The organism is Actinosynnema sp. NPDC049800 (genome assembly GCF_040656635.1).
Lineage (GTDB): Bacteria > Actinomycetota > Actinomycetes > Mycobacteriales > Pseudonocardiaceae > Actinosynnema.
In genome coordinates this window covers 1-115,343 of record NZ_JBFAMT010000023.1, presented here as the reverse complement: position 1 = coordinate 115,343, position 115,343 = coordinate 1, and the positions used below count along the sequence as shown (strand labels likewise).

General features: G+C 73.5%; 91 protein-coding genes and 2 tRNA genes (1 of these 93 running past the window's edge). 50 read left to right on the top strand and 43 right to left on the bottom strand.

Annotation, left to right across the window (positions count from 1 at the left end; all coding sequences use genetic code 11):
• From AB0I91_RS24980 to AB0I91_RS24970, 3 genes are all read left to right on the top strand, one after another.
• Positions 1–738: the 3' portion of an AAA family ATPase gene (locus AB0I91_RS24980; protein WP_499639092.1), read on the top strand. 249 nt of this gene lie to the left of the window's left edge; 738 of the gene's 987 nt are visible here — the last part of the coding sequence; the start codon falls outside the window, past its left edge; the stop codon is at positions 736–738.
• A complete protein-coding gene (locus tag AB0I91_RS24975; RefSeq protein ID WP_499616374.1) occupies positions 735–1,883 on the top strand; it encodes a DUF58 domain-containing protein in 1,149 nt (382 codons plus the stop codon). Before AB0I91_RS24980 ends, AB0I91_RS24975 begins: the two co-directional genes overlap by 4 nt.
• Positions 1,884–2,469: 586 nt before the next feature.
• Positions 2,470–4,650, top strand: coding sequence for a transglutaminaseTgpA domain-containing protein (locus tag AB0I91_RS24970; protein ID WP_499639090.1), 2,181 nt, complete (start codon positions 2,470–2,472; stop codon positions 4,648–4,650).
• Positions 4,651–4,739: 89 nt separating this feature from the next.
• Here AB0I91_RS24970 and AB0I91_RS24965 read toward each other — a convergent pair whose 3' ends face one another.
• Positions 4,740–6,344, bottom strand: a complete 1,605-nt coding sequence (locus tag AB0I91_RS24965) for a protein kinase domain-containing protein (protein WP_498778570.1) — start codon at positions 6,342–6,344, stop codon at positions 4,740–4,742.
• Between the two features lie 138 nt (positions 6,345–6,482).
• Between AB0I91_RS24965 and AB0I91_RS24960 the strand changes: the two genes are divergently transcribed.
• Positions 6,483–7,340 carry a universal stress protein gene (locus tag AB0I91_RS24960; protein WP_499639088.1) on the top strand — a complete coding sequence of 286 codons (858 nt, stop codon included), beginning with the start codon at positions 6,483–6,485 and terminating at the stop codon, positions 7,338–7,340.
• Positions 7,341–7,434: 94 nt separating this feature from the next.
• Positions 7,435–8,676 carry an MFS transporter gene (locus tag AB0I91_RS24955; protein WP_499639086.1) on the top strand — a complete coding sequence of 414 codons (1,242 nt, stop codon included), beginning with the start codon at positions 7,435–7,437 and terminating at the stop codon, positions 8,674–8,676.
• Here the strand turns inward: AB0I91_RS24955 and AB0I91_RS24950 are convergent.
• Together AB0I91_RS24950 and AB0I91_RS24945 are read right to left on the bottom strand one after the other, a co-directional pair.
• On the bottom strand, positions 8,663–10,333 hold the full coding sequence (locus tag AB0I91_RS24950) for an acyltransferase (protein ID WP_499639084.1): 1,671 nt from the start codon (positions 10,331–10,333) through the stop codon (positions 8,663–8,665). The two genes, AB0I91_RS24955 and AB0I91_RS24950, sit on opposite strands and share 14 nt — an antisense overlap.
• Complete coding sequence (locus tag AB0I91_RS24945) at positions 10,330–11,415, bottom strand: LacI family DNA-binding transcriptional regulator (protein WP_498778566.1); 1,086 nt, start codon at positions 11,413–11,415, stop codon at positions 10,330–10,332. The genes AB0I91_RS24950 and AB0I91_RS24945 overlap by 4 nt, the downstream gene beginning before the upstream one ends.
• Before the next feature lie 254 nt (positions 11,416–11,669).
• On the opposite strand from AB0I91_RS24945, the gene AB0I91_RS24940 reads away from it, so the two are divergent.
• On the top strand, positions 11,670–14,405 hold the full coding sequence (locus AB0I91_RS24940) for an exo-rhamnogalacturonan lyase family protein (protein WP_499639082.1): 2,736 nt from the start codon (positions 11,670–11,672) through the stop codon (positions 14,403–14,405).
• Positions 14,406–14,469: 64 nt separating this feature from the next.
• Here AB0I91_RS24940 and AB0I91_RS24935 read toward each other — a convergent pair whose 3' ends face one another.
• From AB0I91_RS24935 to AB0I91_RS24925, 3 genes are read right to left on the bottom strand one after another with little or no spacing between them, the layout of a single operon-like run.
• Entirely contained in the window at positions 14,470–16,113 is a 1,644-nt protein-coding gene (locus AB0I91_RS24935) for an extracellular solute-binding protein (protein ID WP_498778564.1), read from the bottom strand.
• Between the two features lie 55 nt (positions 16,114–16,168).
• On the bottom strand, positions 16,169–17,056 hold the full coding sequence (locus AB0I91_RS24930; protein ID WP_499616357.1) for a carbohydrate ABC transporter permease: 888 nt from the start codon (positions 17,054–17,056) through the stop codon (positions 16,169–16,171).
• Positions 17,053–18,084, bottom strand: a complete 1,032-nt coding sequence (locus AB0I91_RS24925) for an ABC transporter permease (protein ID WP_498778562.1) — start codon at positions 18,082–18,084, stop codon at positions 17,053–17,055. Before AB0I91_RS24925 ends, AB0I91_RS24930 begins: the two co-directional genes overlap by 4 nt.
• 194 nt (positions 18,085–18,278) lie before the next feature.
• Here AB0I91_RS24925 and AB0I91_RS24920 point away from each other — a divergent pair, with 194 nt between their 5' ends.
• The 3 genes from AB0I91_RS24920 (at position 18,279) to AB0I91_RS24910 (ending at position 21,995) form a co-directional block, all read left to right on the top strand.
• Positions 18,279–19,292 carry a hydroxyacid dehydrogenase gene (locus AB0I91_RS24920; RefSeq protein WP_499639080.1) on the top strand — a complete coding sequence of 338 codons (1,014 nt, stop codon included), beginning with the start codon at positions 18,279–18,281 and terminating at the stop codon, positions 19,290–19,292.
• Positions 19,293–19,356: 64 nt separating this feature from the next.
• Positions 19,357–21,216: a DUF2264 domain-containing protein gene (locus tag AB0I91_RS24915; protein ID WP_499616351.1), complete on the top strand. Its 1,860-nt coding sequence runs from the start codon at positions 19,357–19,359 to the stop codon at positions 21,214–21,216.
• Positions 21,213–21,995 carry a sugar phosphate isomerase/epimerase family protein gene (locus tag AB0I91_RS24910; protein ID WP_499639078.1) on the top strand — a complete coding sequence of 261 codons (783 nt, stop codon included), beginning with the start codon at positions 21,213–21,215 and terminating at the stop codon, positions 21,993–21,995. The genes AB0I91_RS24915 and AB0I91_RS24910 overlap by 4 nt, the downstream gene beginning before the upstream one ends.
• A 106-nt stretch (positions 21,996–22,101) precedes the next feature.
• On the opposite strand, the gene AB0I91_RS24905 is transcribed toward AB0I91_RS24910, so the two are convergent.
• A complete protein-coding gene (locus tag AB0I91_RS24905; protein WP_499639076.1) occupies positions 22,102–23,256 on the bottom strand; it encodes a glycerate kinase in 1,155 nt (384 codons plus the stop codon).
• 114 nt (positions 23,257–23,370) lie between these two features.
• Here AB0I91_RS24905 and AB0I91_RS24900 point away from each other — a divergent pair, with 114 nt between their 5' ends.
• The 4 genes from AB0I91_RS24900 to AB0I91_RS24885 are packed head-to-tail and all read left to right on the top strand — an operon-like array spanning position 23,371 to position 26,289.
• Positions 23,371–23,532 carry a hypothetical protein gene (locus AB0I91_RS24900; protein ID WP_498778557.1) on the top strand — a complete coding sequence of 54 codons (162 nt, stop codon included), beginning with the start codon at positions 23,371–23,373 and terminating at the stop codon, positions 23,530–23,532.
• Positions 23,529–24,440, top strand: a complete 912-nt coding sequence (locus AB0I91_RS24895) for a DUF6807 domain-containing protein (protein ID WP_498778556.1) — start codon at positions 23,529–23,531, stop codon at positions 24,438–24,440. The genes AB0I91_RS24900 and AB0I91_RS24895 overlap by 4 nt, the downstream gene beginning before the upstream one ends.
• Positions 24,437–25,183: a cupin domain-containing protein gene (locus tag AB0I91_RS24890; protein ID WP_498778555.1), complete on the top strand. Its 747-nt coding sequence runs from the start codon at positions 24,437–24,439 to the stop codon at positions 25,181–25,183. Before AB0I91_RS24895 ends, AB0I91_RS24890 begins: the two co-directional genes overlap by 4 nt.
• Positions 25,180–26,289 (top strand): Gfo/Idh/MocA family protein, encoded by a 1,110-nt coding sequence (locus AB0I91_RS24885; protein ID WP_498778554.1) that lies wholly within the window; start codon positions 25,180–25,182, stop codon positions 26,287–26,289. Before AB0I91_RS24890 ends, AB0I91_RS24885 begins: the two co-directional genes overlap by 4 nt.
• Before the next feature lie 71 nt (positions 26,290–26,360).
• On the opposite strand, the gene AB0I91_RS24880 is transcribed toward AB0I91_RS24885, so the two are convergent.
• Positions 26,361–28,724 (bottom strand): hypothetical protein, encoded by a 2,364-nt coding sequence (locus AB0I91_RS24880; protein ID WP_499639074.1) that lies wholly within the window; start codon positions 28,722–28,724, stop codon positions 26,361–26,363.
• A gap of 77 nt (positions 28,725–28,801) precedes the next feature.
• On the bottom strand, positions 28,802–30,223 hold the full coding sequence (locus AB0I91_RS24875; RefSeq protein ID WP_499639072.1) for a hypothetical protein: 1,422 nt from the start codon (positions 30,221–30,223) through the stop codon (positions 28,802–28,804).
• A gap of 181 nt (positions 30,224–30,404) precedes the next feature.
• On the opposite strand from AB0I91_RS24875, the gene AB0I91_RS24870 reads away from it, so the two are divergent.
• Positions 30,405–30,758 (top strand): helix-turn-helix domain-containing protein, encoded by a 354-nt coding sequence (locus tag AB0I91_RS24870; protein ID WP_499639070.1) that lies wholly within the window; start codon positions 30,405–30,407, stop codon positions 30,756–30,758.
• Between the two features lie 10 nt (positions 30,759–30,768).
• On the opposite strand, the gene AB0I91_RS24865 is transcribed toward AB0I91_RS24870, so the two are convergent.
• Together AB0I91_RS24865 and AB0I91_RS24860 are read right to left on the bottom strand one after the other, a co-directional pair.
• Positions 30,769–31,359, bottom strand: coding sequence for a ClpP family protease (locus AB0I91_RS24865; protein WP_498778550.1), 591 nt, complete (start codon positions 31,357–31,359; stop codon positions 30,769–30,771).
• Positions 31,356–31,982, bottom strand: a complete 627-nt coding sequence (locus tag AB0I91_RS24860; RefSeq protein ID WP_498778549.1) for a ClpP family protease — start codon at positions 31,980–31,982, stop codon at positions 31,356–31,358. Before AB0I91_RS24860 ends, AB0I91_RS24865 begins: the two co-directional genes overlap by 4 nt.
• Positions 31,983–32,126: 144 nt before the next feature.
• On the opposite strand from AB0I91_RS24860, the gene AB0I91_RS24855 reads away from it, so the two are divergent.
• Positions 32,127–35,258: a TIR domain-containing protein gene (locus tag AB0I91_RS24855; protein WP_499639068.1), complete on the top strand. Its 3,132-nt coding sequence runs from the start codon at positions 32,127–32,129 to the stop codon at positions 35,256–35,258.
• Between the two features lie 24 nt (positions 35,259–35,282).
• On the opposite strand, the gene AB0I91_RS24850 is transcribed toward AB0I91_RS24855, so the two are convergent.
• Positions 35,283–35,807: an SUKH-4 family immunity protein gene (locus AB0I91_RS24850; protein WP_498778547.1), complete on the bottom strand. Its 525-nt coding sequence runs from the start codon at positions 35,805–35,807 to the stop codon at positions 35,283–35,285.
• 58 nt (positions 35,808–35,865) lie between these two features.
• Between AB0I91_RS24850 and AB0I91_RS24845 the strand changes: the two genes are divergently transcribed.
• Positions 35,866–36,822 (top strand): DUF1152 domain-containing protein, encoded by a 957-nt coding sequence (locus AB0I91_RS24845; protein WP_499639066.1) that lies wholly within the window; start codon positions 35,866–35,868, stop codon positions 36,820–36,822.
• Between the two features lie 127 nt (positions 36,823–36,949).
• Positions 36,950–37,555 (top strand): hypothetical protein, encoded by a 606-nt coding sequence (locus AB0I91_RS24840; RefSeq protein ID WP_498778545.1) that lies wholly within the window; start codon positions 36,950–36,952, stop codon positions 37,553–37,555.
• 56 nt (positions 37,556–37,611) lie between these two features.
• Here AB0I91_RS24840 and AB0I91_RS24835 read toward each other — a convergent pair whose 3' ends face one another.
• Both AB0I91_RS24835 and AB0I91_RS24830 read right to left on the bottom strand, forming a co-directional pair.
• On the bottom strand, positions 37,612–38,718 hold the full coding sequence (locus AB0I91_RS24835; protein ID WP_499639064.1) for a polysaccharide deacetylase family protein: 1,107 nt from the start codon (positions 38,716–38,718) through the stop codon (positions 37,612–37,614).
• 200 nt (positions 38,719–38,918) lie between these two features.
• A complete protein-coding gene (locus tag AB0I91_RS24830; RefSeq protein ID WP_499639062.1) occupies positions 38,919–43,010 on the bottom strand; it encodes a WD40 repeat domain-containing serine/threonine protein kinase in 4,092 nt (1,363 codons plus the stop codon).
• A gap of 364 nt (positions 43,011–43,374) precedes the next feature.
• Between AB0I91_RS24830 and AB0I91_RS24825 the strand changes: the two genes are divergently transcribed.
• A complete protein-coding gene (locus tag AB0I91_RS24825) occupies positions 43,375–44,118 on the top strand; it encodes a carbonic anhydrase family protein (protein WP_498778542.1) in 744 nt (247 codons plus the stop codon).
• Between the two features lie 40 nt (positions 44,119–44,158).
• On the opposite strand, the gene AB0I91_RS24820 is transcribed toward AB0I91_RS24825, so the two are convergent.
• On the bottom strand, positions 44,159–45,667 hold the full coding sequence (locus AB0I91_RS24820) for an IMP dehydrogenase (RefSeq protein WP_498778541.1): 1,509 nt from the start codon (positions 45,665–45,667) through the stop codon (positions 44,159–44,161).
• Positions 45,668–45,924: 257 nt separating this feature from the next.
• Here AB0I91_RS24820 and AB0I91_RS24815 point away from each other — a divergent pair, with 257 nt between their 5' ends.
• On the top strand, positions 45,925–46,800 hold the full coding sequence (locus AB0I91_RS24815) for a hypothetical protein (protein ID WP_498778540.1): 876 nt from the start codon (positions 45,925–45,927) through the stop codon (positions 46,798–46,800).
• A 21-nt stretch (positions 46,801–46,821) separates the two neighbouring features.
• On the opposite strand, the gene AB0I91_RS24810 is transcribed toward AB0I91_RS24815, so the two are convergent.
• Positions 46,822–47,931: a glycoside hydrolase family 53 protein gene (locus AB0I91_RS24810; protein WP_498778539.1), complete on the bottom strand. Its 1,110-nt coding sequence runs from the start codon at positions 47,929–47,931 to the stop codon at positions 46,822–46,824.
• A gap of 177 nt (positions 47,932–48,108) precedes the next feature.
• On the opposite strand from AB0I91_RS24810, the gene AB0I91_RS24805 reads away from it, so the two are divergent.
• Positions 48,109–48,507, top strand: coding sequence for a hypothetical protein (locus AB0I91_RS24805; RefSeq protein WP_498778538.1), 399 nt, complete (start codon positions 48,109–48,111; stop codon positions 48,505–48,507).
• A gap of 143 nt (positions 48,508–48,650) precedes the next feature.
• Here AB0I91_RS24805 and AB0I91_RS24800 read toward each other — a convergent pair whose 3' ends face one another.
• Both AB0I91_RS24800 and AB0I91_RS24795 read right to left on the bottom strand, forming a co-directional pair.
• Entirely contained in the window at positions 48,651–49,322 is a 672-nt protein-coding gene (locus tag AB0I91_RS24800; RefSeq protein WP_498778537.1) for a potassium channel family protein, read from the bottom strand.
• The gene (locus tag AB0I91_RS24795; protein WP_499639059.1) at positions 49,315–50,682 is read right to left on the bottom strand and encodes a TrkH family potassium uptake protein; all 1,368 of its coding nucleotides are present in this window, start codon (positions 50,680–50,682) and stop codon (positions 49,315–49,317) included. Before AB0I91_RS24795 ends, AB0I91_RS24800 begins: the two co-directional genes overlap by 8 nt.
• A gap of 379 nt (positions 50,683–51,061) precedes the next feature.
• On the opposite strand from AB0I91_RS24795, the gene AB0I91_RS24790 reads away from it, so the two are divergent.
• Positions 51,062–53,071, top strand: coding sequence for an APC family permease (locus tag AB0I91_RS24790; protein ID WP_499639057.1), 2,010 nt, complete (start codon positions 51,062–51,064; stop codon positions 53,069–53,071).
• 128 nt (positions 53,072–53,199) lie between these two features.
• Here AB0I91_RS24790 and AB0I91_RS24785 read toward each other — a convergent pair whose 3' ends face one another.
• A complete protein-coding gene (locus AB0I91_RS24785; RefSeq protein WP_498778534.1) occupies positions 53,200–53,832 on the bottom strand; it encodes a choice-of-anchor M domain-containing protein in 633 nt (210 codons plus the stop codon).
• Positions 53,829–54,479, bottom strand: a complete 651-nt coding sequence (locus AB0I91_RS24780) for a choice-of-anchor M domain-containing protein (RefSeq protein ID WP_498778533.1) — start codon at positions 54,477–54,479, stop codon at positions 53,829–53,831. Before AB0I91_RS24780 ends, AB0I91_RS24785 begins: the two co-directional genes overlap by 4 nt.
• Positions 54,480–54,673: 194 nt before the next feature.
• Here AB0I91_RS24780 and AB0I91_RS24775 point away from each other — a divergent pair, with 194 nt between their 5' ends.
• Genes AB0I91_RS24775 through AB0I91_RS24745 form a run of 7 tightly spaced genes read left to right on the top strand, consistent with a single transcriptional unit; the run spans position 54,674 to position 62,364 of the window.
• Positions 54,674–56,200 carry an anchored repeat ABC transporter, substrate-binding protein gene (locus AB0I91_RS24775; RefSeq protein ID WP_499639055.1) on the top strand — a complete coding sequence of 509 codons (1,527 nt, stop codon included), beginning with the start codon at positions 54,674–54,676 and terminating at the stop codon, positions 56,198–56,200.
• Positions 56,188–57,009 (top strand): TIGR03773 family transporter-associated surface protein, encoded by an 822-nt coding sequence (locus AB0I91_RS24770; protein ID WP_499639053.1) that lies wholly within the window; start codon positions 56,188–56,190, stop codon positions 57,007–57,009. The genes AB0I91_RS24775 and AB0I91_RS24770 overlap by 13 nt, the downstream gene beginning before the upstream one ends.
• On the top strand, positions 57,006–57,758 hold the full coding sequence (locus AB0I91_RS24765; RefSeq protein ID WP_499639051.1) for an anchored repeat-type ABC transporter ATP-binding subunit: 753 nt from the start codon (positions 57,006–57,008) through the stop codon (positions 57,756–57,758). Before AB0I91_RS24770 ends, AB0I91_RS24765 begins: the two co-directional genes overlap by 4 nt.
• A complete protein-coding gene (locus AB0I91_RS24760) occupies positions 57,755–58,645 on the top strand; it encodes an anchored repeat-type ABC transporter permease subunit (RefSeq protein WP_498778529.1) in 891 nt (296 codons plus the stop codon). The genes AB0I91_RS24765 and AB0I91_RS24760 overlap by 4 nt, the downstream gene beginning before the upstream one ends.
• The gene (locus tag AB0I91_RS24755) at positions 58,642–59,955 is read left to right on the top strand and encodes a choice-of-anchor M domain-containing protein (RefSeq protein ID WP_499639049.1); all 1,314 of its coding nucleotides are present in this window, start codon (positions 58,642–58,644) and stop codon (positions 59,953–59,955) included. The genes AB0I91_RS24760 and AB0I91_RS24755 overlap by 4 nt, the downstream gene beginning before the upstream one ends.
• Positions 59,952–61,562 (top strand): choice-of-anchor M domain-containing protein, encoded by a 1,611-nt coding sequence (locus AB0I91_RS24750; protein ID WP_499617771.1) that lies wholly within the window; start codon positions 59,952–59,954, stop codon positions 61,560–61,562. The genes AB0I91_RS24755 and AB0I91_RS24750 overlap by 4 nt, the downstream gene beginning before the upstream one ends.
• Entirely contained in the window at positions 61,555–62,364 is an 810-nt protein-coding gene (locus tag AB0I91_RS24745) for a class I SAM-dependent methyltransferase (protein ID WP_499639047.1), read from the top strand. Before AB0I91_RS24750 ends, AB0I91_RS24745 begins: the two co-directional genes overlap by 8 nt.
• A 315-nt stretch (positions 62,365–62,679) precedes the next feature.
• Here the strand turns inward: AB0I91_RS24745 and AB0I91_RS24740 are convergent, their stop codons facing one another.
• Genes AB0I91_RS24740 through AB0I91_RS24720 form a run of 5 tightly spaced genes read right to left on the bottom strand, consistent with a single transcriptional unit; the run spans position 62,680 to position 68,887 of the window.
• The gene (locus AB0I91_RS24740) at positions 62,680–64,329 is read right to left on the bottom strand and encodes an ABC transporter ATP-binding protein (protein ID WP_499639045.1); all 1,650 of its coding nucleotides are present in this window, start codon (positions 64,327–64,329) and stop codon (positions 62,680–62,682) included.
• Positions 64,326–65,990, bottom strand: coding sequence for an ABC transporter ATP-binding protein/permease (locus AB0I91_RS24735; protein WP_499639043.1), 1,665 nt, complete (start codon positions 65,988–65,990; stop codon positions 64,326–64,328). Before AB0I91_RS24735 ends, AB0I91_RS24740 begins: the two co-directional genes overlap by 4 nt.
• The gene (locus AB0I91_RS24730; protein WP_498778523.1) at positions 65,987–66,985 is read right to left on the bottom strand and encodes an ABC transporter substrate-binding protein; all 999 of its coding nucleotides are present in this window, start codon (positions 66,983–66,985) and stop codon (positions 65,987–65,989) included. Before AB0I91_RS24730 ends, AB0I91_RS24735 begins: the two co-directional genes overlap by 4 nt.
• The gene (locus AB0I91_RS24725) at positions 66,978–67,778 is read right to left on the bottom strand and encodes an ABC transporter ATP-binding protein (protein WP_498778522.1); all 801 of its coding nucleotides are present in this window, start codon (positions 67,776–67,778) and stop codon (positions 66,978–66,980) included. The genes AB0I91_RS24730 and AB0I91_RS24725 overlap by 8 nt, the downstream gene beginning before the upstream one ends.
• Positions 67,775–68,887, bottom strand: coding sequence for a FecCD family ABC transporter permease (locus tag AB0I91_RS24720; protein WP_499639041.1), 1,113 nt, complete (start codon positions 68,885–68,887; stop codon positions 67,775–67,777). The genes AB0I91_RS24725 and AB0I91_RS24720 overlap by 4 nt, the downstream gene beginning before the upstream one ends.
• A gap of 188 nt (positions 68,888–69,075) precedes the next feature.
• On the opposite strand from AB0I91_RS24720, the gene AB0I91_RS24715 reads away from it, so the two are divergent.
• The 7 genes from AB0I91_RS24715 (at position 69,076) to AB0I91_RS24685 (ending at position 76,272) form a co-directional block, all read left to right on the top strand.
• Positions 69,076–70,653, top strand: a complete 1,578-nt coding sequence (locus AB0I91_RS24715) for an ABC transporter substrate-binding protein (protein ID WP_499639039.1) — start codon at positions 69,076–69,078, stop codon at positions 70,651–70,653.
• Positions 70,620–71,663 carry an ABC transporter permease gene (locus tag AB0I91_RS24710; protein WP_499639037.1) on the top strand — a complete coding sequence of 348 codons (1,044 nt, stop codon included), beginning with the start codon at positions 70,620–70,622 and terminating at the stop codon, positions 71,661–71,663. Before AB0I91_RS24715 ends, AB0I91_RS24710 begins: the two co-directional genes overlap by 34 nt.
• Positions 71,656–72,543 carry an ABC transporter permease gene (locus AB0I91_RS24705; RefSeq protein ID WP_499639035.1) on the top strand — a complete coding sequence of 296 codons (888 nt, stop codon included), beginning with the start codon at positions 71,656–71,658 and terminating at the stop codon, positions 72,541–72,543. The genes AB0I91_RS24710 and AB0I91_RS24705 overlap by 8 nt, the downstream gene beginning before the upstream one ends.
• Entirely contained in the window at positions 72,540–73,475 is a 936-nt protein-coding gene (locus AB0I91_RS24700) for an ABC transporter ATP-binding protein (RefSeq protein ID WP_499639033.1), read from the top strand. The genes AB0I91_RS24705 and AB0I91_RS24700 overlap by 4 nt, the downstream gene beginning before the upstream one ends.
• Complete coding sequence (locus AB0I91_RS24695; protein WP_498778516.1) at positions 73,457–74,128, top strand: ABC transporter ATP-binding protein; 672 nt, start codon at positions 73,457–73,459, stop codon at positions 74,126–74,128. Before AB0I91_RS24700 ends, AB0I91_RS24695 begins: the two co-directional genes overlap by 19 nt.
• A 65-nt stretch (positions 74,129–74,193) precedes the next feature.
• Positions 74,194–75,522 carry an MFS transporter gene (locus AB0I91_RS24690; protein ID WP_499639031.1) on the top strand — a complete coding sequence of 443 codons (1,329 nt, stop codon included), beginning with the start codon at positions 74,194–74,196 and terminating at the stop codon, positions 75,520–75,522.
• A gap of 78 nt (positions 75,523–75,600) precedes the next feature.
• Complete coding sequence (locus tag AB0I91_RS24685) at positions 75,601–76,272, top strand: GntR family transcriptional regulator (protein ID WP_498778514.1); 672 nt, start codon at positions 75,601–75,603, stop codon at positions 76,270–76,272.
• 42 nt (positions 76,273–76,314) lie between these two features.
• On the opposite strand, the gene AB0I91_RS24680 is transcribed toward AB0I91_RS24685, so the two are convergent.
• Together AB0I91_RS24680 and AB0I91_RS24675 are read right to left on the bottom strand one after the other, a co-directional pair.
• The gene (locus tag AB0I91_RS24680; protein WP_499617762.1) at positions 76,315–76,695 is read right to left on the bottom strand and encodes an SCO4402 family protein; all 381 of its coding nucleotides are present in this window, start codon (positions 76,693–76,695) and stop codon (positions 76,315–76,317) included.
• A 129-nt stretch (positions 76,696–76,824) separates the two neighbouring features.
• Positions 76,825–77,448 carry a hypothetical protein gene (locus tag AB0I91_RS24675; RefSeq protein ID WP_499617761.1) on the bottom strand — a complete coding sequence of 208 codons (624 nt, stop codon included), beginning with the start codon at positions 77,446–77,448 and terminating at the stop codon, positions 76,825–76,827.
• Between the two features lie 120 nt (positions 77,449–77,568).
• Here AB0I91_RS24675 and AB0I91_RS24670 point away from each other — a divergent pair, with 120 nt between their 5' ends.
• Positions 77,569–78,768: a cytochrome P450 family protein gene (locus AB0I91_RS24670; RefSeq protein ID WP_499617760.1), complete on the top strand. Its 1,200-nt coding sequence runs from the start codon at positions 77,569–77,571 to the stop codon at positions 78,766–78,768.
• On the opposite strand, the gene AB0I91_RS24665 is transcribed toward AB0I91_RS24670, so the two are convergent.
• Entirely contained in the window at positions 78,755–79,858 is a 1,104-nt protein-coding gene (locus tag AB0I91_RS24665) for a serine hydrolase domain-containing protein (RefSeq protein WP_498778509.1), read from the bottom strand. The genes AB0I91_RS24670 and AB0I91_RS24665 overlap by 14 nt on opposite strands.
• Positions 79,859–80,013: 155 nt before the next feature.
• Here AB0I91_RS24665 and AB0I91_RS24660 point away from each other — a divergent pair, with 155 nt between their 5' ends.
• Positions 80,014–81,711 (top strand): cholesterol oxidase substrate-binding domain-containing protein, encoded by a 1,698-nt coding sequence (locus AB0I91_RS24660; RefSeq protein ID WP_499617759.1) that lies wholly within the window; start codon positions 80,014–80,016, stop codon positions 81,709–81,711.
• 4 nt (positions 81,712–81,715) lie between these two features.
• On the opposite strand, the gene AB0I91_RS24655 is transcribed toward AB0I91_RS24660, so the two are convergent.
• From AB0I91_RS24655 to AB0I91_RS24640, 4 genes are all read right to left on the bottom strand, one after another.
• Entirely contained in the window at positions 81,716–82,027 is a 312-nt protein-coding gene (locus AB0I91_RS24655; protein WP_499639029.1) for a hypothetical protein, read from the bottom strand.
• A gap of 96 nt (positions 82,028–82,123) precedes the next feature.
• The gene (locus AB0I91_RS24650) at positions 82,124–84,211 is read right to left on the bottom strand and encodes a xanthine dehydrogenase family protein molybdopterin-binding subunit (protein ID WP_499639027.1); all 2,088 of its coding nucleotides are present in this window, start codon (positions 84,209–84,211) and stop codon (positions 82,124–82,126) included.
• Entirely contained in the window at positions 84,208–85,197 is a 990-nt protein-coding gene (locus AB0I91_RS24645) for an FAD binding domain-containing protein (protein ID WP_499639026.1), read from the bottom strand. The genes AB0I91_RS24650 and AB0I91_RS24645 overlap by 4 nt, the downstream gene beginning before the upstream one ends.
• On the bottom strand, positions 85,194–85,697 hold the full coding sequence (locus tag AB0I91_RS24640; protein WP_498778504.1) for a 2Fe-2S iron-sulfur cluster-binding protein: 504 nt from the start codon (positions 85,695–85,697) through the stop codon (positions 85,194–85,196). Before AB0I91_RS24640 ends, AB0I91_RS24645 begins: the two co-directional genes overlap by 4 nt.
• Positions 85,698–86,024: 327 nt before the next feature.
• On the opposite strand from AB0I91_RS24640, the gene AB0I91_RS24635 reads away from it, so the two are divergent.
• On the top strand, positions 86,025–88,406 hold the full coding sequence (locus AB0I91_RS24635) for a glycoside hydrolase family 95 protein (RefSeq protein WP_499639024.1): 2,382 nt from the start codon (positions 86,025–86,027) through the stop codon (positions 88,404–88,406).
• A gap of 4 nt (positions 88,407–88,410) precedes the next feature.
• On the opposite strand, the gene AB0I91_RS24630 is transcribed toward AB0I91_RS24635, so the two are convergent.
• From AB0I91_RS24630 to AB0I91_RS24595, 8 genes are all read right to left on the bottom strand, one after another.
• The gene (locus tag AB0I91_RS24630; protein WP_498778502.1) at positions 88,411–88,977 is read right to left on the bottom strand and encodes a DinB family protein; all 567 of its coding nucleotides are present in this window, start codon (positions 88,975–88,977) and stop codon (positions 88,411–88,413) included.
• A gap of 98 nt (positions 88,978–89,075) precedes the next feature.
• Positions 89,076–89,486 carry an Imm10 family immunity protein gene (locus AB0I91_RS24625; protein ID WP_498778501.1) on the bottom strand — a complete coding sequence of 137 codons (411 nt, stop codon included), beginning with the start codon at positions 89,484–89,486 and terminating at the stop codon, positions 89,076–89,078.
• 94 nt (positions 89,487–89,580) lie between these two features.
• Entirely contained in the window at positions 89,581–91,452 is a 1,872-nt protein-coding gene (locus AB0I91_RS24620; RefSeq protein WP_498778500.1) for a rhamnogalacturonan lyase, read from the bottom strand.
• Between the two features lie 311 nt (positions 91,453–91,763).
• Positions 91,764–93,173: an MFS transporter gene (locus AB0I91_RS24615; protein WP_499639022.1), complete on the bottom strand. Its 1,410-nt coding sequence runs from the start codon at positions 93,171–93,173 to the stop codon at positions 91,764–91,766.
• 234 nt (positions 93,174–93,407) lie between these two features.
• Positions 93,408–94,634, bottom strand: coding sequence for a cytochrome P450 (locus tag AB0I91_RS24610; protein ID WP_498778497.1), 1,227 nt, complete (start codon positions 94,632–94,634; stop codon positions 93,408–93,410).
• A gap of 92 nt (positions 94,635–94,726) precedes the next feature.
• On the bottom strand, positions 94,727–95,041 hold the full coding sequence (locus tag AB0I91_RS24605; RefSeq protein WP_498778496.1) for a hypothetical protein: 315 nt from the start codon (positions 95,039–95,041) through the stop codon (positions 94,727–94,729).
• 110 nt (positions 95,042–95,151) lie between these two features.
• Positions 95,152–97,242: a cellulase family glycosylhydrolase gene (locus AB0I91_RS24600; protein WP_499639020.1), complete on the bottom strand. Its 2,091-nt coding sequence runs from the start codon at positions 97,240–97,242 to the stop codon at positions 95,152–95,154.
• A 345-nt stretch (positions 97,243–97,587) separates the two neighbouring features.
• On the bottom strand, positions 97,588–100,680 hold the full coding sequence (locus AB0I91_RS24595) for a glycoside hydrolase family 3 C-terminal domain-containing protein (protein ID WP_499639018.1): 3,093 nt from the start codon (positions 100,678–100,680) through the stop codon (positions 97,588–97,590).
• Between the two features lie 144 nt (positions 100,681–100,824).
• Between AB0I91_RS24595 and AB0I91_RS24590 the strand changes: the two genes are divergently transcribed.
• Positions 100,825–102,090, top strand: a complete 1,266-nt coding sequence (locus AB0I91_RS24590; RefSeq protein WP_499639016.1) for an RICIN domain-containing protein — start codon at positions 100,825–100,827, stop codon at positions 102,088–102,090.
• A gap of 52 nt (positions 102,091–102,142) precedes the next feature.
• Positions 102,143–103,189: an ABC transporter substrate-binding protein gene (locus tag AB0I91_RS24585; RefSeq protein ID WP_499639015.1), complete on the top strand. Its 1,047-nt coding sequence runs from the start codon at positions 102,143–102,145 to the stop codon at positions 103,187–103,189.
• Here the strand turns inward: AB0I91_RS24585 and AB0I91_RS24580 are convergent.
• On the bottom strand, positions 103,186–103,671 hold the full coding sequence (locus AB0I91_RS24580) for an allene oxide cyclase barrel-like domain-containing protein (protein ID WP_498778491.1): 486 nt from the start codon (positions 103,669–103,671) through the stop codon (positions 103,186–103,188). The two genes, AB0I91_RS24585 and AB0I91_RS24580, sit on opposite strands and share 4 nt — an antisense overlap.
• A 232-nt stretch (positions 103,672–103,903) precedes the next feature.
• On the opposite strand from AB0I91_RS24580, the gene AB0I91_RS24575 reads away from it, so the two are divergent.
• The 3 genes from AB0I91_RS24575 to AB0I91_RS24565 all read left to right on the top strand — a co-directional run bounded on the left by AB0I91_RS24575 (position 103,904) and on the right by AB0I91_RS24565 (position 107,086).
• Positions 103,904–104,623, top strand: a complete 720-nt coding sequence (locus AB0I91_RS24575) for an SDR family NAD(P)-dependent oxidoreductase (RefSeq protein ID WP_499639013.1) — start codon at positions 103,904–103,906, stop codon at positions 104,621–104,623.
• Positions 104,624–105,046: 423 nt separating this feature from the next.
• Complete coding sequence (locus AB0I91_RS24570; protein WP_499639011.1) at positions 105,047–105,622, top strand: LOG family protein; 576 nt, start codon at positions 105,047–105,049, stop codon at positions 105,620–105,622.
• 96 nt (positions 105,623–105,718) lie between these two features.
• Positions 105,719–107,086 (top strand): serine hydrolase domain-containing protein, encoded by a 1,368-nt coding sequence (locus AB0I91_RS24565; RefSeq protein WP_498778488.1) that lies wholly within the window; start codon positions 105,719–105,721, stop codon positions 107,084–107,086.
• 57 nt (positions 107,087–107,143) lie between these two features.
• On the opposite strand, the gene AB0I91_RS24560 is transcribed toward AB0I91_RS24565, so the two are convergent.
• Entirely contained in the window at positions 107,144–107,950 is an 807-nt protein-coding gene (locus AB0I91_RS24560; protein WP_499639009.1) for a DUF3152 domain-containing protein, read from the bottom strand.
• 79 nt (positions 107,951–108,029) lie between these two features.
• On the opposite strand from AB0I91_RS24560, the gene AB0I91_RS24555 reads away from it, so the two are divergent.
• Positions 108,030–108,695 (top strand): response regulator, encoded by a 666-nt coding sequence (locus AB0I91_RS24555; protein ID WP_498778486.1) that lies wholly within the window; start codon positions 108,030–108,032, stop codon positions 108,693–108,695.
• Positions 108,692–110,416, top strand: a complete 1,725-nt coding sequence (locus tag AB0I91_RS24550) for a sensor histidine kinase (protein WP_498778485.1) — start codon at positions 108,692–108,694, stop codon at positions 110,414–110,416. The genes AB0I91_RS24555 and AB0I91_RS24550 overlap by 4 nt, the downstream gene beginning before the upstream one ends.
• A 12-nt stretch (positions 110,417–110,428) precedes the next feature.
• On the opposite strand, the gene AB0I91_RS24545 is transcribed toward AB0I91_RS24550, so the two are convergent.
• On the bottom strand, positions 110,429–111,085 hold the full coding sequence (locus AB0I91_RS24545) for a pentapeptide repeat-containing protein (RefSeq protein WP_498778484.1): 657 nt from the start codon (positions 111,083–111,085) through the stop codon (positions 110,429–110,431).
• A 198-nt stretch (positions 111,086–111,283) separates the two neighbouring features.
• Between AB0I91_RS24545 and AB0I91_RS24540 the strand changes: the two genes are divergently transcribed.
• The 5 genes from AB0I91_RS24540 to AB0I91_RS24520 all read left to right on the top strand — a co-directional run.
• Positions 111,284–112,759 (top strand): ABC transporter substrate-binding protein, encoded by a 1,476-nt coding sequence (locus tag AB0I91_RS24540; RefSeq protein WP_499639007.1) that lies wholly within the window; start codon positions 111,284–111,286, stop codon positions 112,757–112,759.
• A complete protein-coding gene (locus tag AB0I91_RS24535) occupies positions 112,756–114,477 on the top strand; it encodes an ABC transporter permease subunit (protein ID WP_499639005.1) in 1,722 nt (573 codons plus the stop codon). The genes AB0I91_RS24540 and AB0I91_RS24535 overlap by 4 nt, the downstream gene beginning before the upstream one ends.
• Positions 114,478–114,712: 235 nt before the next feature.
• Positions 114,713–114,789 (top strand) — tRNA-Leu (locus tag AB0I91_RS24530).
• Position 114,790: 1 nt separating this feature from the next.
• Positions 114,791–114,863, top strand: a tRNA-Leu gene (locus AB0I91_RS24525).
• Between the two features lie 66 nt (positions 114,864–114,929).
• The coding region (locus AB0I91_RS24520) for a PPOX class F420-dependent oxidoreductase (RefSeq protein ID WP_499639003.1) at positions 114,930–115,343 on the top strand (414 nt) is incomplete at its 3' end.

The window sequence follows — 115,343 nt, the reverse complement described above, 5'->3', positions numbered from 1 at the left end:
CCCGACCTGCTGCCCTCGGACGTCACCGGCACGTCGGTGTACGACCCGCAGACCGGTGAGGTGCGGTTCCGGCCGGGGCCCGTGTTCGCGAACGTCGTGCTGGCGGACGAGATCAACCGCGCCGCCGCCAAGACGCAGTCGGCGCTGCTGGAGGTGATGGAGGAGCGGACGGTCACCGTGGACGGGGTGGCGCACGCTGTGCCGGCGCCGTTCCTGGTGGTGGCCACGCAGAACCCGATCGACCTGGACGGCACGTACCGGCTGCCCGAGGCGCAGTTGGACCGGTTCATGCTGCGCACGTCCATCGGCTACCCGTCGGCGGAGCACGAGATCGACGTGCTGCGGCCCGGGAGCGGCGCGGGGCAGGTGGGCGCGGTGCCGACGGTGACCAACCCGCACGTCGTCGCGGAGCAGGGGCGTCGGCTGGCGACGCTGCACGTGGCGGACCCGTTGTTGCGCTACATCAGCGACATCGGTGTCGCGTCGCGCGGGGACGGCCGGTTGCGGTTGGGTGCGAGCACGCGTGGTCTGCGTTCGCTGGTGCGGTGCGTGCAGGTGCACGCGGCGGCGCAGGGCAGGCACTTCGTGGTGCCGGGTGACGTGCAGGCGCTGGCCGTGCCCGTGTTGGCGCACCGGTTGGTGCTGACCCGCGAGGCGCAGTTGGCGGGCACGACGACCGAGGAGGTCCTGGCCGACGTCCTGGCGGGCGTGGCGGTGCCGAGACCGGCCGCGCGATGACCAGGGTGCGGCTGACCGCGCGGGGGCTGGGCGCGGTGCTGTCGGGCGTGCCGTTGGCGGGTTTGGGGTTGTGGTGGCGTTATCCGGGTGTGGCGGGGTTGGGCATCGCGTTGCTGGTGCTCGTGGCGGCGGGTGTGGTGTCGGTGTTGTCGCGGGCCCAGGTCGCGCCGAAGCGGGTCGTGCGGCCGAGGACCGTGCAGCGGTTGGGCGTGTGCACGGGTGTGGTGGAGCTGACGGGCACGAGCCGGCGTTTCCCGGTGGTGTTCGACGCGACCGACGAGGTGGCGGGCGAGGCGGTGGCGGTGGACCTGCCGCTGCTCGCGCCGGGGCAGAAGGTGAAGGTGGAGTACCCGATCCCGACGCACGCGCGGGGTTTGCTGAAGGTCGGGCCGTTGACGTTGAGCCGTCGGGGGTTGGCCGGGTTGGCGCACGCCCGGACGGTGGTGGGTGACGTGGTGGAGGTCCGCGTGGTGCCGCGCGTGCTGCCGGTGCGCGGTCTGCCCGGTGGGGTGCGGCGTGGGCACGTCGGCGCCGACGAGCGGGTGGAGCGCGGTGGGACGGACCTGGTGGGGTTGAGGGAGTACGTGCCGGGTGACGACTTGCGGCGGCTGCACTGGGCGACGTCCGCGCGGACCGGGACGCTGATGATCCGGGAGGACGCCGATCCGGCTCGTCCGCACCTGGCGGTGGTGCTCGACGATCACGCGGACGGGTATGCGGAGGCCAAGGACCTCGAGGACGCCGTGGAGGTGGCGGCGTCGCTGGTGGCGGTGGCGATCGCCGAGGGGCATCCCGTGCGGCTGGTGTCGTCGTCGGGTGCGGTGGACGTGGAGTTGCCGCCGGGTGCGGTGGACGCGGACGCGTCGGTGGTGCTGGCGGCGTTGGCGGATCTGAAGGCGGCTGATCGTGGCGCGGTGGTGCGTTCGTTGCCGATCCGGGACTTGGACGTGGTGGCGGTGGTGTGCGGGGCGAAGGCCGAGCTGTCGGCGTTGATGCTGGAGGCGGGGCGGGCGTCGGTGGGGGTGGTGCTGGTGGTCGATCCGGAGGTGGTGCGGCCGATCTCGGCGGTCGGGTCGGTGTTGTTGCTGCGTGACGCGAAGGCAGAAGGGCTGTTGGACGCCTGGAACACGGCGGTGTCGCGGTGAGCGTGCAGCTGTCGCAGGTACCCGATCACCTCCCCACCCCACCTGGCGCGCCTATCCGACCTGCCCTGCCCGGCCGACCCTTGCCCGGCCGACCCTTGGAAGATCACCCGATAGCGTCATGGGCTCCGGGGATGAATGGAATCGCCGATTTTGTTGCCGGAAGTATGGAGGCGCGGCGCCCCGGCCTCGGGTGTGTCGGGGCGGTGGGCGCGTGAACGCGCGCGGGCCTGCGGATGACGGAGTGAGCGCCCACGGTGGAGGTGCGGATGACGGTCTGAGCCCCCGAGGTGCCCCGGGTGTGAGCGCCCGAGGCGCGAGCGCCGTCGGTGGAGGTACGAGTGCCCCAGGTGCGAGTGCCGCCGGTGGAGGTGTGGGTGCCGCCGGTGGAGGTGCGGGTGCCGAGGGTGTGAGCGCCGACCGCGTGGGCAGCGCCGCTGGAGCAGGTGTGGGTGCCGCCGGAGTGGGCAGTGCCGCCCGAGGTGCGAGTGGCCGAGGCGTGAGCGCTGCCCGGGCGGGCAGTGCGGCGGCCGCGACCCGCGGTGTGGGCGGTGTCCCTGTGGGTGATGCCCGTGTGGGTGGTGCCCGGGTGGCTTGGGCGGCGCTGCTGGTCGTGGTGGCGGCGTTGCACCTCGGCTCGGGGTGGCAGGGGTTCACGGCTTCGCTGGTGTTCGCGGGCGCGGCCGTCGTGGCGTTCGCGTGCCTGCCCCTGTTGCGGTGGCGGCGGATGCCTTCGGGGTTGGTGGCGTTCTCGCTGGTCGTGTTGGCGTTGGTCGGCGGGTACTGGGTGGCGAAGGGCTCGGCGATCGACTCGACCGACCCGGTGCCCGTGCTGCTGGACCTGGTGCCGCGCCTGCTGACCGCCGCACGGCCCGCGCCCGCCACGCCCGAGCTGCTGGTGCCGGGCGCGTTGCTGGTGTTCGGGGTGTCGCTGGTCGTGGTGCTGGCGGTGGTGGGGCGGGGGCGGGCGTTGTTGGCGCCTGTGGTCGGCGCGGCGGTGCTCTACACGTGCGCGGCGCTGTTGACGGCCGGGCGGGCGGATCGGCACGGGGTGGTCGCGGTGGTGTTGATCGCGCTCGTGGCGGTCGGGTGGTTGGTGGTGGACCGGCTGGAGGCCGGTGGCCGGATGTTGCTCGGGTTGCCCGCCGTGCCGGTGGCGGTGGTCGCGGCGCTGGCGGTGTTCCTGCCGTCCGGTGAGGCGTTCGAGCCGCGTGAGCTGGTGGAGCCGCCGGTGGCCGATCTGGGGGTGGCGAGCCCGTTGCCGCAATTGGCGTCGTGGGCGAACCTGGGCGACACCGAGCTGTTCCGGGTGCGCGGTCCGGAACGGGCGGTGCGGTTGGTGGCGTTGTCGGACTACTCGGGCGCGGCGTGGCGGGCGGCGTCGTTGTACGGGCCGATCGGGGCCGTGGCGGAGCCGGACCTGCCGTCGGGCGCGCGGGTGGACGAGGCCGAGGTGGAGATCACCGTCGGCGAGCTGGGCGGTCGTTGGCTGCCGACGGTCGGTCGGCCGACGGCGGTGACGCTGGACGGCGCGATGGTCGACCCGGACTCGGGGTCCTTGGTGCTGCGCCACGAGTTGACGCCCGGTCTGTCGTACCGGGTGCGGGGCGTGGTGGACGTGCCCGACGACGCGGACCTGCTGGACGCCACCGTGCCGACGAACGCGGGCCGCTACCTGGAGCTGCCGGGGCTGCCGTACTCGTTGGCGGAGTACGCGCGGCAGATCGTGCAGAACGCCCGGTCGCCGTACGAGCGGGCGGTGGCCATCGAGCAGGTGGTGAAGCAGGGGCGGACGCCGGACGCGCAGGCGCCCGTCGGGTCGTCGTACGCGCGGCTGGAGCGGTTCCTGTTCGGCGGTCCCGGCGAGCCCGGCGCGAACGCGGGGACGGCCGAGCAGTTCGCGTCGGCGTTCGCGGTGCTGGCGCGGGCGGTGGGGCTGCCGACCCGGGTGGTCGTCGGCTTCCAGCCGGCGGACGGCGAGGAACGCGTGGTGCGCGGCAGCGACGCGACGGCGTGGCCCGAGGTGTACTTCGCCGGGTGGGGCTGGGTGCCGTTCGACCCGGTGTCGGGCGTGTCGTCGGGTGGGTCGAGCGCCGCGCAGAAGCGCGAGGTGCTCGACCGGTTGGCGTCCGTCACGGCCACGCCGACCAGCACGCCGCTGTCCGCGCCGCCGCCGTTGGTGACGCCGTCGAGCCCCGTCGCCGCGCAGGCGACGTCGGCCGGTTCGCAGCGGTGGATCGGGTACGCGGTGCTCGGCGGGGTGCCGGTGCTGATCCTGCTGGTGCTCGGGTTGGCACGGCTGGTGCGGCGCAACCGGCTGCGGGCCGAAGGCGCGACCGGCGCCTGGGCCTACGTGCTGGACGGGTTGTTGCTGGCCGGCCGGACACCGCCCCCGGATCGGACCGCGCCGGACATCGCGGCGGGTCTGGGGTCGGCGCCGGCGCTGGAGTTGGCCCGGTTGGCGGATTACGCGGCCTTCGCCCCGGACCCCGGTCGGCCCCGGGTCGGATACCCGGTGGCGGCGGGAGCGACGGCCGGTCAGCCCTTGGCGATGGGACCGACGGCCGGTCAGCCGGTGGCCACGGGAGCGGCGGCCGGTCACTCCGGGGAGATGGGACGCGGGGCGATGACGACGGGAGCCGCGGGGCGCGCGGGCGGGACGTCGGCGTGGTCGTTGGCGCGGCAGGTGCGCGGTGGGCTGCGGCGTGGGGTGCCTTGGTACCGCAGAATGTTCTGGGCGGTCGACCCGCGGCCCCTGCGGCGGCGTTAGCGGGCAGGCGTGGGCAGGGCGACTGCGGCGTTAGCGTGCGGCGTTAACGGTTGGGGCTGAGGTCTCAGCCGTTGGGCGGGTGCGGGGCGTCAGCCGTTGCGCACGGCGCACGTGCGGGCTGACGCGCCGCGTTGCGTGGCCGGGTCGTCGAGACCGATGGCGAGCACCTGGAAGCAGTACTGCGGCGCCTTCGGCTCCAAGCCCTCCAGCACGTGCGACGTCGCACCGGCCGCCACGGTCACCAGCGGCCGCGCCGCGGAGCCCGTCACGTCGACCACGACGAACTGCGCGTTGCCCTCGCTCGGATCCGTCCAGAACAGCTCGATCCGGTCACCGCCGTCCTCCAGCCGCTTGAGCACCGGCGTGAACCGCGGATCGCCGCCCTCGGGCAGGCTGGCGGTCGTGGTGGTCACCGCCGTCGTGGTGGTGGTCGTGGCCACCGTGGACGGCGGCGCGGCGGCCTGCTCCGACCGGCCGGGCAGGTTCAGCGCCACGCCGACCACCACTCCGGCGAACACCGCGCTCACCCCGGCCAGCTTCCACGACCGGCGCGGCCGGGACGGCGGCGGCTCCGGCAGTTCCACCAACGGCGGCGGTGGCGGCGGCACGGGTGGGCGGCGCTCGGCGTTGTGCCGGACGGTCAGGTCGGCCAGGTCCTCGGTCCACGTCCTCACCGGCTCGGGCGCGGCGACGACCGGTTCCGCCGCCGCCTCGACCACCGGCCTGGGACCGAAGTCCGGCAGCTCGGTCGGACCCTCCGGGTAGTGCTCCGGCACCTCCCGCCGCACCGCCGCCGTGTGCTCCGGGTCCACTGTGGACTGCGGCGTCCACGTCGGCACCGCCGCCAGCGCCGCGCGCACCGCCGCCGCGTCCGGGAACCGCTCCTCCCGCTCCTTGCGCAGGCACCGCAGGATGATCGCGACCAGCTCGGCGGGCACGTCCCGGCGCAGCAGCGACCTCGGCGGCGCCTCGCGCACCCGCCCCAGGTAGGCGAGCATGGTGTCCTCGCCGGGGTTGGCCGACGCGAACGGCGGCTCGCCGTCCAGCAGCGTGAACAGGGTCGAACCCAGCGACCACAGGTCGTCGGCCGCGGCGGGCGGTCGGCCGTCCACCATCTGCGGCGCCGCGTGCCGGTAGCTGACCAGCTGCAACGACGCCGTGTGCGCCGCGTCCGCGCCGCGCGCGATGCCGAAGTCGGCCAGCACGTAGGACGTCGGCAGGACCAGGATGTTCTGCGGCTTCACGTCCCGGTGCAGGATGCCCTGGCCGTGCGCGAACGACAGCGCGTCGGCCACCGCGATCCCGGCCGCGACCACCTCGTGCACGGGCAGCGGCCCGCGCTGCCGCAACCGGTCGTGCAGCGAACCGAGGTCGTGGTACTCCATCACGATGCACGGCCGCCCGCCGATCACCCCGGTGTCCAGCACGGTCACGATGTGCGGGTGCTGGCGGCCGAGCCGGACGGTGATCTCCAGCTCGCGGTGGAACCGGCTGACCGTGTCCGCGTCGGTCACGTCGAGCACCTTCACCGCGACGTCACGGCCGAGCCCGTCCTGCGTGGCCCGGTACACGGTGCCCTCGCCGCCGTGCGCGACGAGCCGGAAGTCGCTGTAGCCGGGCAGCGCGACGGCCGGCGCCGCACCGCTCGAGCCGGGCGGGGGCGCCCAGGCCAGCAGGTCGTCGGCGGGGTCCACGGCGCCGATCGTATCGGGCGGGCCCGACACCGGGAGGCGTTCGCCGAACGGGGGGTGCGGCCCCGGCGCCGAAGTGCGGCCGGCCGCCCGCCGTCGGATGGTGTGGGTGTCGCTGACGTCGGCTGGAGGGAACCTGTGATGAGTGGCCCGATCGTGGTCGGGGTGGACGGTTCGGAGTCGGCGCTGACGGCCGTGCGGTGGGCGGCCGGGGCCGCCGCACGGCACCGGGCGCCGCTCCAGCTCGTGCACGCCTACCTGCTGCCCAAGCGCGGCTACCCCGACATCGTGCTGAGCGGTCGCGACGTGCGGGAGGCGTTCGAGGAGCAGGGCAGGCAGTGGCTGGAGGCGGCGGCCGCGAGCGTGCGCGACCTCGTGCCGGAGGTGCGCACGTCCGTGGTGGCCGCCCAGCCCGCCGCCGCGGTGATCGCCGCGTCCCGCGACGCCCGGCTCGTCGTGCTCGGCTCCCAGGGGCTGGGCGGGTTCCTCGGGATGATCGTCGGGTCGGTGGCGGTGTCGGTCGCCACGCACGGCCACAGCCCCGTGGTCGTCGTCCGCGGCCCGTACCCGGAGACCGGCCCGGTCGTGCTCGGCGTGGACGGCTCCCCGGCGGGTGAGGCGGCGATCGGGTTCGCGTTCGAGGAGGCGTCGGCGCGGGACGCGACGCTCACCGCGCTGATCGCCTGGACGCCGCTGCTCGCCGGCACCCCCTACGCCGACAAGGTGCGCGTGCAGTGGGACGAGATGGAGGAGCAGCAGCGGCAGTTGCTGGCCCAACGGCTGGCCGGGTGGCAGGAGAAGTTCCCGGACGTGGTGGTCGAGCGGCGGGTGGTGCGCGAGCGCTCGACGAAAGCCCTGCTCGACGCGGGCCGGGACGCGCAGCTGCTGGTCGTCGGCAGCCGCGGCCGCGGTGGCTTCACGGGCATGCTCCTGGGCTCCACCAGCCAGGCGATGGTCTACCACGCGCCGTGCCCGCTGGCCGTCGTCCGGGCGGACTGACCCACCGCGCCGCCGGCCGAGGTGATCTTCGGGCATGATCGGCACCGCGAGGTGGACGCCTCGGTCCGTACCGGCGACGCGGCGGGGGAGCGGAATGGTCGCAGTGCTCGGCGATCTGCGGGACAACCGGGACCTGGCGGTGCTGGTGGGCGGGTCCGGGGTGGCCGCCCTCGGCGCGCAGCTCACGCTGGTCGGGTTCACCACCGAGCTGGCCCGGTCGGGCGCGTCCGCGGTGGCCGGGCTGTTCGTGGCCGTCGCGCTGGGCGTGGTGCTCGGCACACCGCTCGCCGGGTGGGCGGTCGACCGGTTCCCCCACCGGCTGCTGCTCGTCGTCGCGGTGTTCGCCCAGGTGCTGCTGCTGGTCGGGCTGCTGTTCGGGTACGTGCGGCTGCCCGTGCTGCACGGCCTGGTGGCGTTGCTCGGCGTGTGCGGCGTCGTCGTGCGGACGTGCGCGTCCGCGCTGATCCCGGTGGCCACCGGCGAGGACGGCGCGGCCCGCGGCCACGCGGCGTTGTCGTCGGCGCAGAACGCCGGGTCCGTGGCGGGCATCGTGCTCGGCGGCGTGATCGCGGTCGGGCCGGGCGTCGAGTGGGCCGTGATGCTCGACGCGGTGTCGGCGTTCACGCACCTCGCGCTGGTCGTGGTGTGGCTGCGGGCGGACCGCGATCCCCGGCGGGACGACGGCGCGGCCACGCCGGGCGGCCAGTGGAGCGGCTGGGTGCTGCTGCGCAGCGACCGGCTGCTGCTGGGGCGCGTCGTCGCGCAGGCCGTGGTCGGCGTGGCCGTGGCGATCGCGCTGGTCAACCAGGTGTTCCTGGTCTTCGGCCCGATCGGCGGCAACGAGTTCACCTACAGCGCCGTGCTCGCGTGCTGGACCGCGGGCCTGCTGCTCGGTGCGGACCTGACCCGCCGCGTCACCACTACGCGCGGGTTGGTCGCGGCCTTCGCCGCGGCGAACCTGGTGCTGGCGCTGGCGTTGGCCGCACCCGCGCAGCTGCCGCACCTCGTGGTGAACGCGGTGGCGTGGCTGGTGGCGGGCGCGTGCGGCTCGGTGCAGAACGTGACGTTGAACGGCCTGGTCGAGGCCAGGACCTCGGACGCGGTCCGGGGACGCGTGGTGGCCACCGTCGGCGCGGTCACCACCTGCTCGGGCGTGGTCGGCATCCTGGTGGCGGGCGTGGTCGTCGGCACGGCGGGCCCGTTGGCGGCGCTCACCGCGGCGTCGGGCTTCGCCCTGGTGGCGGCCCTGATGGCGGTGCTGTCGGTGCTGCGCCGCGACCACCTGCGCGCCTCCGTCGCCGCCGAGGTCGACCGCGCGTCGGTCAGGACGGGCTGACCGCGGGTTCGGGTCGGTGCACGCCGCGCGGCCGGTAGGGCAGGACGTCGGCCAGGCCGAGCAGGTCGGCGAGCAGCCATGCGATCGCCAGCCACATCTCGGTGCCCTGCAGGCCCGGCGCGGTGGCGGGGAGACCGGCGGTCGTGGGGTGCGGCGCCCGGAAGCCGAAGCCCGCGCCGCCGGTCCAGTGGCCCAGCGCGTCGCCGAGCAGCCGGCGCGCGACCTCCAGCACCTCGTCGGCGCGGTGCCCGGTGTGGCGGGTCAGCCAGAGCGGGTGGGCGACGTCGAGGACGTTGCACGCGTCCTGCCGGTCCGGGCGGAAGAAGCGGGGGTCGCGGACGTGCCGCAGGACGGTGTCGACGACGCGTCCCGGGTGGGGCACGGGCACGCCGAACTGGGCGAACGTGCCGCGTGAGGCCCGGTAGTAGCCGTTGACGAGTCGGCGCAGGCCGTCGTCGGGCGACGGCCTGCCCCACATGCCGGTGTCGGGGTCCGCGGTGGTGACCAGCCGGCCGAAGAGGGCTTCGGTCGTGCCCGGCGCGTTGGGGGTCCCCCGCCGCCGGTTCCAGTGCAGGGCGGTGCCCAGCGCGTCCACCCGGGCGCCCGCCGACCAGGCGTCGGTGGTCCACGGCTGCCGTTCCAGGTCGGTGACCAGCTCTTCGGCGGTCATCCGGGACACGGCGCGGATCGGCTCGGGGAAGCCGCTGCCCAGCAGGTCGAGCGCGTAGCCGACGGACAGGACGTGGTAGGCGGTGTCCGGGTCGGACAGGTCGGCCCCGGTCGGCCGCGTGCCGCCGTCCGGGAGCACGCCGACCAGGCCGGTCTCCGGGTCCTGCCAGCCGCGCAGCCGGTCGACCTGGGCTCGGGCGGGCAGTTGGTCGGGTGCGCGGCCGAGCAGCAGGTCGGCGACCTCGATCGCGTCGCACTGGGCGCGGACGGTCGGCGTCGACCCCGGTCGGTCGGCGAACAGCCCGAGGTCGGGGTTCCAGCAGCGCTCCAGCACCTGCTCGGCCTGGGCGCGGGCGGTCTCGGCGAACGCGGTGAGCCGGCCGACGAGGTCGTCGGGTCGTGGCGCGGGGGCGGGCACGCGCCGGCGGAGGACCTTGGCCGGGTTGCCGCCGACGACCGCGCCGGCCGGGACGTCCTTGGTGACCACGGCGCCGGCGGCGATCACCGACCGGTCGCCGACCGTCACCCCGTCGAGGACGACGACGTGCGAGCCGATCCAGACGTCGTCGCCGACGGTGATGCCGACCGAGCGCAGCGGCTGCCGGAACACCTCCGTGTCGGGGTCGTCGAAGGTGTGGTTGAACGCGAGGATCGAGGTGTGCGCGCCGATGCGCACGGCGTCGCCCAGGCGGATGTCGCCGCGCACCACCGCGTACGGGTTGATCGAGCAGTCACGGCCGGCGCGCAGCGACCCGCTCAGGTAGGCGCCCGCGGCGACGTAGCCGCCGTGGCCGAGGGTGAGCTCCTCGTTCTGCACGGAGGCGAGCTCGGAGAGGAAGCACCGCTCGCCGATCTCGTAGCCGCGCTGCTCGACGAGGCGCCGCCGGAGGTCCCGCTGGCGTTGCCGCGCCGGCTCGTCGGCCTCGTCCCAGAACGACCAGGGCGAGTAGTCGAAGCGCGTGCGGTCGAACGGCCCGACCCCGGTCACGGCCGGGAACCGGAACGCACGACGGGGCGCACCGAGTCGCGCACGACGATGTGGGTGCCGAGCATGACCCGCTCGGGCGTGCCCGACTTGTCCCGTCCGCGTTGCAGCGCCATGCGCACGGCGGTGCGGCCCAGCTCCTCGTGCGGCACGTGGACGGTGGTGAGGCCGATGTCGGCGGCCGGCGGCAGGTCGTCGAAGCCCACCATGGAGATGTCGTCGGGGATGCTCAGGCCGTGCTCGCGCAACGCCTGGCGGGCGCCCGCGGCGATGAGGTCGTTGCCGGCGAAGACGGCGGTGAAGTCGGGTGGTCCGGCGGCGAGCCGCTCGCTGATCATCCGGTAGCCCTCGTGCCGCTCCATGCTGCCCTCGACCTCCAACCCGGGGTCGTGCTCCACGTGGTGGTCGGCGAGGGCCTTGCGGTAGCCCGCGACGCGGCTCTCCGGAGTGGTGTAGTTGTCGCGCCTGCCCAGGAACAGGATGCGGTCGTGGCCCGCGGACAGCAGGTGGCTGGTGATGGCGTACGCGCCGCCGGTGTTGTCGTACTCCACGACGAGGGCGGGCACGTCGGGGCCGAGCGGCGGCCGTCCGCACAGGACCAGCTGGGAACCGGCGAGCGCCAGCGCGCGGGCGTACTCGGCCATGCGGTCGCGGTACGCCTGGTCCGCCACGACGTTGCCGACGAGGATCACGCACTCGGCGTGCTCCTCGCGCATCAGCTGGACCGTGGCGAGCTCCCGCTCGGGGTCGCTCCCGGTGGTGCCGACGATGCAGAGCTTGCCCTCGATCGCGGCCTGGGTCTGCACGCCCTGCGCGACGTGGGCGTAGTGCGGCGAGACGACCGAGTTGACGATGATGGCGACGCTGCGGCTGCTCGCGCCCGCCAGCCCGCGCGCGTTGGCGTTGGCCACGTAGTCCAGCTCGCGCACCGCCCGCAGGACCCTGGTGCGCGTCGCGGGCGCGCCGGGGTAGGTGCCCGACAGGATCCGGGAGACGGTCGCGACGGACACCCCGGCGTGCGCGGCCACGTCGCGGATCGTCGTCGGCCGCGGCCCTTCGTTCTCGGACGCCGCTCGCCGAACCATCCCGCCTCCGTCTGCCGTCGTGCGACTCGCTGGTAAAACGCTTGCACGCGATGTTTCCGGCGGACTGTCCCGGTGTCAAATCACCATTCCGGCGGATTCGCCCCGGTGTGGGCGCGTGCGGCGAGGCCTTCCTGTAACCGTATACCGCCGTTCGTGGACATCTTGACAGGGGTGATGGCCCATGCTGGCATTACGGTGCTGTAAACGTTTTCATCACCCTTGCCCGGAGTTCGACCCGCCGGAGTGGAGCACCCATGGCGATGATCTCCCGACGTGATCTCATCCTCGGCGCGGCGGCGGTCGGCGCCGTCGCGCAGGTCGGCCGCGGCGCCACGCCGGCGCACGCGGCGCCCGCCGTCGGCACGCGGCCCGCGACGGCGAGCGGCGCACCGGCCGACGGCGTCCCGCTCAGGTGGCTGGAGGGCGGCACGCCGAAGCAGCTCGCCGCCGGGTCCACCTGGGGCGTGCCGTGGCCGAGGGGCGCGGTGCCCAACGGGCAGGCGTTCGCGTTGCGCACCGGCGCCGGACAGCCGGTGCCCGTGCAGACGTGGGCCACCGCGTACTGGCCGGACGGTTCGCTGAAGTGGACCGCGCACGCCATCGGCGCGGAGGCGCCGCCCGCCGAGGCGTACGTGCTGACCGCCGGCACGCCCGCCGTGCCCGCGGCGGCGGTGAAGGTCGCGGACCGTCGCGACGAGGTCGAGGTGAGCACCGGCGTCCTCCGGTGCGTGATCCCCAAGAAGGGCGACCGGCTCGTGCGCGGCCTGTTCCGGGGCGACCGCGAGATCGCCCGCGACGGCCGCCTGGTGTGCCTGCGGCAGGACGGGCCGGTCGACGAGGAGGGCGGCGTGGCGAAGGCGGAGAAGTTCACCGGCCGCACGGAGAAGGTCACGGTCGAGCAGTCCGGCCCGGTCCGCGCCGTCGTCCGGATCGACGGCGGGCACCGGCACGGCAACCGGACGTGGCTGCCGTTCACCGTGCGCCTGTACTTCTACGCGGGCAGCGACGGCGTCCGCGCCGTGCACAGCTTCGCCTACGACGGCGACGAGAAGAAGGACTTCGTGCGCGGCCTGGGGATCCGGTTCGAGGTGCCGATGCGCGACGAGCCCCACAACCGGTACGTGCGCTTCGCCGGGCCCGGTGACGGCGTGCTGGCCGAGGCCGTGCGCGGCATCACCGGCCTGCGCCGCGACCCCGGCGCGGCGGTCCGCCGGGCACAGGTGGCAGGCCAGGCGACCCCTCCGGTGTCCACGTGGGACACCAGGGTCTCCTCCCGGCTGCACCTGATCCCCACCTTCGGCGACTACTCGCTGCGCCAGCTCTCCGCCGACGGGTTCCAGCTCCGCAAGCGCACCAGAGCGGGCCACGGCTGGATCCCCGTCGACGCCGGCGGCCGGGCGGGCGGGCTCGGGTACGTCGGCGGCCCCGGCGGCGGCTTCGCCTTCGGCATGCGCAACTTCTGGCAGCTGCACCCCACCCAGCTCGACGTCCGGGGCGCGGCCGGCGAGACGGCCGAGGTCACCCTGTGGCTGTGGTCGCCCGACGCCGAGCCGATGGACCTGCGCTTCTACCACGACGGCCTCGGCCAGGACACCTATCCGGAGCAGCTCGAAGGCCTGGAGATCACCTACGAGGACTACGAACCCGGTTTCGGCACCCCGTACGGGATCGCGCGCACGACGGAGCTGGTGTTCTGGGCGCTGGAGTCCACGCCGGCGGCGGAGCGGATCGCCGAGCTGGCCGACGCGGTGCGCACGCCGCCGCTGATCGTCGCGCCGCCCGCCCACCTGCACGCCGCCGGCGTGTTCGGCGACTGGTCGCCGGTCGACCGCTCGACCCCGGCGAAGGCCCGCATCGAAGACCGGCTGGACCTGCTGTTCGAGTACCACAGCGGGCAGGTCGAGCAGCGGTCCTGGTACGGCTTCTGGGACTACGGCGACACCATGCACAGCTACGACGGCGACCGGCACGTGTGGCGCTACGACGTCGGCGGCTACGCGTGGGACAACTCCGAGCTGTCCACCGACCTGTGGCTCTGGTACCACTACCTGCGCACCGGCAAGGCCGAGGCGTTCCGCTTCGCCGAGGCGATGACGCGGCACACCGGCGAGGTCGACGTCTACCACCTCGGCAAGTGGCGCGACCTCGGCACGCGGCACGGCGTGCAGCACTGGGCCGACAGCGCCAAGCAGGCGCGCATCAGCAACGCGGGCTACCGGCGCTTCCTCTACTTCCTCACCGCCGACGAGCGCGTCGGCGACCTGATGCGCGACCTCGTGGACGCCGACCGGACGTTCCTGGCCCTCGACCCCATCCGCAAGATCCGCACGGGGCCGTACGAGCCCGATCCGCACGCCCTCGGCGTCAGCACCGGCACCGACTGGAGCGGCCTCGCGCTCGCCTGGCTGACCGAGTGGGAGCGCGGCGGCGACCCGGTCGCCCGCGAGAAGCTGCTCAACGGCATGCGCACCATCGCCGCGATGCCCAACGGGTTCGCGCGCGGCAGCGGCCTGTACGACCTCGACGACGGCACGTTCGAGCCGACCGGGCCCGCCGTGAGCGTCGGTTCGCTGGGCGCGGTGTTCGGCCTGGTCGAGCTGTGCAGCGAGCTGATCTCCCTCACCGGCGACGAGGCGTTCACCCGGGCGTGGCTGCAGTACTGCCGCCTCTACAACGGCACCGCCGCCGAGCAGCAGGCGGAGACGGGCCAGTCGTGGGGCAGCCTGAACCTGCGCCAGGCCCACTCCCGGCTCACCGCCTACGCCGCCGCGAAGCTCGGCGACCCGAAGCTCGCCGACCGGGCGTGGGCGGAGTTCGCGAAGGGCCACGCGGGCTACCCGGAGGACCACGACTTCCGGTCGAGGCGGGTCGAGGGGCCGAACGTGCTCAAGCCGGTGGACGAGGCCGACCTGAGCACCAACGCCTCCGCCCAGTACGGCCTGGCCGCGATCCAGTGCCTCGCCCTGGTGGGCGACCGCCTGCCCGCGTGACCGGAGGACGTCGAAGCCCCAGCCCCGACCGGCGTTGTCGGTCGGGGCTGGAGCTCCAGGGGCGTCACTGGTTGGCCGCGTGCTCCTTCGCCAGTTCCTCGGCGACCTGGTCGCCGCCTGCCTGCCGCCACTGGGTGACGACGTCCGGCCAGGCCGACGGCGGCTTGCGGCCGAAGGCGATCGCGGCGATCCCGTCACCGAGGATCTGGCTGAGCTGGGCGCCCTTGCCCGCCTCGGTGGCCGAGCGGAGCCCGGTGGCGGGGTTGCGCACGCTGCGGGGCAGGGTGGCCTTCTGCCACTCGTGCACGGCCTTGGCCGCGTCCGGGAAGCCGGGCAGGTGCAGCACGGCCGGCGCGGCTCCGACGTACCTGGTCGGCAGCAGCGAGTTGTTCTCCTGGCTGTAGAGGTCGGTGGTCTTGATGCCGTCGGCGTCCTTGGTGAAGTGCTTGCCCTCCACGCCGTAGTTGGCGAGTTCGTACTCCGTCGTGCCGAACGGCGCGCTGAGGTAGTCGACGATGCGCAGCAGGAGCTTGATCCGGGCCGACTCGGCCTTCTTGAACGTGACGTAGCCGAACACGCCGGGACCCTGCCACGGCGTGGCCTGCGGCCCGTACGGGCGGCCGAGGTCGAGGGCGAACCGGCCGTTGATCTTCTTCAGGGTCGACAGGCTCACCGAGCCGAAGCCGTCGTTCATCGTGGCGACCGTGCCGTTGTGGTAGTGGCTCTGCATGTCGGTGGAGCTGACGGTGAGGCTGTCGGGGTAGTGCGTGCCCGCCTCGACCAGCTTGCGCATGACCTCCAAAGCCTGCTCGAACTGCGGTGTGGTGATGGTGTGCGTGAACGCGCCGCCGTTCGCCGACCACGTGTTGGGCGCGCCGAGCGAGCCGGCGTGGTAGGTGATGCCGCCGAGGCCGCCGAACAGCGTCTTGAACCAGCCGACGCCCCACTTGCGGTCGCCGGTGAGCTCCTTCATGGCGTCGAGGTACTGCTCGGTCGTCCAGTCCTTCGGGATGCCCGCCGCGTCCAGCGCCGACCGGTTGACGAACAGGCTGTTGGCCGGCATCGGGCGTTCCAGCGGGATGCCGTGGATCCGGCCGCCGATGCGGCCCATGCCCTGCCAGGCGTAGGTGGGCAGGTTGGCCAGGTTCGGGAACTCCTTGACCGCGTCGCCGCCGACGTACTCCGACAGGTCGGCGCACCGGGCCTGGACGAACTCGGCCGCGTGCGGCAGGGCCAGGTTCGAGAACATGATCAGGTCCGGCAGGTCGCCGCCCGACGCCATGAGCGTGGCCATCTTCTGCCCGTACTCGGGGTCGGGCACCACGATCACCTTCAGGTTGACGCCCAGCGCCTGGTTGATCGCCTGCCAGTACTGGTTCTCGCCGACCGGCTTGGGCGGCGCGCCGTAGGACAGCACCATCACCGTGACGTCGGACCCGTCGCCCACCGGGCCGTCCACCGACCGCACGAGCCGCTCGGGGTACTTGAGGTAGAGCGGCTGCACGCCGGAGTCGTCGCCGGGCGCGTCCGGGGCGGGACCGGCGAACGGCACGTACGTCGGCCACGGCGCCAGGTCCTTGCCCGCGTTGGAGACGCCGCCACCCGACGCGCCGCCGCCGCACGCCGTGAGGAAGGACGGGACGGCGAGGCCGAGCGCGCCGACGCCCGCCAGCCGGAGCAGGGAACGGCGGTCGATGCGGTGGTCCATGACGAGGTTCCTCTCCCGGCTGGAAGCCGAAAGGAGTGGTTGCGGTGGAGGGGGTTCAGGCCTTCAGCGCGCCGGTGACGACGCCCTTGACGAAGTAGCGCTGCAGGAACGGGTACACGCACACGATGGGCAGCGTCGCGAGCATCACGACGGCCATCTGCACCGATTGCGGCGACGTGACCGCCAGCTCGCCCGAGGTCTCGGCCAGCGACGCCCCGCCGGTGACGTACTGCCGCAGCACGGTGCCGATCGGCCACTTGGCCTGGTCGTTGAAGTAGATGATCGCCTCGAAGAAGCGGTTCCAGTACGCGACCGCGTAGAACAGGCCGACCACCGCGATGACCGCCTTGGACAGCGGCAGCACGACCTGGCGCAGGATGCCGAGCTCGCCCGCGCCGTCGATGCGCGCGGCGTCGATCAGCTCCGGCGGGATCGACTGGAAGAAGCCGCGCATCACGACCAGGTTGAACACGTTGACCAGGAACGGCAGGACCAGCGCGGCGTAGGAGTCGAACAGCCCGGCCCCCTGCACCACCAGGAACAGCGGCACCATGCCCGGCGGGAACAGGAACGTGAACAGCACGAGCAGCAGCAGCGGTTTGCCGCCGTACACCCGCGGCCGGCTCAACGTGTAGGCCAGGCCGATCGTGCAGACCAGGCTCAGCGCCGTGCCGACGATCGTGACGCCCGCGCTGACCAGCAGCGCGCGGCTGATGATCCCGCCCTGGAGGATCTCGGCGTAGGAGTCGAACGTGAACTCGTCCGGCCACACCACCCAGCCGCCGTGCGAGATCACGTCCTGCGGGCCGGCCAGGCTGGTCGCCAGCACCGTCCACAAGGGGAAGACCACCAGCGCGACCACCACGGTCAGCGCCACGGCCTTGGCGGCGCGCACCGCCGGGGTCGGCCGGCCCGTCCAGGCCGGGGCGCTCGTCCTGCTCATGACCGGTAGACCCCCTGTTCGCCCAGCCGGTGGGCCACCTTGTTCGCCGTGTAGATCAGGACCACGCCGATCACGCCCTTGAACAGCCCGACCGCGGCGGCGTAGCCGAAGTCGCCGTTCGCGAAGCCGGTGAAGTACACGAAGGTCTCCAGCACCTCGCCCGTCTCCGGGCCGACCGACTGGCGCTGCAGGAAGAACTGCTCGAACCCGATCGACAGGAACTCGCCCAGCCGCAGCACCAGCAGCAGCACGATCACCGGCCTGATCGCGGGCAGCGTCACGTGCCACAGCCGCCGCCACCAGCCCGCGCCGTCCAGCGCCGCCGCCTCGTACTGCTGCTCGTCCACTTGGGACAGTGCGGCCAGGAAGATGATCGTGGCCCAGCCGCACTCCTTCCACACCAGCTGCGCGATCACCAGCGGGCCGTAGGCGTCGGGGTTGCCGATGACCGAGATGCCGCCCAGGCCCAGGGTCGACAGCCAGCCGTTCACCACGCCCGCGCCGCCGAGCATCTGCTGGAACAGCGCGACCACGATGACCCACGACAGGAAGTGCGGCAGGTACACCACGCTCTGCACGAACCGCCGCAGCGTGTCGCCGACGACGCTGTTGAGCAGCAGCGCCAGCGCCAGCGGCGCGGGGAAGAAGAACACCAGCTGCAACGCGGCGATCAGCAGCGTGTTCTTCACCGCGTTCCAGAACAGCGGGTCGGTGACCATGCGCTCGAAGTGCGCCAGGCCGACCCACTCGCTGCCCGAGACGCCCAGGAACGGCACGTAGTCCTGGAACGCCAGCACGTTCCCGAACAGCGCGCCGTAGTGGAAGAACAGGAAGTACGCCAGACCCGGCGCCGCGACGAGCAGCAGCACCCGGTCGGCCCGGATGCGGCGCAGGTGGCCGAGGCGCGGACGACCCACCTCCGGTGGGGCGGGCGCCGTCCCGGTCGGGGGACTGGCGCCGCCGCGGACCCGCGTCATGCTCACGTCGAACGCCTCTCTCGCGGTGCCGAGCCGAAACAGAATGTTCACGAACATAAAACGGTTACACGTGTTCGTCAACGCCTTGCGTGCCCGGTGTTCCAGGGTGTATTCGCCTGTAGTGGCTCTGACTTGGACTGAGCTGCGGGCATTGTGGGCGGGACGGCTTGTGCGTAGAGTGACGTGTGGATGCAAACGTTTACATGGATCGGCCGCTGCCCGGCCCACTGATAGGAGCCCACTCCGTGTCACGGCGACCTGTCGCGGTCTTCGCCCTCGCCCCCTGGGCGCTCGCCGACGTCTTCCCGCCCGACCTCGTGACCCGGTTGCGGCACCTGGTCGACATCGACCCGGCGGCGACGTTCACCTCGTTCGACGGGCCGGCCGCCGCGGCGGCCCTGGCGGGAGCGGACGTCCTGGTCACGGGGTGGGGCAGCCCGCGCGTCGACGCCGTCGTGCTGGCCGCCGCGCCGGGGCTGCGCGCGATCGTGCACGCCGCCGGCACGGTGAAGTCGACCGTCGACCCCGTCGTGTTCGAACGCGGGGTGGTCGTCTCCTCCTCGGCCGACGTCAACGCCGTCCCGGTGGCCGACTACACGATGGCCATGCTGGTCCTGGGCGCCAAGCGGGCGTTCGGCCGCGCCCGGCGGTACGCGACCGCCGCCGAGGGCGCGCCGCGCGACTGGCTGCCCGGCGACGGCACCGGGCTGCACGACTGCACCGTCGGCGTCGTCGGCGCGTCCCGGATCGGCCGCCTGGTGCTGCGGCGGCTCCGGGCGTTCGACGTCGAGGTGCTGCTCCACGACCCGCACGTGTCCCGCGCGGAAGCCGCCCGCCTCGGCGCGGAGTCGGTGGGGGTGGACCAGCTCTGCCGCCGCAGCGACGTCGTCACGGTGCACGCGCCCGCCCTGCCCGAGACCCGTCACCTCCTCGACGGCCGCCGGCTGGCCCTCCTGCCCGAGGGCGCGCTCGTCATCAACACCGCCCGCGGCTCGCTGATCGACACCGAGGCGCTGACCGCGGCGTGCGCCACCGGCCGGATCTCGGCGATCCTGGACGTGACCGAGCCGGAGCCGCTGCCGGCCGGGCACCCGCTGTTCGCCCTGCCCAACGTGCTGATCACCCCGCACCTGGCCGGCGCCCAGGGCCGGGAGCTGCGGCGCATCGGCGAGTTCGCGGTCGCCGAGGTGGGCCGGTTCGTCCGGGGCGTGCCGCTGCTCGGGCGGGTGGAGCCCGAACGCCTCCCGTACAGCGCGTGACGAGCCTTGACCGAGGATGGACCCGAGCCCGCCGCCACACCGCGAGCGGAGAGGAACGGATCGCGTGAACCCCTTGGCCGACCTGGCGGAGGACCGGCGGCTCAGCCCGCGCACCGGGTACACCCGCGCGCACTGGGAGACCACCGCCGACGTGCTGCTGGACGCCGCGTGGCGGTGGGCGAGCCCCGGCGGCGCCCGGCTGGACCTGCCCGGCCCGGCGTCGGGCAGCGGCGTGCGCAGCGACGGCCTGGAGGGCTTCGCCCGGACGATGCTCGCCGCCGGCTACCGGGTCGCGGGCGCGGGCGGCGACGACCCGCACGGCTGGCTGGCCCGCTACGCCGACGGCCTCGACGCCGGCACCCGCACGCCCGGCGCCGACGACGCCGAGTCGTGGCCGGTGATCCGCGACCACCACGTGCAGGGCCAGCCGATGGTGGAGGCGGCGTCGGTCGCGCTCGCCCTGCGGGTGACCCGGCCCTGGCTGTGGGACCGGCTGGACGACGCCGTGCGCGACCGCGTCGAGGCCTGGCTGCGCGACGCCCTGCACGCCCTGCCCGCGCCGAACAACTGGTACCTGTTCCCGCACGCCGTGGCCGGGTTCCTGGAGTCGGTCGGCCGCGGCGACGCCGACACCGCCCGCGCCCGCGAGCGCGCCCTGGACCTGCTGGAGGCGTGGTACCGGGGTCAGGGCTGGTACTCCGACGGGGACGGGCGGGCCTTCGACCACTACAACGGCTGGGCGCTGCACCTCTACCCGGTGCTCGACGCGCACCTGGCCGGCACGGGCACCCCGCACGGCGAGCGGCTGCGCGCGCACCTCTCCGGGTTCTCGCTGCTCTTCGGCGGCGACGGCGCACCCGTCCACCACGGCCGGTCGCTGACCTACCGGTTCGCCGCCGGCGCGGCCGTGGCCCTCGGCGCGGTCACCGGCCACACGCCGCTCGCGCCGGGCGCGTCGCGCCGGCTGCTCAGCGGCTGCCTGCGCTACTTCCTCGACCGGGGCGCGGTGGACGACCGCGGCCTGCTCAGCCTCGGCTGGCACGGCCCGTACGCCCCGGTGGTCCAGCACTACTCCGGGCCGGCCTCGCCGTACTGGGCGTCGAAGGCGTTCGTGTGCCTGCTGGCCGGACCCGACGACCCGCTGTGGACCGAGGTCGAGCGGGACGCGCCGGTCGAGGAGCGCGACCACGTGCTCGGCCTGCCCGCGCCGGGCTTCCTCGTGCAGACCACGGCCGCCGACGGGATCGCCCGGCTGCACAACCACGGCAGCGACCACGTGCGGCCGACCCACGCGGAGACCGCCGAGGGCGACGACCCGCACTACAGCCGGTTCGCCTACTCCACCCGCACCGGTCCCACCCCAGCGCGCAACCCGGCTGACAACCACTTCACCGTGGTCTTCCGCGGCCTGCGCGCCGCCCGCCGCCGCATCCACCCGCTCGGCGCGGGCCACGGCGACGGCTGGGGCTGGGCCGCCTCGTGGCACCGGCCGGTGTTCCCCGGCGGCTCGCCGCTGCTGCCCGCGTTGCGGGTGGAGAGCGTGGTGGTCGCCCGAGGACCGCACGAGCTGCGGGTGCACCGCGTGGTCGGCGCGCCGCCGGGGGCCGGGGTGGAGCTGACCGGCTGGGCCGCCGGGCCGGACCTGTCCTCGGTGCTGCACCCGCTGCACGGCTGGGAGTCCGCCGACGAGGTCACCGCGCCGGGCGGCACCGCGTTCACGCCGTCGGCGCGCGTGCCGAGGCTGCGCGGGGTCGGTGGCGGCACGTCGGTCCACGTCGCGCTGGCCGTGCTCGCCGGCGGACCGGTGGACGTCCCGGAGGTGGTGTCGGTCGTGGCGGCCGGGCCGGAGGCCGTCGAGGTGCGCTGGTCGGACGGGCAGGTGACGAGGGTGTCGTTCGCGCCGCTGGAGGTGGTGCACGGGTGAGCGGGTGGCGGTTCGCGGTGAGCACGCTCGGCGCGCCCGGCGTGCCGGTGGCGCGGAGCGCGGCCGTGGCGGCCGAGCACGGCTGCCACGGCCTGGAGGTCCGCGCGCACCCCGACGAGGAGGTCCACCTCGGGATGTCGGCCACGCGGGCGGCGCGGGTGCGCGACCGGATCACCGACGCCGGCTTGGAGGTCGCCTGCCTCGCGGGTTACCCGAAGGTGTGCCGGCCCGGGCCGGACGGACCGGTGGTCGACGAGCTGCGCGCCCTGGTGGAGTTGGCGGCGCTGCTCGGTGCGCCTTCGGTGCGGGTGTTCCCCGGCGGCGGGAGCGCCGGTGAGGACGGGCGGGCGTCGGGGCGGATCGCCGCCGTGCTGCCCGACCTGCGCTCCGCCGGCGTCCGGCTGCTGGTCGAGACGCACGACTCCCACCCGACCGGTGAGGCGGCGCGGCGACTGGTCGCGCCGTTCGGCGACCCGGGGCGGGTGGCGGTGCTGTGGGACGCGGTGCACCCGTGGCGGGCGGGCGAGCCGCCGGAGCGCACCCGCGCGGTGCTGGGGGAGTACTTGGGGTACTTCCAGGTCAAGGACGTGGCCGCCGACGACCCGACCCCGGTCCCGCCGGGTGCCGGCGACGTGCCGCTGGCGGCGTGCGGCAGGCTGCTGGCGGACTGGTCGGGGTGGGTGTCGCTGGAGTGGGAACGCGCCTGGTACCCCGGCATCGCACCCCTGCCGGTGCCGCTGCGCGCGGCGGCCGAGTGGTACGCCCGGTGGCGGCCGTGACCCGTCGCCCGCGGTGCTCACGGTTGCTTGCGGGACGCGGCGATGACGTGCTGGGCGGTCGTGCGGGTCTCTTGGTCCGGGATGGGGCGCGTGCGGCGGGGTGGCTTCACCCGTGATGGTGCGGGGGCCGGTCGTCGGGGAACGCGGCGGCGATGCGCTCTCCCAGGCGTTCCAGCAGCGGCTCGGCGTGGGTCAGGCAGGTGGGCACGTCGGGCTCCAGGTCGGTGAGCGCGAACGCGGCGGCGAACCCGGCGGCGGCCAGCTCGGCGCGGTCGAGGTCGCAGGTCCCGGTGGCGGCGACCGCGGTCGCGCCCGCCCGCTTCGCCGCCGCGGCGACGCCGACCGGCGCCTTGCCGCGCAGCGTCTGGTGGTCGAGGCGGCCCTCACCGGCGATGACCAGCCGTGCGCCTTGCAGCCGGTCCGCCAGGCCGGTGAGCTCCAGCACCAGGTCGATGCCCGGTCGCACCCGGGCCCCGAGCGCCAGCAGGGCGAACCCCGTCCCGCCCGCGGCCCCCGCGCCGGGCACGGCGGCGGCATCGGCGTCCAGCAGGTCCGCCCAGCGGGCCAGGTCGGCGTCCAGGGACGCGACTAGCGCGGCGTCCGCGCCCTTCTGCGGCCCGTACACCGCCGCCGCGCCGTGCGGGCCGAGCAGCGGGTTGTCCACGTCGCTCGCCACGACCAGCCCCACCTCGCCCAGCCGGGGGTGCAGCCCGGCCCGGTCGACCGCGCGGACGGCGCGCAGCGGCGAGGTCGTCGCGTCGAGGGCCACCCCGTCCGCGTCGAGCAGCCGTGCGCCGAGACCGGCCAGCAGACCCGTGCCGCCGTCGGTGGTGGCGCTGCCGCCCAGGCCGACCACGACGGTGGCGCACCCCGCGTCCAACGCCGCGGCGATCACCAGCCCGACGCCGAACGTGGACGCCGCCGCCGCGCGCTCCGGGGTCGGCGGCACGTCCCCGACCAGGTCGAGACCGGACGTCTCGGCCAGTTCCACGACCGCGACCCCGTCACGGACCGCGTAGCGCGCCTCGACCGGACGGCCCAGGGGATCGGTCGAACCCACCGGCACCGCCGTGAAACCGGCCGCGAGCAGGGCGTCCAGCGTGCCCTCGCCGCCGTCGGCCACCGGGTGCTCGTGCACGTCCGCGCCGTGGCGGCGCAAGCCCCGGGCGACGGCGGCCGTGGCCCGGCGCGCGGACAGCGAGCCCTTGAACGAGTCCAGTGCCACGACGACGTGGCCCGCCTGCGGCGGAGGTGCGGTCACCCGGCAATGGAAAGCGCTTTCCAACGTGCTGTCAAGCGGTCCGCCGGGCCTTGACTGCGCGCGAGGCAACCCTGAATACTCGCTGGAAAGCGCTTTCCGAGCAAGGGGGTACGGGTGGACGAGGTCGTCATCGCGCTCGACGGCGTGACCGGCGGGGTGGAGCACCGCCGGCGCCCGGCCGGCTCCGCCCTCCCGGTCCGGAGCGCCTTCCGGCCGGTCGGCGGCGTGCCGGCGGGTGCGTGTGGGCGGGTCGACGTGCCGGAGCTGTCGCGGTGAGCGCCTTGGCCGTGCGGCACGACCTCGGGTCCGCGCTGACCGTTCGCGCCGGTGACGTCGACCTCGTCCGCTACACCTACGCGCCCGACACGCCGCGCCTGGAGTCGCCCAAGCCGTACCTGCACCCGGTCCGGACGCGGGCGGGGCGGGTGGTGAGCTTGTTCCGCCCGCACGACCACGTGTGGCACAAGGGGATCGCGTGGTCGTTGCCGAACGTCGGCGAGGAGAACTTCTGGGGCGGTCCGACGTACGTGCACGGGCGGTCCTACGTGCAGCTGGACAACAACGGCACCCAGGCGCACCGGCGGGTGGTCGACGTCGGCGTGGACGGGGAGCGGGCCTGGTTCACCCACGAGTTGGACTGGGTCACCCAGGCCGGCGACACGGTGATCACGGAGCGTCGGACGATCGGCGCGTCCCTGCTGTCGGCACAGGCGTGGGCGTTGACGTTCGACACGGCGATGACGAACACCTCGGGTGGCGGGATCGCGTTCGGCTCGCCGACCACGCGTGGCCGGGAGAACGCCGGGTACGGGGGCCTGTTCTGGCGCGGGCCGCGCTCGTTCACCGGCGGGACCGTCGTGACGCCCGACGGCCCCGGTGGTGACGAGGTGCGCGGCCGGCGTGCCGAGTGGATGGCCTTCGCGGGCCGGCACGACGGCGACGACGCGCGGTCCCTGGTGCTGATGGTCGACCACGGGGCCAACCCGCACCACCCGCCGCGGTGGTTCACCCGGTCCGAGGACTTCGCCTGCCTGAACCCGGCCCCGTTCTTCAGCGAGGAGCTCGTCGTCGCGGACGGGGAGACCGTGCGGTTCCGCTACGGCGCCGGGGTGGCCGACGGCGGCGAGGAGGACGCCGCGGCCCTGGCGGATTCGGTGCGCGGTGTGTTGGGTGAGTCGGTGTGAGCACGTTCCCCGGCGGGACGTCGTTGTCGTTCCTGGACGTCTACGACGACGCGGCGCCCGATGGCGTGGTGGGCGGGAGCCCGCACGTGCACCTGGCGTCGACCGAGTGCTACGTGGTCGTGGGCGGTGAGGGCGAGCTGCACGCGGTGACCCTCGACGGCTGCCGCGAGATCCCGCTCGTGGCCGGTTCGGTGGTGTGGTTCACCCCCGGCACGATCCACCGCGCGGTCAACCACGGCGGCCTGCGGGTGGTCGTGCTGATGGGCAACGCGGGGTTGCCGGAGGCGGGTGACGCGGTGATGACGTTCCCGCCCGAGGTCGTCGCCGACCGCTACCGCTACCGGGACGCGGCGACGTTGCCGGTCCGGGCGACGGAGGCCGAACGCGCCGCCGACGCGCGCCGACGCCGTGACCTGGCGGTGGAGGGCTTCGTCCGGATCCGGGACGCGGTCCGCGCCGGTGACCCGGGTCCGCTGCGGGAGTTCTACGCCTCGGCGGCGGCGCTGGTCCGGGGTCGGGCCGGCGCGTGGGCGGACATCGTGCGCGACGGGCCGCTCGGCCAGGCCGAGGCCACCCTCTCGATCACGCGGGACGTGGCGCGGGGCGTGACCGCGCACCTGGAGCGGGCGGCGGTGTTCCGGACGCCGGAACCGGAGCGGGTGTTCGGCATGTGCGGGCGGCTGAGCCCGGTCGACGTGGATCTCCACCTGGAAGTCGCAGCGGACGAGGAGCACTTGTCTTGACCAGTCGTAGCTACACCTGCGCGATCGTCGGCACGGGCGCGATCGCCGGCGCGCACGCCGAGGCGATGAGGAACCTGGCCGGGCGGGCGCGGCTCGTCGGCGCGGTCGACCTCGACCCCGACCGGGCCGCCGCGTTCGGCGCGACCTGGGACGTGCCCGCCTACCCGACCCTGACCGCGCTGATCGAGGCCCGACGACCCGATCTGGTGCACGTGTGCACGCCGCCGGGGACGCACCTGCCGCTCGCGTTGGAGTGCCTGGCGGCGGGCGCGGTGCCGGTGGTGGAGAAGCCGCCGGTGCTGTCGTTGGCCGGTCTCGACCGGTTGCGGGAGGCCGAGGAGGCGGCCGGGGTGCCGATGGCGACCGTGTTCCAGCACCGGTTCGGGTCCGGCGCGGTGCGGTTGCGGCGGCTGGTGGCCGAGGGCGCGCTGGGCCGGCCGCTGGTGGCGTCGGCGAGCACGTTGTGGTTCCGCGACGACGACTACTTCGCCGCGCCGTGGCGGGGGAAGTGGGAGTTGGAGGGCGGCGGGCCGACCATGGGGCACGGGATCCACCAGTTCGACCTGCTGCTGTCCATCCTGGGGCAGTGGCGCAGCGTCACCGCGATCGCCGCGCGCCAGGCCCGGCCGACCGACACCGAGGACGTGTCGGCGGCGCTCGTGCGGTTCGACTCCGGCGCGGTGGCGACCGTGGTCAACTCGGTGGTCTCGCCGCGCCAGACCAGCCAACTGCGCTTCGACTTCGAACGGGCGACCGTCGACCTGGAGCACCTCTACGGGTACGACGACTCGCACTGGACGTTCACCGCCGCTCCCACGTCGCCCGAGGTCGTGTCGGCGTGGGACGGCGGGCCGGCCGACACGCCCAGCGGCCACACCGCCCAGCTCGCGGCGGTGCTCGACGCCCTCGACACCGGCGGGACACCGCCGGTGTCCACTGCCGACACCAGGGTGACCATGGAGTTCGTCGCCGCCGTGTACGCCTCGGCGTTCACCGGCCGCACGGTCGACCAGGGCGAGATCACCGATGGCCACCCGTTCTACGAGAGCATGGCGGGCACCGGCGCGCCCTGGCTGACCGCGACGTCCGGTCTCCGGCGCTCGTGACAATTGCACCGTTGCGTTGAACGGCGCGGGTTTGCCGAAGCGGGCGCGGGATTGCTCCCGCGCCCGCAAGGTCACGAGACCTTCGGGTGGATCTGGGTCTCCCGGCCGGTGAGGGCGTCGATCGCGAAGACCCGTTCGATCCTCGGGTTGGCCTGGAGCGTCGGGAAGTCCGTCAGTTCGACCGGGTCGCCCTCGGCGCGGTTGGGGCCCACCAGGACGTAGACGTCGCCGTTGGCGCTGCGGGCCGGGCTGGCGGCGACGTCGTCCGACACCGCGCGTTCGGGCTGCTTGGACGCTTCGGGTTCGGCGCGGGCGTCGAGGTTGGTCATGAACTCGGCCAGGTCCATGAGGGAGTGCCGCCGGCCCTGGGCGTCGATGGTGTCGCCGGCCCAGAAGAAGGACCCCTCGCCCTTGGTGGCGAGGATGTCGCGGATGGTCTCCTGCCAGCGCTCGCCTTCCTGCGCCGGGAGGTCGCGCAGGTCGAGGCAGGGCTTGCCGTCCACCGAGGTGATCGGGAAGCCGTGCTGGTCGCGCTCGGACCGGCCGTCCTGCTCACCACCACCACCCGCCCCACCGCCGCCGTGCTCGCCGCTGTCGCGATCCCGGCCTTCACGGTCGCCCGCTTCACGATCGCCGCGGTCGCGGTCACCGGCCTCACGGTCCCGGTCATCGCGCTCGCCTGCTTCACGGTCCCGGCCTTCGCGGTCGCTGCCTTCGCGGTCGCTGCCGTGGCGGTCTCGGCCGTCGCGGTCACCGGCTTCGCGGTCGTTGCTGTGGCGGTCCCGGCCTTCGCCGTCCCGGTCATTGCGGTCGCCGGCGTCGTGGTCGCGTCCGCCGTGCTCGCTGCCGTCGCGGTCGCGTCCTTCGCGGTTGCCGGGCTCGCGGTCCTGGCCGGGGCGGTCGTGGTCGGAGGTGTCACGGCCGCCGCGACCGCCCTGATCCCCTGGCGACTGCTCACCGGGACGGGGATCGGCGAGGTCCGGGACGGGCGGGGTCGTGGGCAGCGTGCCACCCGGCAGGGACGAGCCCGGCGTTCCCGCGCCGGCGCCCGACGAGCCGCCGGAAGTGCCCGTGCCGCCGCCCGTGTCGAGGTCGGGGATCGTCGGCTGCTTGAAGAGGTCCTTGGGCACTTCCGGGATCGGCGGCATCGGCGGAGGGGTCATGCCGCCGGACGGCGTCGTCGCGCCGGGAGCGGTCGGCGACCCCGCACCGCTGCCGGTGGATCCCGAGCCACCTCCCGACGGCCCGCCGCTCGAACCACCGGGCAGACCGCCGGAACTGCCGGGGAGTCCGCCGGAGCTGCCCGGGAGACCGCCGGAGCCGCCGGCCGAACTGCCGGAACCGCCGGCTGAACTGCCGCCCGTGCCGAGGTCCGGGATGGTGGGCTGCTTGAACAGGTCCTTCGGCACCTCGGGGATGGGAGGCGTCGGCGGCGGTGTGGTGTTGGCCGAGGGGGCGGTGCTGCCGGCCGGGGTCTTGGTGCCCGAGGCCGACTCGCCGCCGGTCGTGGGCGTGGTCTTGAGGGCGTCGGCGAGGTTCGCGCCGACGCCGCCACCGGAACCGCTCGGGACGGGCGGCGGGTCCGGGATCTCGGGGAAGTCGGGCACCGGCGCGGGCTGGGGGGTGGTGGCCTGCGGGGGCGGGGTCGACGTCCGGGCGGCGGCGGTCTTGGTCTCGTCCGGGGAACCTGCGCCGTTGGCGGTGGGCATTGTGGCCGGGGTGGACGGCTTCGTCGCGGTGTCGGCGGTGGGCATTCCCGGAGTGCCCGGCATCGTGGGCGTCGGGGGCATCTGGCCGGTGGGGATCCCGGCGGACTGGCCGGCCGGTGCGCCGCCGCCTTGACCTCCTGGTGTGCCGCCCTGGGATTCCGGGTTGGTGTAGTTGGAGGCCTGCGTGGTGCCGTCGGCGCCCGGGATGTCGTTCGTCGGCGGCACCTGCGGCCCGCCGGGCTGGGAGGCGATTCCGGCGCCGCCGCTCCCGGCGCCGCCGGGAATCGTCTCAGTCGGGGTGACCGGCGGGCCCTGGGTGGTCGCGGTGCCGTTGGGGCCGCCGGTCGGTGCGCCTTGCGGGCCGTCGGCGATCGTGGCGGGTTCGACCGAGGCGAACTGCTCGCCGCTGGCGCGGTCGGCTTCCTGCTGCGTCTGCGCGGTGGCCTTCAGGCCGTCGCCGACGAGCCCCAAGGTCGAGGCGGCCTTGCCCGTCAGCTCGACCGACTTGGTGGTGGAGGCGTTGAACGCCTCGACGGCGAACGCGCCGGCGGTGCCGAAGGCGTTGCCCGCCAACGCTTGGCCGGACAGCTTCGAGGACACCTCCTCGTAGCCGGTGCGCAGGTTGTCGGCCTGCTGCTGGAGCGTGTCCATCGCGGACGCGTCCATCGTGAAGCCGGAGTCGCCGCCGGGAGGGGGCGGCGTGCTGATCGTGGTGGGGGTGACCATGGCGTTGCCTCCGCGGAACGCAGGGAAGTGGGAAGGACGGGGAGGTTCTCGGCCGGGCGGTCGGGGACCGCCCTGGCCTACTCGGTTTCCTCGACCCTGCGGACCGTCGCCTCGCGGGTGGCGTGCACCGCGCGCAGCTCCCCCTGCTCGGCGGCTCGGTAGTGGGTGACCGGCTCGGTGGCGTGGACGGCCCGCTCGTACTGCACGGGGGCGTCGGCGCGGGTTGCCTGCACCATCGGCTCGGCCTGCGCGTAGGTCGCCCGCATCATCGGTTCGGCTTGGACGGCGTGGCGGGCTTGCAGCGGCTCGGTCACGTGGGCTGCTTGCAGCGGCTCGGCGTGCACGGCGTGGCGGGCCTGGAGCGGTTCCTCCACGCGGGACGCCCGCATCATCGGTTCGGCCTGGAGCGCCTGCCGCGCCTGGACCGGTTCCTCAGCCACCCGCGCGGAGTAGGTGGGCTCGTCCACGAGCCGACCGACGAGCCGCTCGGCCGCCACGGCGTTCATGGGTCGCAGCACTTCCCTCTCTTCGGCGGCGACCATCCGCGTGGCTTCCATCGGTCGCAGCGCTTCGGTTTCCTCCACGGCGACCATTCGCCGAGCCTCCATGGGCCGCAGCGCTTCCGTTCCCTCCGTGGCCAACATCCGCTTGGCCGCCATGGGCCGGGAGGCCTCGGTGGTCTCGCCCTCGCGCAGCATGCGCCTGGACGCGTTGTGGGCCGGTTTCGCCGCCGAAACACCGCTCGTGGCGGCCTCGAAGCGCTCCCAGCCGCGGCCGACCTCGTCCGAGATCTCGTCGAGCTGCTTGACCCGGTCGACCTGGCGGGTCAGCGCCGCGTTCAGGTCGTCCATCTTGGCCGAGATGCTCGTCCCGAGCTGCGACGCGCTGTCCACCACTGAGGCCAGGAACATCGCGATGGACGCGCCGAACGTGATCGGCGCGAAGACGTAGGCGGTGATCGCGCCCGGCACCAGCGAGTTCGAGTACTGGCCGACGGTGTGCAGCAACGCCTCGCGCAGCGCCTGCACCATCGCGCCGCTGTTCTCGACGACCACGCCCTTCACCGCCACCGCGCCGGCCACCGAGTCCAGCTCCTCGCCGAGGGTGTCCATGCTGGTCTGGTAGGCCTCCTGGGCCTTGCCGGTCCACCCCTGCGGCTTGGCCAGCGTGTCGCGCTGCGTCGAGGCCAGCTCGCGCATCCGCTCCGCCGCGGAGCGGATCGCGTCCGCGGTGGCCTGCACGCTCTGCGGGTCGCCCTGCAACTGGTCGATCGGCTCGCGCAGGAAGGTCACGTAGTCGACCGCCCACCCCGCGACGCCCCGCAGGCTCGCGAACGGGTCGTCGGGGAACCGACCGCCGGTCGGCCTGCCGACCACGGAGTCCGGCTCGGCCTCCGCCTCCTTGCCGATCGCCTCGATCCGCTGCTGGACGTCGGCCCTGGCCGCGGTCTTCCTGAGCACGGTTCGCGCGGGGACCACCTCGGCGGTGCCTGTTGCCATGAGCCGGACCTTCCTCACAAGCGCTGGGTTCGAGCCGGGACGGGGACGCCTGACCCTGGCAGTCAAGTGATCGCCGCCAACGCCGCGCCAACGTTGTGCTAACGATCAACGCCCCACCCGCCGTGTCCGCCGGGAGCGGAACCGCTGCCCTTGTGCGCCCGGCCTGCGTCACGATGGCGGCATGGCGGACATCCTCCCTTTCCACCAGAAGCGCACACCGGATCGCACGCCGGATCGCGAGCCGGACCCGCTGTGGCGGGACGTGCTCGGCCGGTCCCTGCGCGCGGCGCGGGAGGAACGGGGCAGCCGCCTCGTCGACGTCGCGGAACGGGCCGGCATCTCACCGCAGTACCTCTCCGAGATCGAACGCGGCCGCAAGGAACCGTCCAGCGAGATGATCGCCGCCGTCACCGGCGCGCTCGGCGTCGACCTGTTCGACCTGCTCGCCGACATCGCGAGCGACGTCCGCCGGCACCGCCGCACGGGCCCCGCGGCCGGACGTCGCCCGGCGGGACCCGTGCTCCTGGCCGCGTGAGGCCCCGGCCTCAGTCCCGGTGTTCGAGGACGCGGTCGGCGAGCCCGTAGCGGACCGCGTCCGCCGCGGAGAACACCCGGTCGCGGTCGGTGTCGTGCCGCAGTTCCGCGACGTCGCGACCGGTGTGCAGCGACAGGATCGCCTCCAGCTGAGCACGCACGCGCACCACCTCGTCGGCCTGCAGGATGAGGTCCGGGATGGTGCCGCGCCCCTGCGCCGCGGGCTGGTGCAGCACCACCCTGGTGTGCGGCAGCACGAACCGGTGCCCGGCCGCGCCCGCCGCCAGCAGCACGGCGCCGGTCGCCACCGCCTGGCCGACGCACGTCGTCGACACCGGCGCCTTGATGTAGCGGATGGTGTCGTAGAGCGCGAGCATCGCGGACGGGTCGCCGCCCTCGTTGTTGATGTAGAGGTTGATCTCGCGGTCCGGGTTGTCCGCCTCCAGGTACAGCAGCTGCGCGATCAGGGCGTTGGCCACCCCGGAGTCGATCGCGGTGCCGAGGTAGACGATCCGCTCGGACAGCAGGTGCGAGTAGACGTCCATGATCCGCTCGCCGCCCGGGGCGCGGGTGATGACGTTGGGGATGGTGTACGTGCTCATGCGCGCGCCCCCGTCCGCGGGCCGAGCCCCAGCTCGTGCGTGCGCACGGGCACGACCTGGTCCAGGCGTTCGACGACCTGGTCGATGAAGCCGTAGTCGAGCGCCTCACCGGTGGTGAACCAGCGGTCGTGCAGGGAGTCGGTGAAGATCCGGTCGATCGGCTGGCCCGTGTCCTCCGCGATGAGCCCGAGCACGGTGTCGCGGGTGTGCCGCAGGTCGTCCGCCTGCACCTGCACCTCGACGGCCGACCCGCCGATCCCGGCCGAGCCCTGGTGCATCAGGATGCGGGCGTGGGGCAGGGCGAAGCGCTTGCCCGGCGTGCCCGCGGACAGCAGGAACTGCCCGGCGCTGCACGCCAGTCCCAACGCGAGGGTGGCCACGTCGCACGGCACGAGCCGCATCACGTCGCGGATCGCGAGCATCGCCGGCACCGAGCCGCCCGGCGAGTGGATCCACAGCGCGACGTCCTTGTCGGGGTCCTCGGCGGCCAGGGACAGCAGCTGGGTGGCGAGCACGGTGCCGTTGTCGTCGTCGAGCGGGCCGTCGAGGACGAGCACCCGCTGGCTGAAGAACCGGTCTCGCAGTCGGTGGTCGAACAAGGGCTGCTTGGCGTTGTCGGTCATGCCCCGACCATGCCCGGGCACGGGCGCGTCTCGCGGCACGTGCTGCTGTGGGCAGATCAGCCCTCGGCAGTGGGCGAGGTAGCGCTGGGGCGGGTTCGGCCGACACAGTGGCAGTGGGGATCGCCGCGCGGTGGGGAGGAACGGGTGGAGTGGGACTTCTTCCTGGCGCACGCCGGCGCGGACAGCCCCACCGCCGAACGGCTGCGGTCCCTGCTGGAACCGCACGCGACGGTCTACGAGGACTCGATGCTGCGCGCGGGCGACGAGTGGGACCTCGTCCTCGACCGGCACCTGCGGGCGTCGCGGATCACCGTGGTGCTGGTGTCCCGACGCACGGAGAACGCCGTCTACCTGCGTGAGGAGATCGTCCGCGCGATCACGCTGGCCCGCGCGGACGGTCGGCGGCGCGTCGTGCCGCTGGTGCTGGAGCAGGTGGACGCCCTGCCGTACGGGCTGGAGCTGCGGACGCCCCTGCGGCTGGGTGACGGCCTGGACCTGGCGGGTGCGGCGGCGAAGCTGCTGGAGTCGTTGCGCGACTCGCGCCTGCCGCGCGGCGAGGGACCGCACGAGGTCGCGGCGCAGCTCGGGCCCCTGCTGCGCCGGCTCGACCTGGACGCGCTGGGCGGCGTCGCCTCCGAGCTGCTGGCCGCGGCCGTGACCGAGGTCGGCGGTTCCGACGCGCTGTGGCCGCACCTGGCCCGGCGCGGCCTGGACCCGCGGGTGCTGCTGCCGTCGCTGCCCGGTCACGACGAGGCGCTGGCCCGCTGGGTGCTCGGCGCCGAGGCCGTGCCGGGCGCGCGCGACCTGCCGGCGGCGGTGCGGCGGCAGCTGGTGCGCCGGCTCGCCGACGAGCGCACCGACCTCGATGCGGCCTCGGTCGAGCTGCGGCGCGAGGTGTTGTCCGGCCGGGCCGCCACCCCGGACGCGCGACGACTCGCCAACGCCCTGGCCGCCGCCCTGCCGCCGGTCCGGTCGGCCTCGACCCAGGCGGTGCTGGTGCGGCCGGGTGAGGCCGCCGGCCTGCCCGTCGCGCCCACGCCGTTGCACCGCACGGCGTTGGGCATGACGGCGCTGCCGCCGCGCGAGCCCGCGTTGGCCGGTCGGGGCGCGCTGGTGGCCGACCTGGTCGCGCGGGTCACCGCCCGGCTCGCCGAACGGGGCCGGGCCACGGCGTTCCTCACCGGTCAGCTCGGGGCGGGCGTCTCGGCCGTGGCGGTCGAGGCGGCCCACGTGCTGGCCGACCGGTTCCCCGGCGGCGTCCGGTACGTGGACCTGCTCGGCCTCGACGCGCGGCGGACGGCGTCGGACGTGGCGAGGCTGGTGTGCCACAGCGTCGGCGTGACGCCCGAGCCCGGCGCGGAGGCGGCGCACCTGCGTGCCGCCTTGGACGGGCGCGGGGTGCTCCTGGTGCTGGACAACGCGTTGGACGCCAAGCACGTCGCGCCCCTGGTGCCCGCGCCGCCGACGTGCGCGGTCGTCGTCACCTCCCGCAACCGCACGCAGGGCTACGCCGACGTGGTGCTGCGCGTGCCGCCGCTGGACCGCGCGGCGTCGGTCGAGCTGCTGGCCGGGGTGCGCGCCGGCGCGCCGGCCGGGGCGTTGGACCGGATCGCGGCTGCGTGCGCCGACCTGCCGATGGCGCTGCGGCTGATCGCGTCGTGGATGACCAACCACCCGGAGACCGGCGCCGAGGGCGTGGCCAGGCTGGTGGCCCGCGAGCGGACCAGGCTCGCGTTCCTCGACGACGACGTGCTGCCGATGCGGCTGGCCATCGAGCTGAGCTACCGGCACCTGGACGACGACGCGCGCACGGCGTTCCGGTACCTGCCCGCCGCGCCGGGCTCGGCCGCGACCGCCGAGGACCTCGGCCGGGGGCTGGGCCGCGACCCGGACGCCACCCGGCTCACCCTCTACCGCCTGGCCGACCGCAGCGTGGCCGGGTACGAGGAGCTCGGCGACCCGCCCGAACCGGTGTTCCGGCTGTTCGAACTCGTGCGCCTGTACGCGCGGGAGCGGCTGGAGGCGGAGGAGTCGCCGGACGCCGTGGCCCGCTTCCGCAAGCTCCTGCTGACCAGGCTGCGCGACGACCTGCGGGCCGGTGCCGAACCCGACCTCGTCCTCCGGCTCGACCCGACCCCGCTGGTCGCCGCCCGCGACCTCGCCGAACGGGAGGAGTGGTTCGACCTGGCCGGCGACCTCACCGACGGGCTGCGCGCCGTGCACGAGGCGGAGTCCGACGACGAGTCCGTCCGCCGCGACCGCGAGCACGCGGCCCGGCTGCGCCACCGCGCCGGCGACGTCGACGCGGCCGTGCGCGAGTACCTGGACCTGGCGCGCACCCTCGACGGGGAGGCCGCGGCGGCCGCGTTCGCCACCGCCGAGCGCGTCGCCGCCGACGCCGGGCTCGGCGAGCTGGTCGGGCGCGTCACGTTCGAGCTGGCCAGGCACCTCGCGGGCCGGTCCGACCCGGCCGGCGCGCTGGCGGCGGGAGAGCGGTCGGTCGACGCGTTCCGGACCGTCGGCCTGAACGCCACCGCGCTGCCGGTGGCGATCAACAACACCAGGCTCGCCCTGCGCCTGTCGGACTTCGCCGCGGCCCGGCGCTGGGTGGCCGTGACCCGCGCCTTGATGGACGCCCGGACGCCGGTGCGGCTGCGTGCCGACGCGTTCTACGAGGAGGCCAGGGTGGCGACCGGCCCCGGCGCGACCGCCTTGTGGCGCAAGGCCGCGGACCTCTTCGAGGAGGACCGGAACTTCGGCAACGCCGGGCTGGCCGCGTTCTTCGGCGCCCGCGCGGCGCGCCGCCAGTCGTCCCACGCCGAGGCCGCCGAGCTGTTCCTCGCCGCCACCCACCTGCACCGCGCGGCGAAGGACCACGCCCGCGCGTTGTGCGCGACGGTCGAGCTGGCCGCCACGCACGCGGAGATCGGCGAGCACGCGCGAGCCCGGGACCTCCTGGCGGAACTGGACGACCTCCCGAGCGGGGCGTGGCACCCCGGCGTGGTCGCGGAGGTCGGCCTCCGCGTCGTCGTGCTGTCCTACCTGGCCGACGGCTCCCGCCCGGGGCCGGACCAGCTGCCCGCCGTTCCCGCCGACCCCGACGAGCGGACCCGCCGGCTCGACCGGGTCGTGGCCGCCCTGCGCCGGGCGAAGCCCGACAAGGCCGCCCTGCGCCGGTTCGCGGAGTCGCCGATGGTCTACGAGCCACCCGGCCACGAGCACTGGCTGCACGACCTCGGCCGGGAACCGACGGACCGGCGGGCGCTGGGCGCGTGAACCGGACGGCGTCCGTCGCGTCGGTCAGTACAGCCACCGGTCCAGGACGGCGGGCCAGAAGTGCGTCCGGTGGTCGTCGCCCCGCGCGGCCGGGTCGAGGCGGGCGATCCGCTCCACCAGGTCGGCGAGCTCGGCGAGCGCCCGCTCCTCCATCGCCGCGTCCTCGTCCCACTGGTGGATCGCGGTCGAGCCGGCCAGCCAGGTCCCGACGAGGTGCAGCGAGCACAGCCAGTGGTCGATCGAGGAGTTGACCAGCCTCGTGCCGCCCGACGCCCGCTCCAGCACCCGTCCGGTCCCGGGTTCGGCGGCGTAGGTCGTGCCCGGGTCGCGGCCCGCGAGCCGGTACCCCGTCGGCTCGGCCGCGAACGACACCACGTCGACGACACCTTCGAGCACCGGCACGCCACTCGAGACCAGCGACGCCTTCTGCGGTCGCGGCAGTCGCCAGGCGGCCAGGTCCGGCTCGGCGGCGCGGACGACCCGCCCCGGTCCGGCCCAGGCTTCGAGCGCGGTGAAGGCCGGCGGGGTCGGGAGATCACGTGCCGTCACGCTCGACGACGCTAGCCGAGGCGCTCGGTCGCGGGGCCGCCCTCCCTATGATCACGGGGTGTTCACGTTGTCCGAGCCCCCGTTGTTCACCCGGTTGAAGTCCGCGTCGAGCGTGCTGGTCGCGGGCGCGGGCGGTGGGTTCGACGTGTACGCGGGTCTGCCGCTGGCGTTCGCGTTGCGCGCGTCGGGCAAGCGGGTGCACCTGGCGAACCTCTCGTTCAGCCCGCTGGACCGGCTCGACCTCGACGACTGGATCGCGCCCGACGTGGCGGCGGTCGGGCCGGACAGCGCGGGCAGCGACGACTACTTCCCCGAGCGCACCTTGGCCCGGTGGCTGGCCGCCCGCGCGCTGCCGTCCACCGTGCACGCGTTCCCGCGCACCGGGGTGCGGCCGTTGACCGCGGCCTACCGGACGTTGGTCGACCGGCTGGGCGTGGACGCGGTCGTCCTGGTCGACGGCGGCACGGACATCCTGATGCGCGGCGACGAGTCCGGGCTCGGCACGCCCGAGGAGGACGTGGCGAGCCTCGCCGCGGTCGACGCGCTCGACGGCGTGGAGCGACTGGTGGTGTGCCTGGGTTTCGGCGTCGACTCCTACCACGGCGTGTGCCACGCGCACGTGCTGGAGAACCTGGCCGCGTTGGACCGGGCCGGCGGCTACCTGGGCGCGCTGTCCATCCCCTCCGCCTCCGCCGAGGCACGGGCTTACCTGGACGCCGTCGCGCACGCCCAAGCCGCCACCCCGCTGCGGCCGAGCATCGTGAACGGGCAGATCGCGGCGGCGTTGCGCGGCGAGTTCGGCAACGTGCCGGTCACCTCGCGCACCGCGGGCAGCGAGCTGTTCGTCAACCCGTTGATGGGCGTGTACTTCGCGGTCGACCTGCCCGCCCTCGCCGCGTCGGTCGGCTACCTGGACCGGATCCGGGACACCGAAACCATGATCGACATCGGGCTGGCGATCGAGGACCACCGCGAAGACCTCACGCGACGGGCACAGCGCGCGTTCCCGCATTGAGGCTCCGGCCGCCGCGCTTTGTCGCCTGCGCTTGAAACACCGCCGGCCACGAGGGCGACACGTGGGTATGAGGTCCTTGGGGGGATTACTCGTCGGCGTGTGCTTGTTAGGTGCGTGCAGCACTCCGGTGTCGGGTTCGGCGGTCGCGGAGCGGACGAACGCCACCGCGGTGCCGACGTCCGGTGTGCCGTCGTTGACCGACCGGTTGCCCACGATGGTCGAGCAGGCGGCCATTCCCGAGGACGGGATGGCGGACTACGGCTTCACCGGCCCGTCGGCGGAGGAGTACGCCTTCCAGTGGCAGCCGAAGCCGTGCGAGGTGGAGGTCGCCGCCGAACGGGGCTACATGCCCACGCTGTACCGCGAGTGGATCAACGACGACATCGTGCTGCGCCAGGTCGTGACCGGGTATGCCGAGGCCACCGGCGCCGAGGTCCTGCGGCAGGTCGTCGAGGCAACCAGGCAGTGCACCACCTGGACGATCGAGCCGGACCCGCAGCAGTTCACCGTGCTCGAGGACGTCGTCGTGGATGCCCCAGAGGGGGTCGACCCGTTCCTCGGGTACTGCGCCACGACCACGGACGACACCAAGACGTACTGGCTGTGCGCGGCGTTCTTCTCGCACGGGCACCTGCTGTCGTGCGTCTACACGGTCCGGGCGGACTACCCGCCGGGGACGCTGGACGACCTGCACGGCGTCCTGCCCAGGGCGGTGCGGCACCTGACGAGCTGACGTCGCCGGTGCGCACCGCGGCGGGTGTGCGGGGCGCACCGGCGTGCGTCACCGGGTCAGGGACTGGTGCAGCTCAGGGTCGTGGCCGACGGGGCGCCGGTGGCGATGAACCCGAACGTGGTCGAGGCGTTGGCGCCCAGCGACCCGTTCCACGCGGCGTTGCGGATCGCGGCCTGGCTGCCGGAGCCGACGGACACGCCGCCCCAGACCTGGGTGATCGTCTGGCCGGAGGCCAACGTCCACCGCACGGTCCAGCCGGTGATCGCGGAGCCCGCCGTCACCGTGACGTCGGCCTGGAAGCCGCCCTGCCACGAGTTGACCGTGCGGTACGAGGCGGTGCACGCCCCGGTCGGCGGTGTGGTGGTGCTGGTGGTGGTGGTCGTCGTCGTGGTCGAAGTGGTGGTTGTCGTCGTGGTGGTGGTCGTGGTGCTGGTCGGCGGGGTGTCCGAGGGTGCGACGGCCCGACCGGTCGACGGCGAGATCATGCCCGCGCACAGGTTGCGGCTCGCCAGGTTCGCGGCGATCTGCGGGACGGCGTTGATGGTGGTCTGGTAGCCGTCGTGCATCAGGATCACGCCGCCGTTCTGCAGCGTGGACGCGGCCTGCACGATCTGGGCGGTGCTGGCGTTGTTCCAGTCCCGCGAGTCCACGTTCCACAGCACCTCGGTCAGGCCGAACTGCGCTTCGACGGCCTTGAGGGTGCTGTTGGTCTCGCCGTAGGGCGGGCGGAACAGCTTGGGCGCGACGCCGGTGGCGGACTGGACGGCCTGCTGGGTCTGGGAGATCTCCGAGGTCATCTGGGCCTGGCTGAGCTGCGTCATGTGCGGGTGCGACCAGCTGTGGTTCTCCACCCACATGCCGGCGTCGCGCTGGCTGCGGGTGAGGGCCGGGTTCGCCTGGACGTTGTTGCCCTGGTTGAAGAACGTGGCCCGCAGCCCGGCCGACCGCAGCGCGTTGAGCAGCTGGGTGGTGGTACCGGCCTTGGGGCCGTCGTCGTAGGTCAGGGCGACGTAGCCGCTGGAGCAGTCGGCGGCGCTGGCCGCGTTCGGCAGCACGACGGCCAACGCGCCGAGCAACCCGACCGCGCCGGCCAGCGCGGCGACGCGTCGCCGCACGCCACGTGCCACCGGCCTGCCGGCATCGGTGGCGGCAGTTCTGGACATCACTTCCTCCAAGGGGTCGGACCGGGCTACGGGACGTAGCGACCGAAAGTTGCGATACCTGGACTGAGCTATTTCGGACAGTCAAGGCCGGATGATCGCCGGAGTCAAGCCTCGGACTCACCTATAGAGACGCGTGTTCGCAGGTAGATGCGCTGGCACGGCTGATAGCACTAGCGGTCCGGGGTTTCGAAAGTGTCGACTCAGGCGCACCCGGTGTCGTCCGGGTCGGGATCGGGGTGTTCGGCGAGGACCGCGCACAGCCGGGACACCGCCTCGGCCGGGTCCGTCGGGATCCGCAGCACTTCGTCACCGGCGCTGACCACCCCGTCGGCGGTGAAGGCCAGGCGCGTCGGTGGCGAGCGGTGGCCCTGGATCGAGGCCAGCGGTTCGCCGGCGGCGACGTCCCACAGGCGCACGTCGGGCCGGTCGGCGGAGACCGTGGCCAGGGTCGCGCCGTCGGGGGCGAACGCCAGGGCGGTGATCTCGGCGCCCACCGGGAACTCCCGCCGCACGTGCGCGGTGCTCGGGTCGACGAACTTGGCGACGCCGCCCGCCGCGACGACCAGCGAGCCGTCGTGGAAGCCGATGGCGACGTCGAGCCGGTCCTCGACGCGCCCTTCCTGCTGGGTGAACGACGCGGTGTCCCACACCCGCGACCACACGCTCACGTCGCCGAGCACCTCACCGGCCAACCACGCACCGTCGGGCGAGAAGACGAGGTCGCGCACCTGGTAGGGGAGTTCGAACCGCTTGCGCTCGGCGAAGGTGTCCAGCTCCCACACACCCATCTCGTAGCCGGTGGCGGTCTTCAGGCAGACCGCGATCAGGTCCGCCGACACCGCGAACCTCCGGACGTCGGCGTCGCGCGGCAGCGGCACCGTCCGCCGCGCGCCGTCGGGCGCGGTCACGGTGATCTGCTCGTCCGCGAGCACGGCGTGGTGCCCCCGTGGCCCGATCCGCACGTCCTCTCCGGCGACCGACCGGCCGTCCCCGGCGTGCACGACGCCGCGCGCGCCGGCGACCCACGCCGTGCCGTCGGCCGGATCGACGCCCAGGCCCGCGGCGGGGCCGAGCAGCCGGTCGGAGCGGGCCGGGTTCGGCCGCCACACGACCACCGTGTCGCCCGACGACGTGTTCGCCGCGACGGTGCCACCCGCCGAGGCCAGCGCGTGGACGGTGTGCGGGTTGCCCGCGTACTCGGCCATGACCTCCCCGGTGGCGGGGGAGAGGGCGAACAGGTCGGCGCCGTTGCTGGTGAGCACCCGCTCGCCCCCGTCGAGGACGGCCACCTGGCTGCGGGCACGGCCGAGTTCGCGCAGCGGTTCGGCGGTGTCCGGGTCCCAGAGCCGGATCGCCTCGTCCACGCGCGAGGACACCAGGTACGACGCGGCGTAGGCGAGGTGGACGAGGTTCTCCGAGCCGGGCAGCTCGTCGCGGTGCTCGGTGCGCAGGCCGACCCGCTCGCCCGCCGGCTCCCACAGCTCGACGGCGCCGTCGGACCGCCCGATGGCGAGCCTGCGCCCGTCGGGGCGGAACCGCAGGGCTGAGATCCACTCACCGGGCGCGAACGCCCGCACGCGGACGCCGTCGCGCCACAGCTCGACGCCGCCCGACACCGCGACCGCGAGCGTGCCGTCCGGGCTCCACGCGGCGGTGTTGCCCCCGTCGACGGTCCGTTCCACCGAGGCGGTCGCGATGTGCCAGACCCTGGTGCCCCGGTTCGAGACGGCGAGCCGGGCGCCGTCGGGCGAGAACCGGACCGCCGTGACGCCATGGCCCGAACCGCGTTCGGCCGCCAGGAGCGCGCGCCGTTCGGCGACGTCCCACACCAGCATCTCGCCGTCGTGCCCGCCCACGGCGACGCGGCGGCCCGTGGGGTCGACGTCGATCGTGAGCGCGCCGGCGAACGCGGGGTGGTCCCCTTGGCCGAGGGCCACGGGAGGCACGCGGCTCACCGCCGACAGCAGCGCCGACCGCGCCTCCGGGGTGGTGTCCGCGTGCCAGGCGCGCAGCGCGTCGCGCACCCCCGCGACCGGGTCCTCGGTGGTCAGCGACTCGGTGGCCAGCTGCCGGGACAGCCGCTGGGCCGACTCGCCGCGCGCCAGCACGGCCACGGTGGCGGCGATCGCGACGACCACGACCACCGCCAACGCCCCGGCGGTCACCGCCACCCGCCCGGCCCGGGAGCGGTTGAGCGCCCGTCGGCCCGCGTCGACGTAGTCCCGTTCGACGAGGGTCAGGTCGGTGCGCCCGTCGGCCAGGCTCAAGGTCGCGGCCAGGCGCGGTCCACGAGGCAGGTCGCCGGGGTCGCGGCCCGCGTCGGCCCACCGCTGCGCGGCGTCGGCGAGGCGGCGACGGGCCAGCAGGGCGTCGCGGTCCTCGTCGACCCACGCCCGCAGCCGCGGCCAGGCCGACAGCAGCGCCTCGTGGCTGAGCTGGGCGCCGTCCCGGTCGACGGTGACGAGCCGGGCGGCGACCAGCTCGTCGAGCACCGGTCCCGGCGGCGCCACCGCACGGCGCCGGGTGACCGCGCCGCCGTCGTGCACGCTCACCATGCCCAGCACGGTGGCGCGCAGGACCGCGCGGTCGGCCGCGGTCAGCTTGGCGTGGACCTGCTCGGCGGTGCGCGCGACCGCGCCGTCGATCCCGCCGGTGGCCAGGTACGCCGCCAACGTGAGCGTGTCGCCCTGCCGGTGGTGCCAGGTCTCGCGCAGCGCGTGCGCGAGGCGGGGCAGCGCGCCCGGGTCGTAGTCGGGCCCGCCGAGGTCGGCGATCAGCCTGGCGGGCAGGCCCGGCTCGACCGCCGTGCCCACCGCCGCGGCGGGCGCGGTGATCGCCTCGCTGAGCTCGTCGACGCCGAGCGGTCCCAGGATCACCGACCGGGCCAGCGCGCGGCGCAGCGGCGGCAGGCCGATGCACTGCTCGACGAAGTCGGCGCGCACGGCCAGCACCACCAGGCCCAGGCCCGGATCGGCCAGGGCGGCGGCGAAGGCCGCGCGGTCGGACTCGTCGACGTCGTGGGTGAACAGCTCCTCGAACTGGTCGACCACGACCAGCACGCGGGCGGCCGGATCGAGCCTGCCCGCGCGGATCTGCCGGACGAGCGCGGCGGTGTCCTGCCCGGTCCGCGCGGCGACCGCGGCGGCCAGCGCGCCGACCGGGTCCGGGCCGGGGGTGAGGACCACCGCGGGCCAGTCCGCCGCCGCGGGTAACAGCCCTGCCCGCACCAGCGACGACTTGCCCGAGCCCGACGCGCCCACCAGCACCGTCGGCTCCGGCCGGACGAGCTGGTCGGCCAGGCGCACCAGCAGGTCGGTGACCACGTGCCCGCGACCGTGGAACCAGCCCGCCTCCTCGGTGGCGAACCCCCGCAACCCGGGGTACGGGCAGCCCTCGCCGCCCGCGACCACGGCCGTGCCGGCGGCCGACCGGATGATCGCCTCGACGAACCGCTCCTGGTCGGCGGTGTCCGCGGCGACCGTCGCGGTGCCGTTGGCGCGTAAGGCGTCGACGGCCGCGGTGATCAACGCCGTCGCCGTGGGGTAGCGGTGGCCGGGGTCCTTGGCCAGGCCGCGGGCCAGCACCGCGTCCAGGGCGGGACCGATGCGCGGGTCCAGCCGTGACGGCGCGGGTGGCGGTTCCAGCAGGTGCGCGGCCAGCTTCGCGGCCGGTTCCGCGCGGCCGAACGGCACCCGCCCGGTCAGGCCCTCGTAGAGCACGCACGCCAGCGAGTACACGTCGGCACGGCCGTCGGCCTCACCGCCGAGGCGCTCGGGCGCGAGGTAGTCCAGCGAGCCGATGAAGTGGCCGGTGCGGGTGATCGCGGTCGCCGCCGAGGACACCGGGCGGGCGATGCCGAAGTCGGCCAGGTACGCGTGGCCCGCCCGGTCGACCATGATGTTGGACGGTTTGACGTCGCGGTGCACCAGCCCGGCCGCGTGCGCGGCGTCGAGCGCCTCGGCGACCTGGCCCAGCAGGACGAGCAGGTCGTCCGGGGCCGTGCCGTCGGCCAGCAGCCGGTGCAGGTCGACGCCGTCGACGAGCATCATGTCCAGGTACAGCGTCCCGTCGATCTCGCCGTAGGCGTGCACCGGCACCACGTGCGGGTGGGTGAGCGCGGCGGCGATCCGCGACTCACGGCGGAACCGCGCCTCGTACTCCTCGTCACGGGTCAGCAGCCGCTTCAGCGCGACCGTGCGGCGGTGGGCGGTGTCGAAAGCGCGGTGCACCACCCCCATGCCGCCGCGGCCGAGCAGCTCGCCCACCCGGTATGGCCCGAATCGCTCCGCCATGCCCCTCCTCGCGTCCTCCCGGAAGTCAACCGCGCTCGGCGCCGCGCTGGACCGGGTTCGCCGGAGGACGCGGAACTTTCCGGTTCCCGGACCGGGCGGCCCGCGCCGTCGGGGCCGGACCGGCCACGGGCGGGCGGCACCTCGAACGATTTCTTCGAATTGGGCGATTTCGGCTTTTCCGGTGGCCGCGGCAAATTGTCCGAAATGGCGATCTGTGACGAATGGCACAGGTTGTTATGTCGTTTCCGGCGTTTTCGGGTGATTTGTTGACCTATTGATTATCACTCGAACGGGTCAATGATGGTGCGGTCCCGCCGAGCGGGTCGACCCCCGCCCGGTCCCTGTCCCCGAAGGGCTGCGCCACGTGGCAAGAAAAGGCATCGTCGCCGTCGCCGTACCGGTCGTCCTCAGCGCGTTGTTGACCGCCGGCGTCGCACCGGCCCAGTCGCAGGTGCCGTCGCAGAGCCCGATCGACCTCACGCCGTCGTCGATCCGCTTGGACCCGCACCTGCCCCCGCTGCTGATCTCCTACGGGCACCACGCCGCCGGCGACCTGCACTACGTCCGCAAGGACGCGGCGGCGGCCGACGGCTGCGCCGTGCGCGACCACGAGGAGACCGAGGAGTTCGAGGTCGAGCCCGGCGCCGGCCACGTCACGCTCTCCGGCGTCCGGTACGACCTCGTGCAGTTCCACTTCCACACCCCGTCGGAGCACCGCTTCGCCGGGCACGCCGACCCGCTGGAGATGCACCTGGTGCACCGCAGCGCGGCGGGCGCCCTGCTGGTGATCGGCGTGCCGCTGCGCGTCGGCGCGCCGTCCACTGTGGACAAGGTGCTGTCGCGCCTCGCGCCCGAGTGCGGCGACGAGGTGCACCTCGCCGACATCGACCTGAACACCCTGCTGCCGGTGAACCGCGCCACGGCCCGCTACACCGGCTCGCTCACCACGGCGCCGTTCACCGAGGGCGTGCAGTGGTTCCTGATGGGGGAGAAGACGGTCACCCAGGCGACCGTCTCCCGCTTCCAGAGCCTGTTCTACGAGGGCAACGCGCGTCCCGTGCAGCCGTTGAACGGCCGCACCGTCCAGGTCGAGCTGCCGCACATCTGACACCGGTGGTGGCGGCGCCGCCCGCGCCGCCACCGCCGACTCAGTCCAGCGTGGTGTCGGCGCTGTCGCGCACGGCGACCGCGGCGGCGTTCTCCTGGTAGCTCTGCTCCGACACCAGGGTCACCCGCGCGGTGGACTGGAAGACCGGGATGGTCGCCGCGCCGCAGGACGCCATCGTGGCCTTGATCTTGGCCACGGTCAGGGCGAGCGCGTCGCCGAGGTCGCCGACGTACGGCACGTAGCCGTCCACGCCCTCCTCGAAGTGCAGCTTGTCCTCGCCCTGGTCGTAGCGCTGCCAGTTGCGGGCCCGGCTGGAGCCCTCGCCCCAGTACTCCTTGAAGACCGAGCCGCCGATGCGCACCTTCTTGCCCGGCGACTGGTCGAACCGCGCGAAGTAGCGGCCCATCATCACGAAGTCCGCGCCCATCGCCAGGGCCAGGGCCATGTGGTAGTCGTGCAGCAGGCCGCCGTCGGAGCAGATCGGCACGTACTCGCCGGTGCGCCGCGCGTAGGCGTCACGGGCCTCGGCGACGTCCATGACCGCGCTGGCCTGGCCGCGGCCGATGCCCTTCTGGTCGCGGGTGATGCAGATCGAGCCGCCGCCGATGCCGACCTTCACGAAGTCCGCGCCCGCGTCGGCCAGGAACCGGAACGCCTCGCCGTCCACGACGTTGCCACCGCCGATCGGCACCTGCGGGAACTCGCGCTTGACCCACCGCAGCGCCTCGGCCTGCCAGTCGCTGTAGCCGTCGGACGAGTCCAGGCACAGCACGTCCGCGCCGGCGGCGACCAGCGCGGGCACGCGGTCGCGGTAGTCGTGCGTGTTCACGCCCGCGCCGACCCGGAACCGCTTGGCCGCGTCCACCACCGCGCCGGGGAACTGCTTGTGGTCGGCGTAGTCCGAGCGGAACACGAGGTGCTGGAGGTGCCCGGCGCCGTCGACGACCGGCAGGCAGTCGAGGCGGTCCTCCCACAGCAGCGTGTTGGCCTCCGACAGGGTGATGCCCTCCTTGCCGCAGGTCAGGGTGTCCGCGGCGCGCATCCGGTCGGCGACCGGGAGGTCCAGGTCGTGCCGGTCGGAGTGGAAGTCGCGGGACGTGACCAGGCCGACGAACCGGCCGTGCGGCGTGCCGTCCTCGGTGACGGCGGCGGTGTTGTGGCCGGTGGTCTTCATCAAGCCGACGAGGTGCCGCAGCGGGTCGGTCGGGCGGACCGTCGTGTCGCTGACCACGAACCCCGCCTTGAAGTTCTTCACGAACCGCACCGCGTCCGCCTGGTGCTCCACGGACTGGTTGTGGTGCAGGAAGCTCAGGCCACCGGACCGGGCCAGGGCCACCGCCAACCGGGGCGAGCTGACCGCCTGCATGATCGCCGACGTGAACGGCGCCGACAGCCGGATCGGCGACGACTCCCCGACGGCGTGCCGCACGAGCGGCGTGCCGAGGTCGACCTTCGCGGGCGTGCACTCCGCGGTGGTCCGGTTGGGCAGCAACAGGAACTCGTTGAACGTCCGCGACACACCGGGCACGATCTCGACCACGAGCAGCATCTCCGAATCACCACGCCGGGCAGTCCCGGCCGCACCTCGCCGGGCGGTCCCGGCTCCACCTTGTCCGCGCAGCCTCCCACACCGCGGAGGGCACGCCGTGTCGCGAGCGAGCCGCTCGCCGCCTATGCTGGGCGGATCCCCGCCGGGCCGTACCTGCTCGTCGTGCCGCGCGCACCACCCCGCGACGGGCCGCCCGAGCCGGCTCACTTGTCCCCCGGTCGGGGGACCTCACCCCCCACTATCGAGGACCGGAACACGTGACCTTGCCCTACGGGTCGGACGACGACCACGCCGCCGACCGCTTCGTCAACAACGCGCTGCGCAGCCGTGACGAGGAGACCTGGCGGCTGCTGGCCTCCGACGCCTACGTCGAGCAGACCGACCGGGTGCTGCGGGCGATGCTGGACCGGATCGCGGCGACGCGCGCGCACCGCGCGGCCGATCGCGCCGCCGCACGGGCACGTGCGCTCGACGGTGAGATCAGCCAGGCCGAGTACCAGCGCGACGCGGCCGAGGACGCCAACCGCGCCACGAAGACCGCCCACTTCGAGACGTTGGTGCGCGAGCACCACCGGCTCATCGCGGCGGCGGCCCGGCGGCTGCGCGGCGACGACGTCCGGGACGAGCTGACCGACCTCGTGCTCGCCCTGGGTTCCGCGGTCGACGCCCACCGGACCGCCGTGCTCGCCGGCGGGACCGAGCCGACCGAGGCCGACCTGGCGTTGTGGGCGCGGCTGGCCACGCTCGACGTGCCCGACACCTCCGACGGCGAGGGGCGCACGTCGGTGGAGGAGCTGGTGCGGCGGCACTCGACGCGGCAGGACGACTTCGGGCGCGTGCTGGCCGGGATCATCCTGGACGTGGCGGGCGACGAGGCGTCGGTGCCGCGCGCCGCGCTGCTGACCGCGTGGAAGAGGGAGGTCGCGCCGATGCTGGCCGTCGAGCAGAAGACCGAGTTCGCGGCCAAGGGCAAGGGCTCGTTGGTGACCGAGAAGCTCCGCAAGACCCTGGGCCACTTGGAGCGCAAGGGCCTGGTCAAGCGCTCCGGCACGCCGGACGAGCAGCGGCTCGACGTGCTCGACCGGTCCGGTCTCGAGGAGTTGGCCGAGGGCGCCGGGGGACCTGAGGCGTGACGGTCGCCCGGCGCCGTCGGGTCACGGGGTCCAGCGGACCTCGGGGTTGATGCGGCCGCTCCAGTCGAAGGTCGCCATGTTGTCCCAGCCGTTGCCGCTGTGCTCGATGTCGGCGGGGTCCCAGCCGTTGCCGGGCACCGCGTACCAGGTCGGCTCCCAGTAGAAGACGCCGATGGCGCCCGCGTTGCGCGCGGTGTTCTGGACGTGGGCGAAGTTCTTCGCCTGGCCCGCCCACGTCAGCGGGTAGTCCGTGCAGCCGGAGGTGATGGAGTTGCCGGTGCTGTCGGCGTTCCCGGTGGTGAACGGGTAGGCCGTCTCGGCGAGCACGACGTCCTTGCCGTAGCGGGAGCGCACGTCGGTGATGACGTTGTAGAGGTTGGCCAGCGTGCCGTGCCACATGCAGTAGTACGACAACGCGGTGATGTCCCACGCCACGCCCTTGGACCTGATGCCGTCGTAGAACCAGCGGGCGTGGGCCAGGCTGTCGGCGTTGGCCGTGTGGACCATGACCTTGGTGCCGCTGTTGCACGCCTTGGTGGCGTTGTAGCCGGCCTTCAGCAGCAGGCTGAGGTTGGTGAAGTCGTTGTTGACGACCTTGCCGTCGTTCCAGAGCATGCCGACGTTGATCTCGTTGCCGATCTGCACGCTGTCCGGCGTGGTGCCCTGGGCCTTGAGGCTGGTGCAGACGTCGTGGGTGTAGTTGTAGACGTCGGTCTGCAGCTGGCCGATGCCGTGGCTCGACCAGGCGGCCGGCTTGTACTGCTTGCCGGGATCGGCCCACGTGTCGGAGTAGTGGAAGTCGACCAGCAGCTTGAGCCCCTTGGCCTTCACGGTCTTGGCGTAGGCGAGGACCTTCGCCTTGTTGTTGTAGCCGCTGCGCGGGTTGTTCCAGACGCGCAGGCGGACGTAGTTGACGCCCGCGCCCTTGAGGATGTCGAGCGGATCCCGCGCCGTGCCGGACGCGTCGTAGTACTTCGCGCCGAGGTCGAGGGCGCGTTGCGCGGTCGAGACGTCGGCTCCGAGCATGCTCAGCGAACCGGCCGCGGAGACCGCCGGGGTGAGCGCGGCCAGCGGGAGCACGGCGGTCGCCAGGGCGAGGACGGCCTTGGCCGCCCGGGTGGGTCCGGACATCCGATCTCCTTTGATCGAGGTGCGGCGCGGCGGCGATGGGCTGTGTACGTGCACAAAATGAAAGCGCAGATCGATGTGTAGCTCAAGCCATCGCGGGGCTCAGTTGACTGGGAACGTGCACAGGGCAGTGGCGGGTTGTCCGGTTCGGGGTGTCCGGCGGGTCGGTAGCGTGCGGCCATGGTGCCGGTGCTGCTCGTGCTGGGAGCGTTGGGGACGCCGGTGACCGGGCTGCTCGTCCGGCCGGACGTGCGCGGGGCGCGGCACGGCAACGAGATGTTCGTCGAACTCGGCCGGTTCGGTTGGTACGGCTACCTGGCGGTGTCCGTCGCCGTGCTGGCCGTCGGGCTGGCGGGCGTGCCGGTCGGCACGCCGCGGGGACGCGGGCGCGGCGCCGGTGCGGCCACGGCACTGCTGACCCTCACGCTCGTGTTCGGCGCGATCCACGTGGTCGTCGTCGCGAACGGCATGTTCCACGGCGACGGCAAGCCGTGGCACGCCGCGGTGGCCGCGCTCGCCGGGGTGGCCGCCGCGACCGCGCTGCTCTTCGCCCGGGTGCGACTGCGGCGGGCCGGCTGAGCGCGCGCGCAGCCCCGGGCCGGCTGCGATCCGGCGCACGATGCCTGCCGACCGGACAACGTCTCACCGGCCGCGCGGGACGTCGTCGACGACCACGTTCGCCACGTCTCCGTCGTCCTCGCGCAGGACGGTGCCGACGCCGTTCAGACGAGGTCGGCGAAGGTCTCCACCTGGTTGGTGCGGCCGGCGACGATGAGGATGTCCCCGTCCCGCACGACGGTGTCGGCGGTGGCGTAGGTGAAGTCGTGGCCGGGGCGCTTGATCGCGACCACGGTGACGCCGTGGTGGGTGCGCAGCCTGCTCTGCCCCAACGGGACGCCGACGGCACCGGCGGGCGCGACGGTCTTGACCATCGCGTAGTCGTCCTCGAACTCGATGTAGTCCAGCATCCGGCCGGTGACGAGGTGGGCGACGCGTTCGCCCATGTCGTGCTCGGGCAGCACGACGTGGTGCGCGCCCACGCGTTCGAGGATGCGGCCGTGCTGGCGGCTGGTCGCCTTGGCCCAGATGTGGGGGATGGCGAAGTCGACCAGCAGCGCCGTGGTGAGGATGCTGGCTTCCAGCTCGGTGCCGATGGCCACCACGGCACGCCGGAAGTCCGGCACGCCGAGTTGCCGCAGCGCGGTCTCGTCGGTGGTGTCGGCCACGGCGGTGTGGGTGAGGTCGTCGGCGTAGCGCTGCACGATCGCGGGCCGGGAGTCGATGCCCAGCACCTGCGAGCCGTGCGCGACGAGTTCGCGGGCCAGGGAGCTGCCGAAGCGGCCGAGGCCGATGACGACGACGCGTCCGGGACGGGGTGCGCTGCTGCTAGCCAACGACGGGTCGCTCCTCGGGTAGTTCGTAGCGGCGGGCGCGCTCGCGCAGGGCGAGCGCGGCGGCCAGGGTGATCGGGCCGAGCCGACCGATGAACATCAGGACCACCAGCAGCACCTGCCCCGCCGGTGGGATGGCGGCGGTGATGCCGGTGGACAGGCCGACGGTGCCGAACGCGGAGATGGTCTCGAACAACACCGCGTCCAGCGGGAAACCCGTGATCAGCAGCAGGGCGAACGTCGAGGCGGCCACCGCGCCGACGCCGAGCAGCGCCACCGTGAGCGCCTGGCGCTGCACCTCGGCCGACAGCCGCCGACCGAGCACGTGCACGCTCGGCTCGCCGCGGATCTCGGCCGCGATGACGAACGCCAGCAGCGCGAACGTGGTCACCTTGATCCCGCCCGCGGTGCCCGCGCTGCCGCCTCCGATGAACATCAGCAGGTCCGTGACCAGCAGCGACGCCGGCGACATCTGCGCGACGTCGAGCGAGTTGAACCCGGCCGTGCGCGGGTTGACCCCGTGGAACGCGCCCACCAGCAGCTTGCCGGGCACGCTCAGCGGACCGAGCGTGGCCGGGTTGGACCACTCGATCGCGGTGATGGCGACGACGCCGAACACCAGCAGCGCGGCGTAGGTGAGCAGGGTGATGCGGGCGTGCAGGGTCCAGCGGCGCAGCGTGCCCCGCAGCCTGCGGCCCAGCTCGAACAGCACCGGGAAGCCCAGGCCGCCGGTGATGATCGCCAGCATCACCGGCACCGTGATCCACGGGTCGGTGGCGTAGGGGGTCATGCTCGTCGCGTAGAGGGCGAAGCCCGCGTTGTTGAACGCCGAGACGCCGTGGAACACCCCCTCGTACACCGCGCGTCCCCACGGCATGCCGTAACCGGTGGCGAACCGGAGGGTCAGCACGACCGCGGTCACCGCCTCGACCGCGAGGCTGACCGCGATGACCCGCCGCACGACGCCGCGGACCTCGCCCAACCCGCCCGCCTTGGTCTCCGCCTGCGCGGTCAGCTGCATCCGCAGCCCCAGCCGGCGGGCCACCAGCATCCCGAGCAGCGTGGCCAGCGTCATGATCCCCAGCCCGCCGGCCTGGATCAGGCCCAGCACGACCACCTCGCCGAACGTCGACCAGTGCGTCGCGGTGTCCACCACCACCAGACCGGTCACGCACACCGCGGACGTCGCGGTGAACACCGCCGTGACCACGCCCGCCGACGACCCCGACTCGGCCGCCACGGGCAGCGCCAGCAGCACCGTGCCCAGCAGCACGGCCGCGCCGAACCCGAAGACCACCGTCCGCGCCGGATGAGCCGTGCCCGCGGTCACCCGTCGTCGAGGCGCGAGCCACGTCGTGCGCACATCCACCCCGTCCGGACGAGGGCGGTGCACTCGGACGCACCACCCGGAACACGTGCACCCGATCACACCGGAAGTCGGGCCGCCCCGCTCATTGACGCTTCCTTGACGCTGCTGAGCCGCATCTCACCGGCGTGAGGCCGCGGGCGACGTCAAGATCCCGTAAGGAACCGCGCACCGGGGTCCGACGGCCCGGTTCACCCTTTAGGGTCACCCGCGGTGGTCGGGGGACACGCCTGCCGGGCCGACCCGGAGCCCGGGTGGAGGTCCGGCGCGCCGGGAGCGACCCGACCCGCCCGCCACCGGTCGCCGTCGACCGCACGCCGTGCCGGCAACTCCGGACCACACCAGGCCGGACCGAGACCCCCTAGGCCCTGCCTCCATGTCCAAGCTCGCGACCGTCGCCAAGCGGCTCTTGGTCGGGCGGCCGTTCCGCAGCGACCGCCTGTCGCACACCCTGCTGCCCAAGCGGATCGCGCTGCCGGTGTTCGCCTCCGACCCGATGTCGAGCGTGGCGTACGCGCCGGAGGAGATCCTGCTGGTCCTCTCGGTCGCCGGCGCGTCGGCGTACGCGTTCAGCCCGTGGATCGCGCTGCTGGTCGCGGTGGTGATGGCCGCCGTGGTGGCCTCCTACCGGCAGAACGTCCGCACCTACACCTCCGGCGGCGGCGACTACGAGGTGGCCACCGTCAACCACGGCCCGAAGTGGGGCCTGGTGGTCGGCAGCGCCCTGCTGGTCGACTACGTGCTGACGGTGGCGGTGTCGATCGCGTCCGCCGCGGCCAACATCGGCTCGGCCGTGCCGTTCGTGGCGACCCACAAGGTCGAGTTCGCGGTCGGCGCCATCGTCGTGCTCACCGCGATGAACCTGCGCGGCGTGCGCGAGTCCGGCACCGCGTTCGCCATCCCCACCTACGCCTTCGTCGCCGGCATCCTGGCCATGATCGCGTGGTCGCTGGTCCGCGTGTACGTGCTGGGGGACGACGTGCGAGCGGAGAGCGCCGACTTCCGGCTGGTCGAGGAGCACGGTGGTCTGGCCGGACTCGGGCTCGCGTTCCTGGTCCTGCGCGCGTTCTCCTCCGGCAGCGCCGCGCTGACCGGGGTCGAGGCGATCAGCAACGGCGTGCCCGCGTTCCGCAAGCCAAAGGGCCGCAACGCCGCCATGACCCTGCTGATGATGGGCGTGCTGGCCGTCACCATGTTCCTCGGCCTGATCATGCTGGCCCGGCTCACCGGCGCCCAGGTCGCCGAGGACCCCGCGCACCAGCTGATCGGCGCGCCCGCGGGCTACGAGCAGAAGACCCTGGTCGCCCAGCTCGCCAACGCCGTGTTCGCCGGGTTCCCGCCGGCGACCTGGTACGTCATCTTCTTCACCGGCCTGATCCTGGTGCTGGCCGCGAACACCGCGTTCAACGGGTTCCCGGTGCTCGGCTCGATCCTGGCCCAGGACCGCTACCTGCCGCGCCAGCTGCACACCCGCGGCGACCGGCTCGTGTTCTCCAACGGCATCGTCTTCCTCGCCGGGTTCGCGATCGTGCTCGTGGTGGCGTTCGACGCCGAGGTGACGCGGCTGATCCAGCTCTACATCGTCGGCGTGTTCATGTCGTTCGTGATCAGCCAGAGCGGCATGATCCGCCACTGGACCCGGTTGCTGCGCACGGAGACCGACCCGGCGGCGCGGCGGCGGATGCGGCGCGCCCAGGCGGTCAACGCGTTCGGCTTCGCGATGACCGCCCTGGTGCTGGCCGTCATCCTGATCACCAAGTTCACCCAGGGCGCCTGGATCTCGCTCGCCGCGATGGCGGCCATCTACGCGTTGATGGCCGCGATCCGCCGCCACTACCAGCGGGTCGCCGACGAGCTCCGGGAGGACGACGACGAGTCACCGATCGGGCTGCCGTCCCGCAACCACGCGATCGTGCTGGTGTCCAAAGTGCACCGTCCCACCAAGCGCGCGCTGGCCTACGCCAAGGCGGTGCGGCCGGACCGGCTCGAAGCGGTCACGGTCAACGTGGACGACAAGGACACCAGGGAGCTCGTCGCCCTCTGGAACGAGCAGGACTTCTCCATCCCGCTCAAGGTGATCGAGTCGCCGTACCGCGAGATCACCAAACCGGTTCTGGACTACGTCAATCGGGTGCGCACCGACAACCCCCGCGACGTCGTCACCGTCTTCCTCCCCGAGTACGTCGTCGGGCACTGGTGGGAGCAACTGCTGCACAACCAGAGCGCGCTGCGCCTCAAGGGCAGGCTCCTGTTCCAGCCCGGCGTCATGGTGACCAGCGTGCCGTGGCAACTGGCCTCCTCGGCCAAGGTCCGCGACCGCCTCACGCCCGCGCCGGGCGCGATCCGCCGCGGCCTCGACGCCAAGAACGAGGAACTCGACCGCTGAGCCACCCGCTCGACCGCCGCCGCCCGCGCGCCCGGCACCGCTGCCGCTGGGCCGCCGCGCGATCGCCCGCGCGCCCGCCACCGCTGCCGCCCGTTCGACCGGGCGGCAGCGTGGTCGGCTCTGGGGTGTCAGGGCTGGACGGTGAAGGTGTAGCTCTTCTGCCCGGTGGTCACGGCGCCGCCGGCGGCCTTGGTGGCGGTGGCTTCGAAGACCACGGTGTAGGTGCCCGCCGCCTCGAACGCCCAGTTGGCGTGCGCGTGGGTGTTGACCGCGATGGTCCGGCTGTCGGGCAGGCCGTTGCCGCTGTCGAACCACACGGTGGGCGTGCCGAGGCTCGTCGTGTACACGCTGACGTCCGCGGGGCCGGAGACCGAGACGAGCTTGGCGGTCACGGTGTTGTTCAGCAGCACGCCGGACGGCACGCCCTGCGTGTTGATCCCGGGCCACAGGATGCCGGTGACCTGGGCCTGCGGGAGCACCCACACCGTGGAGCCGGGCGTGCCGAGGAACGAGTACGCGGAGTTGGCCGGCACGGTGGTCTTGCTCGCCGGCACGGCGTCGAGCACGACGGTGGACGGGTCGCGGTCGACGGCGGGGGACACGGTGGCGTCGTGGACGTCCAGCGTCAACGTGCTGCCGGTCCAGTCCACGTCGAGGACGTCGACGTGGCCCTGGGAGATGGTGGCGGCGTGCGCGGTGCCGGGCAGGAGCAGGGCGGCGGTCGCGGCGAAGGCCGCGGCGGCGAGGACTCGGGATCTCATGCGTTCACCTTGAACCGGTAGAGGGCGGGCGCGGAGGTGACCTTCTGGCCGGTGGCGGCGAGCACGCCGCTGACCCGGACCACGACGGCGTAGTTGCCGGCCGCCTCGAACGCCCAGTTGGCGTGCTGGTGGTTGCCGGCGGTGAGGCCGACCGCGTCGGGCAGGCCGTTGCCGCTGTCCACGAGCACGGTGGGCGCCCCGACGGCGTCGGTGGTGAAGACGCTGAACCCGGCGGGGCCGTAGACCCACTCGAACCGCAGGGTCAGGGCGTCGCCGACGAACACGCCGGGCTCGATCTCCTCGGTGGCGATGCCGGGCCACAGCAACGCCGGGTCCTCGACCTCGGGCAGCACCCAGACCGGGCTGCCCGCCGCGCCGAGGAACGAGTAGGCGGGATCGGCGGGCACGGTGGTGCGGGCCGCCGACTTGGCGACGATCTTCACGTCGGACGGCGCGTACTCGACGTCGTTGGTCTCGTCGTGGACGTGGACGTCGAACTGCCCGTCCTCGAAGGCGATGCCGATGACGTCGACGTGCCCGCTGTCGAGGACGACCGCGGTGGTGGACGCGGTGGCCGGTGCGACGACGGCGCCCAGGAGGGCCGCCACCGCCAAGGGCAGCAGAGCGAGGCGTGCTGAGGTGCGCACGGTGGAGTGCTCCGTTCGTGGGGTGGATGGGCCCGATCGGGCCGCGACCGCAGTGTTGCAGACGATAATCATTTCCGTTAGGGCTGAACGGTCGGTGATCGACTGGGCCGCCCGGCCTATTGAAAACGGTTGTCGTTCGTATTAGGTTCGCGGTGCCACGCCGGTCGACCGGCGTCCGTCTGGAGGAAAAACCCATGCACGTGCGTGCGTTCCCGCGCGCCATCGCGGCGTTCTCGGTCGCCGTGCTGACCGCCTGCTCGGCCGCCGGCGGCGGTGCGGCGGACGGGGTGTCGGTGGTCACGACCACCGAGATCCTGGCCGACCTCGTGCGCAACGTCGGCGGCGAGCGCGTCCGGGTCGACTCGCTCGTGCCGCCCGGCGGCGACCCGCACTCCTACGAGCCCGTGCCCGCCGACGCCAAGAAGGTCACGCGGGCCGACGTCACGTTCACCAACCACCTCCTGCTGGAGGAGCAGCGCCTGATCAAGGCCATCGACGCCAACGTGCGGGAAGGCACGCCCAACGTCTCGCTGGCCGAGGTGTCGGAGACCTACGGCGCGCACGTGATCCCGCTGGTGGAGAACATCGGCCTGGACGTGCTCTGGCTGGGGCTGCGGGTGCGCGGCGACGGCAAGCACAAGGGCGCCACCCGGTCCTCGGAGGTCCGCCTGGCGGCGACCGCGCTGGACGGGCCGGGCGAGCTGGTCCTGTACCTGACCGAGGCGTTGGGCAAACCGGTGGTGTACTTCAACTCCGCGGACGAGCTGTCCGAAGTGGACGCCACGACCCTGCCGCCGGCCGCGCACACGCACCTCAACTGGGCGTTCACCCGGCCCGGCGTCTACCGGCTGACGCTCGCCGCGACCCTGCTCAACGGCGGCGCGAGCGCGCCGATCCCGTTGGGGGAGAGCACGTTCACCTTCGCCGTGGGCGTCGACCCGACCGGCGTGGCGGGCACCGTGCTGAACGAGGGGCACACCGACCTCACCGTCGACCTCGACACCGGCGAGCTCTACACGCTCAACGACGCGACGGGCGGCGCGAACCAGCGGCAGGTCGTCCCGGCGGCCGACGCGGTGATCGAGGTGCCCAACAAGGCCATCGCCACCATCCCGGACGACCCGCGGTTCGCCTTCCTCGGCGCGCCCGGCGGCTCGGTGCACCAGCTGCCGCAGGCTGTGCTGGGCAAGCACGTGCACGGCGAGATCGACCCGCACCTGTGGCAGGACGTGCGCAACGCGCGCGCCTACGTCGAGGTCGTGCGGGACACGTTGCGCACCGCGGACCCGGACGGGGCCGAGGTCTACGACCGCAACGCCCGCGCGTACCTCGACCGGCTCGACGAGCTGGACGGCTACGTGCGCGAGACCGTCGCCCGCGTGTCGCCCGAGCACCGGCACCTGGTCACCACCCACGACGGCTTCGGCTACTTCGCCGCCGCCTACGGGTTGACCGTCGCGGGCTTCGTGGTGCCCAACCCGGCGCAGGAACCGAGCGTGGAGGACGTGCGCAAGTTGTCGGAGACGGTGCGGAACCTGAAGGTGCCGGCGGTGTTCATGGAGCCCAACCTCGCGCAGCGCGCTTCGGTGCTGAGCCAGGTGGCCCGGGACCAGTCGATCGACGTGTGCCTGCTCTACGGGGACGCGTTCGACGACAAGGTCGGCAACTACGTGGACATGATGCGGCACAACGCGGACGAGGCGGTCCGATGCCTCGCCTGACGCGGTTGCTCGCGCTGCTAGCCGTGCTCGTGACCGTCCAGCCGGTCGCCGTCGCGCACGCCGCCGAGCAGGTGGTCGTCTCGGACGGCCACGTGGACCTCGGGCCGCGCTTCGTGGACGGCCGGTGGACCGTGCAGCTGCGTGACGACACCGGTGACGCGCCGCAGTGGCGCGCGCTGTCGGACGTCGTGCTGCACGTGGCCGACACGGCCCGCACCACCGTCCCGGACGACCCGGCGTACGACTTCCTCGGCGACCGGGGCGGCCCGATCTGGGTGCTGCCGCAGGTCGAGCAGGACGGCGTGGTGTGGCCCGGCTGGAACACCCAGGACCCGGAGGTCACCGCGGCGGTCGAGCGCGAGGTCACCTGGCGCCTGCACGGCGTGCGCGGCCCCGGCCGGTTCGTGCTGTTCCTCAGCGGCAACTTCGGCGCGCCGACCACGATCTTCAGCAGCGCCGAGCCTGCGCCGCAGGAGACGGGCATCGAGGCGGGCACCCACGTGCACGGCAACTGGGTGTTCGGCGCGCCGGGCACCTACCTGCTCGACGTGGAGATGGCCGCGACCACGAAGGAACGCGCGCAGGTGGCCGACCGGAGGGTCCTGCGCGTGCACGTCGGCGACGCCACCGACCCGCGATCTGCCTTTGACGTGGCGGAAGCGGAAGCGAAGCCGGAGCCGGAGCCGCGTGCGGAACCCGAACCGGCGAGCGACCGGTCGTGGACGTGGGTCGGCCTGGGCGGCGGCGCGCTGCTCGTGGTGGCCGTCCTCGTGGCCGTGGTCCTGCGTCGTCGGAGGGGAGAGCGATGACCGAACCGATCCTGCGCATCCGCGACCTGGCCGTGCAGCTGGGCGGGCGGGAAGTGCTGTCCTCAGTGGACTTCGACCTCCGCGCCGGCGAGCTGGTCGGGCTGATCGGCCCCAACGGCGCGGGCAAGACGACGCTCCTGCGCACCGCGTTGGGCCTGCTGCCACCACACCGGGGCACGGTCGCGGTGCACGGCCGCACCGCCCGGCAGGCCCGGGGCGCGGTCGGCTACGTGCCGCAGCGCCACGAGTTCGCCTGGGACTTCCCGATCTCGGTCGCGAAGGCGGTCGCCACCGGTCGCACCCACCTGACCGGCCTGTTCGGCCGGCGGACCGCGGCGGACCGGGCGGCGGTGGACGACGCCATCACGCGCGTGGGCATGGACGACCTCCGGTCGCGTCCCGTCGGCGAGCTGTCCGGCGGCCAGCGGCAGCGCGTGCTGGTCGCGCGGGCGTTGGCCCTGCGTCCCCGCGTGCTGCTGCTGGACGAGCCGTTCACCGGCATCGACGCGCCGACCCAGGAACTGCTCGGCCGGCTGCTCACCGACCTGCGCGACGAAGGGGTCGCCGTGCTCATGACCACCCACGACCTCGCCGCCGCGACCACGTTGTGCACGCGGTTGTGCCTGCTCAACCGCACGGTCGTGGCCGACGGCGAGCCGGCCGCGCTCGCCGACACCGACATCTGGCTGCGCACCTTCGGCCTGGACCACGCCGAACAGCTGCTCCGATCCCTGGGGGTGAGGCGATGAGCGCCGTCCTCGACGCGCTGGCCGCGCCGTGGGAGTACGACTTCTGGCGGCGTGCCCTGCTGGTGGCGCTGCTGTCCGGCCTGGTGTGCGGCGTCGTCGGCGGGCACGTCGTGCTGCGCGGCATGGCGTTCATCGGCGACGCGGTCGCGCACGCCGTGTTCCCCGGCATCGCGGTGGCGTTCGTGCTCGGCGCCAACCTGGTGGTCGGCGGCGCGGTCGCGGGCGTGATCACCGCGCTGCTCATCGCGGTGGTCGCGCAGAACCGCAGGCTCAAGGAGGACTCGGTCATCGGGATCTTCTTCGCCGCGGCCTTCGGCCTGGGCATCGTGATCCTCAGCGCGGCGCCGGGCTACGGCGGGTCGCTGGAGTCGTTCCTGTTCGGGTCGATCCTCGGCATCAGCGACGGCGACGTGGTGTCGGTCGCGGTGATCGGCGCGGTCCTGCTGCTGGCCACCGCGCTGCTCAACGGCAGGCTGGTCGCCGCGAGCCTGGACCGCGAGCAGGCCCGCGCGGTCGGCCTGCCGGTGTTCTGGCTCGACATCGCGCTGTACGTGATGGTGACGCTGGCGATCGTGATCTCCTTGCAGGCCGTCGGCAACGTGCTCGTGCTGGCGCTGCTCGTGACGCCCGCCGCCGCGGCCCGCCTGCTCACCGACCGGTTGGGCGTGATGATGCTGCTCGCACCGGCCATCGGCGCCGGCGGCAGCGTGCTCGGCCTCTACCTCTCCTACGCCTTCGACCTCGCCGCGGGCGGGCTCATCGTGCTCACCCTCACCGGCGTCTTCGTGCTGTGCTGGCTGTTCGCGCCGCGGCACGGCCTGCTCACCCGTCCCCGTGGCCGCCGTTCGACGGCGGCCACCCCGGTTCCCGCGGAGGTGTCGTCGTGATCGCGGTCCGTGCCCTGGCGGTGGGCGGGGTGGCCGGTGCGCTGCTCGTGCTCGCTGCGCCGGCGTTCGCCGTGCCCGGTCAGGCGTCGGCGGTGCTGAGCGTCCGCGAAGGTGCCTTGGACCTCGCGGCGGGCGTCGACACCGTCGCGGCGGTGGACGGGCGGGTCGGCCTGCGGTGGGACACCACGGCGATCGCGCCCGGCGTCGCGTTCGGCGACGTGGTGCGGCTGCGCGCGGTCGTGCTCGATGGCCCGGGGCGGACCGGGTCGGAGCCGGTGACCGTGCCGGTGGCCACCACCGGGATCGCGGACTGGGAGTTCACCGCGCCGGGTCGGCACACGGTCCGGCTCGACGCGGACGCGCACCTGCTCGACGGCAGTCCCCTCCACGCCGAGCGCGTCTACGCGGTGGAGGTGGGCGCGCCCGCGCTCCCGGCCGACAACCGCGCGGCGGCGGAGCCCGCCGTCGTGCCCCGGGTCGGACGCGCAGTGCCGGAAGCCCTGCCGGAGGTCGTGCCACAGGTCGTGCCGGAGGTCGCCGCCGCGGGGCAGCCGCCCACCGCGACCGGCAAGGTCACGCTCGACCGCGGGCACGTCGACGCCCTGGCGCCCAGGCTCGTCGGCGACGGGTTGAGCGTGCACGTGAAGGACGGCAGCACGATCGGCGCGGTCACGTGGCGCGAACCGGCCGACGTCGAGTTCCGGATCACCGACGCCGCGCGCACCGCGTTGCCCGCGATCCCCGCGCTGTCGTTCCTCGGCGCGGCGGGCGGGCAGATCCACCTGCTGCCGCAGCAGGAGCAGCCGGGCATCCTCTGGATCGGCTGGTCCACCGAGGAACTGCGACCGGCGGACGTCGGCGGACCGGTCACGTGGACGCTCACGGGGGTGGACGGTCCCGGCCCGTTCGGGCTGTTCACCACGGGCTCGTTCGGCGCTCCGACGCTGATCTTCAACAGCACCGACGGCCTGCCCGACACCCACACCGTCGCGCTCGGCACGCACGCGCACGCGAACTGGGCGTTCGGCAAGCCCGGCCGCTACCGGCTGGACTTCAGCGTGTCGGCGGCCCGGCCCGACGGCAGCCCGCTGACCGACACCGCGAGCTACACCTTCGTCGTCGGCGACGCCCAGTCCACCGGCACCGCGGACACCGGCAACACCACTCCCGACGGCAGGCGGCCGACGCAGCTCGCCTCGACCGGTCCCGCCGAGGCGCCCGCCGCCACCGCGCTGGCCCTGGCCCTGCTCACCACGGGTGTGCTCGTGCTGGTCGTCACCCGCCGCCGTCCAGCCAAGGAGTCCTCGTGACCACGCACCACCGCCGTGGCCTCGCGCTCGTCGCCGCGTCCCTCACGCTGCTCGCCGGCGCGTCCATCCTCCCGGCCTCGGCCCAGGACGCCACGACCGTGGTCGACCAGGGCCACGTCGACCTCGTGGCCGGCTCCGTCGTGGACGGGGAGCTGGCCATCCGGGTCAAGGACGGCACCGTCGACCCGCCCGTGCTGCGCGACCCGGCGACGGTCGTGACGCACGTGAAGCCCGAGGCCCGCATCCAGGTGCCGGACCGGCCCGAGTACGCGTTCCTCGGTCCGGCGGGCAGCGACATCTGGGTCAGCCCCGAAGTGCAGGACCCCAACCTGGTCTGGCTCGGCTGGAACACCGAGTCCCTGACCGCGGACCAGGTCGTGCCCGGCTCGGTGCGCTGGACCCTCGACGCGATCGGCGGCGACCTGCCGGGCAGCGCGCCGCCGGGTGCGGTGACCGTGTTCCAGAGCGGGTCGTTCGGCGAGCCGCTGCCGCGCGTCTTCGACACGGCCAACCCCCTGCCCCAGCAGCACCCGGTGGAGCTCGGCACGCACGCGCACGCCAACTGGACGTTCGCCGCCGAGGGCGTCTACCGACTCACCTTCGCCCTCGAAGCCACCACCCCGACCGGCGAACCGTTGCGCGACACCGCGACCTACGCCATCGCGGTCGGCGAGATCGACCCGACCACCGTGGTTCCGGGCGCGGGGGAGCCCACTACTACTACGACGACAACGACCACAACAACAACAACAACCACGACGACTGCCGGTGCCACGACGACGACCACCACCACTGGTGCGCCGACGCCGTGCGTGGTCCTCGATGACGGGCACGTCGACCTCATCGCGCCGGGTCTCGTGGACGGCGTCCTGCGCACCCGGGTCAAGGACGGCACCGCGGGGCCGGACAAGGCGGTCTGGCGCGATCCCGCGGACGTGGTCGTGCACCTCGTCCCCCGAGCCCGCAACACCATCCCCGCCGATCCCGCCTACGCGTTCCTCGGCGACGCCGGGCAGCCGGTGTGGCTCATCCCGCAGACGCAGATCCCCGGCATCGTCTGGGCCGGCTGGAACACCGAGGCGCTGCGGCCCGAGCACGGCGACGTCACCATCACGTTGTCCGCGGTGGACGGACCCGGCCGGTTCGCGTTGTTCCTGACCGGCCTGACGCCGACCGTGCTGGCGAACTCCGGTGACGGCCTGCCCGACGCGGTGACCGTCGCGCCGGGCACCCACGCGCACGCCAACTGGGCGTTCGGCCGGGAGGGCGTCTACCGGATCACGGTCGAGGTCGCCGTCACGCCCGCCGGCGGGCAGCGCGTGGTGGACACCGACGAGTTCACCATCGCGGTCGGCGACGTCGACCCGGCCACCGCGCTCGGCCGTGACTGCGCGGCTCCCACCGGCACCACGTCACCGACCACGACCAGTCCGGCCGGCACCGTGCCGCCGACCACGACCACCCCGGCGGCGGCGGGCGGCTCGCGGCTCGCCAACACCGGCGCCGGATCGCTGGGTACTGTGTCGACGGTCGGCGCACTACTGCTCACCGGTGGCGCGGCACTGCTGCTGCTCACCCGATCCCGACGGCGAGGACTGGATGGCTGAGTCGATCCCGGCCGTGGTCGAGGCGTTCGACCACGGCAGTGCCGAGTTCGCCGAGTGGACGCCGCTGCTGTGGGACCCGATCGGCGCCGCGACCGTCGAGGCCGCGCCGCCACGACCGGGTGGACGAGTGCTCGACGTGTGCTGCGGGTCGGGTTCGTCGGCCATCCCGGCGGCGCGGGCGGTCGGCGTCGAAGGGCTCGTCGACGCGGTCGACCTCGCGCGCGAGCTGCTCGACCAGGGCATCCGACGCGCCGAAGGGTTGCCGCAGCTGCGGTTCCACCACGCCGACGCGTCCCGGTGGACCTCTGTGGACGGTCTGCCCTACGACCGGGTGCAGTGCGTCTTCGGCATCTTCTTCCTGCCGGACATGGACGCGGCCGCCGCGCACCTGGTCGGCCTGCTCCGGCCCGGCGGCGCGTTCGGCGTGACGACGTGGCGGCAGGGCAGCGTGGACGACGTGGTGGGTCCGCTGGTCCAGGCGCTCACCGAGCGGACGGGGCGGACGCTCGACCGCCCGGCGTCGGCGGAGCGTGCCGCGCGCGTGGACACCGGGGAGAAGCTGGCCGGGTGGTTGAGCGGCCTCGGATTGGGCGGGGTCGACGTGCGGTCGGTGGAGCGGGACATCCCCCTCACCCCGGACTCGGCGTGGAGCTTCGTGATGGGCTCGGGCATCCGGGCCGCTCTCGACGGTCTGGACGCCCCGGTCGTGTCCGCCGTCCACACCCGCTACCGCGAACTGATGGCCACGACGACCACACTGCGCGCCCGTGCGCTGGTCGGGACGGGCAACCGCCCGAGCTGAGCCTCCGGACGCCCCTGCCGCGGCGACCCGCAACCCGCGCCCGGCAACGCCACCCTGCCATCACGACCCGCAACCTCGCGCTGAGCGACGCGGCCCTGCCTCGGGAGCCGCAACCCGCGCCCGGCAACGCAACCCTGCCATCGCGAGCCGCAGCCCCGCGCCGAGCGACGCCCCCGCCCCGGCGAGCCGCAACCCGCGCCCGGCAACGCCACCCTGCCATCACGACCCGCAACCCCGCGCCGAGCGACGCCGCCCTGCCATCGCGAGCCGCGCGAGCGATCCGAGGCCTGCGACCCGGGATCGGGAGCGGTCGGCTCAGTCGATGAGCCGGCCTTCCTCCAGGCGCACCGTGCGGTCGCAGCGGGCGAGGGTGGTGGGGCGGTGGGCGATGACGAGGATGCCCACGTCGTCGCCGGTCGAGGTGAGGGCGGTGGTGATGGCCGCGTCGGCGTCCGCGTCGAGGTTGGCGGTCGCCTCGTCCAGGACGAGCACGCGCGGTTCGGTCAGCAGGGCCCGGGCGACGGCGACCCGTGCCCGCTGACCGCCCGACAGCCCGGCCCCGGACTCGCCGACGGTCGTGTCGAGCCCGGCGGGGAAACCGGCGCCGGGGTCGAGGATGCCCGCCCGTCGCGCCGCCCGCTCGACGTCGAGGTCGCCGGCGTCGGGGCGGCCGAGCCGGATGTTGGTCGCGATCGTCCCGGCGAGCAGCCCCGGGTCCTGCGGCACGGCGCTGATCGCACCCCGCAGCTCGTCGTCGGCCAGGTCGGCGAGGTCGACGCCGTCGAGCGTGACGCGGCCGGCGTCGGGGTCCCACATCCGCACGGCCAGCAGCGCGCAGGTGGTCTTCCCCGCGCCGGACGGCCCGGTGAGCGCGACCCGCTCGCCGGGGCGGACGGTGAACGACACCTCCCGCAACGCGGGCGGCCCGTCGCCGTACCGGAACGTCACGCGGTCGAACACGAGACCGGTCGAGGCGGCACGTGGCGGCAGTCGCCGTGGCGCGACGGCTTCGCGGACGACCGGTCGCCGGTCCAGGACGTCGACGATGCGCCTGCCCGCCGCGCGCAGCGTGCCGAGGTTGCGCAGCAGGTCGGAGATCTGCGCGACGGGACCGAGCGCGGCGGTGGCCAGCACCATGGCGACCGGGGCGAGCACCCGGCCCACGGCGTCGAGGTTCACCGCGCAGACCGCGAGCGCCCCGATCGCGCTGAGGGACAGCGCGGCGTCCGTGACCGCGCGTTCCACCCCCGTCCGGGAGCCGATCCGAGCCTGCACGGCGGTCAGCACGCCGGTGTGCCGGTCGAGCGCGGCGGTTCGGCGGTCCAGCGCCCCGGCGGCGCTGAGCTCGTCCAACCCGCGCACGGTGTCGACCAGCTCGGCGTTGAGCGCGGCGGCGGCCTCGGTCAGCTCGACGCCCTGCCGGGCGCCCACCCGCCCGAACAGCCAGGGCAACGCCGCCGTCACGACCACGAACGGCACCCACACCAGCAGCAGCCACGGCGTCACGAGCAGCGACAGCGCGGTGGTGGCCACGACGAGCAGGGCGGAGGTGAGCGCCTGGGCCGCGGTGTGCGCGTAGAGCCATTCGAGGCGGTCGACGTCGGCGAAGGCGACGGAGGCCAGGTCGCCGCCGCGCCGGGGCGTGCGGCGATCGGGCAGGCTCACCCGGAGGCGGTCGAACACGCGGGCGCGCAGCGCGCCGATCAACCGGTAGGCCAGGTCGTGCGAGACCCACGACTCGCGCCACGTCATCACCGCGGTCAGCACCGCGACACCGGCCAGGACGACGGCCGCGGGCAGCAGCGGCGCGTCGCCGGTCGCGGCGGTCCGGCCGGCGAGCCACGTGCCGCCCACCGCCGTGCCCAGCGCGCCGAGCTGGGCGACGGCGTTGGCCGCGATGGTCCAGCCGAACGTGGCCCGTCGCTCGGCGACGACCGGCAGGAGGCGCCGGAGCGGGCCGCTCATCGCGGGGCCGCCGGCGACGTGATGGCGGCGACGCGGCCGGACTCGACGGTGACGATCGCGTCGGCGTCGCGCAGGGCGCTCTCGCGGTGCGCGATGACGATCCGGGTCGTGCCGGCGCAGTGCTCGGCGAGCCGGGTCAGGACGCGCTCCTCGGTGTCGACGTCCAGCGCGGAGGTCGCCTCGTCCAGCAGCAGCACGGGTGTCGCGGCGAGCACCGCCCTGGCGATGGCCAGCCGCTGCCGCTGGCCGCCGGAGAGCCGGGCGCCGTTCTCGGTGAGCTCGGTGTCGAAGCCGTGGGGGAGCGCCTCGATGAAGTCGAGGGCGTCCGCGACGTGCGCGGCGGCACGCACCTCCGCCGGCGTGGCGTCGGGCCGGGCGAGGCGCAGGTTCTCCGCCACGGTGCCGTGGAACAGGTAGGTGTGCTGGCCGACGACCCCGATGCTCGCGCGCAGCGCGGCGAGCGTGTAGTCGGTGATCGGGGTCCCGTCGAGCTCGATCGTCCCGTGCCGCGGGTCGACGTGCCGCACGACGAGCCGGGCGAGCGTGCTCTTGCCCGCGCCCGACGGGCCGACGATCCCGGTGACGCTCCCCGGCCGGCACTCGAAGTCGACGTCGGCGACACCGGCCCCGTTCGGGTACCGGTAGCCGACCTGCCGCAGCACGAGCCCGGCGCCCGGTCGGGCGGGCTCGGTGCGCGTGCCGGTGTCCGCGACGGCCGGGGGCGCGGTGAGGATCTCGTCGATGCCCTCGACCGCGCCGAGCCCCTGGTAACCGAGGTGCCAGTGGGCGGACAGGTCCAGCACCGGCCGGAAGCACTCCCTGGCGCACAGCAGGAACAGCAGCACGGACCCGGCGGGCCCGCCACCGCCGAGGACACCCGCGCAGGCGACGACGATGGTGGCGACCGTGCCCAGGTGCAACGCGAGCGCGCTGACGGCGGACTCCACGAGCGAGACCCGCAACTGCGTCATCGTGGAGCCGTGCAGCTCCTCGCCGCGCCGGGCGAGCGCGTCCCCGGTCCGCCGGCCCGCACCGAACACGCGCAGCACGCCGATCGCCTGCGTCGCCTCCAGGTAGTCCGCGGCGAGCTTCTCGTAGGCGCGCCAACGGGTCCGTCCCGTCCGGAGCAGCCGGGCGTCCCAGAAGCGGGGCACCACCACCGCGCACAGCACCGACCCGGCGAGGACCGAGGCGGCCGGCACGGAGACGGTGAACAGCCACCCGGCGACGGCGGCGGGCACGACGCAGGTCACCAGCAGCTGCGGCAGGTAGCGGCTGTAGTAGGCGTCGAGGGCTTCGACACCGTCCACGACGGTGTGCGTGATCGCGCCGGACCGCTCGCCCTGCGCCCACGCCGGCCCGAGCGAGGTGATGCGGCGCAGCAGCTCGCCGCGCAACCGGGTGCGGATGGCGATGCCGAACCTGGCGGCGGCGACCTCCCGCAGCCACAGCAGGGCCGCCCGCACCGCGACGACGCCGACCAGCGCCGCGATCAGCGGCGCGGCGGCGGCCCCGTCCCCGCCGACGAGGTCGGCGAGGACGGCCGCCGTCAGGACGGCTCCGGCGACGTGGCACGCCGACACCAGCGCCGACAGCACGGCGAGCAGCGCGATCGGCCCGGCGACGACGCCGGCCAGGTGCAGGAGCCTGCGGTGGATCACGGGGTGAAGGCGTCCGGGTGCAGCCGCTCCGCGATCTCCCGCACCACGGCGACGTTCCCGAGCGTGCCCGGGTAGGTGTCGGCGGCGTCGATCGCGATCAGCCGCCGCTCGCGCACGGCCGTCATGTCCGGGAACGTGCGGTTCAGGTACTCCACGGTCGTCCGCTCGTGCTCGGGTCCGTTGACCGCGAACACGAGCGCGTCCGGGTTCGCCGCGGCGAGCGCCTCGGGCGTGATCTGCGCGGCGAAGAACTTGGCGAACTGCGGGTCCTGCGGCGAGAACACGTTGTCCCCGCCCGCCCGGCGGATGATGTCGTACTCGATGCCCGCGCCGATCGCCGTCACGGTCGCGCCCTCCAGGTACACCTGGGCGACGGTCGGCTTGGCGCGGCCCGCGAGGGCGGTGTCCACCGCGGCCAGGTCGGCCTTGCCCTTCTCCACCAGGGGCCGGGCCCGGTCGGACGCGGCGAACACCTCGCCGAGGTTCTCCAGGTCGGTGAAGACGTCCTCGACCGTGCCGCTCATCCGCCGCTCGGCGCACCCGCCCGTGGCGACGTACGCCGCGACACCGGCCTGGCCCAGCTGCTCCAAGCTCGCGAAGCCCTGCTCGGCGGTGAACTCGTACATGGTCGGCGAGAACACGAAGTCCGGCCGCGCGTCCAGCAACCGCTCGCGGCTCGGCGGCCCGGACTCGCTCAGCACCGGCACGTCGGCGGCCAGGCCCGCCACGTCGTCGGGCAGCGGCGCGGTGGCCGTCTGCGCCTGCCCGACCAGCGAGTCCGCCAAGCCCAACCGCACCAGCAGCTCCGTCTGCGACGGGCTCAGCCCGACCGCCGCCTTCGGCACGCCCGGGACGGTGACCTCCCGGCCGCAGTTGGTGATCGTGACCGCCTGGCCGGCGGCGCTCGTGGCCGTGGTGGGGGTGACCGCGGAGCCGCAGCCGGCGACCAGCGCGGCGCCGACGCCGAGCGCGATCAGGGACGGTGTTCTACGCATGGATCTCATCTCCGTGCTCGGGGTGACCGCTGGGGTGGTCGAAGACCAGGAGGGGACGGCCGGTGCGCGGGTGCGTGAGCTGGTCGACGGCGACCCGGAACACGTCTTCGACCACGCGCGGCGCGAGCGCCTCGGCCGGTGGGCCGGCGGCGACGAGGCGGCCCCCGTCGAGCACGGCGATGTCGTCGCAGTGGGTCGCGGCGAGGTTGAGGTCGTGCAGCGCCGCGATGATCGTGCGGTCGAGGTCGGTCGCGATCCGCATCAGCTCGAGCTGGAAGGCGATGTCGAGGTGGTTGGTCGGCTCGTCCAGCACGAGGACGGGTGCGTCCGCGGCGAGCGCGCGGGCCAGCATCACCCGCTGCCGCTGCCCGCCGGACAGCCGGCCGATGGGCCGGTCGGCGACGTCGGCGGCGCCGACCCGGGTCAGCGCCGTCCACGCCAGGTCGAGGTCGGCGTCGGTGTCGCGGCCGAACCCGCGCTGGAACGGCACCCTGGCCAGCAGCACGGCGTCCAGCACGGTCAGGTCGAACTCGGTCGAGGTCTCCTGGGTCATCACCGCCACCGACCGCGCGACCTCCCGGCGGTCGGTGCGCCACACGTCCCGCCCGTCCAGCAGCACCCGGCCCGACGACGGCGCGACGGCCCGGTAGAGGGTGCGGAGCAGCGTGGACTTGCCGCTGCCGTTGGGGCCCACCAGCCCGAGGAACCGGCCGGGGCGGATCTCGACGTCCACGTCCCGCAGCACGTCCCGGCCGCCGAGGGCGACGCTGACGCGGTCGAAGCGCACCCTCATCGGTCGAGTCCCGCCTGGGCCGCCGTGTCCCGGCGCATCAGCCACAGGAAGAACGGCGCGCCGACGACCGCGGTGAGGATGCCGATCGGCACCTCGGCGGGTGCGGCGACCGTGCGCGACAACAGGTCGGCGACCATCAGGAACGCCGCGCCGCCGAGCACCGCCACCGGCAGCATCCGCCGGTGGTCCGCGCCGACCAGGATGCGCGCCACGTGCGGCACCACCAGGCCGACGAAGCCGATGCCCCCGCTCACCGACACGATCGACCCGGTCAGCAGGGCCGCGGTCACCAGGAGGACGGCGCGCAGCCGGTTCACGTCCACGCCCAATGCGGTCGCCGACTCGTCACCGGTCAGCAGCGCGTTCATCGCCCGTGTCCGGAACCCGACGACCGCGCAGGCCACCACGAACGCCGCCGCGGGCACCACGAGCGAGCCCATCGACGCCGCGGACACGCTGCCCAGCAGGAAGAACAGGACGCTGAACACGTTCTGCGCCTCGGTCGTCAACGTCAGGTAGCTCGTGACCGCGCTGAACAGCGAACCGAGGGCCACCCCGGAGAGGATCATCCTGGTCGGCGACAGCACGCCGCGGTGCCGGGCGGTCAGCGCGACGCACGCGCAGGCCACCAACGACCCGGCGAACGCCGCCGCGCCCAGCGGCAGACCGCCGACGGCGGCCGAGCCGAGCGTGATCACCAGGACCGCGCCGACCCCCGCCCCCGACGACACCCCGAGCAGGTAGGGCTCGGCCAACGGGTTGCGCACGATCACCTGCATGATCGCGCCGGCCAACGCCAGCCCCGCGCCCGCCAACCCGGCCAGCAGCGCGCGGGGCAGCCGGAACTGCCACACCGCCTGGTCCTGCAGCACGGTCAGGCTGCCGTCCGACATCCACGGCATGCCCGGCGCCAGGTGCCCGACCACGATCCGCCCCGCGTCCGCCAGGCCGACCTCGACCGTGCCGATCGAGCCGGAGACGACCAGCAGCACCGGGATCGCGAGCCCGAGCACCGCGACCGTCACCCTCTGCGTCAACCGTGACCGGCGGAGGAACACCTTGCGGTCACGCTCGACCGACGACGCGGCCGAGCGCGGACGAACAACCATGAGCGAACCGATCACTGTGCGGCGGGGGACCGCGGGAGCGTAACCGCACCTGATAACCGTTATCAACAGTGACGCCGGTCATGATCGGCGCGCGGATCCGTCATGACGCACGTCTCGCTTGCTGTTGCAAGTCACTTGCTGTTAGCTGCTATTGGCAATAGTTGACCTTCCCTGCTGAGGTGATGTGCGTGCGGCGGCTGCTGATCGGCGTCCTGGTGGCGGTTGCGCCGGCTTCGGCCTGCACCTCGCCGGACGGTGACGTCGCGGGCGACGCGGGGCGGTCGATCGTGATCGGGGCGGGCGGCGAGCCGGAGAACCTGAACCCGGTCCTCGGCTACGCGCCGGACGGCGCCTCGAAGGTCTTCGACGGGCTGGTGTCCCGGGACGCGCGGCTGGACCTCGTGCCCGCCCTGGCCCGGGAGCTGCCGACCGCTTCGGCGGACGGCCTGACCTGGACGGCGACCCTGCGCGAGGGCGTGGAGTTCACCGACGGCACCCCGCTGTCCGCGCAGGACGTCGTGTTCACCTACGAGGCGGTGCTCGACGCGAAGACCGACTCCACCATCGCGTCGCGCTTCGACGCGGTGGCCGACGTGACCGCGCCGGACGACCGGACCGTGGTGTTCCGGCTGACCCACCCCTACGCGCCGTTCGCCGAGCAGCTGACGCTGGGCATCGTCCCCCGCAAGGCTTTCGACGGCGTCGACGTCGACAGCGCGCCGTTCAACACCGCGCCCGTGGGCACCGGACCGTACGCGGTGGCCGAGTGGCGCAAGGGCGACCGGTTGGTCCTGAAGGCCAACGAGGACTACTGGGGCGGCGCGCCCGCGATCAAGACCGTGACCGTGGTGTTCGTGCCCGACGACAACGCCCGCGCCACGCGGATGGCGGCCGGGGAGTTCGACGGCACGGTCCTGCCGCCGAAGCTGGTGAAGTCCTACGCGGACCGGTCTGGCTACCGGGTCGTGCGCAACCCGTCGGCCGACTACCGCGGCCTCGGCCTCCCGTCCGAGCTGCCGTTCACCTCCGACGCGCGGGTGCGGCGGGCGATCAACCTCGCCCTGGACCGGCAGGCGATGATCGACACCGTCCTCGCGGGCGCCGGGACGCCGGCGGCCACCCCGATCTCGCCGCACCTGCGGGACTGGCACGACCCGGGCGCCACGTTCGCGCACGACACCGCCGAGGCCGAACGGCTGCTGGACGAGGCGGGCTGGCGCCGGGGAGCCGACGGCGCCCGGTCCCGGGACGGGCAGCCCGCCCGGTTGCCGATCCTGTACCCGGCGGCGGACGTGCTGCGCAAGGAACTGGCGCTGGCCGCGGCGAGCGACATCGCCAAGCTGGGCGTCGACGCGCCGGTCGAGTCCACCACGTTCGAGCTGATGCTCCAGCGGCAGAAGGAGGCCGCGAACGTCTGGGGCGGCGGCGACCCGTACGACCCGGACACCGCGGCCTACACGCTGCTGCACTCCCGGTACGCCGGTCAGCCCGGCTACCTGAACATGACGCACTACCGCAACCCCGCGGTGGACGCGGCGCTGGACACCGGGCGCCGCAGCCTCGACCCCGCCACGCGCGAGCAGGCCTACACCGACTTCCAGCGGGCCTACACCGCGGATCCCGGCTGGGCGTTCCTGGTGTTCCTCGACCACACCTACGTGCTGCGCGACCGGTGGGACGGCCAGGTCGAGCAGGTCGAGCCGCACGACCACGGGCTCGTGCACGCCGTGTGGTGGAACCTCGAACGCTGGACGCCGAAGCCGTGACGGCCACCCCGGTGGCGACCGCGCGGAACCGCGCGCGCCGCCGCGCCCTCGCCCTGCTCGTGCTGCGCAGGCTCACCTTCGCGGTCCCGGTGGTGCTGCTGGTCGGCTTCGCCGTGTTCGTGCTCGCCAAGGCGTCACCGTTCGACCCGGTCGAGCGCTACTTCGGGGTGCGCGTCATCGGCGCCTCCCCGGAACGGGTGGCGCAGGTGCGGGCGAACTGGGGCGTCGACCAGCCGGTGGTCGTGCAGTACCTGGCGTGGCTGCGGCACGCGGTCGCCGGCGACTTCGGCGACTCCTTGTCGATGCGGCAACCGGTGTCGCAGGTGATCGGCGAGCGGCTCGGCTGGTCGGTGCTGCTCGTCGCCGTCGCCTTCGTCCTGGCGCTGCTGCTCGGGCTGGTGCTGGGCACCGCCGCGGCCTGGCGCCAGGGCGGGTGGCTGGACCGGGCGGTCACCGCCACCGCCTACACGCTGGAAGCGGCGCCGGTGTTCTGGCTCGGGTTGGCCGCGCTGTCGGTGTTCGCGCTCGAACTGCGGTGGCTGCCCGGCGGCGGGCTCACCGACCCCGGCGCGGAGCCGGGGGTCGGCCAGGTCGCCCGGCACCTGGTCCTGGCGGTGTCCGTGCTCGCGCTGTCCCACGCGCCCTGGTACGTGTTGTTCGTCCGGCAGAGCCTGCTGGAGTCGTTCACCTCGGAGCACGTGATCGGCGCGCGGTCACGCGGTCTGCCCGATCACCTGGTGGTGTCCGGGCACGCGCTGCGCACGTCGCTGCTGCCGTTCCTGACCCTGGTCGGCTCCCGGCTGCCCGAGCTGATCACCGGGGCGCTGCTGGTGGAGACCGTGTTCTCCTGGCCGGGTATCGCGCGGGCCACCGTCGACGCCGCCCTCGACGTGGACTTCGCGCTGCTGGGCGCGCTCACCGTGCTCGCCACCGCGGTGGTGCTCTTGGGCAACCTGCTCGCCGACGTGCTCTACGCGCTGGCCGATCCGAGGGTGGGTCTCGATGGTTGACAGCCCGGTCTGGCGGCCCGTGCCGCGATCACGCGTCGCCGCCGCGAGCACGGCCCGATCACCGCGCCGGCGGCTGGTCCCCGCCGCGGTGGTCCTCGGCGTGCTGGTGACCGCCGCACTGGTGGTGCCCCTCGTGGTCGACCTCAACCAGCAGTACGTCGACCTGGCCTCGGCCAACCGGCCGCCCTCGGCGGCGCACCCGTTCGGCACGGACGAACTCGGCCGCGACGTCCTGCTGCGCTGCGTCTACGCGCTGCGGGTGTCGCTGGGCGTGGGTCTGTTCGCCGCCCTCATCTCGTCCGTGGTCGGCACGGCGGTCGGCGCGCTCGCGGGCGCCGTCGGCGGGTGGCCGGACCGGGTGCTGATGCGGCTGGTCGACACCGTCGCGTCGGTGCCGCACCTGCTGCTCGGCATCGTGATCGTCGCCGTGCTGCGGCCGAGCCTGACCGCCGTGGTGATCTCCATCGGGCTGACGCACTGGTTGACCTCGGCGCGGATCGTGCGCTCCGAGGTGCTCTCCCTGCGCGGGCGGCCCTTCGTCGACGCCGCGGTCGTCGGCGGGTCGTCCCGCGCGCGCGTGCTCGTCCGGCACCTGCTGCCCAACATCGCACCGCAGGTGCTGCTGGCCACCACGCTGATGATCCCGCACGCGGTGTGGCACGAGACCGCGCTGTCCTTCCTCGGGCTGGGCCTGCCGCCGCACGCCGCCAGCATCGGCAACATGATCAACGACGCGCAGCGGTCCCTGCTCTCCGGCGGCTGGTGGATGTCGCTTGCGCCCGGCGTCGTGCTGATCGCCGCCACCCTGTCCGTCGCCGGCCTCAGCGGTGTCTGGCGGGACCGGCTCAACCCCCGGCGCCGATCGGAGCTGACGTGGTGACCGAACTCGTGCTCGACCACCTGTCCGTGCGGTTCAGCCTGCCCGGCGCCACCGTGGCCGCGGTCAACGACGTGTCGCTGCGGGTCCGGCCGGGCGAGTGCGTCGCGCTCGTCGGCGAGAGCGGCTGCGGCAAGACCGTGCTGGCCAACGCACTGCTCGGGTTCCTGCCCGGCAACGCGCAGACCTCCGGCATGGCGGCGCTGACGGGCGACGGACCACCGCTGGACCTGCTCACCGCGCCCGACGCGGTGCTGGCCGCGACCGTCCGCGGCCGTCGCATCGGCCTCATCCCGCAGAGCCCGGCGTCCCACCTCACCCCGGTGCGCACGGCCCGCGCCCAGCTGGAGGAGGCGGTGCGCGTGCACCACCCCGAAGGGACGGCGACCCGTGACCACGCCCACCGCCTCGCCGCCCGGGCCGGCCTCGTGCCCGACGACCTCGACCGCTACCCGCACGAGCTGTCCGGCGGCATGGCGCAGCGCGTCGCCAACGCGCTGGCCCTGGTCGGCGACCCGTGGTTGCTCATCGCCGACGAACCGACCACCGGCCTGGACCGGCACCTGGTCGACGGCTTGATCGAGGAGTTCCGCCGCATGGTCGCCGACGGCCGCGCCGTCCTGCTCATCACCCACGACCTGGCCGCCGCCCAGCGCGTCGCCGACCGCATCGCGGTCATGTACGCGGGGCGGGTCGTCGAAGCCGGTCCCGCGGACCGGGTGCTGGACGCCCCGCGCCACCCGTACAGCGCCGGTCTGGTCAACGCCCTGCCCGACCGGGCGTTCACCCCGATCCCGGGCCTGCCGCCGCTGCTCACCGACCTGCCGCCCGGCTGCGCCTTCGCTCCCCGCTGCGACCGCGCGGCCCCGGTGTGCGCCGCGCGCCCCGCCCTCGCCGACGACCGGCACGCCGTCGCGTGCCACCTGCCGTGCTGACCGGGCTGACGGCCGACGCGATCACCGCCGGCTACGACCCCGCGCACCCCGTCCTCACCGACTTCACGCTGACCGTCCCACCGGGACGGACCGTCGGCCTGGCCGGCCCGAGCGGCAGCGGCAAGTCCACCCTCGCCCGCGTCCTGGCCCTGCTGCACGCGCCCTTCACCGGCGCCGTCCACCTCGACGGCGCTCCCGTGACCGCCTACCGCCACCGCGCGCCGCGGCGGCAGCGCACCCGCATCGGCGTCCTCTTCCAACAACCACGCCTGTCCGTCGACCCGCGGATGACCCTGCGCACGGCGATCGCCGAGCCCTTGCGCGCCAACGGCCGCCCGGCCGACGCCGTGGACGAGCTGGCCGACCGGGTGATGCTCACCCCGGAACTGCTGACCCGCCGGCCGCACGAGGTCAGCGACGGCCAGCTCCAACGAGCCTGCCTGGCCCGCGCGCTGGCGCTGGGCCCCGCGTACCTGATCTGCGACGAGATGACCACCATGCTGGACGCCTCCACCACCGCCGCCCTCGTCACCGTCATCCGCGACTACCAGCGGCGGACCGGCGCGGGCGTCCTGGCGATCTCCCACGACGCCGTGCTGCTGCGCCACTGGGCGGACGAGGTCGTGACGCTGCCCGGCGCCGCCACGAGCTGACCTCCGCCGACCTCTCGTCGGTCGGCGGATTGACGAACGGCCCCGCGCCGGCCTTGGATCCGATCATGTCGAAGCGGCCGACCGCTGTGGGCGACCGGGTGCCGGCCAAGGTCGCCGTCCGGATCCTCCCGTTCCTGGCACTGCTCTACTTCGTCAACTACCTCGACCGCGTCAACATCGGGTTCGCCGCGCCGAACGGGCTCAACGACGAGCTCGGGCTCACCGCGACCGCGTTCGGGTTCGCCTCCGGCATCTTCTTCCTCGGCTACCTGCTGCTGGAGGTGCCGAGCAACCTCGCGCTGCACCGGTTCGGCGCGCGCCGCTGGCTGGCCCGGATCATGGTCAGCTGGGGCGTGGTGGCCACCGCGATGGCCTTCGTGCCCAACGCGGCCACCCTGGTGGTGCTGCGGTTCCTGCTCGGCGTCGCGGAGGCCGGGTTCTTCCCGGGGATCATCCTCTACCTGACGTACTGGTTCCCGGCCGCGCAGCGCGCGAAGGCGGTCGCGCTGTTCATGGCGGCGGTGCCCGTCTCCTCGGCGATCGGGTCCACTGTGTCCGGTCTGCTCATCACGCACGGCGACGGCGTGTTCGGGCTGTCCGGCTGGCGGTTCATGTTCCTGGTCGAGGGCGTGCCGGCGATCCTGCTCGCCTTCGTCACCTGGTTCTACTTGACCGACCGGCCGGAGCGGGCCACGTGGCTCACCGAGGACGAGCGCCGCTGGCTCGCCGAGGAGTTGGACGCCGAGCGCCGCGCGAAGGAGGCCGAGCACCACTGGCCGTTGCGCAAGGCGTTGCTGCACCCGCGGATCCTCGGGCTGGCGTTCGTCTACTTCGCCATCGCCTACGGCCTGTACGCGCTGGGGTTCTTCCTGCCGACCATCGTCGCCGGGTTCGGCCGGCAGTTCGGCACGACGCTGACCGTGCTGCAAGCCGGAATGGTGACCGCCGTCCCGTACGCGGTCGCGGCGATCGTGATGGTGTTCTGGGCGCGTCACGGCGACCGCGCGGACGAGCGGAAGTGGCACGTGGTGCTGCCGATGCTGGTCGGCGGGTGCGCCATCCCCATCGCGCTCTACCTCGGCAACCCGTACGCCGCGATGGTCGCGGTCACCGTGTGCGCGGTCGGCGTGTGCTGCGCGCTGCCGACGTTCTGGGCGCTGCCGTCGAGCTTCCTGTCCGGCACGGCCGCGGCGGGTGGGATCGCGCTGATCAACTCGCTCGGCAACATCAGCGGGTTCGCCGCGCCCTACGTCACCGGCTGGCTGCGTGACTTCACCGGCAGCCAACGTGCGGGCATGTGGATGGTGGGCGCGTGCATGGTCGCCGGCGCCCTCTTGGCCCTTGCGCTGGGGGCCAAGCCGGAACAACGCCGCCCGGTCTCCCGCACACCGTGACCGGACCGCTCGACCGGGGTCTGCGGGCCGTGGACGTTATACTCTATAACCGGGCCCGAGGACGGGAAGTGGTGGACGATGGCGGAGCCGACCGGGCCGTACGAGACGAAGAGCGAGTACGCGTACGGCCGGCTGCGACGGTGGATCCTCAGCGGCGAGCTCGCGCCCGGATCGGGCATCAACCAGTTCACGTTGGCCAAGGCCATCGGGATCAGCACGACGCCGCTGCGTGAGGCGCTCAAGCGCCTGAAGGGCGAAGGCCTGGTCGAGCTGGACGCGCACCGCGACGCCCGGGTCACGCCGTTGCGGGCGGAGGAGGCCCGGGACCTGCTGGAGCTGCGGCGCGCGCTCGACCCGCTCGCCGTCGCGTTGGCGGCCGAACGGCGGACCGACGCCGACATCGCGGCGATCCGCGAGGCGGCGGACGGGCTGCACGCGCTGCCGGACAACCCCGATCAAGAGGACCTGGCGGCCCACCGGCGTTTCCACTCGGCCCTGTACCGGGCGTCGCACAACGTGCTGCTGGTCGAGACGCTGGACGGCCTGTGGGACAAGTCCGACCGCTACCGGCGGATGGCGCTGGAGGTCGACCGCGGTGACGCGGCGCGGGCGAAGACGGACCACGAGCACCGCGCCCTGGCCGACCTGGTGGTGGCCGGTGACGCCGAGGGCGCGTCGGCCGTGATGCGCGAGCACGTCGACACGAGCCTCGGCGCACAGGCCGCGTGGCGCCTGCGCGAGGAGCGCTGACCGCGCCGGGCCGACGCGCACCGCGGAGTTCCCCCAGGCTGTTCAGCGGGACTGGGCGTCATTCGCGACCAGCAGGCGGTGGGCCGCGCCGGCGTTGGCCATGACGTCGGACCAACGACGGTGGGCGAGGTACTCGACATCGGGACGCACCGGCCCGAGTTGGCCGAGGACCGCGAGCAACGGCTCGAGCACCGCCTTGATCGCGGCCACCTCCTCGCCGTCGCGCAGTCGGTAGCCGATGTCCTCCGACGGATCGCGCAGGTCCCAGAACGTGTCGTCGACCAGCCAGTGGACCGCGTCCGTCAGTGCGCCGCCCTGCTGTTCGACGGTCTGCGGGGTGAGCGTGGCGAACCGCTCCAAGGCGACGATCACGTCACCACGCAGCCCTGGGTACTGCACTTCCCCGGGAGATTCATCATTCACGGCGTCACCTTAAGTCGGACAGTCGCGCCGCGACCGACCGGCCGGGGGAACGCCGGCCGCTTCGGTGACACTGGAGCCGGCGCAGCGGGCCGACGGCACGCCGCCGGGGACGATCACCGGTTTCCGACCTCAGGCAGGCATCGAGTCCCCGCACAGGAACGCGTACAGGGCGTCGCCCGTCGGCACCGGCTGGTCGGGGTTGTGCCGCACCAGCCACAGGCACGCGTCGTCGGCCATGCCGTACAGGTCGAAGTTCTCGCCCTGCGCGAGCACCACCAGGCAGTCGCCCACCCGCCAGACCGCGTGGTGCCACTCGTCGTCGTGCGTGCCGACGACGTGCGGCTCGCCGAGGCGGTCGGTCAACCGCGCCACGGCCTCGGCGTGCCGCGCGTCGAACTCGGCCCGCGTCGCGAGCGCGTCGGCCGACCACGGCGCGACGCCGGCGGACACGAGGTCGCGCACGTCCTGGTCTTCGGGGTCGTGCTCGTCGAGGTAGGTGGCGAACGCGTGGAAGAAGCCGATCACCTCGTCCGGGTCGAACCGCATCGCCACGCTGACCCAGCGGTGGTCGTCGACGTCGAAGCGGTACTCGGCCGCGCCGTAGACCTCCTCCGCCAACGACCGCCCCTCGGGTAGCGGCCACCCCGCCGCCACCCACGCGTCGTCCAACCCCGCCCGCGCCCACGACGAGCCCGCCAACGCCAAGACCCCGTCGACCGTCCGGTCGTCCAGGGGGAGCCACACCAGTGCCATGCGCCGAACCTAGGGGCACGGGGGCCGAACGCGTGAACCCCGTTGCCCGGCGGGACATGTCCGCTGCACAACCCGCACAGCGCCTTGTACGGATAGTGATCATGCGGTAGCGATGAGTGCATGGAAACCTACGTGCTCGACCCGGCCGGCCGCGACCTCCAGCGCGAGGCGGCGGAGTTGCGCGCCTGCGGACCGGCGACCCGGGTCGCGCTGCCCGGTGGGGTGGAGGCGTGGTCGGTCGGCGACCTCGGCCTGCTGCGCGGCCTGCTCGCCGATCCGCGCGTTTCCAAGGACGCCCGCCGGCACTGGCCCGCCCTGGCGGGCATATCGCCGGACTGGCCGCTGTACCTCTGGGTCACGTCGCACAACATGTTCACCGCCTACGGCGCCGAGCACCGCAGGCTGCGCCTGTTGATCTCCAAGGGGTTCACCGCCCGGCGGACCGAGGCGCTGCGCCCGCGGGTCGAGGAGATCTCGGCCGACCTGATCGAGCGGCTCGCCGCCGGACCGGACGTGGTCGACGCACGCGCCGAGTTCGCCTACCCGCTGCCGATCGAGGTCATCTGCCGGCTGATGGGCGTGCCCGACGACGCCCGCCCGGAGCTGCGCCGGATCGTGGACAGCCTGTTCGCCACCACGACGACGCCCGAGGAGGCGATGGCCAACCAGGTCCGGCTCTACGAGATCCTCGACGACGTGGTCGCGGCCAAGCGGGCGGCGCCGGGCGACGACCTGACCAGCGGCCTGATCGCCGCCCGGGACGAGGGCGACGCCGGGCTGACCGAGGCCGAACTGGTCGACACCCTCATCCTGATGATCGCCGCCGGTCACGAGACCACCGTCAACCTCCTGGACCAGGCCATCACCGCGCTGCTCACGCACCCCGACCAGCTCCACCTCGTCCGCTCCGGCGAACGCTCCTGGGGCGACGTGATCGAGGAGACGCTGCGGTGGCAGGCGCCGGTGGCGAACCTGCCGCTGCGCTACGCCGTCGAGGACATCGAGCTGGCCGGCGTGACGATCCGGCGGGGCGAGGCGATCCTCGCGGCCTACGCCGCCGCCGGGCGCGACCCGGCGGTCCACGGCGACAGCGCCGGGCGGTTCGACCTCACGCGTGCGGACAAGACGCACCTGTCGTTCGGCCACGGCGTCCACCACTGCCTGGGCGCGCCACTGGCCCGCATCGAGGCCGAGGTGTCGTTGCCGGCGTTGTTCGACCGCTTCCCGGACCTCGCGCTCGCCGTGCCCGCCGACGAGCTGGAACCCGTCCACTCGTTCATCTCCAACGGGCACCTCGCGCTGCCGGTCAGGCTGAGGTAGCGAGCCCGTTGTAGGCGGCCAGCACGAGGCCGAGGCCGCGGTTGTCGCCCAGCGTGCCCTCCTCCAGCATCTGGTTCATCGCGTACGCCACGGTCAGCCGGGTGTCCAGGTCGACCACCACGACCGAACCGCCCCACCCGCCCCAGGAGCACGTCCGACCCTCGACCCGGTAGCCGAGGCCGTACCGGATCGGCACGTCCAGGTAGTGGTCCACGCCCCGGAACTGCTCCTCCAGCACCCGGCGGCACCCGGCCTCCGACAGCAGCCGCACGCCGCCGACCGAGCCGCCGCACGCCAGCACCGACTGCACGAGGCCGACCGACCTCGCGTTGCCGTGCCCGCCCGCGGACGGGACCTCGGCCCGGCGCCAGGCGGCGGTGTTGGCGTCCTGCGCCACGATGGCCGGGTTGGGCTCCTCGCCGTCCAGGCCCGGCGCCGCGATGTCGGACTTGCCCGGCGGCGGGATCACGGGGGCGACGCGGTGGTCGTGCTCGGCGGGCAGGCCGATGTGGAAGTCGGCGCCGAGCGGCCCGGCCACCTCCTCGGCGAAGAACGCGCCGAGGGTGCGGCCGGTGACGCGGCGGACCACCTCGCCGATCAGGAACCCCTGCGTCAACGGGTGGTAGCAGCCGACCGCGCCCGGTTCCCACCGGGCGGGCTGCGCGGCCAGCCGTGCCGTCGCGTCCTCCCAGTCGAACAGGTCGGGCACGGTGATCGGCTCGGTCCACGTCGGCAGACCGGCGGTGTAGCCGAGCACGTGCCGCACCCGCACGCCGCCCTTGCCCGCCGCGGCGAACTCCGGCCAGTACTCGGCGACCGGCGCGTCCAGGTCGATCACGCCCCGGTCGGCGAGCATCAACGCGCACAGCGCCACCATCGTCTTGGTGGTGGACCAGACGTTGACGATCGTGTCGCGCTCCCACGGCTTGGTGCGCGCCACGTCGACGTGACCGCCCCAGAGGTCGACCACCGGCTCGCCGTCCACGTACACCGCGACCGACGCGCCGACGTCGACCTCGTCCAGTGACGCCGCGAAGGCGTCGCGCACCCCGCCGAACCGGTCGTCGCACGTGCCCTGGATCTCCGCCACCGCCGGAACGTAACGCCACCCGCCCGCGCCCGGCGACCGCTTTGTTGCTCTACCGAGCGGTGGTCCACCCCGACCGAGACGATCACGCTGCGCTGTTCGGCCCAACCTCCCTTCCGCGACGCGCAGGCCGTCACCAGCGCACTTATGGTCGGTCCATGAGCCACTTCGGCGATGCCTTCTCCCGCCGCCGCTTCCTCGGGGCCTCGGCCGTCGCGTGGTTGCCGGTCGCCGCCCTGTCACCGGGCGAGGTCGCGGGCGACCCGCCGCCCGCCTTCCCGGCGGGGATCGACCTGTACCGGCAGGCGTACCAGAACTGGGCCGGCGAGATCCGCACCGACGACCTGTGGACGTGCGCGCCGCGCACCCCGGCCGAGGTGGCGCTGCTCGCGAACTGGGCGCACGGCCAGGGTTTCACCTTGCGGCCACGGGGTTTCCGGCACGGCTGGGCGCCGCTCACCGTCACCGCGGACACCACCGGCGCGGACCGCGTCGTGCTGGTCGACACCACCCGGCACCTCAAGGCCATGACCGCGCTGCCGGACGCGGTGCGCGTGCAGACCGGCGCGTCGATGGACGACCTGCTGGCGTTCCTGGAGGACGCGGGCCTCGGCGTGACCAACACGCCCGCGCCGGGCGACCTGACCGTCGGCGGCGTGCTCGCGATCAACGGCCACGGCACGTCCGTCCCGGCCGTCGGCGAGACCCGGCCGCCCGGCCACACCTACGGCTCGCTGAGCAACATGATCATGTCGTTGACGGCGGTCGTCTGGGACGGCGGCGAGTACCGGTTGCGCACGTTCCAGCGCGACGAGCCCGAGTGCGCCGCGCTGCTGACCCACGTGGGCCGCGCGTTCCTGACCGAGGTCACGCTCCGCGTGGGCGCGAACCAGAACCTGCGCTGCGTCAGCCGGGTCGACATCCCCACCGGCGAGCTGTTCGCGCCGCCGGGCAGCGGCGCGACCCGCACGTTCGCGAGCTTCCTCGACCAGGCGGGCCGGGTCGAGGCGATCTGGTTCGTCTTCACCGACCACCCGTGGCTCAAGACGTGGAGCGTCGCGCCGACCAAGCCGCCGACCTCGCGCCACGTCGTCGCGCCGTACAACTACGTGTTCTCCGACAACGTGCCCAAGCCGGTCTCCGACCTCGCCGACCTGCTCATCACCGGCGCGTGGGCGCTCACCCCGACGTTCGGCCGGTTGCAGTACACGACCGCGGCCACCGGGCTGACCGCCACGCTCACCTCTGACCTGTGGGGCGCGTCGAAGAACCTGCTGCTCTACGTCAAGCCGACCACCCTGCGCGAGACCGCGAACGGCTACGCGGTGCTGACCAGCCGGGCCGAGGTCCAGCGCGTGGTCAGCGACTTCGCCGCGTTCTACGAAGCCCTCCTGCTGTCCTACAAGGCACGGGGGCTGTTCCCGGTCACCGGTCAGGTGGAGATCCGCGTCGGCGGCCTGGACGACCCGGCGCACGTGGGCGTGCCCGGGGCGCGCAAGCCCGCGCTGTCCGCCGTGCGGCCGCGAGCGGACCACCCCGAGTGGGACGTCGCGGTGTGGTTCGACGTGCTGACGTTCCCGACCGCGCCCGGCGCGGCGGCGTTCTACCGCGAGCTGGAGCAGTTCTTCTTCACCAACTACACGGGCGCGTACGCGACGACCCGCGCCGAGTGGTCCAAGGGCTGGGCCTACACGGACGAGGCGGCGTGGGCCGACCGCACGGTGCTCACCTCCACCGTGCCGGACAGCTACCGGCAGGGCCCCGACCCGAGCTGGGACGCGGCCCTGGCCACCCTCGACGCGCACGACCCGCACCGGGTGTTCAGCAACCCGTTCCTGGACGTGCTGCTGCCGTGAGCCCTTACCGGGAGACCTTGTCCAGTTCCTTGCGCACGAGGTCCAGCTGCGCGCGGGTGAGCTTCCCGGTGAAGGTCCAGGTGTGGACCACGTCCGCGGCCTTGACGACGCTCACCTGGTCGAGCCGGACCCAGTAGACGCCGATCGAGGTCTCCACCTCGACGGCGCGGGCGCGGTCCGCCGGCTTGGGCCTGGTCGGGTCGATGCGGGCGACCCTCACCGCGTCGGCACCGTCCAGGGTCAGGCCGTTCTCGAGGATGACGGACTTCCGGTGCCGGTACTTCATGATCGTGCCGACGACGTGCTTGGCTGCCATCCGATGAGCCTTCCGAGCGAAGGGAAATTCGCACCGTAGGCACTACGCGGCGTGGCGGGCGAGACCCGAACGGACCAACTCGTCACCGTTCGGACGTCAGAGGAAGTGGTCGAGCGTCAACGGCAGGTCGCGGACGCGGACGCGGACGCCGGTCGCGTGGTGCGCCGCGTTCGCGATGGCGGCGGCGGTGCCGACGATGCCGATCTCGCCGACGCCCTTGGCGCCCATGGGGTTGGTGCGCGGGTCGTGCTCCTCGACCCAGTGGGCCTCCACGTGCGGCACGTCGGCGTTGGTGGCGATGTGGTACTCGGCGAGGTCGTGGTTGACCACGTGCCCGAACCGCGGGTCCGGCACGCCGCGCTCGTGCAGCGCCATGGACAGGCCCATGGTCATGCCGCCGACGAGCTGCGACCGGGCCAGCCGCGGGTTGACCACCCGGCCCACCGCGAACACGCCGAGCAGCCTGGGCACCCGGACCTCGCCGGTGTCGACGTGCACCCGCACCTCGGCGAACTGCGCGCCGAACGCGTGCATCGCGTACGTCTCGCCCGCGTCGTCCTCGGGCATCTCAGCGCCCGCCTCGGCACCTTCGGCCGGGTCGTCGCCGAACTCCGCGCGGAACGCCTCGGCCGCCGCGACCACGGTCGAGCCCCAGGACGTGATGCCGGAGGAGCCGCCGGCCACCGACGCCTTGGGCGACGCCGTCTCGCCGATCCGCAGGTCCACGTCGGCGAAGTCGACGCCCAGCGCGTCGGCCGCGATCTGCGCCAGGGACGTCCACGTGCCGGTGCCGAGGTCGGCCGCGCCGATCCGGACCAGGTAGCGCCGCGGGCCCGTGCAGCGGATCGTGGCGGCCGAGCCCGGCGTCCGGTTCACCGGGTAGGTCGAGGCCGCGACCCCCGTGCCGATCAACCACCCCGACTCCGCACGGGCGCGCGGCGTCGGGTCGCGGTGCTCCCAGCCGAACCGCCGGGCGCCCTCGCGCAGGCAGGCGACCAGGTTGCGGCTGGAGAACGGCTTGCCCGACTCCGGTTCCACCGCCGGCTCGTTGCGGACGCGGAACTCCACCGGGTCGACGCCGCAGGCGTTCGCCAGCTCGTCCACCGCCACCTCGGGCCCGAACATGCCGGGGCACTCGCCGGGCGCGCGCATCCACGACGGCACCGGGACGTCCAACGCGGCCACCCGGTGGGTGGTGGCGCGGTTCGGCGCGGCGTACATCATCCGGCTGGGCACGGCGGTCTGCTCGACGAACTCCTTGATCCGGGAGGTCTGGGAGACGGCGTCGACCGCGATCGCGGCCAGCCGCCCGTCCGCGTCGCAACCCAGCCGGACCCGCTGGATGGTGGGCGTCCGGTAGCCGGCGAGGGAGAACAGCTGCGGGCGGGTGAGCGCGAGCTTGACCGGCGTGCCGGGCAGCTCCCGCGCGGCCATCGCGGCGACGACCGTGTGGACGTGCGGCGTGCCCTTGGACCCGAAGCCGCCGCCGACGTGCGGCGCGATCACGTGCACCCGCCCGGGTTCGAGCCCGAAGACCTCCGCCATCGCCGCACGCGTGGTGTGCACGCCCTGCGTGGACTCGTACAGGACCAGGTCGCCGTCCAGCCACAGGGCCGTGGTGGTGTGCGGCTCCATCGGACTGTTGTTGTACCAGGCCGTGGTGTAGGTCTGGTCCAGCGTGAACGGCGAGTGGGCGAGGGCCGTCGCGACGTCGCCCGACGCGGTGTCGGTCGCCGCGCCGGTGTTCACCCGCTCCGGCGCGTACAGGTCGTCGCGGTCGGCGCTCAGCCGCACGTCGTGCCGCTGCTCGTCGATCCGGACGCGGACGAGCGCCGCCGCCTCCCGCGCGATTTCCCGGGTCCGCGCGATCACCGCCGCGACGACCTGACCGCGGAACGCCACCTCGTGCGACTGGAACGCGGCCAGCTCGGCGTCGTCCGTGGACGCCAGGCGCGGTGCGCCGTCCGGCGTCAGCACGGCCAGCACACCGTCCACGGCCCGTGCCGCGGCGACGTCCACCCCGGTCAGCACACCGCGGGCGACCTCGGCCTGCACCAGGTGCGCGTACGCGGGGTCCACCACGTGCTGGTCGCCCGCGTACCGCGCGGTGCCGGTCACCTTGGCCGGCTCGTCCACCCGACGCGGCGACCGGCCGAGCGCGCGGGTGCGCAGCAGGCCCGTCACCGTTCCTCCCGGCTCAGCTCGCGCAGCGCGGACACCACGAGGTTGCGGGTCAGCGGCACCTTGAAACCGTTGCCCGGCAACGGCGCCGCGCCCGCGAGCTCCGCGTCGACCGCCCGCCGGAACACCTCCTCGTCGGCCGGCGAGCCGAGCAGCACGTCCTCCGCCCGCCGGGCCCGCCACGGCTTGTGCGCCACACCCCCGAGCCCGATCCGCACGTCGCGCACCACGCCGTCCTCGACCCGCAGCACGGCCGCGACGGACACCAGCGCGAACGCGAACGACGCCCGGTCGCGCACCTTCCGGTACAGCGTCCGCGCGCCCGGCGGCAACGGCGGCAGGTCGACCGACGTGATCAGGTCCGACGGCGCCAGCACGGTGTCGCGGTGCGGCTCGTCGCCGGGCAGCCGGTGCAGCTCGACCAGCGGGACCACCCGCCGTCCCGCCGTGCCGAGCACGGTCACCTGCGCGTCGAGCGCCGCCATCGCCACCGCCAGGTCCGACGGGTGCGTGGCCACGCAGTGCGCGGACGCCCCCAGGATGGCGTGGTGCCGCGTGTAGCCGCCGATCGCCGAGCACCCCGTGCCCGGCTCGCGCTTGTTGCACGGCGTGGTCGGGTCCCGGAAGTACACGCACCGGGTCCGCTGGAGCAGGTTCCCGCCGGTCGTGGCCAGGTTCCGGATCTGCCCGGACGCGCCCGACAGCAGCGCCCGCGCCAGCAGCGGGTAGTCCCGCCGGACCACCGGGTGCGCGGCCAGGTCGGCGTTGCGCACGGTCGCGCCGATCCGCAGCCCGCCGTCGGGCAGCTCGTCCACCGCGTCCAGCGGCAGCCCGCTGATGTCGACCAGGACGTCGGGCGCGGCGAGGCCGAGCTTCAGGTGGTCGACGAGGTTGGTCCCGCCGGCGAGGAACGCGACCTCGGCCCACCCGGTCGCGGCGGCGACCGCGCCCTCCGCGTCGGGCGCGCGTCGGTAGTCGAACGGCCTCACCGCGCACCGTCCCGCACCGCGTCCACGATGTTCACGTACGCGCCGCACCGGCAGAGGTTCCCGCTCATCCGCTCGCGGATCTCGTCGTCGGTCAGCTCCACCGGCCCGGTCAGGTCCTCGGTGACCGCGCTCGGGTGGCCGGCCGCCACCTCGTCCAGCACCCCGATCGCCGAGCACACCTGCCCCGGGGTGCAGAAGCCGCACTGCAGCGCGTCCCGCTCGACGAACGCCTCCTGCACCGGGTGCAGCCGCTCGCCGTCCGCGAGCCCTTCGGCCGTGGTGACCTCCGCCCCGTCGTGCGCGACCGCGAGCGTCAGGCAGGTGATCACGCGGCGGCCGTCCAGCAGCACGGTGCACGCGCCGCACTGGCCGTGGTCGCAGCCCTTCTTGGGCGCGGTCGCCCCGAGGCCGTCGCGCAACGCGTCCAGCAACGTCGTCCTGGTGTCCACGCGCAACCGCCTGCGCCGCCCGTCCACGCGCAGCCCGATCTCACCGTCCACGGCCCGGCTCCTCCGACTCGGCCTCCCCCTGGGCTTCCCCCGGGCCGCCGGGTCAATCCACCGGTTAGGGGCACGTTCGGTGCGGCCGTCCGCGGCATGGCTGGTCATAGCCGGACGGAGAGCCCTCCGATGTCTCGCCGTTGGCGACTCGGCTGGTCGTCACCGCGCGTAGTAATGTTCCGCATCCACTACGGTATGTCGAGACTTGTCTGGCTGGAGGGTTTCCGACAGCTCGGATGTCTTGTTATCGTCGCCACCACACCGCGACCGCCGCCCACGGGTGCCGACGGCGGTCGTGGAGGACGCAGGAAACGGGCACGCAGCAGTGTGGCAGCGGTCGTCGTCGCGGGTCTGGCCTTCGGCGTCGCCGACCCCGATAAGGATGAGGCGGTGGCCGGGGTGGACCAGCGGGCGCTCACGCTCTGGTACGACGAGCCCGCCGCCGACTGGGAGCGCGAGTCGTTGCCCATCGGCAGCGGCGCGCTCGGCGGCGGTGTGTTCGGCACCGTGGCGACGGAGCGGGTCCAGCTCAACGAGAAGACGTTGTGGACCGGCGGCCCCGGCTCCGCGGAGGGCTACGACTTCGGCAACTGGACCGGCCCGCGACCGGACGCGCTCGGCGGCGTCCGGGAGCTGATCGAGCGCGACCACCGGGTCTCGCCGGACACCGTCGCGGCGGCGTTGGGCCTGAGGCGGCGCGGCTTCGGCGCGTACCAGCCGTTCGGCGAGCTCGCCCTGGCGCTCACCGACCCGCCCGCCGAGGTCGCCGACTACCGGCGTGCCCTCGACCTGTCCCGCGCGGTCGCCTCGGTGTCGTACGAGGCGGACGGCGTGCGGTACACCCGGGAGTACTTCGCCTCCGCGGCCGACGGCGTGATCGTCGCCCGGCTCTCGGCCGACCGGCCCGGCCGGATCGGGTTCACCGCCTCGATCACCGCGCCGGACAACCGCTCGAAGCGGATGACGGCGAACGGCGGCCGGGCCACCTTCACCGGCGCCCTGCACGACAACGGCCTGCGCTTCGAGTCGCAGCTCCAGCTGCTCCACCGTGGGGGAACCCGCACCGACAACGCCGACGGCTCGCTCACCGTGGCCGACGCCGACAGCGCGGTGCTGGTGTTCGCCGCGGGCACCGACTACGCCGAGGACTACCCGACCTACCGGGGCCCGGACCCGCACGACCGCGTCCGGCGGACCGTCGACGCCGCCTCGGCGAAGGGCTGGCGCCGGCTCCTCGACGCCCACCTGCGCGACTACCGCGCGCTGTTCGACCGCGTGCGCCTCGACCTCGGGCAGCAGCCGGTCGACGTCCCGACCGACGAACTCCTGCGCGGTTACCCCACCGCGCCCGCCCCGGCCCGGCGCGCGCTGGAAGCCCTCTACTTCCAGTACGGCCGCTACCTGCTGATCTCCTCGTCACGGCCCGGCTCCCTGCCCGCGAACCTGCAGGGCGTGTGGAACAACTCGGTGACGCCGCCGTGGAGCGCCGACTACCACGTGAACATCAACCTGCAGATGAACTACTGGCCCGCCGAGACCACGAACCTCGCCGAGACCACCGGGCCGCTGTTCGACTTCGTGGACGGGCTGCGCGAACCGGGCGCCGTCACGGCCCGGCAGGTGCACGGCAACCGCGGCTGGGTCGTCAACAACGAGACCAACCCATTCGGCTTCACGGGCGTGCACGACTGGGCGACCGCGTTCTGGTTCCCCGAAGCGGGCGCGTGGCTGGCGCAGCACTACTACGAGCACTACCTGTTCACCGGTGACCGCCGGTTCCTGCGTGAACGGGCGTACCCGGTGCTGAAGGGGCTCGCCCAGTTCTGGCTCGACGGGCTGGAGGTGGACCCGCGCGACGGCACGCTCGTCGTCACGCCCAGCTACTCGCCCGAGCACGGCGACTTCTCCGCGGGCGCGGCGATGTCGCAGCAGATCGTCCGGCAGCTGTTCGCCAACGTCGCCGCCACCGCCGACGACGTGGGCGACACCGCGTTCGGGGCCGAGGTGCGCAAGGCGCTCGACCGGCTCGACCCCGGCACGCGGATCGGCTCCTGGGGCCAGTTGCAGGAGTGGAAGCAGGACTGGGACGACCCCGCCGACACCCACCGGCACGTGTCGCACCTGTTCGCGCTGTTCCCCGGCAACGGGATCAGCCCTCTCACGACCCCGGAACTCGCCGCCGCCGCACGGACCTCGTTGACCGCGCGCGGCGACGGCGGCACCGGGTGGAGCAAGGCCTGGAAGATCAACTTCTGGGCGCGGCTCCTCGACGGCGACCACGCGCACGCGATGCTGGCCGAGCAGCTGATCGGCAGCACCACGGCGAACCTCTGGGACACCCACCCGCCGTTCCAGATCGACGGCAACTTCGGCGCCACGGCCGGGATCGCGGAAATGCTGCTGCAGAGCCAGGACGGCGTGGTGCACGTGCTGCCGGCCCTGCCGGGGGAGTGGCGCGACGGCTCCTGCACGGGCCTGCGGGCCCGCGGTGACGTCACGGTCGACGTGCGCTGGTCCGACGGCCTGGCCCGGGAGATCGCGCTGACCACCGGCCGGGACGGGCCCGTCACGGCGCGCGGCGCCCTGTTCGGCGACGGCTACCGGCTGGTGGACGCCGGCACCGGCCGCGAGGTGCCGTCACGCGCGGACGGCGACACCATCACCTTCACCGCACGCGCCGGACACCGCTACGTCGCCACGGCCCGCTGAGTCCCTACTGACCGACCCGGCCGTCGATCCGCTCGCGGAGGAGGTCGGCGTGGCCGTTGTGCCGGGCGTACTCCTCGATCAGGTGGATCAGGACCTCGCGCAACGGGATCGGGGTGCCGTCGTTGTCGCCCACGACGTCCAGGTCCGGGGCTTCGGCCACGAACCGCTCGGCGAAGGCGACCTCGGCCCGCCAGGTGGCCCACGCGTCGGCGACCACCTCGGGATCGGCCGTGGCCTCCCCGAACGCGACGGTCGCGGACGTGTAGTGCGGCGTGACGTCCTCACCGGCCATCACCCGCCGGAACCAGTACTGCTCGACCTCCGCCAGGTGCCGCACGAGCCCGAGCAACGACATGTCCGACGGCGGCACCGAACGCCGCGCCAAGCCCTCCGCGCCCAGCCCGGCGCACTTGAGCTCCAACGTCAACCGCCGGTCGCGCAGGTACCGCACGAGGGTCTGGCGCTCGCCGGCGTACGGCCCACCGGCCTCGCGCGGGTCGGCCCCGGGTTCGGCCCACATGTCCGACCAGCCGAACGCCCGCTCGGGCAGTGCCTCGCCGTCCTCGGTCATCGACCGATCCTCACCGGACCCGCGCGGGCGGCGCAATCGAATATCGGTCCCGTGCCCGGTGGTCGTGCCGCCGCGAGCCGGTGCGGGAGCCCCGGTCGTCAGACCTCGACGCGCGCCGGCCGTGCGTCCTCGCGGCCGTAGGCCAGGACCCGGGCGAGCACCTCGCGGAACCGGGCGATGTCCTCGGCCGGCGCGTCGAGGACCGCCTCGATCTCGGCGTCCTCCAGGCCCAGCGCGTCGAGCGCCGAGGGGTCGAGCGACACCCGGAGCACGTCGTCGGTCAGCACCGCCTCCCGCACGCAGCCGTACGCGGTGCCCTGGTCGGCCGTGACCAGGCAGTGGGTGTCGAGCCCGAGCGACACGTCCTGGTCGTCGGGCTCCCCACCGTCGCACATGAACAGGAGGACGAAGCCGCTGCCGTCCGGACCCTCCGCGACACCGGCCTCGATGAAGTACCCGTCGGGGTCGATCTCCACGCCGACCGCGCGGGCGACGAACCGGTGGCTCATGGCGACGTTCTACCAGTGCGGTGGTCCCGGCCGCACGCCGACTCCCGGGCCCGGCGGTGGCCGAACGACCGCCGGGCCCGGGAACCGTGACGCCTCAGCCGATCCGGAAGCTCGGGTGCGGCGGCTGGTTGTAGGCGGTGTTCTGCCAGGCGACCGCGACCCGGTACTGCCGGTCCTGCATCAGCGACGGCCGCGAGATGCTCGTCGGGTCCGTGGTCGAGTAGATGCGCAGCTTCGTGTTGTCCGACGTGCGCCAGACGACCTCCTCGCGCCAGTCGCCGAGGATGTCGGCCGACAGCGCGGGCGTGGACTTGGTGCCGTTGTTGGACGACACGCCCGACCCGGTCAGCAGCCGCGTGTCGCCGCCCGTGCCGTACTTGTCGATGTGGGTGCCGTCGAGCAGCTCGCGCTGCGCGTCGCCGTCCCACCAGATCACGAAGTTCGCCGACGACGGGATCCGGCCGACGCTGTTGCCCGAGGCGTTGAGCAGGTTCGACGGCGCGCCGCCGCCGGTCGCCCAGAACTCCGCGCCGGCGTTGCCCGCGTAGATGTCCGCGGCCACACCGCGACCGGGACCCTCGGCGCCGGTGTTGTTCGGCTTCGAGAAGATGATCGCGCCGGTGCGCGCGTCGTGCAGGTCGAGCCCGGTGCCGCCGCCCTCGTGGATGTCGAACACCTCCAGCCCCGCCCGGCTCGGCACGAAGTCGCTCACGTGCAGCGCGTCGCCGTGCCCGAGCCGCGTGGTGTAGAGGCCCGCGCCGTTGTCGTCCACGGTCATCGCGCCGTAGATGATCTCGTCACGGCCGTCCGCGTCGACGTCGGCGACCGACAGGTTGTGGTTGCCCTGACCCGCCCACGCCGAGCCGTTGGTGGAGCTGTTGCTGTCGAACGTCCACCGCCGGGTCAGCTGCCCGTTGCGCCAGTCCCACGCGGAGATCACGGACCGGGTGTAGTAGCCGCGGGCCATGATGATGCTCGGCCGCGAGCCGTCCACGTACGCCGTGCCCGCGAGGAACCGGTCGACCCGGTTGCCGTAGGAATCGCCCCAACTGGCCACGTTCCCGCGCGGCGGCACGTAGTCCGCGCTGGCGAGCACCGCGCCGTCGCTGCCGCGGAACACCGACAGGAACTCCGGCCCGGCCAGGATGTAGCCGGAGGAGTTGCGGTGGTCCGCGCTCGCGTTGCCGATCACCTGGCCGGTGCCCGAACGGGTGCCGTCGGCGGTCTTCATGACGACCTCGGCCCGGCCGTCCCCGTCGTAGTCGAACACCTGGAACTGCGTGTAGTGCGCGCCGGCGCGGATGTTGCGGCCCAGGTCGATCCGCCACAGCCGGGCGCCGTCGAGCCGGTAGGCGTCGATGAGGACGTTGCCCGTGTAGCCGGACTGCGAGTTGTCCTTGGCGTTGGTCGGCTCCCACTTCAGCACGATCTCGTACTGGCCGTCGCCGTCGAGGTCGCCGACGCTCGCGTCGTTCGCGGTGTAGGTGTAGTTCTCGCCCGACGGCGTCCGGCCGCCCGCCGGGATCTGCAGCGGCACGTCACGCGTGCTCGCCGCGATGCCGACGTCGCCGGACGTCGCGGTGAACCGCAGCGACTCCCCGGCGGCGGCCGCGGAGACCTGTTCGACACCGTCGACGACCGGTCGGACGACGTAGTCGGCGTCCGCCGGGGCGCCCCGGTCGACGTGGTTGGACGACCCCGAGATCGGGGCCGCGTTCACCTTCACCCCGTCGCGGTAGAGGTTGAAGGCGGTGCCCGGCGCGTCGCTCGCCAACACCCGCCAGTTGACGTAGTTGCCGGTTCCGGTGTGGACGCTGACGACACCCCGGTTCAGCCGTTCTCCCTGCCCGATCCCCGCGCCCGGCGCCGATGTCGCGGCCGGGGCGGACACCGCGGCCGACGTCGACACCGACGTCGCCACGAGCACGACCGCGGCCAGTCCGCGACCGATGGTCTTTGCGCGCACGCTACCTCCACATGTGCGATAACTCCGTTGTTATGGCGTGGAAAGGACACGCGGCGACCGAACCGGTCGACCACGTGCGGCGGCGACGATCTCACGTACGGCCGCGACTCTGCGTAGCGGCCTGGATGGGGACCGTACACACGCGACCGGGGTGCGCGCAACGGTCTGAAACGTATCAGCAGGCCGTGCGCTCTTCCGGGTCGTAGTCGCGAGGCGGACTCGGGCAGCCGTGTCTTGACGCGTTTTCCCGGCCTGGCTAGCGTGGTCGGCAGCGACTGAAACGGTTCATGACCAGCGCCGTCGAACGGGGTCTAGCCGCCGGTGGTCGCCGCGTCGGCGTGCTTGCGGGCGGGCTTCGGGAGCATGACGCCGAAGACGACGCCCAGCAGGGTCAGGCCCGCGGCGACGGCGATGGCCGCCCGGAAGCCGTCGGTGAACGACGCCGCCGAGTCGTAGGTGCCCGAGGCGCTGAAGACGGCGGCCAGGATGGCGACGCCGAACGCCGCGCCCAGTTGCCTCATGGTGCTGAACGCGCCGGACGCCTTGCCGACGTCACCGGACGCGCCCGCGCCGACGACCGCCTTGGTCACCGCCGGGACGGCCAGGGCGTAGCCGGTGCCGATCAGCGTCATGGGGCCGACCAGGGACAGGTAGGGCGAACCGCCGGTCGACACGAGGGCCAGCCACGCCAAGCCGAGCGACTGCGCGATCAGCCCGGCCAGGACGAGCGGGCGTTCGCCGAGCCGGTCGGCGAGAGCGCCGGCGCGCGGCGCCACCAGGAACGGACCGAGGCCCCACGGGAGCAGGCGCAACCCCGCCTCCAGCGGGTCGTGGCCGAGCCCGACCTGGAGGTGCTGGGCGAGCAGGAAGATCGCGCCGGTCAGCGAGCCGTTGAGGAGGAAGATGACGACGTTGCCCGCGGCGAACGCGCGCGACCGGAAGAGGCGCACGGGCAGCATCGGTGTGGCCGCACGGGTCTGCCACCGCACGAAGAGCCCGGCGACGACCACGCCGACCACCATCGCGCCGACCACCTCGACGCTGCCCCAGCCCGCGGCCTGCGCCCGGACCAGGCCCCAGACCAGGCCCACCGCGGCGACGCTGAACAGCAGCAGGCCGGGCAGGTCGAGCGCGACGCGCGCGCCGAAGCTCTCCGGCACGCGGGTCAGCACCAGGGGGATGGCCACGAGGCCGAGCGGCACGTTGAGCCAGAAGATCCACTCCCAGTCCAGGCCGCGGGTGAGCACGCCGCCGATGAGCGGGCCGAGCAGCGCGGCCAGGCCCGTGACGCCGCCGTAGACGCCGAGCGCCCACCCGCGGCGCCGCGGCGGGAAGGTGGCGTTGAGCAGGCCGAGCGCGAGCGGCATGACGACGGCCGCGCCGACGCCTTGGACGGTGCGCGCGGCGATCAGCGCCCCGGCGGACGGCGCGAGCGCGCAGGCGACCGAGGCCAGCGAGAACAACCCGAGCCCGCCCGCGAACAGCCGCCGGCGGCCGAACCGGTCGCCGAGCGCCGCGCCGGTCATCAGCAGGACGGCGAAGCTCAGCGTGTAGGCGTTGACGGTCCACTCCAGGTCCGCCATGGACGCGCCCAGGTCACGCCGGATCGCGGTGAGCGCGGTGGTGACGACCAGCAGGTCGAGCACCACCATGAAGGAGCCGACGGAGGCGAGCGCCAGCACCCACCGCTGCCCCGACCGCACGGCCCGGTCCTCCGTCACGGGCGGCTCCTGTCGGACGGCGCGGTGCTCCGGCACCGAGCATGCCGACCGGTCGCCCGGAAGTCTTCTTCACCGGTGCGGTCCTCGTGCGGCCTTCGGTGATCCGCGGGGCCCGCGCGCGGGCGGTGGACGAGCCGTTCGCGTTCCACCGCACCGCCGCCTGGCCGGGCTCGGCCAAGCGGCGGAACCGAGCGCGCTGCCGGGAGGTCCTCGCGGTGGTCGAGGGCGACCGCCCTACCGGGCCGTCTCCGTCCACGTGACCGGCAGCTCGTGCACGCCGTAGATGTTCATGTCGGTCTTGAGCTTCACCTCGTCGGCCGGGACGGCGAGTGCCAGCGTCGGGAAGCGGCGCAGCAGGGCGCCGAAACCGGCGCGCAGCTCGATGCGGGCCAGCTGCTGGCCGAGGCACTGGTGGATGCCGTGCCCGAACGACAGGTGGCCGCGCGCCTGCCGGCGGACGTCCAGCGCGTCGGGGTCGTCGAAGCGCCGCGGGTCGTGGTTGGCGGCCAGCAGCGAGACGACGACGGTCGAGCCCTTGGTGATCGTCTCACCGCCGAGCTCGATGTCCTCCGTCGCGTAGCGGTAGAAGATGTCGGCGACGGACAGGTAGCGCATGAGCTCCTCGACCGCGCCGGGCAGCAGCTCCGGGTCCTCGCGCAGGGCCGTCAGCTGCCCGGGGTTCTCCAGCAGCGCGAACGTGCCGAGCGACAGCATGTTGGCGGTGGTCTCGTGGCCCGCGAGCAGCAGCAGGAACGCGATGCCGGTCAGCTCCTCGATCGCGAGGTCGTCGTTGCGGGCGAGGTCGGACAGCAGGTCCTCGTCCGGCTCGGCGCGCTTGCGCGTGACCAGCTCGGTCAGGAACGCGTTCATCGCGCCGAACGCGGCCATCTTCTCCTCGAGCACCACGTCCTTCTCCAGGAACTTGGCCGAGTTGACCTGGAAGGCGGCCCGGTCCTCGTAGGGCACGCCGAGCAGCTCGCAGATCACCAGCGACGGCACCGGCAGCGCGAACGCCTCGACCAGGTCGACCGGCGGCGCGAGGCTCGCCAGCTCGTCCAGCTGCCGCTCGACGATGTCGGCGATGCGCTCTTCGAGCTGCTTCATCCGCTTGACGGTGAAGGCGCCGGTGAGCAGCCGCCGCAGCCGGGTGTGATCCGGCGGGTCCATGCTGATGAACAGGCCCGGCAGCTGCGGCGACGGCTCGGTGGCCGCGGGGATGCCGGGGGTCTCGTACGGCACGTGCATGACGCCGAGGTCCTGGCGCGAGCTGAAGCGGGTGTCGGCCATGAGCCGGCGGACCTCGTCGTAGCCGGTGACGAGCCAGCCCTCGTGACCGTCGGGGAACAGCAGCGGGCTGACCGGGTGGGCCTCGCGCAGCTCGGTGATCCGGCTGGGCGGGTCGAAGGGGCCCGCATCGCGCTCCATCGGCAGGCCGTGCGGGATGGGAACCGTTCGACTCATCGGTTTTCCTCTCGTGGTGGCTGTGGCGACCACGATCACCGAGGGGCCGGACACGGCGCTGACACGGGCCTGACACGGGTCTGACACCAGCGCTACGCGGCCAGACCCCAGGCGACGATGATCGCCGCGAACACCACCGCGACGACCACGAAGCCGAGCACGCCCGCGAGCACCAGGCCGGTACCCACCGAGTTCCAGGGCGGCCGGAAGAACTTGGCCGCGCAGCCCAGCACGATCGAGCCGATCGCCACCCCGATGAACGCGTACGCGTACTCGCCACCGCGCCAACCCAGGTCCGCGAAGTACCACGATCGGTACGCGGCCACCACCGCGACCTGGAGCGCGAACGGCACCAGGAAACCCGCGAACGCCACCCCGGGCCGTCTGCGCTGCTCGACGTCGATCACGCGGCCAGTCTCGCCGACCGCCGGGCGCCGCGCATGAGTACGACTACGCGGACCGGCGGCCCGGAGCGAGGGGTGCTCCGGGCCGCCGGCGTGGTGACGTGCGCGTGCGGTCAGGCGGTGGTGCCCGTGACCGACGTGCCGGACTTGGTGACGTAGTACGTCACCTTGGCGCCGCTCCAGTAGTGGAACGTCAGCGTGACCCGCGAGCCGTCCGTGACCTCGGCGAAGAACTCGGGCTTCAACGTCGTGGTGTTCGCGGTGTAGTTCGGCGCGAACGTGACGTCGAACTCCTTGTACGAGGTCCAGTTGTGCGGGCCGGCGTTGCTGCCGTCCGCGTACTTGGCCTCCATCGTGGCCAACTGGTCGCCGCGGAACTGGGACGGGATCGAGAACGCGCTTGTCGTCCCGGTCGCGTTCGACAGCACCGGAGTGTCGTAGGTGACCAGGTTGATCCGCCACGGCACGCCCGCCGAGAACCGGGCCGACAGCGTCGCGTTCGTGCCGTACGCCCGCGACCCGCTCAACCGGGTGATCAACGCCGCCTTGATGGTCAGCTGGTCGCCGCTGACCGTGTAGTCGGTGCCGCGCACCAGGTCGGTGGTGCCGTGGCGCAGCCCGACGAACGACGTGCCGTTCAGGTTGAGCGTCAGCGTCTTGTCGCTCACCGCCGAGGCCTTGGCGCTGAACACCTGGTCCGACGACGCCGTGCCGGACCGGGTCGTCCAGCTCGACTTGATCTGCGCGATCAGCTCCGGGTCGCTCCACGCGAACGAGGTGCGGCCGAAGTGCTGGCCGTTGTCCCACAGCATGGTGGTGATCTTCTTCGTGCGGGCGTAGTGGCCGAGGAACTCGAAGAACTTCAGCTTCTCGCCCTGCTGGACGGTGCCGGTGTGCCGGTCGAAGCCCAGCAGGCCGTACTCGCCCAGGATGACCGGGATGCCGCGCGCCACGAACGCGTTGGCCACGCGGTCGAACGAGTCGGTCAGGTCCTTCTGCACGGTGGCGTCGAACTTCGTGCCGCCCGCCACGTTCACGCTGAACGGCCAGTAGCCGTAGAAGTGGAACGTCGCGATCAGGTTCGGGTCGTCGAGCGAGTTGAACGTGGCCACCAGCTCGTCCACCCGAGCCTGCTCCGACGACGTGTGCAGGGTCGGCAGGACGAGCAGGCGGGTGGTGTTGTTGCCGCCCGAGCCGCGCACGATCCGGTGGAACGACGTGTTCAGCTCGTTGAGCAGCTGCGCGTTCTGCGCGTCACCCGAGCTGTTGGCGAACTGCGGCTCGTTGACGCTCTCCAGCATCAGCTTCGGCGAGGCGTCCCGGAACGCGGCCGCGATCTGCGTCCACGCCGCGTTGTAGCGGGCCAGCACGTTCGTGCGGTCCGTCGGCATGGCGTTGATCCACTGCCACGAGTCGTGGTGAATGTTGATCATGACGTAGAAGCCGTCCGCCAACGCCCAGTTCACGACCTCCTTCACGCGCGCCAGGTAGGCCGCCTCGATCGTGTAGCCCGGCGCGCCGCCCTGGTGGGCGCTCCAGGTGACCGGGATGCGGATGCTCTTGAAGCCCTGCGCCCGGACGTTGTCCAGCAGCGCCTCGGTGATGCGCGGGTTGCCCCACGACGTCTCGTCGGCGCCGGTGGCGTCGAGCGAGTTGCCCAGGTTCCAGCCGGGCTGCATCTCCGCGACCCGCGCCATGGCGTCGCCCGCCGGCGGGTTCGTCGTGGTCGTGGTGGTCGTGCTCGTCGTGGTGCTGGTGGTGGTCGTGCTACCGGTGCAGGTCACGCCGTTGAGCGCGAACGACGACGGCGCCGTGTTGCTGCCCGTCCACGTGCCGTTGAAGCCGAACGACACCGAGCCGCCGGTCGCGATGTTGGCGTTGTAGCCGACGTTGGTCGCGGTGACCTGGCCGCCGGACGCCGTCACGGTGGCGTTCCACGCCTGGGTGACCGTCTGGCCGGACGGGAACGCCCACGTGAGCCGCCACCCGCCGGTGATCGGGTCGCCCAGGTTGGTGATGTCGACGTTGCCGTTGAAGCCGCCCTGCCACTGGCTCGGCACCGAGTACGCGACCCGGCAGCCCGCCGCCGCCTGGGCGTCGGTCACCGCGACAACACCCACGCTCGCGAGCACCGAGGCCATTCCGGTGGCCAGCAGGCCAACCCGCCAACGGATTTTTCTCAGCTTGTCTCGCATATCGGCCATGACGCTCCTCGTAATCGCGTGCGGCAGCGGGAGGGGTGGGAACCGAAACGCGCGCGGGCGGTGGAGCCGGCCGCGGTGGGGAATGCGGGTGCGCCGGTCGCCGCCCGGCGCACCCGCACCGCCACGACCGTGTGACCGGGCGCGGCGGCGTGTTCCGGCGCTGCCTCGCCATGATGTTGGCGGTAACGGATGGGTGACGCAAGGGTTTCGACGGGAATCGACTCAGGCGACATCCCCGACCAATTCGGAATCGTCACCGGAAGTCGAAATCATTCGACGCGGGCATCGTCCGCCGTTCGACGAATCCGTCGAATGAATTCGACATCAGGCCCGCGCGGCACGACCTCAGCGACGGGGCAGCACCCACGTTTGCGCGCCGGTGCCGTTGCAGTCCCACAGCTGCACCGGCGCGCCGGCGTGGGGCACCCCGTCGGCCACGTCGAGGCACTTGCCCAGCGCGCGCACCGACCCGTCCGCGTCGAGCTTCCAGTCCTGGGCGCCCGTGCCGTTGCACCGGAACAGCCAGACGACCGTCCCGCTCACCGTGCTGCCGCCGTCCACGTCGACGCACTGGCCGGCGATCCCGGTCACCCGGTCGGCCGGTCGCGGCGGCTGCCAGGTCTGCGCCACGCCACCCGTGCACGGCGCGAGCCGCAGCGCGCCGGTGGACGAGTCGAGGCACCGGTCACCGGACCTGAGCGGCCCGCCGTCCGCCACCGCCCAGCGCTGACCGGCGCAGTCGGCCAGCACGACGGCGTCACCGGCGGGCGCCAGGCACCGGCCCATCGCCCGCATCGCGCCCTCCGGCGTCACCGTCCACCGCTGCGCGGCCGTGCCGTTGCACGCCCACAGCTGGACGGGCGTGCCGGGGGCGTCGTTCGCATCGGCCACGTCCAGGCACGAGCCCGCGTGCACCACCTGGCCGGTGGCGCCCTCGGGGATCCGCTCGGCCTGCCGGGTCACGGTCCCGGTGAGCCGGGCGTCCCGGGACGACGCGCCCACCGTGACCGCGAACGTCCCCGACGGCACCCGGAACGACCGCTCGGCCTCGTCCCAGACCGCGAACGACCGCCGGTCGAGGTCGACCGACACCCTGGTGGTGGCGCCGGCGGCCAGGGCGACCTTGGTGAACCCGCGCAACTGCCGCGGCGGCTCACCGGCCGCGTCCGGGTAGCCCACGTACACCTGCGGCACGGCCGAGCCCGCCCGTCCGCCCGTGTTGGTCACGTCGAACGACACCGTGACCGCCTGCCCGGCGGTCGGCGTCACGGCCAGGTTCGCGTAGCGGAACGTCGTGTAGGACAGGCCGTGCCCGAACGGGAACAGCGGCGTCGTCCCGGTGGCGTCGTACCACCGGTAGCCCACCCGGAGCCGTTCCGCGTAGTGCACGACACCGCCCTCACCGGGGTACTGCGCGGGCGAGGCGATCGGCGTCGCGTCCAGACTGGTCGGGAACGTCACCGGCAGCCGCCCGCCGGGCTCCGCCGCGCCGAACAGCACGTCCGCCACCGCGTGCCCGCCCTGCTCACCCGGGTACCAGGCCTGCAGCACGCTGTGCGCGGCCGGCAGCCACGGCATGGTCACCGGCCCGCCGGTCTCCAGCACCACCACGGTGTTCGCGTTGGCCGCCGTGATCGCCGAGACCAGCGCGTCCTGGTTGCCGGGCAGGTCGATCGACGGCCGGTCGGCGCCCTCGGTGCTGTCGTCGCCGACCACCACCACGGCGACGTCGGCGGCCCGTGCGGCCTCGACCGCCCGCCGCAGCTCCGGATCGGCTTCGGCGGGCGGGTACCAGCCGAAGCGCAGCCCGGCGTCACCCGCCGCCTCGTAGTACTCGACCCGGACCTGGTGCCGGTCGCCTGCCCGCAGCGGGATCCGCGTCGACCTGGTCCGCGTGGGGTGATCGCCCCAGTTGTCCACGACGAGGGTGCCGTCGAGGTAGAGCCTGCTGCCGTCGTCGCTGGTGACCGCGAGGTCGTAGGCGCCGGTCGCGGGCACCGACAGGGTCGCCGTGAAGCGGGCCGACCAGTGGTCCGCGGGCACGTTCGGCGCGGGCGGCCCGCCCGCCCAGTCGAAGCCGATCGATGCGGGCGCGGTGGACGCCACCGGCGGGCCGGCGAGGTCGCGGTTGGCGTAGTAGTCGGCGCGCAGGTCCGACAACGACTCCGGCGGCACGGCGAACGGCGACGGGCGCGCCCCCGGTGTGTACGTCAGGCCCGCGCCGACCCGTGCGCGCAGACCGTCCAGTGGCGTCACGGTGTGCTCGGGGTACGGCGTCACGTACGAGCTGCCCTTGCCCCCGGTGTGCGCGAAGCCGGCGTACCACCCGGACACGGCGACGCTCTTGGCGGTCAACGGCAGCAGTGAGCGGTCGTTGCGCAGCAGCACCATGCCCGCCGCGGCCTGCCGGCGCGCGACCGCCGCGTGCGCGGCCGGGTCCACCACCGGGCGCGGGTCGCCGTCGAGCAGACCGGTGCGCATCATCAGCCGCAGCACCCGCCGCACGTTGTCCTCGAACGCCGGACGCGCCAGGGCGCCGGAGCGCACGGCGTCCGCGAGGCCCGCGTAGTGCGTCGAGCCGCCGAACTCCTGGTCCAGACCCGCCAACGCGGACGTCACCCCGGAGTGCGTGGCCGGGTAGTCCGAACCGACCGCGCCGTCGAAGCCCCACCGGTCCCGCATCACGTCGTTGAGCAGCGGGAAGCTCTCGCACGCCCACGAGCCGTCGACCCGGTTGTAAGCGCACATCGCCGACCACACGCCGCCCTGCCGCACGGCCGTCTCGAACGCCGGCAGGTAGACCTCCCGCAGCGTCCGGTCGTCCACACCGGACGACAGCCAGAGCCTGCCCTCCTCCTGGTTGTTCGCCGCGACGTGCTTGACCTGCGCGGCGACCCGCTGCCCCTGCACGCCCGCGACGTAGCTCGCGGCCAGCTGCCCCGCCAGGTGCGGGTCCTCGCCGTAGGTCTCGAAGTTCCGCCCGCCCCGGGGCACCCGGACGATGTTGACCATCGGCGAGTACAGCACCTGGTAGCCGCGCGCCTTGACCTCGCGGCCGACCAACCCGCCCGCCTCCGCGGCCACCGCGCGGTCGAACGTGGCGGCCAGCGACACGGGCGCGGGCATCGCGGTGGCGGGCAGGCCGTCGCGGACGCCCGCCGGGCCGTCGGTGAGCCGCAGCGGCGGGATGCCGAGGCGCGCCACGCCCGGCACGTACCCGACCGCGTGCTCACCGGCCGGCGTCGTCACCCCGAGCAGCAGCCGCGCCTGCTCGTCCAACGTCAGTTGCGAGAGCAGGATCGTCACCCGCTGCTCCAGCGGAACGGCCGCATCACGCCAGGCGGGCTGCCGCTCCGCGGCGGTGCTCGCGGTGGTCGCCATGACCAGGACCAGCGCTGCCGTGACGTGAACTCCGGTCCGGCGTTCTCTCCACCGCATGACGCCCCCTCGCGCCGATGCGAACCGCGTCGGCGGACCGCTGCCGCCGATGCGCCCCTGGAACCAAGGTAGAGCAAGGGATTCCTAACACCGACCGCCATTCGAACGACATCCTGCAGTGGGACGAGCGAAGGGGAGTGGGCAATGGTCAGGGTGCTGAACGTGGTGGCGCACCACGACGACGACTTGCTGTTCTTGAGCCCCGATCTGCTGAACGACCTCCGCGACGGGGCGGTGGTGCGCACGGTATTCCTCGTGGCGTCGGACTACCACACGTACCCGACTTACATGCAGCAACGGGAACTCGGCGTCCGGGAGGCGTACGCGCACGCCGCGGGTCTGACCGGCACGCCGTGGAGGTCGTACGCGTACTCGTGCGCGAACCTCTCGGCGACGCTCTGGACGGCGGGCACGCGCGTCTCGATCCTGGAGAACCGGTTGCCCGACAACGCCACCGCGCCACCGAACCGGCTGTGGCAGCTCTACGCGCGCGACCAGTCGCTGACCGGCCGCCCGCTCGACCACGCGCCCGCCCAGACCACCGGACGTGCCCGGCTGATCGCCTACCTGCGCGCGGTGATCGCGGACTTCGCGCCGGACGTCGTCCGCACCACCGACCCGACCGCCGACCTGCACGGCCTGCACACGCCCGGTCGACCGCTGGAGGACTTCTACTTCCACCGCGACCACGTCGCCACCGCGCGGCTCGTGCGGACCGCGTTGCAGGACGTGCCGTCGAACCCCGAGGCCGTCTACTACCGCGACTACACGATCCGCGACGAGCCCGCCAACCTGACCGCGGCGGACGCGGCGTTCAAGCGGGCCGTGTTCCGCACCTACGCCGTGCACGACGTCGACATCTGCCCGAACGGGGGAGTGGACTGCCCGCCCGCGGGCGGGTTCTACGACGACCTGCTGAGCCGCCGTTACGTGGCCGACCCGGCGTGGTCGGGCGACCTCGTCGTGCCGCTGCCGGCCGCGGAGCACCAGCTCGTGATGGGCACCCACCACACCGTGCGGAACCGTGCCACCGGGCTGGAACTGGCCGTGGCGGACGCGTCGACGGCGGACCTGGCGCCGATCATCGGCTGGCCCCACACCGGCACCCCGAACCAGCGGTGGCGCTTCGAAGCAAACCCGCAGGGGTGGGAACTGGTCGCGAGCCACAGCGGCAAGGCGATCGACCTGCCCGAGTCGAGCCTGGAGCCCGGTGTCCAGGCGATCCAGTTCCAACGGCTGAGCGGCGTCAACCAGACCCTGCGCGTACGCGGCAACCCGACCACGGGCTACCGGCTGGCGTTCGCCCACTCCGGGCTCGCGCTGTCCGTCACGGGCAACGCGGGCGCACCGGTCGTGCAACGCCCCGTCGCCCCATCGCCCGACCAACTGTGGGACATCGACCCGGCCTGATCACGTGGGGATCACCCGATAGTGGAACCGGCGCGGTCGCTAGGTTGCCGCCGTGACCCGTCCCAAGATCGGCGTCGTCCTCGCCACGACCGGACGCCTGTCGTCGCTCGGCGCGCCGCTGGAGTACGTCGCCACCGGCCTGCCGTGGCCCGCCGAGGTGGTGTTGCGCGACAGCGGCTCGACGCCCGAAGGGGCCCGTGCGGCGACCCGGTCGCTGGCGGAGTCGGGTGTTCGCGTCGTGGTCACGTTGGGCGGCACGACGACGTTGCCCGCGGTGGTGGACGCCTGCGCCGGGCACGACGTGCCGTGCGTGTCCACGACGTTGCCCTGGCAGGTGTTCGACGCCGGTCGGCGGCCGGGCCCGGCGTTCCACTTCTGCTGGGGCCTGGACGACATCGCGGCCGTGTTCGCCGACCTGTGGGAGCGCCTCGGCCCGGCGCGGACGGTCGGCTGCGTGTGGAACGACGGCCCGCAGGGCGCGGCGCTGCGGAGGTGGTTCGCGCCGGTCGCCGCCGCGCGCGGGCACCACCTGGTCGACCTGCCGTACCGCGAGTCGAGCGGTGTCGTGCCCGCCGTCGGCGACGTGGAGGTGGTGACCAGCGCCGCGACCGCCGCCGACCTGGCCGCCGTGGTGCGCGCGCGGCGGCCCCGGCTGGTGACGTGCTCGCGGTGGCTCACCTATCCGTTCGGCGTGGCCCGGTACGGCCTGGACCGGGTCGCCACGATCGTGTCGTGGACGCCGGAGCACGAGCACGTCGGGCGGGGCGGGCGGACGCCGCGCGACCTGGCGCGCGCCTACGAGGAGGCCACCGGATCACCGTGGTTGCAACCGCTCGGGCTCGCGCACGCGTTGTTCGAGGTGGCCGTGCACGCGGTGAGCGAGGCGGACTCACCGGCGGCGGTCGCCGACGTGCTGGCGCGGACGCGGTTGGCGACGATCGCCGGCGTGCTCGACTGGACCGCCGGCCCCGCGCCCGGCGTGGCCGCGGTCCCGTTGGCGGGCGGGCAGTGGCGCGGCGGCCCGCGACCGACGCCGGCGGTGGTGGACAACCGCCGGGCACCGCTCGTGCCGGTGTCGGGCGTCTTGCTGGTCGACTAGTCCGTGATCACGGTGAAGACGAACTTGTAGGCGACTCCCTGGTCTGAGGCCGTCCGCGCCACCTTGCCCTCGCCGCGAGCGTTGGCGAACGCCCCCGTGCCGCCGATGATCGACATGGTCGTGTCGTTGAAGCCCGACGCGATGGTCTCGTACGTCCGCACGCTGGAGAGGTGGAGCTGGCCGTCCTGCAGCCGGAAGGTGGACGTGCAGTGGGTGGTGACCTCCGGCGGCACGGCCGCCGAAACCGCCAGCACGCCGCAGTGCGAATTGCCGTCGCCCACTTTGGTGGCGCCGTCGGCCGCGAACAGCTCGCCACCGCTGACGAACCCGAGGCCGACGGTGGGCGCCGCGGGCGCCGACATGAGCCCTCGTTTCGCCACCACCTCCACGGTCGCCTCTTTTGCTGTTTCCTCGGCGCGAACCTGGTCCGCGCCGACGAGACCGCCCACGAGTGCCAGGACCAGCCACCGGTTGACCTGCACGACGACACCTCCGGGTAGGGTGCTGAACCGTCTTCGTCGTCGGAAGATAATTCGGAAACCTGGATCACAGTGGGTCAACTCCACGTTCGACTGAAAATTGGGCACCGAACGTGTGACTTCACTTCACCGGACCGTGTACTGATCACACCTGTGAAACCGGTCATGAATGTGAACCATCATTGGGCCGAGAAGCGGATCGACCCCGGTGAATCCCGCTGATAGGAACCAGGGCATGACGAGAACAGCGGTCGTGACCGGTGGCGGGACGGGTATCGGCAAGGCGGTGGCGGCCGACTTGGTCAAGCGGGGGTTGGACGTCGTGATCACCGGCAGGCGGCAGGACGTCCTGACCGCAGCCGCCGCGGAGATCGGCGCACGGGCGGTCGTCTTCGACGCCGCCGACCCCGAGCAGGTGCGCGAGGCGTTGGCCGACCTGCCCGACCGGGTGGACGTCCTGGTGAACAACGCGGGCGGCAACATGGCCCGCCGCCGTCCCGCGCCCGAGGGGTTGGCGGACGTGCGCGAGCTGTGGCTGGCGAACTTCGAGTCGAACGTCCTCAGCGCCGTCCTGGTGACCACCGCCCTGGAACCACGCCTGGCCGACGACGCCAGGGTGGTCACGATCGGCTCCATCGCCGCCCGGCGGGGTTCGGGCAGCTACGGCGCGGCGAAGGCGGCGATCGAGGCGTGGACAGCGGACCTGGCTTTCGCGCTGGGCGGGCGAGGGATCACGGTCAACGTCGTGTCGCCCGGGGTCACCGAGGAGACCGAGTTCTTCGGAGGCACGCTGTCCGAGGAGCGGCGCAAGAAACTGGTCGGCAACCCAGCCAACGGCCGCACCGGCACACCCACCGACGTAGCCGCCGCGGTGACCTTCCTGACCTCCCCGGAAGCCGGCCACCTGACCGGTCAGGTCATCGGCGTCAACGGCGGCGCCGGCCTCGGCCGCTAACCCCACCACACCACAATCCCCGCCCGCCCCAACCGCCCGCCCGCCCGCACAACCGCACAACCGCCCGCACAACCGCTCAACGACCGCCCCACCCACCCGTACCCGCCGCCGGGCCGGCCGTTTTATCCGGCTAACGGAAGACATGCGATTCGGGTTGTCCCAGGTTGCATTCTCCGCCCAGTCGAGTGATCCACCCCCAAACCCCACCCGCCCACAACGGACCCGCAGCACCCGCACCCAGGCCCGATTTGACATGGGTTCGGCCTGCCTGGGGTGCCCGTAAGGGCCCCATGTCAAATCGAGCCGAACAGCACCACCGCGCCGCCCAACTCACCGCACCCGAACGCCCAACTCGACCCACCCGAACGCTCAACACACGCGCTCCCAACGCAGCACACCCGTAACTTGACCTACCGTGTGCCCATGCGGATGTGCGTGTTCTGCGGCTCCTCCAGCGGACGGGTGAGGCACGTCGAGGTGGCACGGGAGGTCGGCCGCACCGTGGCCGAACGAGGCATCGAAGTCGTCTACGGCGGCGGCCGGGTCGGGACGATGGGCGCCCTGGCCGACGGCGCGCTGGCGGCCGGCGGTTCGGTCATCGGGGTGATCCCGCGCAGCCTCGTCGACTGGGAAGTGGCCCACGAGAATCTCACGGAACTCCACGTGGTCGACTCCATGCACGAGCGCAAGGCGTTGATGGCCGAGCTGGCCGACGCCTTCGTGACCCTGCCGGGCGGCGCGGGCACGTTGGAAGAGCTGTTCGAGGTGTGGACGTGGGCCCAGCTCGGCCTCCACACCAAGCCGGTCGCGCTGCTCGACGTCGACGGCTACTTCACGCACCTGATCAAGATGATCGACCACATGGTGGAGGAGGGGTTCCTCAAGCCGCCCTACCGGGACATGCTGCTGGTGGACCACGATCTCGACCAGCTCCTCACCCGGTGTGGCGACTACCGGACCCCGGACTACACCTGGACCGACGACAACCCCCTGACATAGCCGTAAAACCCCTCCCACGGCACGGGGAAATCGGTACGGTGTAGGGCAACACGAAGGGTTTTCGCAAAGTTTCGCGCCATCCGGGGGGAGCGGGCGATGGACATCAACCACTGGGGGCGACGGTTGGCGGAGCTGTGCGAGGCGCACAAGGTGCCTGGCGCTTCACTGGCAATCCTCGTCGACGGCGAGATCCACGAGTGCGCGACCGGCGTGCTGCACCGCGGCACCGGAGTCGAGGCCACCACGGACTCGCTGTTCCAGATCGGCTCGATCACCAAGCTCTACACCGCCACCTTGATCATGCAGCTGGTGGCCGAAGGCGCGCTCGACCTGGACGCGCCGGTGGTCACCGTGCTGCCGGAGTTCGCCGTGGCCGACCCCGTGGCGACCAAGACCGTGACGACCCGCCAACTGCTGTCGCACACCAGCGGCATCGACGGCGACTTCTTCCACGACACCGGTCGCGGCGACGACTGCGTGGCCGCGTACGTCGCGGCGTGCGCGGATCTCGGCCAGAACCACCCGCCGGGCGCCACGATGTCCTACTGCAACAGCGGGTTCACCGTGCTCGGCCGGATCATCGAGGTGCTCACCGGCCAGGTCTGGGACGACGTCCTGCGCGAACGCCTGCTCGACCCGATCGGCGCGCACAGCACGGTGACCCTGGCCGAGGACGTGCTGCGGTTCCGCGCGGCCCTGGGCCACCTCGGCGAACCCGGCGAAGAGCCCGTGCCCGCACCCGTGTGGGGACTGGCCAGGTCCGCGGGCCCGGCCGGGACGATCAACGCCACCGCCGCCGACGTCGTCCGCTTCGCCCGGCTGCACCTGGACGGCGGCCGGGCGCCGGACGGCACGGTGGTCCTGCCCGCCGAGCAGGTGGCCGCGATGCACCGGCCGTTCGTGCAGCTGCCCGCCAGCCCGGCGCAGCGCATGTGCTGGGGCCTCGGGTGGATCGTCTACGACTGGCCGGGCGGTCCGGTGATCGGGCACGACGGCGCGACGGTCGGGCAGAAGGCGTTCCTGCGGGTCGTGCCCGAGTCGAACGTGGCGATCGCGCTGCTCACCAACGGCGGCGTGCCGGCCGAGGTCTACCAGCGGTTGTTCACCGAGGTGCTGGCCGAGCACGCCGGCATCGTGGTGCCGGACTTCGAGCCGCCCGCCGAGCCGCCCGAGGTGGACATCTCCCGGTACGTCGGTTCGTACGTGCGCGAGGGCTACGACGTCGAGGTGACCGAGCAGGACGGCGTGCTGCACCTGCGCGGCGAGAGCATCGGCGAACTCGCCGCCATCAACGCGGTGACCAACGCGGTGCTCGTGCCGGTGGAGGAAGGGTTGTTCGCCGCACGGCGCAACGAGCACGAGCCGTGGGTGCCGGTGGTGTTCTACACGCTGCCGGACGGCTCGCCTTACCTGCACTTCAGCCTGCGCGCCACGCCCAAGGGCACCGGAACGACCCGCCGCTAGACCGGCGCCACAGGAAGAGGACCGCCCGCCCGGCGTACGACCGAAGACAACCGGCCGTCAGGGGAACGGCCAGCCGTTCGGGCGGCAGACCTTGCCGTCCGTCGGAATCGTCACCCCCTGCGGCGCGCCCGCGATGACGGCGGCCACCTCGTCGTTCGACGTGCTGAACGTCTGCTGCATCATCACGGGCGCGAGCCCGCCGTGCGCCGCGCACGGCCGGTGGCCTTCGCCCAACGCGTGCCCCACCTCGTGGTTGACCACATAGCGCCGGTACCCGGTCAGGTCGCCGTCGAACGCGACCGCCCCGCGCACCCACCGCGCCGCGCTCAGGTGCACCAAGCCGCCGTTGCGGCACGACACGTCCACCGGGATCTCGTACCCGCACACCGCACGAGCGGTGCTCTGCGAGGTCAGCCGGATCCGGATGGCCGCGGGCCCGGTCACCCGCCGGAACGCGACGTCACCGCGCGCCGTCCAGCCACGGGGGTCGGACAGCGTCTCCTGCACGAACGCGGCGAACCCCTGCTCGTCGTACACGACCCCGTCCTCGACCTCCACCGCGTACGTGCGCTCGACCCCCGCACCGACGACCGGCGACGACCCCGGCACAGCGTGGAACGTCCCGTGGCCCTCGACCGGGATCGGGCCGCCATCGGGCAGGTCCGAGCTGGACGCGTACACCCGCTCGGCGGTGGTGGTACTCGCCGCCGGAACACTCGGAGCAGCCCGAACCGCAACACCGCTCGTGGTCTGCTGAGTGGTCGTCGCGGCGGACCGGGCGGCGGTGCGCTCGCCCGCGAACTGGACGAACGTCAACAGCAGGGCGGTGACACCACAGGCGAACAGGACCACGCGGACGTTCATGCTCCCCAAGATCGGGACGAACTGTGAAGAACCTGTTGTCGTCCTGCTCGATGGCCGTGAAGGTCGGCATACTGCGGTCGTGTGCGCCCACATCCTCGTCGCCGAGGACAACCCCCACCAGGCCGAGCTCGTCCGCCGCTACCTGGAGCACGACGGGCACTCGGTGGTGGTCGTGCACGACGGGCGGTCCGCGATCGACGAGGCGCGCCGGCGCGACCCGGACCTGCTGGTGCTCGACGTGATGATGCCTGCGGTGGACGGGCTGGACGTCGTGCGCGTGCTGCGCGCCGACTCCGACGTGCCGATCGTGCTGCTCACCGCCCGGTCGGCGGAGGACGAGGTGCTGCTGGGGTTCGACCTCGGCGCGGACGACTACGTGACCAAGCCGTTCCGGCCGCGCCAGCTCGTCGCCCGGGTCCGCACGATCCTGCGCCGCGCCGGCCGCGCCCGCGTCACGAACGCCGCCGTGCTCAAGGTCGGCGACATCGTGGTCGACCCGATCCGGCACGAGGTGACGCTGGCCGGCGAGCCGGTCGTGCTGACCCCGACCGAGTTCCGGTTGCTGTCGACCCTGGCCGCCCAGCCGCACCGGGTGTTCACCCGCGGCCAGCTGCTCCAGGACGGCTTCACCACCGAGCGGACCGTGGACGTGCACGTGGTCAAGCTGCGCCGCAAGATCGAGCACGACCCGCGCCGGCCGCGTCGGCTCCTGACCGTCTACGGGATCGGCTACAAGCTGGTATGAGCCTGCTCTTCCGCATCTTCTCGGTGTCCCTGCTGATCGCGGGCTCGTCCATCGCGGTCACCGCCTGGCTCGCCACCCAGGCCACCACCGGCAGCATCCGCCAGGAGCAGGGCGAGGCGCTGGCCACCGACGCGTCGATCTACGACCGGCTGCTCGGGTACGCGGCCGACCACCCGTCCTGGGCCGACGTCCAGTCCACAGTGGACGCCCTCGCGGACGAGACCGGCCGGCGGATCGCGCTGACCACGTGGGACCGCGCGCCGATCGCGGACTCCGGTGACGCCGGCTCGCCGCAGCTGCCGGTGAACCCGACCGTGGTCGTGGACCCGCTGAACGTGAACCCGGTGCTCAAGCCGGGCGTGGAGGACGAGATCGACCCCCGCGCGATCGGGCCGTTCAAGCTCAGCCCGGCCGAACGCCATGACCTGCAGGCCCGGGCCGAGACCGTCGCCGCGTGCGACGGGCGCACCGTGGTGGTGCAGCCGAGCGGGCGCCCGGTGCTGCGCGGGCCGCGCACCCTGCCGCCGGCCCGGTACGACGAGTGCCCCGTGGAGGACGCGCTGTACACGCCCACGGAGACGGAGCACAAGGCGGGCGCCGAACTGTACGAGCTGGTCAAGGGCTGTCCCGGAGCCTCGGCTCTGAAGGCGGCCTTGACGCCGTGGCTGGCGCGGGACGGCTCCGACTGGCCGCGCCCGACCGCGGAGAGCACGCCCGCGGAAGCGGCGTGCCTGGCCTCCGCCCGGCGCCAGCAGCTCGCGCCGTACGTCGCACCCGCCGCCCTGCTGTTCCTGACCGAACCGACGGGTGCGCGACCGGCGACCGTCGACCTGTCCACGGCGGGCGTCACGCGCATCGCGTGGACGGCGCTCGGCATCCTGGCCCTGGCCGGGCTCGCGTCCTGGCTGACGGCCAACCACCTGGTCCGGCCGATCCGCGCGCTCACGGCCGCGACCCAGCGGATGGGCGCGGGCGACCGGGAGGTGCGCGTGACCGCGGCCAAGGGCGAGATCGGCGAGCTGGCCAGGTCGTTCAACGCCATGTCGGCCAAGCTCGCCGACACCGAGCGGCAGCGCCAGGCCATGGTCGGCGACGTCGCGCACGAGCTGCGGACGCCGTTGAGCAACGTCACCGGGTGGCTGGAGGCGGCCCAGGACGGCGTCGCGGCGACCGACCAGCGGCTGGTGGCGTTGCTGGCGGAGGAATCCCTGGTGCTGCAACGGCTCGTGGACGACCTGCACGACCTGGCGCAGGCCGACGCGGGCACGTTGCGCCTGCACCCGGAGCCGATCGACGCGGCCGACGTGATCGAGCAGGTGGTGGCCGCGCACGCCAACGGCGACGTCGCCGTCACCGCGCGGACCGAGGGGGAGCTGTTCCTGGTCGCCGACCCGGTGCGGCTGCGGCAGGCGGTGGAGAACCTCGTCACCAACGCGATCCGCTACACGCCGGCCGGTGGCGCGGTGACCGTCACGGCCCGGCTCGACGGCGGCGTCGTGATCGAGGTGGCCGACACCGGCGTCGGCATCGCGCCGGACGACCTGCCGCACGTGTTCGAGCGGTTCTGGCGGGCGGACAAGTCGCGCAGCCGCAGCACCGGCGGCAGCGGCCTGGGCCTGGCCATCACCCGGCACCTGGTCGAGGCGCACGGCGGCACGGTCACGGCCGCCGCCGAACCCGGCTCGGGCGCGACGTTCCGGATCACCCTGCCCGTGCCGTGAGCCCGTGGGAGCTCAGCTGTCCTTGATGACGATGCCGAGCGTGTGGGCGAACGCCGGCGCGAGGTCGATCGCCTGGGTGGAGGTGATCGTCGCGCCGCGCAACGAGGCGAACCCGTCGCGGATGCCCAGCTCGGCGGCCTCGCGCAGGTCGACCTTCTTCAGCTTCACGCCCTCGAACCGGAGGTCTTCGAGCGTCGAGCCGGGGAACGTGACGTCGGTCAGCTCGGCCTCGGTGAAGTCCACGTCGCGCAGGACGCAGTTGACGAACGCGACCTCACGCAGCGCGGCGCCGCGCAGGTTGACCGAGACCAGCTTGCAGCCGAAGAACGTGACGCGGCTCAGGCCGGCCTCGAACATCGCCACCCCGGCGAACGCGCTGTTCACCACCTCCGCGTCGAGCCACCCGGTTTCGGCCAGGTCGGTGCCGATGACCTGGACGCCGTGCAGCCACACGTCGTTGAACCGCGACCGCCGCAGCGTGCCCTCGGTGAACCGGACCGCGGACAGCGCCGACTCGCTGAACCGCGCGTTGCCGGCGGCGGGTTCGGGGAACTCCCGGTCGGCGATGTGGACGACGTTGTAGTCACCACCCGACTCCAGTCGCCCGCCGTCGTGGTCTTCCAGGTAGGCGGCGAACGACAGGTCCGCGAGCGCCCGGGGTTCCGGCATGCGGGGGATGGTAGTCGTCCGCCGAACGACGCCGTAGCTGGTCACGCTGCTTATCGCCTTCGGCCTGGTCACGCGCGCCCGACCACGTGAGGCAGGCCGCGACGCCCGCCCCACGTGGCGGTGCCCACATCCGCTATTGGGAACGATAATCATCTTGTTAGGTTCACGGCGCCCTGTCACCGAACGCTGGGACGATCCGTGCGCCACCGCTCCTCCGCCGCCGCTCTCGTGGCGTGCGCCCTGCTGCTGACCGGCTGCTTCGCCCCTGCCGCGGAACCGTCCGACGGGCGGATCAAGCTCGCGATGCTGCAACCGCCGCGTTCGGGCCTGACCCCGTTCAGCGACGACGCGTTCAAGCTCTCGCGCTGGTCGACCGCGGAAACGCTGGTCACCCTCGACGCGGACGGCGACGCGCGGCCCGGCCTGGCCACCGGGTGGCGGCGGATCTCGGAGCAGGCCTGGGAGTTCACCGTCCGCCAGGGCGTGACCTTCCACGACGGCACCGCGTTGACCGCCGCGGCCGTCGCCAACACCCTCACCCGCGCCACCACCGCCTCGCCCAAGCCGCGCATCCTCGACGGCGTCGAGCTGACCGCCGAGGCGGCGGGGGACACCGTCGTCGTCACGACCGGCACACCCGACCCGCTGGTGCCGCAACGGCTCTCGTCACCGCAGCTGGCGATCCTCGCGGAGAGCGCTTACCGCGCGGACGGCAAGGTCGACCCGGTCGGCACGGGCACCGGACCGTTCCGCCTGGTCGCGGTGAACGGCACGACGACCGCCACCCTCGACCGCTACGACGGCTACTGGGGCCCGAAGGCCGCCGCCGAGGGCATCGACGTGTCGTTCGTCCCCGACGGCACCGCCCGTGCCGCCGCGATCCGCAGCGGTGAGGCGCACGTCGCGGAAGCCGTGCCGGTCTCGCAGGCGGCGTTGCTCGACCAGGCGACGATCACCGAGGTGCCGATGCCGCGCACCAACACCCTGTACCTGAACACCAAGGCGGGACCGTTCCAGGACCAGGGCCTGCGCGCCGCCGCACGCGAGGCGATCGACGCCGCCGAGATCGTCCGGAGCGTCTACGAGAGCCGCGCCGACGTGGCCGGAGGGCTGCTCGGACCCGCGCTGCCGTGGGCCGCGGCCGGACGCGCCCCGCTCGCCGAGCGAGCCAAGGCCTCCGACCCGAAGGGCGTCCCGATCACCCTGGCCACGTTCTCCGACCGCGCCGAGCTGCCCGAGGTCGCCTCGGTGCTGCAACAGCAGTTGCAGGACGCGGGGTTCACCGTCACCCAGGTCGTGCGCGAGTACGCGCACATCGAGGAGGACGCGCTGGCCGGGAAGTTCGACGCGTTCATCCTGTCCCGGGCGACCGTGCTGGACTCGGGCGACCCCGTCGCCTACCTCCAGTCGGACTTCACCTGCGCGGGCTCCTTCAACATCGCCCGGTTGTGCGACGGTGACGTGGACGCGGCCGTGCGGACCGCCGCCGCCACCGAGGCGGGCGAGCAGCGGCGGGCCGCGATCCTGGCGGCCGAGGCGGCGGTGCTGCGGACCGACGCGGCGATCCCGATGCTGCACGAGCGCGTGATCCAGGGCGACGCGACGTCGGTGGTCGACTCGGCCAAGGACCCGCGCGAGCGCACGCTGATCACGTCGGCGACCCGCCTGCGGTGACCGCGCTGGTCTCCCGCGTCGGCGGGCTCGCCGCGGTCGTCGCGGTGATCGGCCTGCTGCCGTGGCTGTCCGGGCGCGACCCGGCGCTGTCGGTGCTGCGCGCCCGTTCCGCCGAGCAGGAGCCGACGGCGGAGGCGCTGGACGCGGTGCGCCGCGAACTGGGGCTGGACGCCGGGCCGGTGGCGTTGTTCGGCGACTGGCTCGCGGGCGCGCTGCGGGGCGACCTCGGCCGGTCGTGGGTCGGTGGCGGCGAGGTGCTGCCCTCCGTGCTGTCCGCGCTGGGCGTCTCGCTGGCGCTGATGGGCGCGGCGCTGGTGGTGGCGTTGGCGCTGGCCGCCGCGCTGTCGGCGTCGACGGTCGTGCGCGGCGCCAGGGGGACGGCACGGGCGCGCACCGGCGCCACCGCCGCGGTGCCGGCCGCGTTGCCCGAGTTCCTGCTGGCCACGGTGCTCCTGGTGGTCCTGTCGGTGTGGCTCGGCTGGTTCCCGCCCTACGGCTGGCGGGGGCCGCAGCACCTGGTGCTGCCCGCGTTGGCGCTGGGCCTGCCGGCGGGCGGCATCCTCGGCCGGCTGGTGGACGACGCGCTGCCCGCCGTGTTCGAGGAGCGCTGGGTCGTGCTGTGGCGGTCGTGGGGGTGTTCGCCGGGGGTGATCGGGCGGGCCGCGGCACGTCGTGCGCTGCCCGCCGTGCTGCCGCAGTTCGGGCTGGTCGCCGTGGGGCTGACCGGGGGAGCGGTGGCGGTGGAGGTGGTGTTCGCCGTGCCGGGCCTCGGCCGGACCGCGCTGGGGGCCGCGGAGGCGCAGGACCTGCCGCTGCTGCAGGCGTCCGTGCTCGCGCTCGTGCTGCTCGGGTTGGTGGGCGGCGCGCTCGTGGCCGGTGTCCGGCGGCGGATGCTCGGGCAGGCGCTGCGCGACGCGGCCCTGCCTGCTCCACCGCCCGTGACGGCCCCGGTCGGCCTGCCGCACCGCGTGGTCGTCGTGGTGGGCGCGGTGGTGCCGGTGGTCGTCGTCTGCTGGGGACTGCTGGGTGAGCCGCTGCGGGTGGACGCGGCGGCCCGGCTCGCGCCGCCGGGGTGGGCGCACCCGTTCGGCACCGACGCGCTGGGCCGTGACGTGCTGGCCAGGGTGGGGCACGGTGCGGCGGCCACGCTCGGCGTCACGGTGCTGGTGTGCGCGTGCTCGTTCGCGGTGGCGCTGGTCGTCGGCTTCCTGCCCGGCCTGGCCGAGGGCGCCGCCGAGACCGCCAACGCCGTGCCGCCCGTGATCGCGGGCATCCTGGTCGCGGCGACCGTCGGTCCGGGCGCGGTCGGCGCGTCCATCGCGGTCGGCCTGGTGTCGTGGCCGCCGCTGGCCGCCCACGCGGCGGCGCTGGTGCGGGAGAACCGCGCGGCCACGCACGTCGCCGCGGTGCGTGCGCTGGGCGCGGCGCCGTCCTGGGTCCTGACCCGGCACGTGCTGCCCGCGGTGGCGGGTCCGGTCGCGCGGCACGCCGTGCTGCGGCTGCCCGGTATCGCGTTGGCCCTGGCGTCGTTGGGTTTCCTCGGCCTGGGCGCGCCGCCGCCGACGCCGGAGTGGGGGCTGATGCTGGCCGAGTCGCTGCCTTACCTGGAGCGCGCGCCGTGGGCGGCCCTCGCCCCGACGGCGATGCTGCTGCTCCTGGCGGCGTCGGCGGTCTCGCTCTCGACCTTGCCGAGGAGGCCGGGGCGATCGTTGTCCTGAGTGGATAGTGCGGGCCGTGCGATAAAAGCGTTGCGCTGCCCGGTGGTTCGGGGCAAGCTGATCGCACACCACAGCGGAAGGGCGGGAGTCATGGCGGACATGCGGCAGCACGAGCTCCTGCTCCTGCTGGGTCTTGCGGACTCCCCGCCGTGACGTGACCGCGTCAGGACTGCGGGAGCCGCCCATCGGGAGACCGATCCGGGCGGCTTCGTCGTTTCGCGGAGCGCGTCCGCTCGCGGTTCTAGCCCAAGTGGTAGAGGCGTCTGGTTGAGGGCCAGTCCAGTCGGGGTTCGAATCCCCGGAACCGCACCAAGCCCCTGTAGCCCAACGGAAGAGGCATCGCGCTCAGAACGCGACCAGTCCAGGTTCGAATCCTGGTGGGGGCACGGAGTTCACCTGAAAGTGCGGCGGAACGTGGAATACGCGGCGGTCGGCCGGAGGTTGGTGCGTGCATGACCGAGACAGGATTCGACCCGCACGCGCTGCTCGCCCAGAGCAAGATCGGCGTGCTCGCGACGATCAAGGCCGACGGCCGTCCCCAGCTCTCCCCGATCATGCCCTCCTACGACCAGGAGGCGGGCGTCATCCGGGTGTCGACCACGGAAGGGACGGCCAAGGTCGCGAACCTGCGCCGCGACCCCCGGGTCGCGCTGGAGGTGACCAGCCAGGACGGGTGGAAGTGGGCCACAGTCGAGGGCACGGCCACGATCGCCGGGCCGAGCACGGACCCGCACGGCCCGGAGGTCGAGGGGCTGGTGGACTACTACCGCCGCGCCGCGGGCGAGCACCCCGACTGGGACGAGTACCGGGCGGCCATGGTGTCCGACCGGCGGGTGCTCGTGACGATCAAGGTCGACCGGGTGTAC

What these genes read in the sequence shown, in the direction of transcription:
- AB0I91_RS24595 (WP_499639018.1), bottom strand. Translation starts at nt 100,680, where the DNA reads ATGCGGTGGAGAGAACGCCGGACCGGAGTTCACGTCACGGCAGCGCTG.
- AB0I91_RS24685 (WP_498778514.1), top strand. Translation starts at nt 75,601, where the DNA reads ATGGCGGAGCCGACCGGGCCGTACGAGACGAAGAGCGAGTACGCGTAC.
- AB0I91_RS24570 (WP_499639011.1), top strand. Translation starts at nt 105,047, where the DNA reads ATGCGGATGTGCGTGTTCTGCGGCTCCTCCAGCGGACGGGTGAGGCAC.
- AB0I91_RS24610 (WP_498778497.1), bottom strand. Translation starts at nt 94,634, where the DNA reads ATGAGTCGAACGGTTCCCATCCCGCACGGCCTGCCGATGGAGCGCGAT.
- AB0I91_RS24865 (WP_498778550.1), bottom strand. Translation starts at nt 31,359, where the DNA reads ATGAGCACGTACACCATCCCCAACGTCATCACCCGCGCCCCGGGCGGC.
- AB0I91_RS24740 (WP_499639045.1), bottom strand. Translation starts at nt 64,329, where the DNA reads ATGAGCGGCCCGCTCCGGCGCCTCCTGCCGGTCGTCGCCGAGCGACGG.
- AB0I91_RS24860 (WP_498778549.1), bottom strand. Translation starts at nt 31,982, where the DNA reads ATGACCGACAACGCCAAGCAGCCCTTGTTCGACCACCGACTGCGAGAC.
- AB0I91_RS24705 (WP_499639035.1), top strand. Translation starts at nt 71,656, where the DNA reads ATGGTTGACAGCCCGGTCTGGCGGCCCGTGCCGCGATCACGCGTCGCC.
- AB0I91_RS24690 (WP_499639031.1), top strand. Translation starts at nt 74,194, where the DNA reads ATGTCGAAGCGGCCGACCGCTGTGGGCGACCGGGTGCCGGCCAAGGTC.
- AB0I91_RS24630 (WP_498778502.1), bottom strand. Translation starts at nt 88,977, where the DNA reads ATGACCGAGGACGGCGAGGCACTGCCCGAGCGGGCGTTCGGCTGGTCG.
- AB0I91_RS24975 (WP_499616374.1), top strand. Translation starts at nt 735, where the DNA reads ATGACCAGGGTGCGGCTGACCGCGCGGGGGCTGGGCGCGGTGCTGTCG.
- AB0I91_RS24745 (WP_499639047.1), top strand. Translation starts at nt 61,555, where the DNA reads ATGGCTGAGTCGATCCCGGCCGTGGTCGAGGCGTTCGACCACGGCAGT.
- AB0I91_RS24955 (WP_499639086.1), top strand. Translation starts at nt 7,435, where the DNA reads ATGGTCGCAGTGCTCGGCGATCTGCGGGACAACCGGGACCTGGCGGTG.
- AB0I91_RS24790 (WP_499639057.1), top strand. Translation starts at nt 51,062, where the DNA reads ATGTCCAAGCTCGCGACCGTCGCCAAGCGGCTCTTGGTCGGGCGGCCG.
- AB0I91_RS24880 (WP_499639074.1), bottom strand. Translation starts at nt 28,724, where the DNA reads ATGGTCACCCCCACCACGATCAGCACGCCGCCCCCTCCCGGCGGCGAC.
- AB0I91_RS24805 (WP_498778538.1), top strand. Translation starts at nt 48,109, where the DNA reads ATGGTGCCGGTGCTGCTCGTGCTGGGAGCGTTGGGGACGCCGGTGACC.
- AB0I91_RS24660 (WP_499617759.1), top strand. Translation starts at nt 80,014, where the DNA reads ATGAGCCACTTCGGCGATGCCTTCTCCCGCCGCCGCTTCCTCGGGGCC.
- AB0I91_RS24575 (WP_499639013.1), top strand. Translation starts at nt 103,904, where the DNA reads ATGACGAGAACAGCGGTCGTGACCGGTGGCGGGACGGGTATCGGCAAG.
- AB0I91_RS24785 (WP_498778534.1), bottom strand. Translation starts at nt 53,832, where the DNA reads ATGAGATCCCGAGTCCTCGCCGCCGCGGCCTTCGCCGCGACCGCCGCC.
- AB0I91_RS24870 (WP_499639070.1), top strand. Translation starts at nt 30,405, where the DNA reads ATGGCGGACATCCTCCCTTTCCACCAGAAGCGCACACCGGATCGCACG.
- AB0I91_RS24930 (WP_499616357.1), bottom strand. Translation starts at nt 17,056, where the DNA reads ATGAGCAGGACGAGCGCCCCGGCCTGGACGGGCCGGCCGACCCCGGCG.
- AB0I91_RS24770 (WP_499639053.1), top strand. Translation starts at nt 56,188, where the DNA reads ATGCCTCGCCTGACGCGGTTGCTCGCGCTGCTAGCCGTGCTCGTGACC.
- AB0I91_RS24835 (WP_499639064.1), bottom strand. Translation starts at nt 38,718, where the DNA reads ATGTCCAGAACTGCCGCCACCGATGCCGGCAGGCCGGTGGCACGTGGC.
- AB0I91_RS24775 (WP_499639055.1), top strand. Translation starts at nt 54,674, where the DNA reads ATGCACGTGCGTGCGTTCCCGCGCGCCATCGCGGCGTTCTCGGTCGCC.
- AB0I91_RS24545 (WP_498778484.1), bottom strand. Translation starts at nt 111,085, where the DNA reads ATGCCGGAACCCCGGGCGCTCGCGGACCTGTCGTTCGCCGCCTACCTG.
- AB0I91_RS24945 (WP_498778566.1), bottom strand. Translation starts at nt 11,415, where the DNA reads ATGGTTCGGCGAGCGGCGTCCGAGAACGAAGGGCCGCGGCCGACGACG.
- AB0I91_RS24655 (WP_499639029.1), bottom strand. Translation starts at nt 82,027, where the DNA reads ATGGCAGCCAAGCACGTCGTCGGCACGATCATGAAGTACCGGCACCGG.
- AB0I91_RS24560 (WP_499639009.1), bottom strand. Translation starts at nt 107,950, where the DNA reads ATGAACGTCCGCGTGGTCCTGTTCGCCTGTGGTGTCACCGCCCTGCTG.
- AB0I91_RS24830 (WP_499639062.1), bottom strand. Translation starts at nt 43,010, where the DNA reads ATGGCGGAGCGATTCGGGCCATACCGGGTGGGCGAGCTGCTCGGCCGC.
- AB0I91_RS24940 (WP_499639082.1), top strand. Translation starts at nt 11,670, where the DNA reads ATGGCGATGATCTCCCGACGTGATCTCATCCTCGGCGCGGCGGCGGTC.
- AB0I91_RS24625 (WP_498778501.1), bottom strand. Translation starts at nt 89,486, where the DNA reads ATGAGCCACCGGTTCGTCGCCCGCGCGGTCGGCGTGGAGATCGACCCC.
- AB0I91_RS24675 (WP_499617761.1), bottom strand. Translation starts at nt 77,448, where the DNA reads ATGGCACTGGTGTGGCTCCCCCTGGACGACCGGACGGTCGACGGGGTC.
- AB0I91_RS24720 (WP_499639041.1), bottom strand. Translation starts at nt 68,887, where the DNA reads ATGGTTGTTCGTCCGCGCTCGGCCGCGTCGTCGGTCGAGCGTGACCGC.
- AB0I91_RS24765 (WP_499639051.1), top strand. Translation starts at nt 57,006, where the DNA reads ATGACCGAACCGATCCTGCGCATCCGCGACCTGGCCGTGCAGCTGGGC.
- AB0I91_RS24820 (WP_498778541.1), bottom strand. Translation starts at nt 45,667, where the DNA reads ATGCTGCTCGTGGTCGAGATCGTGCCCGGTGTGTCGCGGACGTTCAAC.
- AB0I91_RS24875 (WP_499639072.1), bottom strand. Translation starts at nt 30,223, where the DNA reads ATGGCAACAGGCACCGCCGAGGTGGTCCCCGCGCGAACCGTGCTCAGG.
- AB0I91_RS24600 (WP_499639020.1), bottom strand. Translation starts at nt 97,242, where the DNA reads ATGGCCGATATGCGAGACAAGCTGAGAAAAATCCGTTGGCGGGTTGGC.
- AB0I91_RS24590 (WP_499639016.1), top strand. Translation starts at nt 100,825, where the DNA reads ATGGTCAGGGTGCTGAACGTGGTGGCGCACCACGACGACGACTTGCTG.
- AB0I91_RS24550 (WP_498778485.1), top strand. Translation starts at nt 108,692, where the DNA reads ATGAGCCTGCTCTTCCGCATCTTCTCGGTGTCCCTGCTGATCGCGGGC.
- AB0I91_RS24730 (WP_498778523.1), bottom strand. Translation starts at nt 66,985, where the DNA reads ATGCGTAGAACACCGTCCCTGATCGCGCTCGGCGTCGGCGCCGCGCTG.
- AB0I91_RS24565 (WP_498778488.1), top strand. Translation starts at nt 105,719, where the DNA reads ATGGACATCAACCACTGGGGGCGACGGTTGGCGGAGCTGTGCGAGGCG.
- AB0I91_RS24760 (WP_498778529.1), top strand. Translation starts at nt 57,755, where the DNA reads ATGAGCGCCGTCCTCGACGCGCTGGCCGCGCCGTGGGAGTACGACTTC.
- AB0I91_RS24810 (WP_498778539.1), bottom strand. Translation starts at nt 47,931, where the DNA reads ATGTCCGGACCCACCCGGGCGGCCAAGGCCGTCCTCGCCCTGGCGACC.
- AB0I91_RS24935 (WP_498778564.1), bottom strand. Translation starts at nt 16,113, where the DNA reads ATGGACCACCGCATCGACCGCCGTTCCCTGCTCCGGCTGGCGGGCGTC.
- AB0I91_RS24725 (WP_498778522.1), bottom strand. Translation starts at nt 67,778, where the DNA reads ATGAGGGTGCGCTTCGACCGCGTCAGCGTCGCCCTCGGCGGCCGGGAC.
- AB0I91_RS24960 (WP_499639088.1), top strand. Translation starts at nt 6,483, where the DNA reads ATGAGTGGCCCGATCGTGGTCGGGGTGGACGGTTCGGAGTCGGCGCTG.
- AB0I91_RS24670 (WP_499617760.1), top strand. Translation starts at nt 77,569, where the DNA reads ATGGAAACCTACGTGCTCGACCCGGCCGGCCGCGACCTCCAGCGCGAG.